The organism is Chryseobacterium aquifrigidense, assembly GCF_006716485.1.
Lineage (GTDB): Bacteria > Bacteroidota > Bacteroidia > Flavobacteriales > Weeksellaceae > Chryseobacterium > Chryseobacterium vietnamense.
In genome coordinates, this window is sequence record NZ_VFPD01000003.1 from 115,343 (window position 1) to 230,685 (window position 115,343).

The window sequence follows — 115,343 nt, forward strand, 5'->3', positions numbered from 1 at the left end:
TATTTCGGAGCTGTTTCCAATGAAAAGTACCATAATCCTGTCAAAAACTTTCAGTCTTATTTTTTAAAATTTGAGAATGGATGCCGTCTTGAAATCATGACCAGTCCGGATATCAAAGAAAGTGAAAACTCTTACGAATTCCAACAGTTTGGAATCATCCACCTTGCATTCACTGCGGGCAGTAAAGAAAAAGTAAACGAGCTGACAGAAACATTAAGAAAAGACGGATACAAAGTTGCCGGAGAACCGCGAATGACAGGAGACGGATATTATGAAAGCGTCATCCTTGATCCGGAAAATAATATCATTGAAATCGTATCATAATAAGTCATTGTGAGGAGCTTTAGTGACGAAGCAATCTTTATAGTAATGAATACGTAATTTCAAACCTTATAGGTTTTTAAAACCTATAAGGTTTAGATTGTAAGATTTATTTTGTTGAAAACCTTTGATTTTCGTGCGCCTTAAAAACGGCATAATGCTGATAACCTTTGCGTCTTTGCATTTTTCAATACTTTAATTCCATATTTAACATGAATCTTCTTCATAAAAATTTTATTCTCAACGAAATAATTTTATTTTTGTTAGATCATGGAAACCAAGTCACCGTTTTTAGACACGATGTTTTTGCTTCGTAAGGAAGAATGTATTACTCTTTTTTCTGGCTTACAGCAAATTTCCCCTCAGGAAGAGGCGGAAGCAGGAGATTATTTTGAAACAGAATTCGAAAAAGAACGACTTGAGTTTTTGTCTGATCAAATTACCTTTAACAAAGAAACTGCAGTTTGGGCAGCCAAAGTGCTCTACCATAGCGCACAGCTTTATCTCATTAGAGAAAATACAGAAAAAAATATTGATCATCTGATTCCCGGATTCAAAGGAATACGGGACATTCCTTCTATCTTATCTGCAGACTTATCACTGAGATTTTTACCACAGGTCATGGTTGCTTTGAATACCGCTGATCCTGAAGATCCACTGATTGCCATGCTGGAGAATATTCTTACGCAGTTTCACTATTCAGGAATAGGGTATGATCTTGATCTGAAGAATGTGAACTGGAAGGAAGAACTGAAAGACAATACATACAGAAAACTCTATCTGGAAAGAATTGTTGAAAAAAAGGATTATAAGCTGGCAGAAATTCCGTTTATCAATAAACTACTAACAGCCGAATTCGGAATGCACAAAGATGCATTCTGGCGAGAACTAAAAACTATAACCGAAGACCATAATGAAAACGTATGAGAAAGTATTTGAATTTTTAACTGACCCTACAAAAGAGACATTCCTGAAATGCCGTGAATTGGTGATCAATAACCCCGAATATGATCCCTATTCGGAAGATATTGAAAAAATACAGGATTTATTGAATGAAGAAAAATTTGAAGAGGTGATACAATATGTCAATGTCAATATTCTGCTGAGTCCCAGAGCACATATCTGTAAATACTTTGCTTATAAAGAACTGGGTGATGAAAAAGGCAGGAGTATTGAAATGACCATTGCACAGCTTATTTTCGAATGCCTTGAAAAAACAGGAGACGGAACCAAAGATTCTCCCTACATTATTACAAGAATTTCCGATGAAAGAGATCTGATCAGGCATCATCTCAATAAACAGGATATTTCACAAAGTTTGGTCAAAGACGAAGATCGAGTCATGGATGTACTCACGCTGGATGACGGAACTCAGTTGTATTTCGATATCAAAGTGCCTTATCAGAGACTCGCTTTCTCATTCAGTAAAAGAAATAAACAGCCGGAAAATAAAGAAGATAAGATCCCGAAAAAAAAGTGGTGGAAATTTTAATTTTTTAAATCAATGAACCAGAATATAAATCAGCTTAATACAGTTCTTAACTACGTAAAAGATACTTTTGTAGGTAAAAATGATGTCGTAGATCTGTTGGGAATATGCCTGTTGGCAAGAGAAAATGCATTTTTATATGGACCTCCGGGTACTGCAAAATCTGCAATTGTCAGAACGCTGGCTAAAACAGTGAAAGACGGAAAAAACTTTGAATATCTGCTTACAAGATTTACAGAACCGAATGAAATTTTCGGACCTTTTGATATCAGGAAACTGAAAGAGGGTGAGCTCCTTACCAATACGGAAGGGATGATGCCTGAAGCCTCTATGGTTTTCCTTGATGAGATCTTTAATGCAAACTCCGCTATTCTGAATTCCCTTCTGATGGCACTTAACGAAAAAATATTTAAAAGAGGAAAAGAAACCAAACACCTTCCTGCGCTGATGTTTGTAGGAGCAAGTAACGTTCTTCCGGAAGATGAAGCACTGAACGCATTATTTGACCGTTTTCTGGTAAGAATTAATGTAGACTATGTTAATCCTGAACTCTTACAACAAGTACTTCTGGCAGGAAGAAAACTGGAAAACGAAGAAGAAACGGAAATTCCGGAAATCCATGCTGACGCAATCAGGCAGCTTCAGAGTCTGTGTAGAACAATAGATCTTAAACCCATTTATGAAGTTTATCTGAATACCATCATGAGCCTCAGAAATACCGGGATTGCTATTTCAGACCGTAGAGCGGTAAAACTTCAGAACCTGATTGCCGCAAGTGCTCTGATCTGCGGAAGAAATGAAGCGGTACTTTCCGATTTATGGGTTTTGAAACATATCTGGGATACCGAAGAACAGATTGAAATTCTGGAAGGGATTATTAACAGGACTATCGAGAAAGATGATCATCCGGATTCCCATCCACAGGCCATGCAAAACAAAACTCCCAATCCTGAAGAAGTCATGAAAGACGTAAAAATTCTTGTGGAAAAATGGAATGGAGGACCATTGAGTTTTGAAGAACAGAATGTGATTAAAGATAAACTGAGATACCTGCAAACCCGTTGCGCCTGGATCAGAAATCAGGAGCAGAAACAGTATATCCAGCAAGAAATTGAAACCTTATGGCAGAAGATCCTTCAAAGCGTTTAAAAGAATTCTGGGCGGAAATTCCCCGTGCTGATGAAGATTTTCTGGGTTCCATCAGAGACTGGAAGAATATTCAGATTGCCGTGGATGATGAAACAATCTGGTTAAAAGATTTTACTGACGAACAGGCGGCAGCCTCAGTAATACAACAATTGCCGGATTTTATTCTATATGAACTTCGTGATGGGCTTTTATTCAGAAAAGAGGCTTTGGTTCCCAGCAAAAAGATGAGAACAGCATTGCTCTGGATTCCTATAGACAAAGCATTGCAGCTTAGTCTTCCGCCTTCGAACCAAAACTATTTCGGGATTCATGAACAGGTTCAGGTACAACTGAAAGAAAGCAATGAAGAACAGCCGGCAATCGCCTTACTCAGTACTATTGCTGATATTAAGGAAACTATTGCCACATTGCCCAAATTTAAACTTGAAAAAATACAATGGACTTTGCTGGGAGACAAAGCATTGTTCCTGGGAGTTCCTCTGCTAAGCTTTCCCGGAAAAGCCTACTGGACTAAAGACAGACATTTACTGCCGGCCGGTCTGGATTTTGAATTTAAAAATGTAAGCACACTGCTGCTGCAGAAATATAATAAAGAACAGGAAGGATGGTTGTTATGGGATGAAAATGGAAACTGTATTTTAATTAAAGATACCGATTTCCGTCCGTTGTCCATAAGCTCATTTCGTCTTACTGAAAAATCAAGAGAATGGAATTAAATACTTATTTCCAGTCCTACGAAAATTATTTTTGGGAATGGAAAACAGATGAAGATGTTCCCGGAGATTCCGGATACAATGAAAACAATCTTCTCTCGGTTCCGGGAGTGGGAGCGATAGCTTACAGGCCTTATGTCATGGAGATTTTGAATTATCTTCAGCCCGTGGGATGGCCTCCGTTCGGCGCATTGCTTATGGTTTTATATGCAATGCAGGATGGCTACACGGATTTTGCCGGTCCCTTAAGACGTACAGCAGAGTTTTATAGCGGAGAAGATTTTGAATTCAGAGCGGAAAAACAAATTGAATTTCTTGAAAAAATAAAAACACTTCCAAAAGTTTATAAACAAAGGCAGAACAGAATTGTACTGCTGCAGACCCTTTTTGAAAACGGGCACAACAGGCTGTCACCAGGGCTTTCCGATGGTTTTTTAAGATCCTATTATAAAAGACCGCATGAAATTGCTTCCAGTGCAGAAAAACATGATGACGGCTCATCAGCTTTAAACAAAGATTTAAGTGCTTTGAACCTGAACGAAAAGTTTCCTACAGTACAGTCCATTATTGATGCCATGAAAGGATTGATTCATGAGCCGGAACTGGATGATGAGGTGGTAGAAGAAGAAACAACTGCAGATTCTGATAAAGATTTTATCAAAGAATTAATTGATGAGCCAAAGACCTTCCAGGTGGGAAGCCTGATCAAAAGAATCTGGAGTGGTCTGAAAATTCCCATGCGCCATCTTTCTCCGGGTGAACAGCCTATCGGAGGAATTTCTGATATGAGCAATAAAGGTGATTTCCATAGGATGCTTCTTTCCGAATTTGCCAATGAAGATGATGTCTTTATGAATCGTGTAGCCAATAATGAGGCACTTTATATTCAAAGAGAAATTCCACCTGAAGAAAATATTTTTGAAAGAATTATCCTGATTGATACTTCCCTTAGAAACTGGGGAACGCCAAAAGTGTTGGCTTATGCCTCTGCAATAGCCGTTATTAAGCACCCAAAAGCCCATTCTGAATGTAAAGTTCTGGCTTTGGGACAGGCTGCTACTCCTATTGCGCTGAACAAAGTGGAAGAAGTGGTGGAAAACCTCAATCAGGTAAGTGCAGTTCTGGAAGTTTCGGAAGCTCTGGAGAAGTTTTTTAACGAACATCATTCAGAAAAAGATGTGGAAGTTTTCTTCATTACCCATCAGGATAATATGGCTGATGAGGAAATTCAGCGGGTTGTACATCAGAATAGAGATCAGCTGAAATTTTTGGTAACAACAGCTTCAGATGGTGAAATCAATTTTTACAAACATCACAAAGGAACAAGAAAGCATATCCAGAAAATAAAACTTCCATTGCAGGAGCTGTGGGCCAATCCGCCACAGCAAAAACAATCCACTCAGAACTTCAACGGAAAGAAAACCGATCTTCCACAAAACTATCCGATTTTATTCCCAACGCCGGTTAATAAGATCGCTAAGTTCTTATATGATGGAGAGTTTTTTATTCTGAGTTCAAAAAAACAATTGCTGAAGACTTATCTTTCCGATAACTATTACGACAGACATTCTTACGATTATTATAAAACCCATCACGGATGTGAAGTGTTATTTGATAAAATTTCCATAAAACCTAGAGGACAGTTTGCCCTCGCAAAAAACAGGCAGCAACACTTTATTCTGTGTCAGTATCAGTCTGATCAGAAATTGATTTCAAAGCTTAATCTTAATACGGGAGAATATTCTGAACAGAATCTTACAGGAATGAATATTCCGGAATATTATCAGCTGACTTATTTCGGACGGACATTTTATATTCATCATCCGGACAGTGTTACCCATTATAAAATCAATATTGACGGGAATATTTCTGTAGAGCCTGTTACCGGAAAAGAGAAAGAATTTGAAAAAAATATTATAAAAGCTGAAGCAGAAGTCGCTAAATTGAAAGGAAGCGGATTGAGGATCATCAATAACTTCAATAAAATAGGAATTAATCAGCACAACAATCTGGTTGTTTCCGGAAATGAATTATACAGTGCCTCCGAAAACACACTTGATTTTTCTAAAAACAAATACGATATCAGAATTTTCGCAGAGCAGAATAAGAATAAATTCACATTCCCCGATGGAAGTGAAATTGTTACCGATTCAAGAGGAATGATAAGCTTCCGAAGCAGTAACAAAAGTATTGAAGAATTCTTTATTCCGTCTACGTTGGGCGGTTTTCTATCGTTAGCTACCTATACGGAATTCGGTGGATCAGAATATTATCTTCCGGAACATGCCCTGTTGAAAGTAAAAACAATGGATGATATGTGTGATAGGTTTTTAAAACCTTTTATAGAACAGATTTTGGATTATGGAGCTTAGAATAAAACCTTTCCCGAAAAATAACTACCCGAAAAAAGGACTTTTGATTAAAGGTCCTTCACCTGTGGTATGGCTTCAGGAGATGGAAATGCTTGGGGTCAATTTACATCAGGTAAAATCCTTTGCTATTCCTGCTGATAGTCCCAATGTACTGTACGGTTGTTTTCTCGTTTTTAATGATCATGCTCCCCATGAAATTGGCAGGAATGCTTATTTTCAAAGTGTAGATGACAGGCTTTTCATTCCCGAAAATACAACCTTTTATCCCAAAATAAATCCTGAAGACTGGGCACAGCTTGATTCCCGGTTTTTGATTATGCATCCCGAATTCGGACTCGTAAAACTCTCAGAAGAAATTGACTGGATTGTATTGATTCAGCAGCCGGGAACAATCACTGACAGCGTCCGAAAACCACTGAATGGAGTTTCAATCCCTCAGAAAATAGAAAGCTATACGGTGGAAATGGATGATGAAAAAGTAATGGAAGCATTACAGCCCAAACAAACCGAAGAAGAATGGATGAATAATCTGCCATTTGACCTTAAAAAAGTATTGGCCGGAAATAAAAAAGAGATAGAGAAATACCTGAAATATATTGAAAAATACCCAGAAAGAGCGATAGAATTAGGCGTTTCCCTGGATGTAATGGGAATTTCCAGAGGAGATGGTTTTGGCAAATTTACATGGCTGGAAGGACTATTCGGTGGTGGTGCAGAAGGTAAAAAGGAGAGCGCAGGAACCAGAAATTTTCGCAGAGTATTTTGGGCGGTCATTATTGCGGCAATCGTTTTAAAGATAGCATTACCTTCAGATAGAAATAGTTCAGAACAGGAAGAAAATACCAATTCATCGGGAACTATTGTAAACAGCACAGTAAAAGAACCTTCTGATATGATAGCTTTCCAGTCCGGGACATCAGAAATTGACCTTAAGATAGATTCAATGTATCATCAGGAAAGAAAAGGGCTGTCCAAAGAACTTATTCATGCCGGAATTATAGAATCCAAAACAAAAGAAGACAAAGAAAATTATAAAAAAGCAGGAGGAAGAGATGTAAGCGAAATAGGAAGAGATATCGAAAAGCTTGTTAATAAAGAAAAACAGAGCAGAGATTCTCTCAAAATCATCTACACAAAGAAAATTACAAAACACCTTGAACAAAAAACTGAAAATCTGAAACGTAAAATTTCAGACTCTTTAAAACAATACACCAAAGGAAAACCAGTGAATGATGATGTTGTAAAATATCTTCTGAAAAAGAAGAAGGCATTGATGGCTGATTCATTAGGAAAACTGTACGGAACATTGGATATTGTAGATCCTTCTTCTGCTGCTATCGATAAATCAAAAGTGAAAGCCGTGGGAAAGGAAGGAAACCCATTAGAGAAAAAAGCCCCGATATCAGATATTATGTATATGGTGATCCTGATGATTGCTGGTGTAGGACTGTACTCATTCCTGTTTAAAAACAAATCTTTAAATCTGGGTGGAGACAATGTACCTGGCTGGGTAAAGTTTGTTTTAATTACCATTCTAGTGGCTATGCTTATGTATTTGTTTTATCCGTTGGTAAGAATGTTTGGATACAACTGGTTTGTATGGGTTATGGTCGTTGGTGTGTTATTACTCCTGTATCGTCTGTTTAGAGAAGATAAAACCATTTTAAACTCCGATGATGATGAATAAACAAAAATTTATAGACAAATTCATGGCGGCATTTGTACTGCTTGCCCTATTTAAGGTTATCGGAATTGTAGCCCAGTTATTCCATGAAAGTTTCTGGAATGTGGTTGGAACATTAGGCGTTTTCTTAATTGTAGCCTTCATCATACTTCTTGTGATTACTTCTTTAAAGGATAAAGAACGGAACAAAAGCAATTCTGCCGGAAGAAAAGGCAGTGGAAGCAGCAGTTTTTATCTGGAAAATTCACTTTTCGACAGAATCCGCAGCAAATATGAAGAGCTGGCCGAAAAATACATTGCGGAAAAAGACTATAAAAAAGCAGCAAGAATCTATATGAATCTTTTGCAGGACAACTACAGAGGCGCAAAGACATTGGAAAATGGAGAACTTTATAACGAAGCAGCAGTAGTATACCTTAAAAAACTGAATAACAAATCCGATGCAGCCGCTTGTTATGAAAAGGCAAAACAGCATAAAAAAGCTATTGATCTTTACAAAGAAATGGAACAGAAAGAAAAAGTAGGAGATCTTTATAAAGAAATCAACGATCTTAGAAATGCCCATTACTATTATCAGATGGTTGCCGATGATTATGTGAAAAACAACCAGATGGTAAAAGCTTCTTTGGTGTACCGGAAAAAGATGGAGAAAACAGAAGAAGCCCAGAAGGTGTTATTGAAAGGATGGGAAGAAGATAAAGATGCTTTCAATTGTTTGAATAACTATTTCGCCAATATCTTTGATGTTAAAAAATTAGAATCTGAAATATTGAATTTATACGAAAAGACTCCAGCCTATAAAAAAATTACTTATCTGGAAGCAATGAAACATGAATTCAAAAAAGATCCGAAATTACATACTACAGTTAGAAATATAGCCTACGAAATTATCGCTGATAAAGTAAGCACACGCTCAGAAATTGTGAATGAACTCAAATTTTTTAACCCTGATGATGCAGTAATTCTCAAAGATATCTCAAGATTCAAAACCGGAAGAAATAAAATGTTTAGAAATTAAAAACTGAAAATAGAATCTCCGCTACATCTAGACAATTGTTTTCCAGATTGTAGGAGTAGTTTAAGACGTCAGAAAATTATAGATTTCCAGTAGGAGATCTGCAATACATTTTCTCAGATTATTCAGATTACGCAGATTTTTTATCATTAAGATCTGCTTGATTTGCAAAATCTGCGAGAGGTAAAAAAATAAAAAAAATCCTTGTGTCTAATCGCAATTTTCTTGAGATCGTTTTCGTGGTTTTGCATATTTGAAACCTTCCCGAAATTGTGAAAATTATAAAATAATATCAAAAAAGATTTATCTTTGCACCAGAAAATTATGACAATACAAAGAGCACATATCAATGCAGAACTATTCGAAAGTCCTTCTAATAAAGGATTATTCGGATATGATGAGGTGATATGGAATGAGGCGAAATGTGCTGACTTTGGAAATTATTTACTATAAACTTGTAAAAAATTAATCAAAATACAACAGAAACGCCTCGGAAAACCGAGGCGTTTTTTGTTTTTTAGGTCAGAAATTATTTAGAATGAAAAAAAATAACCATAAACATGAAAAATTTTTAATAAACAATGAAACTTTAATACGATAAAATAGAGTGATAAGCAACCCAGTGAGAGACAGTCATTTAGGTAATTAAGATATCTGCAAAATATTGCGGACAGAAATTCTCTATGCTGAAAATACAATATAATTATCTGATTATCAGTAATTTAATTTAAAAATTTATTTGCGGATTCCAAAAATTCATATTTACTTTGCAACCGAAAATTGAAAGCAACAGGTTTTCAGGATTCAATTAAAAATAATTTAGAAACAAACAAAAATAAAATGAAACATTTACACAACATATTCAATCAATATTCAAGACTATTCGGACAGGAACCGACAGGTGTTGCGTGTATTCTTGAAAGTGGAATTGTGGATAAAAGGTGCTTATATACGTGGGTCAGCTAATGATCTCTTACGTTAAAATATATGAAGCGCCTCCCGAAAAGAGGCGCTTTTTTTATGGTTTCTTTAGCTTATTTGGTAAAGCGCCGGTCTGTGGAACCGGAGAACAGGGTTCGATCCCCGGAGATACCCAAAGGAGAAAATCTCATGGCTCAATTGGATAGAGCGTCGGTTTACGACACCGAAGGTTGAAGGTTCGAGTCCTTCTGAGATTACAAAGAATGTGAATTTTAAAATTAGCAAGTCAAGCAAATTGATGATTCACAAAACCAAAACAATCTCATAGCTCAAATGGTTAGAGCAGCGGTCTTTTAAACCGGGGGTTGAAAGTTCAAATCTTTCTGGGGTTACAAAAGCGGTTCCGTAGCTCAGCTGGATAGAGCATGGGTTTTCTAAACCCAGGGTCAGAGGTTCGAGTCCTCTCGGAATCACAAAAAGGTTCATGGAAAATTTCCCATCCGGCTGTCTCCCGGAAAAGAAACAGAAGTGAACCCCAAAGCTGGAAAGATAACGGTGGTTGTTTACCCGTCTTGGACGCGGGAGGTCGCAAGTTCGAATCTTGCTTTCCAGACAATTTGTTCCATTAACATAGTGGTAAGTGCATTCGGCTTGCTACTGAACGGGAAAGGGTCAATCCCCTTATGTAATAACAATGATTTCGTAGCTCAAGTGGTTAGAGTGTCGGTCTGATACACCGAAGGTTGAAGGTTCGAGTCCTTCCGGAATTACAATGATTTTGTAGCTCAATGGCAGAGCGCCGGTCTGTTAAACCGGAAGTTGAAAGTTCGAGTCTTTCCGGAATCGCAGGTAACTAATTGTTAATTGTTTCAGGAGAAAAAGTAAAAGTTTGTCGAGAGCAGAAGATCTTTACGCCAAACACGGAAAATACAGACAGGCTTTTCTTCTCTCCGGATTAATTAAAAGTTAAGAATATCATTTATAAATTTTTAGGTAAAATAAAGTTTGTTAAGCGCAGAAGTTCTTATATCAAACAATTTTAGACAGACTTTATTTTTTTTAATCTGATGGTTCGCCGAAGTGGAAGAGTCGGGGCGGTCTGCAAAACCGCTGTGTCAACTGAGTGGGTTTGAATCCCATAGCCATCTCAATGTAAAAACTATAGGAGATATAAGAATCTTTTATCATCTATAGCAAAGAATATCCTTTATTAATAAAAGAAAAAGGCTGTCGAGCGCAGAAGATCTTTAATCAAACATTCAATAAAGACAGACCTTTTCTTTTTAAAAGAAAAAAGTGAGGAATTACTTATTCATTACTAATTGCTCATAAAATCCGGAAGTACGCCGAAGTTGGAGAGTCGGGGCAGACTGTAAATCTGTTGCTTCATTGCTGAGTAGGTTCGAATCCTACTACTTCCACCAACCACTGATAATGTAATGGCAGCATGCAGGAAATGTACTCTTGTTGTTCAGGTTCGATTCCTGGTCAGTGGGTTAACGCTCTATTCGTCTAACGGTGAGGACGCCTGCCTTTCGAGCAGAAAACAAGGGTTCGATTCCCTTATAGAGTACTGGATGTGAATAGCTGGTCAATATTGAATGATATTAATACCATGAAAGTTCAGATTTTTTTTAAAAAAATTGGCCAGTTACCATTCACACAAAAAAATGAAGAAAAGAGAAAAAGGACTGTCAAGAGCAGAAGATCTTTAGTCAATAAAAATAGACAGCCTTTTACTTTTTTTTAACAAAACACATTAGGAATGAGAAAGGTTTGTCAAGCGTAGAAGATCTTTACAAATACTAGCAGGCATAATTTATAAACAGACAGAGCTTTCTCAAACCTGACATTATATGAGTAATAAGCAATGAATAATAAGTAATAATAAAAGAGAAAATATTACTTATTACCAATTAATCATTACTTATAAAAAACCTGCGGGAATGGTGGAATGGCAGACACTCTTGATTTAGGATCAAGCTTTTGGGGGTTCGAATCCCTCTTTCCGTACAAAAAATATAAGTAATAAATAATGAGCAATGGGTAATAATAAAAAGAGAAAATACTACTCATTACCAATTACTTACTCATGAATTACTCTGATAGTGTAATGGCAGCATCTCAGTCTCCAAAACTGATGGTATCGGTTCGAGTCCGGTTCGGAATGCAAAGTATGAAACCAGTAACGGGTTATCATTTATCAATTAACAATAATCATTTATCAATTTAAAATATGTAGAAAAAATGGAAACGCAACAACAAACATGGCAGAATATGAATGGAAAAATTTTCCAACACTCTATCACACAGCTGGTAGAAGAAGCCATCATCCGCGAACAGGCCAACGGACACCGTCTGAAAGTATGTGTGGGATCAGACTCTCATGTATATGGAGATGCCATCAATTATGCTACGGCAGTAGTATTTATTCGTGAGGGAAAAGGAGCGTTTACCTTTATTAGAAAAGAAAGAGAAATACAGAGTATCAGTATCAAGGAGCGAATGCTGAATGAAGTCAACAAATCCGTTGAAATTGCATACGCGATCTGCTCTGTGTTGGATACTTATGGTGTGGAAATGGAGGTACACGCAGACATTAATACCGACCCGGATTTTAAATCCAATGTAGCATTAAAAGATGCCATGGGATATATTCTCGGAATGGGATATGTGTTTAAAGCAAAACCTTTTGCCTTCGCAAGTTCCAACTGTGCTGATATGATGGTGTAAAAAAGCTGGAAGCTTAATAATTATAAAATTAAATCATGGAAAAAACAAAAAGATTACTATTTCTGGATGATATAAGATATCCTGTTGAGGCCTATCATTATACAAAACAGGATATTTTCCTCAGAAACGACTGGCATATCGTTCGGAACTACGAGCAGTTTGTCAACAGGATTTTGGAAAAAGGACTTCCGGAAATGATCTCTTTTGACCATGATCTTGCAGACGAGCACTATTTGAAACAGGATTCTCAGGAATTTGTTGAAAAAACAGGATACGACTGCGCCAAATGGCTGGTAGAATATTGCATGGATAATTATTTGGATCTTCCAAAATTCTATAGTCACTCCATGAATCCGGTAGGAAAGGAAAATATTCTTTCCCTTTTAAAAAACTTTAAAAACTAAAACAAAATGATTTTCAAAACATATAACGCTATAGAAAATGCTTACCAGGCCCGCGTGATCGAACAGATCAGGATGCAGGGTTTTGGGGATGAGGTTTTCATAGTGCAGGAAAAAGTTCACGGAGCTAATTTCTCTTTCTTTACCGACGGAAAGGAAATTAAAATCGCAAAGAGAACTGCTTTCATCGAAAAAGATGAGAAATTTTTCAATGCGCATCATATTTTGGAACACTACAAAGAAAATGTAATAGAAGTGTTTCAAAAAGTGAAAGCCATTTACCCGGATGTAGAAACTGTAGTGATCTACGGTGAATTGTTCGGTGGCGGTTACAAACATAAAGAAGTAGAACCTGTAAAAGATGCTGTGAAGGTACAGAAAGGCATTGAATATGCCCCTCACAACGAATTTTACGCTTTCGATATTAAACTGAATGGGATTACCTATTTGGATACAGAAGTGGTCAATCAGATTTTTGAAGAGACAGGATTTTTCTATGCTAAAATTTTGTTTCAGGGAACCCTGGAAGAAGCTTTGAAATTCCCCAATGTTTTCAATTCACAAATTCCGGCCTGGCTGGGATTACCAGAATTGGAGAACAATATGTGTGAAGGAACCATCGTAAAAACTTTGAAAACCAAATACTTTGGAAACGGAGCCAGAATTATTCTGAAAAATAAGAATGAAAAATGGGTCGAAAAATCCAAAATGGTTAAAAAAGAGGGTAAAACTGTTCATAAACAGGTTCATTTCGGTGAAAAAGCGCAGGAAATCTGGGAAGAAATCCAAAAGTATGCTACAGCCAACAGATTGAATAATGTGGTGAGCAAAATAGGCGAATTCGAACCTAAAATGATAGGTAAGGTGATTGGTCTTTTTTCACAGGATATTTTAGAAGACTTTCAAAAAGACTTCCCGGCAGCTTTTGCCGCGATTGAAAAAGAAGAGCAGAAAAGGATCAACAAAAAGTTGAATTCTTTAGCGATTGATTTTATAAAAGAAGAGTTGATGACTCTTAAAGTATAGTTTCGGTAATTTTTTACCGGAACTTTTTTATGTATAAACTTAACCATCAATATCAGAAGAACGAAAACACTTCATTGTATTAAAGAGAAATAAAACTTATGAAAGTGTGACAATTCCCATCCTTTGGAGGGGTGGCGAAAATTCAAAGAATTTTTGACGGGGTGGTTTAAAAAAGAAAAAACAATTAAAAAAATGAAACCCAATATATTTTTTACAGCAGACCATCATTTTGGTCACGAGAATATTATAAAGTTTTCAGAGAGACCCTTTGAATCACTGGACCACATGAATGAAGAACTTATTAAAAGATGGAATGAAAAGATTGAGCCTGGTGATACAGTCTACCATTTAGGAGACATGAGTTTAGGAAAACCAGACTTTACAAAAGAGATTTTGGATAGATTAAATGGAAATATCCATCTGATTAAAGGCAATCATGAAGGAGCAGCTTTAACGTATCCCAAACGATTTACCTCCATCAGAGATTATCACGAACTGAAAATTGATGAGCCGGACCAAAGCAATGGCAAACAGAAAATTATTCTTTTCCATTACGCCATGCGTACCTGGAATGGCTCACATCGCGGTGTCTGGCAGTTATACGGTCATTCACACGGAACCCTGCCGGATGATGAGATGGCACTCAGTTTTGACGTTGGGGTAGACTGCCACAATTTTTATCCGGTTTCCTACGAGGAAGTCAAAGAAATAATGAAAAGGAAAAAATGGACGCCTCCATTTGCTCCAAGAAACTAACAATTAACAATGAAAGGAAGCTGAAGAGAACTATAAACCTGATAACTTCTAACCTCCAGTTTCTAATTTCAAAAAAATCATGAAGACAACCAATGAGATCATAATCATCGATCTGGAAGCCACATGCTGGGAAAACGACAGAATTCCCGTCGGGCAACAGGTCGATATTATCGAAATAGGGATTTGTAAATTAAACTTAACATCAAAAGCAATTTCCCAAAAACAAAGCATTTATGTAATTCCTGAAAGATCAGAAATCAACAGATTCTGTACAGAACTGACCGGAATTACTCCTCAACTGATAGAAGAAAAAGGAATCTATTTTGAAGAAGCCTGTGAAATGATCAGAGATCAATACAGTTCCGCACCGCTTACATGGGCAGGATATGGAAACTTTGATGGAGAGCAGATTATAGAACAGTGTGACTGGCTCGGGATAACCAATCCTTTTTCAGAAAACTATATGAATGTGATGCATGAATTTAAAAGACATTTTAAATTACACAAACAAATAGGACTTAAAAGAGCCTTGAGTTATCTGAATATGGAATTTGAAGGTACCCATCACAGCGGAGCAGACGATGCTTACAATACAGCCAGAATTTTAAGTAAGATTCTGTAAATAGTAATCAGAATGGAAGACTGAAACTAAAGGCGGGAGGTAATTCACAGACTATGGAAACTTCCCGTATCCGTCTTCTATCCTTTAACAATTAAATTTTAAACAAGTGAAAACAACAGAAAATATATTAATAGTAGACCTTGAAGCAACGTGCTGGGAAAACCGGCCGCCAAGAGGTCAGGAAAGTGAGATCATCGAAATCGGAGTATGCATTATGAATGCAAAAACCGGTAAGATCTCTAAAAATGAAGGGATTTTAATAAAACCCCAACATTCAAAAGTAAGTCCGTTCTGTACGGAATTGACGACCCTTACCCAAAATATGCTGGATCATGAAGGCATTATGCTGGATGACGCTTTTGATATCCTGAGAGCAGAGTATGATTCCGAAGAACTGACATGGGCAAGCTATGGAAATTACGATCTGAATATGCTTCAGAATCAGGCAAGAAGATTCTACACAGATTATCCGATGAGTGATGACCACATCAATGTGAAGACATTATTCGGTGAAATTCACCCTACCATCAGGAAAAGTGTCGGAATGAACAGAGCTTTGGGTGAATTGGGGATGACTTTAGAAGGTACCCACCACAGAGGAGTGGATGATGCCAAAAATATTGCAAAGATTCTGCATTGGTGTCTTCAAAAGTCCTTATAAAATTTTAAAAATTCATATATTTAAATATCTTGATTCTTAATATATGATTGAAAAATATAATGTGCTGGAGCATATCAGAATGCGACCTGCAATGTATATAGGTTTTCTGAACCATTTTGGCTTTAATGAATTAGTAAGCTATTTTATTGAAGATTTCATCAGAGCAGGAATCTATGATATCATTTTCATCCTGAAAAAAGATAATAGACTGATCATGAAATGGACCAGTCCTGAAAAAACGCTTTTTAATACAGAAATCATAAAGAGTATTGATCAATATAAACAAGGAGAGTTTTATTTATCATTGGCAGGTATTATTGCACTGACGGAGTATTCTTCAATTGAGATTAATGGTTTACCTGTATTACAATCAGAAAAAGGAAATTTTGATATTTTGGGCAGCATCAATCATATTAATGAAGAAGAAGCATGCAGTTGGATGATTGATTTCATTCCTGATCAGGATATTTTTAAAGGTTTGATTTTGAGTTACAAGGTTTTGAATGATTTATTCAGAAGATTTTCCTTTTTGAATCCAAATTTGAAAATAAGAAGTATTGATGAATCTGGAGATGAACAACAGATTAATATTTTTCATTATTCAGATGGTTTAGCTGAGATCATAGATTATGAAGTGCAAAAGAGATTGCAGTATGATTTCTGTTTTTTTACATTGAATTTTCAGAAAAAAACAGAATATTCATATTCAGTAGCATTTGCCTTTGTTGATAGCCAGATCTTTAAACCTAAAATCAAGATGTACGCCAATTATAAAGAAACCATTTTGGGAGGATCTTTACTGGATGGAATTATACAGGGATTTAAGATGTTTTTGAAGAAAGAAGCGGCAAAGAGAGATATAAAATTGAATATAAGTTCGTCAAGACTAAAAAAACACCTGTTGCTTTATGGTTCTGTGCAGGGAGATCTTACATTTTTGGGTTCAACAAGATGGAAGCTTGGAACTCCAAAAGTACAGACAGAAATTAAGAAATTTATGTATGAAGAACTGAAACTTTATTTTGCTAACAATGAAGATAAGGCAATTCATATTCTACAAATCGTACAGGATGAATAGTATAAAAAGGCTCCCTTTAATATGGGAGCTTTTTTTGCTATTATAGACAATACTTTCACTGATTGTATCAAATAATTCCTCCGGAATAGAATGTCCCATCCCTTCAATGAGAAGCCATTAGGCATTGGGAATAGAATCCGCAATATCTTTTCCACAATCAGGATGAATGATCAGAGTAGGAACTCTTATTTTCTTTAAGAGTTCAGCATCATACTGGAAAGAGCCTATAGCTAAAGGTTACGGGATGATTTCATTTTGGTTTTGGTCCCTGTATTTATTATTTTAAAAAAAATTAACGTATCCGTAAGGTAAACTGATTTTGCCGTATGGTATGATAATTTCTAAAATTAAGACACCAAATGATGTGTAAATATCATAGTAGACAGCTTTTATCTACTTTTTTATCAATATATCTTTAAACAGGGAATTGTTTTTGTTTAGTTAAATGCTTTAATAGCAATTGTTTTATTAACTTAATATTTGTTAAAAAAATCACTTTTATGGGATAATTTACTGTCTCTCAGTCATTTTTTTTTATTTTAGCTGACAAGAATGAATTTATGCTTATTGATGAGGGTTTTAAGAGAAAATACTTAAACTGTAAAATAAAAGATATGGTTCCTTTTCTTAAAAAACTTATACCAAAAGATAAAAAAGAAGTCGTTGCTCAATAACCTGAAACAAATTTATACATCAAATTAGAAGCACATGAAAGAAAGACTTTATGAGATCCTTAATGAGGAAAAGATACATGAGATTATCCCTTTTTTAAAAGAGCTTAGTAATGAAGAAAGGAAAACACTGGTGCCATCTATAAAGAAAATGGATCGTGAGATCAGTAAAATTGTAATGACTAAAAACTCCTACCATACGGCAGGATCTGTGAATCAGCATTCCATTATAGATATAGCTTCATTTGTCTGCATGGACAAAAAGAATTTTGGTAAAAACTACTGGAGTCTTTTCCGCAATGCAGAACAGACTGATCAGATACTGGAATGGGGATGTCCGGATTGGTTTTCAGACTTTATCAATGAATCGGTTGAAGCTGAATTTACAGCATTTAATTATAAAGATATTTTAGGATGGACAGAGAAAGGATATGTACAGCCCAAACCGGAATTATTGGGACACCATCTCAGTAATTACCCGGCAGATCTTGACGGCCATCCGGAAACCCTTAATACTCATTTTTGGTATTTGTGTGAATATCCTTCCAAATCTTTACCTTTCCGTAAAGAATGGTTCCCTATTGTTCAAAAGCTTATTACGGATAAGAAAATTGAGAGAAAAAGATTTCTGAAAGAGTGCCTGCTGGCTGCCAACAGAAACTTTAATAAAAATGTCACAGGTTGGTTTATGGATGCGTTTACATCATTAAAACCAACGGAAGAAGAATTAGCTGATCTACAGGATGAATTGCTTGCAGGACTTGTTTCTTCACAGTCAAAAGCGGTAAATACAATATTATCACATCTGAAAAAAATTGTGGAAACTTCTGAATTTAAAAATGAAGAATTTTCCCATTACCTTCCGAATCTACTGAGTTCAGAGGTAAAAACAGTAGTGGTTTCCAGTCTGGGACTTACTGAAAAAATATTCCAGAGAAAGAAAATAGATCCGGATATGCTTGGAATGGCTTTAAGTACAGCGTTTGTCAGTAAAGATGATGGTATACAATCAAAAGCAGCGAAGATCATCCTTAAATATATTCCGGCTTCAGAAAATATGATAGTAGCTCTGTCTCATTATTCTGATAATATATTATCCAATGTGCGTCCTCTTTTGGTAAAATATATTGAAGAGAAACAGCCGGAACTGGAGGCGATTGCTTCAGAAAAACTGTTGCTGACTTCCGATAGAAATGCAGTACAGATACTTCAGAATTTTGAAGATCTTATGTTCTATCTGCCTCTGGCAATGGATGATCCATATAGCTATCACTGTGATATTGCTTTGACGGGATTTATCAGGTTTGCCGGAGATGTGGATGAAGATTCTGTAAAACTGATGGAACCCGTGTTTTTGAAAGCCTGTAAAACCATTGCAAAATGGGAAGTTCCTTATCTGAATGTTTTACTATGCAATGCCATTATCAATTATGGGCTGGCTTTAATGGAGAAATATCCGGTTCAGCTGAAGAATCTGGAAAAAATATACCAGAAAACCAAAGAAGAGGAAGCGACAAGAGAGTCTTACTCCAATTATCAGAAAAAATTAGGTCCTATAGAAGATGTTGGAGCAGATTGCCCTGCAAGACAGGCTTTTAAGGATATAGCTATATATGCAGTTGAAAAAATAAAATCCGGGGACAAACTCCCTTTATTGTTTCCTATTACCCATGCACCATGCTGGATTTCTCCTGTAACACTGGTGGAGAGATTGGAGCGCTATCAGGAAAATAATGCAGAACCTCATCATCTGGATATTCAGCTGGCCCTGCAACGTTGTGCTTTGGATGATACTTCAAAAGCTATTGCAGAAGCAGAAAAAAGATTAAAAGGCGAATATAAAGAATTACTGCTTTTCTTCTTTGGAAAAAATGCAAAGCCGGAAGGTAAGTTTATCCATCCTTCATGGTGGATGACAGCTGGAATTACGCGTTCACCTGAAACAGTTTTTGAGGAATTTAAAGATTTCGGATATAATAATATTCCTGCAGAATTCTTTACTGGAGATTACCAATGGAAAACCATTGACAATAAGAAAAATTCATACTATCCGGTAGAATTGAATATTACGATTCCAAAATATCATCTTGAAAAAAGAAAAGAACCTCTGTTCATGGAATATTTTGTTGCAGAGCAGAAAGAGCTTAATGAAATTCCTGCGCTGATGCTTTGTTTCCCCAATACTCCTGCAAATGCACTGGCGAAAGTAATTAAATACTGCCTTTTCTATTCGGGAATTGCTGAAGTGTTTGAAAGAAGTCTTGTATTGAATACTGCGAATACGCTTTATCAGATTAAAAAACCTCTGGATGAAATCGGCTATCTGTTTCTTGGGACTATTTTCCTGGACAGTGATAAGACCATTCGCGGAACAGCTGCCGAAATCTGGCTTGAACATGTTTCTTGCCAGATGATGGATAATGCAAAGCTGGGAAGAGTAATTGGTCTGCACGAAAAACTGGAATGGGCACCGGTGAAAAGATTGACAGATCTTATGCAGCACCACATGCTTAATGTAAGTAAAAATCATAATACAGCTCTTGAGGAATTGATTTTCAATATTTTACTTCAAATGGAAGAACCTGTTACCAACCTGAAAAGAATTCTGGAAATCTACCACGAAGTATTGGCTTTGAACCATTCATTCGTACATCAGGAAGTCGTTGAAAAATTAAATATCTGGAAAGAAAACTCAAGCCTGAAAAAGATATGTAATCTTCTTCTGAAAAAATAGATCATGGGAGATACGCTTATTTACAACTATTCAGGTGTATCCTCTTTAGTTAGGAAAGGTGCACTTGAAGAGTTGTTTCTTGCGAAATACAGTGAGGTACATAAAAATACTGATGCCCCCTGTTTCTTTTGGGGAAATGTAGGACAGCCTTTTATTCTGGCCAGATGTCTGATCACGCTTTCCAATATAGTGAAATCCAGTTTTAATCTATCGCCGTTTCAGATGGTACTTCTTAAAGATCCTATAGTAACAGCAGGAAATGAAAGAGTAAAGTTTGAAGGTTTTTCCCATTGTGCAGGAGTTTACGCAAGAGTAGATGTCCTGCCGGATGGATTGGATGGAGAGTTTCTTGAAAACGGAACGACAAATGTGGATTTCAATCAGCCTATGATAACGGCATTAGGAAGCGTCCGTCCGAATGAAAAAATTATGCTTTCCGTAGGACAAAAAGAAGTAGAGTTATACAAGGAGGAAACCAGGGTAACAGAAAGAAAAGTACCGTTGCCTGCAAAATGGATCAAAGGACTGGGAACTGTTCAGGTGTATTTATCAGAATCGGAAAAGCGTTATACCTTCAATAAAATCCAGACACAGCAGTTGTTTAGAGGAATGCCGAAAGGAGTGGTGAAGTCAGATTATTATTTAATTGTGAGAGGTAATAAACCTATATTTTCTCCCGTGAAATCCGTAGATTCTGTTTGTGTAGGAGGACTTCACAGGCTTCGGCTTTTAGAACCTATTCTTCCTTATATTGATAGCATGCAGGTTTTTCCACATGCAAATATGCAGTCTACCACATGGCAGCTTTATATGGGAAATATTCGTTTCACTTTTTCTTTATCGAGAGAATGCTGGAGAGGCTTTTCAGGAGAAGGGACCCTGTTGGATAACCTGATTTCAGATGTTCCTGATGAATGGGTTGACGCGCTGGATAAATATGCTTATACCAATCAGTCTTTTAACCCTGGCAGACTTGCCCGGGAAGAGAATATCAGTTTGAGCAAAATTGAAAATATAACAGGCAGGCTTGCCGCAATGGGATTACTGGGTTATGATCTTGATGACAGAGAATTTTTCTACCGTAGACTTCCTTTTAAATTAAGTCGTATTATTGGGCTCAATCCCCGCATAAAAAATGCCGAAAAACTGATTGAGGACGGAAAAGTAGAAATCTTAAACAATAATAAAGAAAGAACAGAAGCCAGAGTAAAAGGAACCGATGTGAACCATACGGTAATCATTGAAGAAGAGAAAGAACGCTGTACCTGCGAATGGTTCAGTAAATATCAGGGAGAAAGAGGACCCTGTAAACATGTGCTGGCAGTTAAAAGACTGGTTAATGTTTAAAAATTCTAATACTTACCTTATTATTTTAATGGCAATCGCAGATGCGTAAATTCTGTTTTATCAGGGAAATTATTATCTTATTCTCTTCCGCCTCTGCATTGCCTGTTCAATGTGCTGTTTAATTTTCAGATTGCTTTATCCATTCTTCATAGCTTAATACACCTAATTCGGGCTTACCTTCACCCTCAAGAATAGAAATAAACTCAAGCTGGTTTCCATCAGGATCATTAAAATAAATAGCCAGTGCAGGCATCCATGCAAATACCATAGGCTCTGTACTTCCGTTTTTAAGGAAATTGTAAGCTTTTAAATCCTTTTTTTTAAGAAACTCCACAGAATAATTCAGAATATCTTCCTTACTGCTGGAAAAAGCAAAATGCCTGGTCTGAAGATTTTCCTTCTGCTCCCATAATCCGAGCATAAATTCTTTTCCATCTCCTACCCATAAAAAAGCAATAGGTCTGGTTTCATCCCTGTGAGCCAGTTTCAATCCCAGTACTTCTGTATAAAACTGTATCGCATTTTCAAGATTGCTCACCTGAACATGAGTCTCATATATTCCTTTAATCATAGCTTAATTTTAATAAAAGCAAAGCTAAAAAAGCCTTACCGAAAAACTGACTACAGACGATTTCTTTAATGAAAATGAATGATAGAAGGATTTTATAATGATGAATGATGAATGATGAATGATGAATGATGAATGCCATTGTATCATCACAATATTTGTGCAATTCTTTGAAATCTGCGGATAAACAAATTCTAAAAATTAATACTATTCAATAGAGGTGGGCTTTAGCCCACCTTTCAAATTGCCTCCTTTCATTCGGCTTTAGCCAAAACTTAAAAATCTGTGCAATCCGCAAAATCTACGAGCATTTATGTATATAAACACGTTTCCGAAATAAAAAATAGAAAAAACAAAGAAAAATTTTCTACGCAAAAAGATTGCGCAATACTGTTTTTACTTTGCATCAGAAATCAGAGAGGAAGTATCAATTCTTCTCCATGTTTAACAAAAAAACAGTAACCATGAAATTTAATTTTTTAAAAAAAGAAAATAAAAAAGTAGTACTGAACTACGAAGGTGCAAAAGCATATGCCATGACACCTGCAGAAGAATTGTATAGTGCTGTTGTTACAACAGGGCTGTCAGATGCCAACTATGAAAAAGGAAATGACAGGTTGGAAAGAATCCAGTCTCTGATTAAAAAAAACGATCCTGAGTTTGTGGCAAAGCTGGCGGTATATGCCAGAAAAGATATGTATTTAAGATCCATTCCATTGGTTTTAACAACCGAATTGGCAAAGCAGACTTCAGGTACAGACCTTGTAAGTAAAACAGTAAACGGAATCGTTCAGAGAGCAGATGAAATCACAGAGTTGCTGGCATACTACCAGCTGGCCAATAAGAGAACAGATACCAAGAAACTGAACAAACTGTCCAAACAGATTCAGAAAGGTCTGGTAAAATCATTCAATAAATTTGATGAGTACCAGTTTGCAAAATACAACAGAAAAGCGGAAGTAACGCTGAAAGATGCATTATTCCTGGTTCATCCGAAAGCTAAAGATGAAAATCAGCAGGCCGTTTTCAACAAAATTGCCAACAATACATTGGAAACTCCTTATACATGGGAGGTTGAACTTTCCGTTCTGGGACAGACAAAATTTGCCAATGATGCGGAAAGAAAAATGGCGTTCAAAAACAAATGGGAAGAACTGATCTTCAGTAACAAATTGGGTTATATGGCAACCATGAGAAACCTGAGGAATATCCTGGAAGCGGGCGTATCACCAGATGCAATGAATAAAGTATGCAGATATCTTTCAGATGAAAGGGCCGTATCCGGTTCAAAACAGCTCCCATTCAGATTCCTTGCGGCTTATCGAGAGTTAAAAAATATAGATTCTCCTTATTTGTCATCTGTATTGGAAGCATTGGAAGATGCAGTGGTGGTGAGTGCTAAAAATATCAAAGGCTTTGGTTTTGATACTTCAGTGGTGATCGCTGCCGATGTGTCAGGTTCCATGCAGAAGCCAGTCTCTGGCAAAAGTAAAATTTTGCTGTATGATATCGGTTTGCTGATGTCTATGATCCTTCAGTCACAATGTAAAAATGTGGTGACAGGTATCTTCGGCGACCGTTGGCTAAGAGTTCCTATGCCGAAAAACGGTATCTTAAGAAATGTAGATGCCTTTTACAAGCGTGAAGGTGAAGTAGGATATTCCACCAATGGTTACCTGGTTATCGAGGATCTTATCAAAAGAAACGAGCAGGTAGATAAAGTAATGCTGTTCACCGATACTCAGATGTGGGATAGCACGGGAAAAAGAAACTCCTTTGAAGACGTGTGGAAAAAGTACAAAGCCATCGCGCCTCATGCAAAGCTATATATTTTTGAACTTGCAGGTTATGGTACGCAGCCGCTGGATATCAGGAAGGATGATGTACATCTTATTGCAGGTTGGTCAGACAAAATTTTCGATGTACTGAATGCTTTGGAAGACAAAAAATCTGCAGTGAAAATGATTCAAAAAGTAGTGCTGTAACAGGCACTGCTTTTAAAATATATAAAAAAACAATCAATATATTCAGGAGCTTACTCCCTCTTTCCATTCTAAAAACACTGAATTATAAATATCCATAGAAAATTCCAAATCAATTGGCTGGAATTAAAGAATGACATAGGAAATGGAGGCGTTAAGAAAATAAGCTATACGAACGTCAAGAAAATTCTACTGTTTGAAGCGCGACACAGAAAGTGAAACGAAGAGCTCATATAACATTCGCGCAAGTTTTAGAATTTTTAGAGAGTGTAGGTTATTTTTAGCCGGAGTTTCCAGGTCTTGAACTTTTGGTTCTTTTGCTTCAAGGCAAAACGAACAAATATTTAAATAAAAATCAAACTACGTAAAAAGATTGCGTACCTGTAATATAATTTTGCAATGTTAATAATATCGGTGCCGTTAGAAAGACCTACTTCGATTCCAAAATGAAAGAGTCTTTCACCAGATTGCCCAGGTACCAGACCAATGCCGTTCATAAGAGTTTCATCGTCAACTTTCAATTGAATATCAATTACTCTTATAACTTATTGCTTGGTTTTTTTAATAAAAAACAACTGCGTAAAAAGAATGCGCAGTAACAATATAATTTTGTAAAAAGAAAACTAATAACTATGAATAATTAACATCAAGTGTCGTCTTAGAATCATACTTCGGGATTGAGTAAACATTGGGTCGCAGGTTCGAATCCTGCCTTTTCCCCCGAAAAGGAGAGGTAGCTCAGCAGGTAGAGCAAATGCACGGAAGATTCTAAAAAATATTACCTTGATTGATAAAAGAGTGCCGTAGAAAAGGCCTGCTTCGGTTTAATTTGGTTCGACTCCAGAAGGTCATGGAAATGATCTTGTACAAGTCTTTTCGAATCTTGCCTCTTTTTATTTTTAAACTTTAACAACCATGAATATACCAAGTAATCTGACTGAATTTTTATACTGGGTCAAAGAACGCACAGAAAAACTGTGGTCTGTAGATAATGAAAATTGTCCTAAAGGATTTTACGGCGCCCAATGGCAAGGGCTTTCTGAAGAACAGATTGATCAGGTTGAAAGAAAATATGAGGTGAGCTTTACCTATGAACACAGAGAGTTTCTAAAGATTCTTCATGCTATAGATAAAAAAGAAATTGTTGAATATGAGGATGATGGAGAACTGATTGCAGAAGAATGTACTTTCTTTTATAATTGGTTAGAGAATGAAACAGAAATTATCAGCCAGATAAATTCTTTTTACAAATGGATGTGGGATGATATTATGAGTGTCAATCATGTTTGGTTGAAATCCTGGGGAATAAAACCAAAATCAATCGAAAAAAGGAAAGAAATTTTTGATGAATGGTTTTCAAGGCTTCCGCAATTATTACCTGTCAGGAATTCAGCTTGTGTTGTAGAAAACAACAATTTAAAATGGAATCCTGTAGTAAGCATTAGAGGTTCAGACATTGTCATTCTGGGTTGGGATTTCAGAACTTACTTACTATATGAACTAAGAGACCATCTTGATATTTATACAGATGTATATGATGATGAAGATAAGAGATTTTATCCGGAACTTATTGATGAAGTGCAAAAAATTAATAACGAAAATTTTAAGTATAATGAAACCAAAGACATTCCTTATCTCAAAGAACTGATTCTTTACTGGTCTTCGGGATGGAGAGGCTTTGGGTTAAATTATTATCCGGAAAATGCCAGCGTTCATCCTATTGTCAAAACATATATTGCTGAAGAAGAAAAATAAAAACAAACAAGTGCCGTAGAAAAATGTTACTTCGTTCATCACGACGGGGTCATGGGTTCGAATCCCGTCTCTTCCACAATAAAAAAACACGGTCTATATAGGAAGAGTAGCTCAGCAGGTTAGAGCACGACTGCATTTTTTGTCCGTTGCCTTGTTTTTCAAACATTCAAGAAGCCGGAAGTGGGACGTTGAAAGATCTTTGTATATAATTTTCTATAAAGTCAGAGAGATCATCAGGCTTTAATCCCTTTCTTCTGCCCACTTCCAGCTTCTTTATATTACCATTTTGAAGTGTCGTTAGGAAAAAATTCATCGTAACACAACTATGGGAGGAATAGCGAAGCCGGTCAGTCCGGCAAGGTTATCCGGTTCGACTCCGGCAAACGTTTAGCCCGGTTTTTTCCTTACCATTACCTTTAAAGAAATGCCGGTAGATTACTTACCGGCACTTTTCATTGTATCTTCAAGCTCTTCTTCAAACATTCCTTTCCATTTGGAAAGCGTTGTGCGGCTTATTTTATATTTTCGTGACATATAGCTCGTAGAATGACCATGCTTTTTTTGATACTGAAGCAGTTTGAGCATAGTCTGCCTGTCATAGGTTTTGAGTTTTTGATTTTCTCTGGATTGCTTGAACAGTTTTTCATTGAACTTAAGAACATCTTCGCTCGTATGAAGCTTTTCAAGAAGGTCTTTAACTTTTGGATCTTTAAGCTTTTCAGGATATTCCATCTTCAGCATATCCTGGTAAATTTTTTTGTAATTTGGGCGCATTTTTATCTGTTTATCCGTTTGCATTATTACTCTTCTGAAGCCATCTGTGAAGAGTACTTTTCGGAATAGAATATTCTTTAATAACTTCACTCTGGGTCATTTCACCGGAAAGAATTCTTTTCATAATAAAGTCTTTGATTTCCTGTGTATAAATATTTTTCCTGAAATAGGGCGTTTTTTCGGACTTCTGCTGGTTTTTATTAATGGCGGAGGGAGGAGCATATAAAATCAAATGTGAACTGTAAAGTCTGAAAAAATCGTATTCCAGTAATTTGCTCCATCTTAAAAGAAGATCCGTATCTATTGATCTGCTGTCATACATCATTTCGACAGCTTCTTCATCTTTACTTAAAAATTTACATATCCTCTCTACTGTAATTTCATTTTCATCAACTCTTTCCTTGATAAATTTCCCAATATGGATTTCTTTATATAACATTTTTAATAAATATTGTTCTTTTGTTTAAACTTATATATAAAAAAACGAAAATAGGTGATAAATATTATCTTGCATGGTAGGTGTTAATTCACAGAAATTTGAATTGATGAAAATGAAAATGATGATGTAAGAATATTAAAACAGGTATTATAAGACCATTGATCTTATAAAACGTATTTGTAATTTGCCAAATATCTTAAAAGCAGGTGGGTAGGGATCACCTTAATGTACTTGGAATATATTTCTTTACTTTCAATGGTTTTCTCTTCTTCTCTTTCAAACTTCTTTTCCTGCCATTTGTGTGAAATAATATATAACCTATTAAGGTTTTACGTAATTCTATGAGTTAAGCTGCAGATAGATTGATAAACAGCTTTTTACCCATTGAATTTTTAATTAGTACCAAATAATTGTTTATTCGTTTTCAAATGTAAACAAAAATAAGTAGTAAAAACACTTGAAAATGTAAAAATCATACTTTATAGATTTGTTTTAATTAAAATTAACATATTATAAGAACTGATGTGTGAATTATCTAAAATGACAAACTCGTCCATTAAAAAATCATAAAAAGAAAAAATTGTATACCATCCGGACAGTCCATACCTTTGCAAATCAATGAAAAATATTATAAGCTTATTCGACTTTTCGAAAAAAATCAATTATAAAAATGAACTGCTGGCTGGTTTTACGGTAGCGATGACGATGATTCCTGAATCTCTTTCATTTGCTATCCTGGCTGGTCTGTCTCCCCTTACAGGTCTCTATGCCGCTTTTATGATGGGATTGGTAACCGCTGTTTTGGGAGGACGTCCGGGAATGGTTTCCGGTGGAGCAGGAGCAACGATCGTTGTACTGATTGCTCTGATACAATCTCATGGGATAGAATACCTTTTTGCCACTGTAGCACTTGCCGGAATCCTTCAGATGATGGTAGGTATTTTTAAACTTGGGAAATTTGTGAGACTGATTCCACAACCTGTTATGTACGGATTCCTGAATGGCTTGGCTATTATTATTTTCATGGCGCAGGTTGAGCAGTTTAAAATAACAGACAGTAGTGGTGCAGTACATTGGCTGCAGGGAATGCCTTTATACATCATGGCTGGTTTAACGGTTCTTACAATCGCCATTGTTTATTTTTTTCCGAAAATCACAAAAATTGTTCCTGCTTCTCTGGTAGCTATTATTATTGTCTTTGCAGTTGTTCTCGGATTTAATATTCCGACAAAAACGGTAGCAGATATCGCTCATATCAGTGGAAACCTTCCCAATTTTCATATTCCGAAAATCCCTTTTTCACTGGAAACTTTACAGATTATTTTTCCATATGCCTTAATTATGGCTGGAGTAGGCCTTATTGAATCTCTTCTGACATTATCAATGGTAGATGAAATCACAAATACAAAAGGAAGCGCCAATAAAGAATCCGTAGCTCAGGGATTGGCAAATATTACCAATGGTTTCTTTGGCGGAATGGGCGGATGTGCAATGGTAGCACAGACGTTGGTAAACCTTAACGCAGGTTCCAGGGCAAGGTTATCAGGAATTGTAGCATCCCTGCTTATTTTGATTATCATTCTGGTTGGAGCACCCGTGATAGAAAAAATTCCTATGGCAGCTTTGGTAGGAGTGATGATGATGGTGGCCATCAGTACATTCCAATGGGTATCCATAAGAATTGTGAATAAAATGCCAAAGTCTGATATTTTTGTAGGCGTTACTGTAGCGTTGGTTACTGTGATTTTACACAACCTGGCATTAGCAGTTTTGGTTGGTGTGATCATTTCAGCACTGGTTTTTGCATGGGATAATGCCAAAAGAATCAGAGCGAGAAAACATATGGATGAAAATGGAGTGAAGCACTACGAAATATATGGCCCTCTGTTTTTTGGTTCAGTAACGGCATTTACAGATAAATTCGATCCTATGAATGATCCTGATCAGGTGGTGGTTGATTTTAAAGAAAGCCGCGTTGTAGACATGAGCGCCATAGATGCTCTGGACAAATTATCCAAACGGTATAAGCAATATCATAAAACCTTACATCTGCGTCATCTCAGCGAAGACTGCCTGAAAATACTTAAAAATGCAGAAGCAGTAATTGAAATTAATATTCAGGAAGACCCGACTTATAAAGTGATGCCGGAAAAATAGGTGAGAAGCTAATAAGTAAATTTTGCTTCGCAAGTGAAATGATGAATTTTGTAGAAAAAATTGACAAGCGCAACGGATTGACGATTGACTTTTCACTATAAAAACTCCTCAATAACAACACAAGGACTGTAAGAAAAATCTACAGTCCTTGCTTGTTTAGGTTATTAATGTATTAGCGATAAAATCAGGCACTAAAGCATAGTGTGATAATTTCATACTAATGGAAGCTCTTCCGCTTGTCAGCGTTCTCAGATCAGAAATGTATCCGAAAGTTGAAGCTAACGGAACTTCCGCTGCAAAAATCTTTCTTCCCGATTTTTCATCAATAGAAGTGATGATTCCTCTTCTTCTGTTGATATCTGCGGTGACAGCTCCCGTGTACTCCTCAATACTTTGGATCTCCACCTGCATAACAGGTTCCATCAGTTTAGGATTACATCCTTTTGCCGCCGCTTTGAATCCTTCTCTTGCAGCAATTTCAAAATCAAATGCTGCAGAATCCTGAGCGTGGAAAGAACCGTCCAGAAGGGTGACCTTCATGTTTTCCAGAGGATATCCTTTTAAAGGTCCGTTTTCCATAGCTTCTCTGAATCCTTTTTCAACGGAAGGAATAAATTCAGTCGGAATAACTCCTCCTTTGATCATATTAACAAACTCCAATCCGTGTTCGTGATCATTTCCCGGGCCTATTTCAAAAGTGATATCAGCGAACTGGCCGCTTCCTCCGTTTTGCTTGGAAAGCTTTTCTCTATGGATTTTGGTTTCCGTTAAGATTTCACGATAAGAAACTTTAGGTTTCCCCTGATTGATTTCAATACCATGATTAAGACGGATTTTTTCCAAGGTAACCTCCAAATGAAGTTCTCCCAATCCACTTAATAAAGTCTCTCCGGTTTGCGGATCTCTTTCTACCACCAACGAAGGATCTTCTTCCTGGATTTTAGCCAGCACCAAACCGAAAAATTTCTCATCGCCATTGGTTTGTGGTTCAATAGATACCCTGATCACAGGAATAGGAATGGTAATGGCTTCCAGTAATATCGGCTTTTCTACAGAAGATAAAGAATCTCCGGTTTTGGCATCTTTTATTCCTGTCAAAGCAACAATATCTCCTGCTCTGGCTTCTTCCAGAGATAACGTTTTGTCAGACTGCATTTGTAAAATCCTGGAAATCCTGAAACTTTCGCCCGTTCTTACATTCAATATCGTATCTCCGGATTTAATTGTTCCGGAATATACACGGAGCATAGCCAGTCTGCCCATATGCTTGTCAATCACAACTTTGAAGACAAGACCTGAAAAAGAAACAGTTTCATTCCTTGCCAGAGTTACGGTTTCTTCTGTACGAGGGTCTCTTCCCTGCAGGTCAGCAAGCTGATCAGGTGCCGGAAGATACGTTACAATCGCATCGAGAAGAGGCTGGACTCCCTTATTCTTAAAGGCAGAACCACATAGAACGGGAACAGCAGATCCTGTTCTGCAGACTCTTTGTATAGCTTCTGTAACCATTTCAACAGTGATTGTATGTTCAGTATCCATGAAGATTTCAAAAAACGTTTCATCACATTCTGCAAGAGTTTCTATTAACTTTACTCTGTATTCATTGGCTTCTGTGATAGAAGCAGAAGGAATTTCCTTCTCCAGAATGGTTTCTCCATTTTCATCTGTCCAGTATAACGCTTTCATTTTGACAAGATCAATGACGCCTTCAAAGTGGTTTTCAGCACCCATCGGAATCTGAAGAGCCAGGGGAACTGCATTCAGTTTGGTTTTTATCTCATTGAGAACCGCAAAGAAATCTGCTCCAATTCTGTCCATTTTATTGATGAAACAGATTTTGGAAGTTCCATGTTTTTCAGCCTGAAACCATACATTTTCAGTCTGTGGCTGAACTCCTGAAGAAGCACAGAAAACGGCGACAACGCTGTCCAGAACTCTTAGAGAACGTTCTACTTCCACAGCAAAATCAATGTGCCCTGGAGTGTCAATAATGTTGATATTATAAACATTATCATCCTTTTTCCATTGTGTGGAAACCGCAGCTGATGAAATGGTAATCCCTCTGTTTCTCTCCTGAATATCTTTATCCATGGTGGTATTTCCGTCATCTACATTACCAATTTTATGAATAAGCCCGGTGTAATACAGAAGTCTTTCTGATAACGTTGTTTTTCCTGCATCAACGTGTGCTATGATCCCTATATTTCGTGTGTTGTATTTCATTTTGTTTGATTTAAATTGTTGGTTGTTAGATCTGTATATTGAAAAGATTCTGAAAAAAATGAACACAAAATACACTCCGGTCTCAGAGAGCCGGCAAAACATTTTTTGTATTTTGAATCAAAGGAAAATTTTCAGAGATCTTAACAAATCACAGAAGTTGTTTGAATTGTTGAAGTCTGAAATCAGGGCAGCAAAAAAGACCTATCCGAATAGACAGGTCTTCAATATATTTTTGGGTATAAAAGATCTATAGAACTATTCAGATAAATATTCAGTGCTGCCAAAGAACACAGCTCTGACAGGATTGCTTAACGTTATAATATTTATCATTTTTGTTGACATTGTTGATTTTTAATCGGTTGCGAAATTATAATTTTTTTTTGATTTTCAAAGAATTTTTGAAAATATTTTTTCGTGAACGGATATTAAACACTTTTTAAATCATCTTCTGAGAATCTTTCAAATCCATAGAATTTCATAAAAATATCTTAAAACAGATATCGAACGTAATGCTTTTATGATAAATATTTTATCTTTGGGAAGAATAGTACGGTAAACACTTTTTGATGATTAAAAAATTTTAAATCTTTTTCAAGAAGCTAAATAAAAACTTTTAACTTAAAACCTATTGAAAACAGATATCGACATCCATAACCACTGTCATTTTTCCTTTGACCTGTGGCTCACTTTAATCAAATCTCATCCTGAATTTAAAGCAAAAAGAGTTGAGCTGTTCTCCTCATTTTTTAACGTAGATAAACCGTTAGAGGAAGTTGCGAAAACTGTAAAATATTACGATGATCTTTGCAATACCATTAATGAAGTCACGGGAGGAAATATAGACACTTTTGAAATTTATCTGATGATTCTTGGTTCTCTGGATATAGATGTAAAGCAATTGAACAAGGAAAAACTCAATGAGTTTTACAACAAAAGTGAAGAACTGTTTCTGGAATACAGACCGGTTGTGATTTTTGAGAATATTCATGATTTTTTTGATGATATTAAAAATCAGGGAAAGACCATCAATATTCTGAGCAACACAGGATTTATCAAAGGAACGACCATGAGGAAATTCCTGATCCACGAAAACCTGGATCAGTATATAGATTTCCACATTTATTCTGATGAAATCAACTGTTCCAAACCGAACCCGCTTATTTTTCAGGAAGTGAAGAATAATATCCAAGATCAGGATTTACCTATGCATCAGATCCTGCATATCGGAGATAATCCCGTAGCAGATTATCAGGGAGCAAAAAACTTCGGTTTCAGTGCACACTTACTTAAACACTAAAAATAAACATGAATAAAAGATACAGCTTACACCACATTCATTCAGCAGATGAGTTTACTTTCTCACCCGCAGAATACAGCTATTTCAAATATGGCGATAAGTCGTATGCTGAAAAATTTGCGAGAGAATTATTCGACGGATTTATTTCTGAAAACGAAGTGCTTTTAGATACCGACAAAGAGATTGTAGTACTTCCAAGCCCTTATATGGCGATTCCTACGGCTTCTAATTTCTTATGTTTTTTCTTTAAAAAGCATCTGGATTTTTATTTGTTTCAGAAAGGAAAGAAGTCCAGTATTTTATCTAAGATCAATCGTAATCATACTTACATCACAGATTATGGGAATCTTAATTTCGAAGACCGTAAAAATCTGATCGCGAATGATACTTATTATATCGATAAAGATTTTTTGAGGGGAAAACTTTGTATTTTTATAGACGATATAAAAATCACGGGAAGTCATGAATATACAGTCAACAGAATCCTGGACGAATATAGTGTGGAGGCTGACTTTATGTTCCTGTATTATGCAGAACTAATGAATTTTGAACTTGACCCGAAAATTGAAAACTTTTTCAATTATTATGCAGTGAAAAATGTAAATCATGTTGCAGAAGTGATGAATAAAGAAAGTTTTGAATTCAATACAAGGATTGTAAAATATATTTTAGGACTGGAATCAAGTAATTTTGATTATCTTACGTCTAAAGTAAAAAGAGAACAGATGGATTTGCTTTTGGAGCTCGCCATCAGTAACAATTATCATTTAATAAAAGAATACGAAAATAACATCAATACTTTAACACAAACGGAATTATATTATGGCTATTAACTTACAAAAAGGACAAAGAGAAAACATTAACGCACCTAAATTTACTGTAGGTTTAGGATGGGATATCAATAATACTTCTACAGGAACAGCTTTCGACCTTGATGCTTCTTTATTTTTGCTTGGGGACGACAAAAAATTAGTTTCAGATAATCACTTTATTTTCTATAACAACCTTGAGTCTCCGGATAAATCTGTGATCCATACTGGAGATAACCTTACAGGAGAAGGATTAGGAGATGATGAGCAGATCAAAATTGATCTGACAAAAATTGATGATGCAATCAAAGAAATTACGGTAGTAGTAACGATTCACGAAGCTGATTCAAGAAAACAGAATTTTGGACAGGTAAGAAATTCTTTCATCAGAATTTTCAATACAGATACGAATGAAGAGATCTTAAAATATGAATTAGACGAAGATTTCTCAATCGAAACTGCTGTGGAATTCGGAAGAATCTACAATCGAAACGGAGAATGGAAATTTGAGGCTGTAGGGGCAGGTCAAAGAGACGGCCTTGAGAAATTTGTATCAATTTATCAGAAGTAATCATGGACAATCAGGAAAATCAACCCATAGATCCGCTAGGATCAATAGAACCTCTTAAAACCTTTGAACCTACTCCAATGGTTCCTCCCACTCCGGCTCAGCCTGCACAAAATGCAGCTCCGGCAGTTCTTGTGGACAGAGAAGGAAATGTAAATCTGACACAGCTGCAGTCAGAAGAACGTCAGAAATATGAAGTTCTTGCGAACTCTATTGATGAAGCCAATCCAGGTTCTATCGTGAACTTCGGAGCGGAACTTCAGAAAACATTAACCAATCAGAGTGACAGCTTCTTAGGAAATGTAAGAAGATCAAATTCCGGAGAAGTTGGAGGACTTATCAATGACCTTTTGGTAGAGCTTAATTATGTAGACGTAGAAGAGCTTAACGGAAACAAAGTGAAAAGCTTCCTGAGCAAATTGCCATTCATGAAGAAGGTAATGACTCAGGTAGAGAACTTATTTGCAAAATACGATAAGATCATCAACAATATTGAGCAGATTTCTTATAAAGTAAATGCAGGAATCATTACTTCTACAAAAGATAATGCTGTTCTTCAGACTATTTTTGAGAGCAATGTGAATTCTATCAAGCAGATTGAAGAGCTAGTGATCGCAGGAAATATCAGAATGGAAAGAGCTGCCGTTGAACTTGCTCAAATGGAAGCTGCTCCTCAGAATTTTCAGGATTATCAGATTGCAGATAAAAGAGATTTCATTGCAAGATTAGACCGAAGAATGGCTGATCTTAAAGTGGTGCGTGTAATTATGATGCAATCTCTTCCACAGATCAGGCTGGTACAGAATAACAACGTTTCTATTGCTGAAAAAGCACAGACGATTCTTACCACGACACTTCCTGTATGGAAAAACCAGCTTTCACTAGCTGTAGCAATGTACAGACAGCAGCAGAATATTGAAATCCAGCAGAAAGTTTCTTCCACTACAGAAGAAATCTTAAGAAAGAATGCTGAGCGTCTTGGCCAGAATTCTGTGAATGTTGCCAGAGCGAATGAGCAGACTATTGTATCTGTGGAAACATTAAGAGAAACAACATCCATGCTGATCAATACGTTGAATGAAGTGAAACAAATCCAGAAACAGGGAGCTGATAACAGAAGAAAACTGGATCAGGATCTTCAGACATTGGAGCATGAACTTAAAGCAAATGTCAGAGGTTAATTTATAGGATACCAAGGTGGGGGATGATGCAGCAACCATATTGTCGCAAAGCAAAAGAAGATTAACAAAGCTTAAGCTTCTCGCTAATTTTTTTGAACATATTGACATTATATCTATTTACATCAAAACAGATATTATCCACAATCTGTTCCAGGAAAATACGGCTTTAGATTACAATAAACTGGAACTTTTTCACCTTCAGTATACCGACAGCCTTATAGAACTTCTGACTAAAATTAAAAAGCAGAAGGAAAATGATATGCTGGCGGTCATCAATGAAATTAACATCAACAGTAAATATATTTCAGGTTTTGAGGAAAGACAGGCAGACAACTTTCAGACCGATAGGAAAATGTACAGTGGTGTGTTTTCGCAACATTTGAAAACGTTGTATAAAGATCTTACGGAAGATAGCTTTACAGCCAATTGGGAAAATGTACTGTACTTTCATAAAAAATATGCTCAGGAATTTTACAGGACCAATACAGATGAAACACTATTGAAATCCGATGCTTTTCCTGCCTATCAGTATAAAGAGTATTCTATTGAAAGGAAACTGTTGGGAAGGCTTAATATACAGGGATTTAAAGTCCGTTTTGTGTGTGGTTATCTTATTGGAACCCATGATTATGAACTGTTTAAGATCTTTCAGTCGGATGATTATTTTATTTTCAGTGTAGATGAAAAGAAATTGTATCTTTTTGATAAAGAACTGGATAAGCTGGATATTTCTGAAAATCAGTCTAACCAAAGCTCTATTATTGATCAGCTGAGAAATAAAAATGAGCAGTTGGAACATAGTATGAATGAAAGAAAACGTACGTTGCCGGCAGAAGTGGAAGGCGTTTTGAAAGATTATATTAAAAACCTGGAAAATATGGACATTATGAGCAAAATATTTGACTTCGATGAAGAAACGAATATTCTGCGAGCGATGCTTAACCTGAATCTGAATAATAACTAGAACGAAATTTGAAAGTAAAGAAGAATAACTTTTTTGCAAAAAAATAAATAACAACTAAACATAAAAAGATGGCTATCAACTTACAAAAAGGTCAGAGAATAAACCTTAAAAAAGAAAATGGAGCTGAACTTTCCCAGGCTTGTGTAGGAATCAACTGGGGAGCAATTGAAAAGAAAGGATTTTTTGGAACTAAAAAAGAAGCAGTAGACTTAGACGGAAGCTGTATTTTATATGATTCAAACAAAAACGTTACGGAAGTAATCTACTTTGGAAATCTTAAGTCCAGAAACGGATCTGTCAGACACAGCGGAGATGACCTTACTGGTGACGTAAATGGAGATGACGGATTGGATAATGAAGTAATCACGGTAGATTTCAGCCAATTGGAACCGAATGTAGAGCATGTGGCAATGGTACTGAACAGCTACAGAGGCCAGGATTTCGGAACCATTCCTTTTGCATCTATCCGTATTTATGAAGGATCACCTACCAACGTAAGAGAAGTTTTTGCAAAATATGATATTGCAAATGATGCTTCTTTCAGCGGGCACGTTGCGATGGTAATGGGTGTTTTCTATAAAAGAAACGGAGAATGGAAATTCAACGCAATCGGAGATCCTACAGCAGATAAAAAGCTGGAGCAGACGATCCAGACAGTGCAGATGAATTACTTATAATCAATTGTCAATCAAACGATAAATAAAATAGCAATATTTGTACTCTGTGCATCTATTGCTTTTATCATATAATAACATAACTCAAGTGGAACATCAAAGTATTTTAGAACTGCACCCTGGTCTGGTGTGGGGATTTGCAGTAACAGTCGTTATCATGCTGCTCCTGGACTTAGGGGTATTTAATAAAAAAAGTCACGAAGTATCTTCCAAAGAAGCTACCATCTGGTCTATTGTATGGATCTCGCTCTCTATGGTTTTTTCAGGAGTGGTCTATTGGGTATTTAATACCGACGGAAGTCCTGAAAGCCATGCTTTGGCAGTAGAGAAATTTACACAGTATCAGGCTGCCTATTGGATTGAAAAAGCCTTGTCTGTAGATAATTTATTTGTATTTATCCTGGTTTTCGGGTTCTTTAAAGTTCCGAAATTTCTTCACCATAAGGTTCTTTTCTGGGGAATTATCGGAGCCCTGATCTTCAGAGCGATTTTCATCTTTGCAGGAGTCGGATTAATCAATCTGACGTATCTTCCTGAAATGAATATCTTCGGTGAAGCGGTGAAAATCAACGTTGTCATGACATTATTCGGATTATTCCTTGTGTATGCAGGGATCAAATCATGGGGTGATGGCGATGATGACGATGACGAAGATTACAGTAATACAGCAGGAGCAAGATTGATCAAGAGCTTCTGGAAAGTTTCCGATAACTATGATGGAGATAAATTCTTCACTATCCAGAACGGAATCAAAATGGCAACTCCCCTTTTAGTAGTTGTAGGGGTTATCGAATTTACGGACGTTCTTTTTGCAGTAGATTCCATTCCGGCGATCTTTGCGATTTCAAATGATCCGTTCATCCTTTATACATCAAATATCTTTGCGATTCTAGGATTAAGATCATTATATTTCCTGTTAGCGAACTTTATTCATATGTTCAGCAAACTTCCATACGGATTGGCCATCATTCTATCCTTTATTGGAGTTAAGATGCTTATCGCACCATGGATTCATATTCCGTCTCCGGTTTCATTGGGAATCGTAGGAGGAGTATTGGTGATCTCTGTTCTTTTATCGATCATCTTTCCTGAAAAAGAAGAAGAGAAGAAGGAAGAATTGGATGAAAAATAATTGTATTTAAAATATACTATAAAGCCTCCTGAATTTATTTCTGGAGGTTTTTTATTTGTGTTTTTTGTTGGAAAAACGCCCGGATGATAAGCATTTTGCATATTATTTAAGGCCCAAGAAAATCAAAGGTTTCAGCAATGTTGAATTTTTAAGATGTAAACCTTATAGGTTTCAAAAACCTATAAGGTTTGAGATAAAAGGGAATAAGATTGTCAAAAACTTTACGCAAGGATACTTACTAATTATTTGCATAATTCAGAGACATATTATTAACGATATTAAATTTTATCGCAGATAAAATCCTTGCGCCTTAACACATTATTTTTCATAAAAACTTCGCACCCTTGCGTTTCCAACATTTTACCAAATAATTTTTTAAAAACAAAATAGACAGACTGGTCTGTATATTATTTTTTTTCATACATTTGTTCCAGAAAAGAAAAGCAATATGAAATCTCCAAGAGAAAGAATAGTAGAAATAACCTTCGAATTGTTTGCAAAACAAGGGTACAATTCTACCGGAATCAATCAGATCATTTCCGAGGCAGAAGTAGCCAAAGCAAGCTTTTATCAATATTTTAAATCCAAAGAAGACCTATGTGTAGAATTTCTGAAGGTAAGACATGAATATTGGTTCAGTGAATTCAATAGTTTTCTATCAAAGGAAAAAGACCCGAAATCTAAAACCATCCAGGCTTTCGATTTCCTGATATATATGAATAAAAAAGAAAATTTCCGTGGGTGCAGCTTCCTGAATATTCTTTCGGAAATACCAATGGATAATATTAAAATATTCAGCGTAATTCAGTCTCATAAAGCTGATCTCAGAAACTTTTTTTTAGAATTATTGAATGATGATACTTTTTCCGATCATATCTACATGCTTTTTGAAAGCAGCATCATAGAAAGCCAGCTTTTTAAATCCAATGAACTCATTGAAAAATCAAAAAAAATAGTTACCAATTTAATACAATAAGTTATGGAACAGAAACATCCGCTTCCGCCTTTCACTCTTGAAACGGCACTGGAAAAAATTCAAATGGCAGAAGATGCCTGGAACAGTCAGGATCCTGAAAAGGTTTCCAAAGCATATACCATTGACAGCGAATGGAGAAACAGAGATACATTCGTGAATGGAAGAGAAAATATTGTAGTATTTCTACAGAAAAAGTGGGAAAAAGAGCTTCATTATCACCTTAAAAAAGAATATTGGGCACACACTGACAACCGTATCGCTGTTCGTTTTGAATATGAATATCAGACCCAGGAAGGAAACTGGTTCAGAGCCTACGGAAATGAAAACTGGGAGTTTGATGAAAACGGGCTGATGGCAAAAAGATATGCCAGTATCAATGATATGGCGATCAAAGAGGAAGAACGAAAATTCAGATAAAATAAAATGACTGTTACTACAACAGTCATTTTTGTTTTTTTAAGGTTTATTAAAACTGAAACATCCAGTCAATAAATTATAATTCATAACTCATCATTTATTAACTGTTTTTCCCATGCAGCAGCTTATTAATCTTTCTCCTTGTTTGCATAGATACTTTGTAAGCTTCATCACGCAGTTTCTGTATTTTTCCTACTGGCTGAAAGAATAGCTTACTTTCAAAAGGATTGAATGACAGCAGTTCATTTGTACAATTGCGCTCATCCAGTAAGGAACCTTTATTTATTTTAACCTCACCGATCTTGATATATGGGGAATTTTTCCATTCTACATTCAGCTTATTGATCGGCTGGTCTTTCAGGTCATAACATACCTGTATCAAAACATCTGCAGTAAAGTCGTGTGTCTGCAGATAGTTTTTTAAGGAATCTTTTACCTTCTGTCTTTTTCCAATGTTCTTATCCACAGATTGAGGAGACAGTTTTATTTTGATAATATGATCCCCAAGCCGGTAAGCACCTATAGAATAATAGTCGAAGGAAAGAATAAAATCATTTCTTTTACCAAGAAGTTTGATCATATTACGAACCATATCACCTGTTGCCAGGGAAGGAACTATTTTAATCACCTGAAGCAGCAGTGTAAAAAGGCTGCTCCATTTTTTGATGTAAAATCTGTTGACAGCAGTAAACAGTTTCAAAAAAGTTGAAACAGAATTAATGGGAAACAATGGGAAGTTAACCAGCGGATAATTCGCAAGCAGTGTACCGCTTTCATCCCTGATCTGCACTGCAAAGCCGTAGGCAGGAATATCTTTTTTAGCATTCTTAATCTTCAGCTGAGCATTGGAAAAACGTATAGTCAGGTCAAATTTTTCCTTATCAAAAAAAGGCTGTAGTGATTCCGGAATAACTGGTTCTATCCGGAATGTACCCTTTGCTGCCGCATACGTTTTAGCATGGGCATTCCTGGTAGCATAATTGACATCACTAATGGAAGAGGATTGTTCAACAAAATCTGCTATTGTTTTTTTATTGATTTCCAGAAGCTTTTTTTCCTCTTCATTCAGTTCATCAAACTTCTTATTATATTTTAGTGGATTTGGCATTTAGTTTTTAAAATCCAATTATAACGCCAAGTTTCGAAATCTGTGTTAAATAAGTATTACAATTATTTGAATTTTGTGGAAAACATATTTAAAAATAAGGAAATGTAAGATTATATGGTTGATAAATATTAAAGAATAAACTGTTTAACCTGTTGATTATTAGTGTTTAGATTTTTTTAATAAGAATGATTTAAAAAGCTGTTGTTTGGTACGGGAATGTTTTGGGCTTTTAAACTTCCCTCATCGTGCTTCCACCTTCCAACCCTAAAAAGCCTTATCTTTGTAAAAAATTATAATATGGGAGTAGCAGATATGTTATTTAAACGTAAAAAAGAATTAGCAGAAAAGAACCTGAAAGACGGTAAAGAATATATGGAGGAGTATGGTAAAAGAGAAAGCGTTGTGCAGTTACCAAGCGGCTTGCAATATGAAATTATTACAGAAGGTGATGGTGCAAAACCAGGTCCTAAATCTACTGTAAAATGCCATTATCACGGAACTACTATTTCCGGGAAAGTATTCGACAGCTCTGTAAAAAGAGGTACACCCGCATCTTTTCCTTTAAACAGAGTTATTTCAGGATGGACTGAAGCTCTTCAGTTAATGCCGGTCGGAAGCAAATGGAGACTGATTATTCCTCCGCACTTAGCCTATGGAGATCAGGAAATCAGCAAAGAAATAGGGCCAAACAGTACCCTTGTTTTCGAAGTTGAATTGTTGGATATTAAATAATCCTACTTAAAAATAAATTAAAATTTACCTGATTTCAGGTAAATTTTTTTATTTGTGCTATATTCGTATTGATAATTGTAAAGTTGAAGAAGAAGATGAACCGGCTACAATTCATCAATCCTGCACAAAAAATGACTGAATGAAAAAACTTTTTTACCTTTTGATTGTTTTCGGGCTTCTTACTTCCTGTGTTTCCAGAAAGAATCAGGCTATTCAGCAGAATATTCTCACGCTGAAAGACAGCTATTGTAAGGCTCCGTTCAAATATAACTACAGCAATAAACTTCCATCCTATAATTCTGATTCGATCTTAACTGCCAATAAAGACCTAAAAGAGGTATTTTCTGACCAGAGCATTCTCATCTTAAATGCACTGGATAATTTAGATGAAGTTCATGAGATTATTGATCTCAAAAAAGACTCATCCCTGGCCTCACAGGTTAAAGTTTTACAGTTAAAAACAAAAATAAACAGCAAAATAACAATTGCTCTTACAGAGTTAGATGCGGTGGCTGCAGAGTTTGACTGTGAAGGAGAAAGAGTAGCCCAGATTGGAAATTATGTGGATAACTTAAATTCTTCAAGAAATAATAAACTTATTTTATATTCCATCATTGCAGGAGCAGCAGCTTCAATAGCAGGAGGAATTGTGCACGATCAGGGCTGGAGTAATGCCATCGATATTAGTGGAGGGGTTCTGGGAGCAGGTTTTGGTTTGGCAACCCTTAACCCGAAAGGAAAGAAAGTGGAGTTTATCCACCAAAGAAATCTTTTGAGAGATATCTGGCGAGAAAAGCTGGAGTCACCCAATTTTCCACCTTTTATCTGGTATATGTACACAGAGAAAAAGTTTTCCAACAGAGAAGAACATTCCATTATCGGAAATATGAAATCCCGATGGCTGCATTATCAGTTTGACGATAGTAAAGAAGCGGCAGATAAGTCGGTGATTTTCAGTGATGGTGGCCTTTATAGGGCAGATGATCTTCATAACCGGGCAGCCATGCTGAATCAGATGCAGTCCGCAACCCGTACCATTAATCAGAACATCAATTATCTGTTGCTGGATCTGGACAAATTAATACTTTAAGAAAAATTTAACTGTAATAAATCTTGTTACATTTAGAAAAAGTGTATCTTTGCCCTGTAATTACAATGAACAATACAAGATTTGCTACGGCAGTACATATTATGACATTATTGGCAAAAAGTCCTCAGGAGTGGCTTACTTCTGACTGGATGGCCGGTAGTATCAATGTGAATCCGGTGATTATCCGAAAGGAAATCAGCGTATTGAGAGAAGCAGGTCTGATTATCAGCAGACAGGGAAAAGAAGGAGGAAGTCAGCTTGCAAAAAATGCTGAAATGATCACTATTTCTGAGATCTATAAAGCAGTAAAAAATACAGAAGTATTAGGCAAAAAAAATCAGAATCCCAATCCGGCATGCAGTGTTGGAAAAGAGATCAACAATCATTTAAATACATTATTTGAAGAAACAGACCAATTGGTTGTAAACTTTTTAGGAGACAAGTCATTACAAAAATTCACAGACCAGTTCGAATAAAATTTTTTAATCTTAAATGTAACAAAATTTATTACAATTTAATTAAATAAAACATTATGAAAAAAGTAGCAGTAATCGGTGCAACAGGATTTGTAGGAGCACACGTAGTATCAGAATTAGCAGACAGAGGATATGCAGTGGAAGCATTGGTAAGAGATGCATCAAAAGTAAAAACACAGCAAAATGTAACCGCCAAAAGTGTTGATGTAAACAATGTAGATGAATTAGCTGAAGCATTGAAAGGGAGTGATGCTGTAATCAGTACATTCAACGCAGGATGGACGAATCCTAATCTTTACAACGATTTTTTAAACGGTTCTGAAAATATTGAAAAAGCTGTAGAACAGTCAGGTGTAAAAAGACTGATTGTAGTAGGTGGAGCAGGAAGTCTTTACACACCGGATAACGTACAGATCGTAGATACTCCTGATTTCCCGGAAGCTTACAAGCCGGGTGCAACAGCAGCAAGAGATTATTTAAACAAGATCAAAGAAAACAATACACTGGATTGGACATTCTTCAGCCCTGCTATCGAAATGAACCAGGCGAACGTAGGAGAAAGAACAGGAAAATACAGAACATCATTAGAAACTCCGGTATTTGATGAAAACGGAAGAAGCCGTCTTTCTGTAGAAGATGTAGCTGTTGCTTTGGTAGATGAATTGGAGCAGAATAACCACATCCGTGAACGTTTCACCGCAGCTTACTAATCGATAAAAGAACAGAAATGATACAAAAAAAATTATGGTCGTTATTAGCACTGTTGGGATTCATCAGCATATTTGCAGGAAATCTAAAAGTGAAAGTTTATAATCCGGGAACCAAAGCTATATTTCCTATCACTTCTACCATTATTTATGGAGATAAAGATGCCATACTTGTGGATGCACAGTTTCAGAAGCAATATGCAGAACAGCTGGTAAGAGAAATAAAAGCAACAGGAAAAAACCTGAAAACGGTTTTCATTTCTCACAGTGATCCTGATTTTTACTTTGGACTGGATGTGATTAAAAAAGCATTTCCGGATGCAAAGATTATTTCAACAGCACAGACCGCTTATCTGATATCAGCATCAAAAGATGATAAAATGGGAGTGTGGAAACCACAGTTGAAGGCAGATGCTCCATCGGAAATTATAATTCCTGAAGCAGTTACTTCAATTCCTGATCTTGAAGGAAACAAAATTGAAATTATTCAAAACCTGGAAGATCCGGCACACAGTTTTCTTTGGATTCCTTCCATCAAAACCATTGCAGGCGGGATTTCAGTTTCTGTTGGCTCACATCTCTGGATGGCAGATACGCAGAATATAAAAGCAATTGATCAATGGATAGGGCAGATTGATGCTATGAAGGCTCTGAAGCCTGAAAAGGTTATTCCTTCTCATTTTGCAGAATTGTCCACATCACCACAATCACTTGATTTTGTGAAAAGCTATCTGGAAAACTATAAACAGGCAGTTACTGAAAACAAAACTTCATCTGCTATTGTAGATTTCATGGTTAAAAAATATCCTGATCTACCAGGAAAAGGCGAACTGGAAATGGGAGTAAAGGTTTATCTTAAAGAAATGGACTGGGATCTGAAATCTCCTTATCCGGCAATAGGCCGTAAAGTGGAAGTGGATTTTGGAACTATAAAATTCCTTCTTGATTTTAAAGATAATAAAACAATGACGTTTACAGGAACCGCAGGAAGTTCAAAAAACAGTACAGACACCGTAGAATATACGGCTGTAGAAGTGGCGAAAAATGTTTTTATGGTTTACTGGCATGAGCCTCATCTTGGTTTCAATGTAACCCATATTCAGGATTATAATAAAAATATCATCTACTCAAATATTGCAGGTCCGGACGGTACATTTACCCACCCGAAAGGAACGCTTAAAATTTTAAAATAAAAAAACAGCTGCATTGGCAGCTGTTTTTTTTGTATCATAGTAGTTAACAATAAAATATCACCAGAGCTCATCAAATCAGCTTGCTGATTCCAACTTTGCCTCCCTAGAATCAAAAGAAAGCAAATTAAAAACTTGGCGTTAAAATAATATCTCGCAGATTTTTCATATGCTGCAGATCTATGATCATGAGAATTATATTCGTGATATTCGTGAAACTATTCGTGTTCTTCGTGTTTAAAAAAGGCCTTTAAATGAATACTCTATTTTTTAAAACCAAAAAACTGCCTCTCATGAGACAGTTTTCTTTTTATAGATTCATAAACAATTTCGGGTTAATCGGAGTATTGTTTTTGTGGACTTCATAATGAAGATGAGGTCCGGTAGAACGCCCGGAATTTCCGGATTTTGCAATGACCTGACCTACTTTTACTTTATCATTTACTTTTGCAACAAGCTGAGATAAATGTCCATATAAAGTAGCCAGCCCGTTTCCATGCGAAACAATTACACAGTTTCCATAGCCTCCTTTTTGTCCGGAAAAAATGATTGTCCCTGCAGCAGCAGCTCTTACATCGGAACCATAGGCAACCGCAATGTCCAGCCCTTTATGAAACTGCATTTGGTCAGCCTCAGCAGGTGGATTGTTTTTTTCCGCAACAGCAGTTTTGGCTGTAGTAGTTCCGGCAACAGTTTTAGTGGCAGAAGGAGTTGGGGCAGAAGCCACAGGAGTTGCTTTTGGAGTAACCATCACTTTTACTTCTCTTTTATTTCCATAGCTGTCTGTAAGTTCTATAATTTTCTCTACAGGTTCGGCTTTTACTTCAGGTTTTGCAGCTGCAGCTACCGTTGGTTTTGCCTCTGTTGCCGCACTTGATCTTACCGAAGCAAAAACAGTTTTGAATGGAATAGGATTTTTTCTTATCCCGAAATTAGATGAAATATATCCGTCAGTAGGCATTCCTAATGGTACCTGCATCAGTTTTTTCTGAAGATCCATCAGATATTGGCTATATCGGTTAGCCTGTTTGGAAAGATAAATAGAATTTGAAATACTGTCCTGGCTGAGCATCATGAGCTTTTCATTAGTGATGTCTTTGGACTTCAGGAAGGAGTTGAGTTGAGCAACAGTCTGATCTACAAGAGTAAGATCAGTTTTCATTTTTAAATAATCTACACTGTCTTTTTCAGTGTTTATTTTTACAAGGTTCACTTCGTAAGTTTTGTCATCTCTTTCAGAAAAGAGCTTCGCAATGAAGACACCTTGTGCAAAAACTACTAGTAAAAGTCCTCCCAGGAGAATGTTTACGTTCTTCTTGCTGTTTAGAAATTTTTTCATATTTCTTCTCTTAGTAAATTTAAAACGGTTTTGAAGCTGCAAATTTAAATAAAAATAAGTTTTGTGAGTTATTTTTATTTAAAATTCAGTTTTTTCTGTATTTAACGGTTAATTAGTTATTTAATTGTGTTGAAGTGTTAATTTTTTCAGAAAATGGCTTTTATCATAGTTTCAAAGCCCGCGATACGTCTTTGTTTTAATATCTTTGCAGTTCACATTCCAATTATGGCTAAAAAGAAAATTATTTCAGAATCTTCGAATCCAAAAAAGAATAAAAAGGATATTTCTGTAGGAGTTGTAGGAAGCGGAAGTTTTGCAACCGCTATTGTAAAAATGCTTGTTGAAAACTGCAAAATAGTACACTGGTGCGTAAGAAGTGAATTTGTAAAAGGAGCCATTGAACTTCGTGGACATAACCCTACTTATCTTACCGCTGCACATTTTAATCTGAAAAGTTTAAAACTGACAACAGATATTAACGAGCTGGTTGCTGCCTGTGATGTTATTGTTCTGGCAACACCGTCTATCTACCTGTCTGATACGTTGGATAAGATGACATGTGATTATTCGGATAAGATCTTTATTTCTGCAATTAAAGGGATTATTCCTAAAGTAAATGACGTAGTAGCGCATTATCTGCGTGATGAATTTAAAATCGGTTTCAGAAACCAGGCTGTTATTGCAGGGCCTTGTCATGCTGAAGAGGTGGCTATGGAAAGACTTTCTTATCTTACAATTGCTACAGTAGAAGATGAAACTGCTGAAAAGCTTGAAGGAATCTTCAGTTCAGACTTTATCAAAGTTCATACAAGCAAAGATATTTTAGGAAATGAATACAGTGCTATTCTTAAAAATATTTTTGCAATCGGAGCGGGAATTGCAAGCGGATTAGGCTATGGAGATAACTTTACAGCAGTCTTTGTTTCCAATGCGATCCGTGAAATGGAAACCTTCCTGGAAGCAATTTACGAAGCACCAAGAGATGTAAACGAAAGCGCCTATCTGGGAGACCTTCTAGTAACAGCATATTCGCTTTTCTCAAGAAACAGAAACCTTGGAAACCTGATCGGAAAAGGATATACGGTAAAATCTGCCATTCAGTCTATGAATATGGTGGCAGAAGGATATTATGCTGCAGATTCCATTTATAAAACAGCGAAACAAAAAAATCTTAAACTCCCGATTATTGATACAGTATATGCCATTTTGTATGAAGGTAAAAATGCTGAAAAACAGTTTAAAAAACTGACCGCAAAATTGAATTAAAAAAACAGGACTTGGGAAAGTCCTGCTAAACATAAATAATGAAACTTAAGCACAGAAAGTGCTTAAGTTTTTTTATAGGCTCATCTTAGTAATGACAAGTGATAATGATGATCTGACATTAAGATTGCTGGCAGTAAAGCCATTTCCTGTATCAAATTCAAATTTCTGACGGATCGTTGTTGGGGCAGCCAGTGTTAAAAAATAACTTCCCTGGTAGAATGTAAAAGAACTTGACAGCTGGCACATTCTGTTGGTTTCCGTAATGGTTGCACTCGTAGCAGAATTAATCAGATAAGAACGGGTACAGGTAAAATTTTGAGAAAGATACTGGGTGTTAGCCGTTCCGTTGTTATTATTTGCATTGCTGGAATCCACAGAATATCTTACAATATAAGTTCCGGCAGGCAGTGTAATAGTGGAATTATCTGTACCCAGTGATGCCCCTGCAATTTTATTGGAAGTTACTGCAAAGTTTCCTAATGTATTATTTGTGCTTCCGGTAGGAATAAGGACTCCCGGACTGATAAGCAGAGACATTATCTGAGGTTCTGAACCGGAAACTATAATACGCTGCCATTGATTTCTTACCCAAACATAATATCCTTTCGGATATGTTGAGGCTCCTCCGTTATTGTAGATCATAAGCCCGTCTGTGGGATTCGCAACAGGCGTTGAAGTACTGTTCAGAACAAGCAGATCATATTGCGGAAAAAGCACTCCTTTATTGGATGAGTTAATGTCCAGAACACTGCTCGCATTGGGCGAGTTTGTATTAATACCAACTTGTGCATTTAAAAAAATGCTTAACAGTATCATACAGATTATGTAAATAGATGTTTTCATTGTGCAATTGATTATTGATTAAGCGCTGATCTTTGAATATCAACTTTAGCGTTCGTGATGATGATTTCTCCGTTATTAGGAGCTGTTCCCCCGGATCCGTTCTGATAAGTTCCTCCTGCATCATGAGCAATGGCAGGAACTAAAAGAATAGGTGCTGCTGAAGTAGTCACAAAAGAGAAACTCATATTCAGCGTATGGGTCTTATTACCGGCAATTGATTGTGCGTTAATACTTATTGTTTTACCATATTGATTTCCGCTGGACGGATCAATGAGCTTTACAAGATACTGATGGAGATGAACAGAAGTTCCTCCGATCCCTGCTGTAGTGCTTTCAAGAGCTGTTCTGATGTTCAGGCATACATTCACCAGATAACCGCTGTTTCCGGGAAGTGTGATAATTCCCGTGGAAGTATTGTATAATGCTCCGATATCATTGGATACAACAGTAAAGGCAGCATCATTAAAATTTTTGTATGTACCGTTGGCGAGACCTCCAAGTATCGCATAATCAGAGGAGCGTTGAAGCATCATATAACTTACCAGGTTATACGTATCAGACAACTGAGTCCATCTGTTATTTTTCCAGATATAAAGACCGGGACTGATGGAGTTTCCTTTATTGTACACCACCAGTCCTTCTGCCGGATTATTTACCGGAGAGCTATTACTCAATACATCTACAATATCCACTCTTGGAAGAAGTACTCCTTTATTGGTAATCTGTGAAACATCCAGAACAGCTGAGCTGTTGACTGAAGTTTTCCCAATAGCAACCTGTGCATATATGGTCTGGGCTATAATCAATAATAGCAGGATATAACTTTTTTTCATATGTTGATTGTTTTTTTATAACTGAGATATTTTAATATAAGAACCGGTAGGAATTACATTCACAAGATCGTAGAATGTACTGTTTTGCATTCTTCCCAGACTCAACCGTAATGCGCCAATAATATTGGCATTGGCATTTGCAGGTACTGTATAGTAGAAAGACCAGGTCGCGAGGTGATTGGTACTTACTTTTGAAACAATAGGAACCTCTTTTCTGCTGACGCCTCCTCCGGTAAAGGTGTTGGATGAATTATTATAGGTGTCGCTGTAGAAATCTATAAAATATCCCATCAGATAATAAGTACTCCCTGTGAGTGGAGCAGTACCGTTCACTCCGGCTGGATTTTCCTGGGGGGAATTTAAATTCAGATTCACTTCCACCAGATAGCTTCCCTGTGGAAGAATAAGGGAATATCCTCCTAAAGTGCTGGGGAGAACTTTAAATCCGCTGATGTTTGATACCCCTGAAACCGCAGGATTATTTACCATAAGCTGAGTGCTGGCACCCGCTATCGCATTGTCAAGAGCAGATAGCGATCCGGTAAAATCGAGATAGGCAACTTTAGGAGTGTTTTGTGCATCAATTGTGCTTTGCCATGAATTGGTTGTACTGTTAAAAAAATGAAGAGCTCTGTTGTTACCATTTGTTCCTCCGTTGAAACCAATAAGTCCATTGGCGGGAGAGGTAACAGGGCTCGTTGTACTGGTAAGGCTGGCAATATTCAGGTTGGGAAATAATACTCCTTTATTACCTCCGGAAACGGTTACCGTAGGAGCTGTCGTATAGCCGCTACCTCCGTTGTTAATCGTTATCCCTGTAAGCTGACCATTGGAAATTACTGCTGTAGCACGCGCTTTTGAACCTCCGTTAACGACAGATCCTCCTCCATAAAAATTAATTGTTGGTGTGGAAGTATAACCACTACCTCCGTTGCTGATGGTAACCCCGGTAACAGCTCCTCCCGAAATGGCGGCAGTAGCTGTGGCAGGTGTTCCACTGAAGTTCTCAATGTGCAGAATTGCACTGGGGTCCGGTGTGGACGTGTTGATTCCTACACTTCCGCTTTGGGCAAATGCCACTGTCGCGAATAGTGTACTCACGAAATTAATAATTTTCATCTGTAGTATGTTTATGAAATAATTTTAATTAAATACTTGTGGAATAGGTATTAAATCAATTGAAAGGTACATAAAAAAAACAGTTATTCAATGTGGTATGCATAGAATTAAATCTATAAAATTGTATATTTATCAATAAAAAGTGATATTTTATATTGTAAGTGTAATTGTTTATCACTTATTGTTGATAAAGTGTAATGGCATAAATACTTATGGTTGCTGTATTTAATCCGATGAACTTAAGTAAACTTAAATTTTTATAAAATTTTGCCCTTGTCAATTAATTAATTAGTTACCATTCAGTGAATTAAAAAAATAAAAAATTAACATTTTTATAAACAACTGTTTTACATTATCAATCATTTCAATGGTGTTCTATTGAAATTTTCCATGGTTTTTTGTTGTGTACTCAATAAGTGTTTTGAACGAAAAAATAACGTGTTAAAATCGTTCCGGTTTTTAAAACTTTTCACGAAATTTGAAGTAAAATTTTAAAATTATGTCACAATCGCTTACAAGCAGAACACCGAAACCTAAATACGACGTTGTACTGATAGGCGGCGGAATCATGAGCGCCACTTTAGCAACGCTGCTTCATGAATTTGATCCAAATCTTGAAATCGCTATCTTCGAAAGACTCGGAAGATTTGCCAAAGAAAGTACAGCTGCATGGAATAATGCCGGAACAGGACATTCCGCTTTTTGTGAGCTAAATTATACCCCTGAAAAACCAGACGGATCTGTTGATATTACCAAAGCTGAAAGTATTGCAGAACAGTTTGAAATTTCAAAACAATTCTGGTCTTATCTGATTACCAAAGGATATATTCATGAACCCAAAGAATTTATCAATTCCTGTGCACATATGAGCCTGGTATTTGGAGAAAAAGATGCTGAATATCTTAGAAAACGTCATGATAAAATGGCAGAATCTGTCCTTTTTTCAGGAATGGAATTTTCTACAGATCACGAGAAACTGAAAGAATGGATTCCTCTGGTGATGAGCAAAAGAAATCAATCTGAAGTAATGGCTGCAACAAAGATGGATATGGGAACAGATGTGAACTTCGGAACCCTGACAAGAAAAATGGGAAGACACCTTCTGGAAGATTCCAATGTTGAGGTTTTCTTATACCATGAAGTGAAAGATATCAGCCCGAGAGAAAACGGTACATGGGAAATGAAAGTGAAAGACAGAATTCACAGTCATAAACAGGAAGTGGTGGCAGATTTTGTATTTATCGGTGCAGGAGGATATGCGCTTCCTTTACTGGATAGTTCAGATATTAAAGAAAGTGAAGGATATGGTGGTTTCCCGGTCTCTGGCCAGTGGCTGGTAAGTCACAATCAGGAGCTGGTAGAAAAGCACCATGCTAAAGTATACACGCAGGCTACGGTAGATGCCCCGCCAATGTCTGTTCCGCATCTGGATCTTAGAATCATTGATGGGAAGAAAGCACTTCTTTTCGGACCTTTTGCAGGATTTTCAACTAAATTCCTGAGAGAGGGAAGCTATCTTGACCTTCCTGAAAGCGTAAATACCAAAAATTTAAAATCACTTTTCGGAGCATGGTGGCATAATATTCCACTAACAAAATATCTGATCCAGCAGGTTGCCATGACTAAGTCGCAGAGAATGCAGCATTTGAGAGAATTTATCAAGGATGCTAAAGAAGAAGACTGGGAATTGAAAGTAGCCGGACAGAGAGTTCAGATTATCAAAAAAGATGAAAAAGAAGGGGGTAAGCTGGAATTCGGAACTGAGGTGGTAGTGAACAAGAGCGGAACAATTGCTTCTCTATTGGGAGCTTCACCGGGTGCCTCCACTGCAGTTTATGCCATGCTGAATGTGCTGGAAAAATGTTTCCCGGAAAAACTACATGGAGAATGGAAAGGAAAGTTACTTGAAATGATCCCTTCTTACGGACAAAAACTGGCCGAAAACCCAGAACTGACCCATGAAGTAAGAAATTACACCAAAGAAAAACTAGAATTAGAATATTAACATCAATAATGAACAATGAGTAATAGCCTTTATTACTCATTGCTCATTCCTCATTATTTATAAAAAGGTGGAAGAAGTAATTGTAAAACCAGTCATTGCAAAGGAAATCCTGGAATCTCTTCAGGCAAAAACAGAAGAGGAGAGGCAGGTTATTGTACATTGCTGTTTTCCCGCATCACCGTTTCTGGGAAACCTGATCAGGATCTGGCATTCAACCTATCTTTTTGACAACCAGTCTGAGCATAGAAGCAAAATGATTCATGCGGAAAATATTTCAATTTCACCATACTGGACACCGGTTCCCTTTATGAAAGACTTTTGGTTTACCCTGATCTTTTCCGGGCTTCCGAAAGATTGTAAAAGTTTTGATCTGAAAGAAGTAATTCCTGAGGAAGGAGGCTTTTTTGTAGAATCAATCAAGAGAAATTCTTCCGACGTGTACCGCGTGAAAATATCAGAATCTTATTAATATGAAAGTAAGGGAAGAAAAGCTGAAACAGATTATTCACTGGGCTGAAAACAATCCTGATATTCGTGCTGTTCTTCTTACCAGCTCATTGGTAAATCCTTATGCACCCGTAGATGATTTTAGTGATCTTGATGTAGAACTTGTTTTTGATAACAGATTATTCTATGAATCAGAAAATGAATGGATCAGACTCTTTGGTGAGCCTATTTCCATGATTGAAGAAGATGAGAGTGTTTTTGACGGAAAACATGCCATGAAAATGGTTTTGTATAAAGACCATGTGAAGGTTGACTTTAAGCTGTATCAGGTAACGGAATTTATTGAAGAAATTAAAGAAGAAAACCTTCCTGAAGACTGGGATGTAGGATACCAGGTTTTAATAGATAAAGATAATTTGACTGAAAAGCTGAAAGAACCAACGTATCAGTCAGTCATGATTCAGAAACCATCTGAAAAGGAATTTAAGCAGCTGATGAATGACTTCTGGTGGGATACAACCTATGTTGCAAAATGCCTCAAGCGCGGAGATATTTTTTATGCCAAATTTATGTCTGAAAATATTCTTCGTACAGATTATCTCGTTCCTTTGATTGAATGGTATATTGCCGGAAATCATAACTGGAATACGATCACAACCAATAAACACGGAAGACTTTTCAAAAAATACCTGTCCGCTGATTTGTGGAGCAAGGTGGAAAAAACTTTCTCCGGAAGCGATATTGAAGAAAACTGGAAAGCTTTATTGGAATGTGCCGACCTGGTACATGAACTGGGGACTTCATTGGCAGAAAAACTTCATTTTATCTATCCTGCAAAACTGGAAAAAGATATCAGGAACTATCTTGAGGAAGTGAAGGCAATGCCTTAATTTCAGGCAAACTCATTCTTTCTGATAAGATTTTCTATACAGTATTCTGCAATGGCTGTAATGGTAATAAAGGGATTAACACCAATGGTTCCCGGAATTAACGAGCCATCCAAAACATACAGGTTCTCGTGATCTTTCAGCTTTCCATATTCGTTGGTAGCTTCATTAAGGACACATCCACCAAGCGGATGATAACAGATATCTGCTCCAAAACCATTGTCGAAAAGAAGATGGCTTCTGGTACCCCCATTAGCTTTATTCATTTTCCGGATAAAATATTGGGCATTTTCTCTCATTTTGAGAGTATTACTTTCATTCCAGTTTAATGTCAGAGATTGGCTGGTTTTATTGTAAAAAACATCTCCTTTTTTATCAACCCTGTTAATCAGCAGATACAAAGCAGTAGCAACATCCATTCCCATTGGAAGAGGAGCAATTTCTGTGAAAAACGGATGTTCAGGATTATCCCAGTTATCAATTCCTCCTACCGGAATAGTGGATTGCTTAGCTCCGGTACCGCCGGACAAAGGCTTAACCCAGTTTCTCCCAGTCATAAAATTTCCGTTATTTCCCCAGTTTTTGCCAATCTTTTCATGGATAGGAAACCCGTTTTCTGCATTGGATTGTAACAGCAGCTGTAAAGTGCCCATTGTTCCTGCAGAAAGAATAAGTTTTTTGCAGGTGAAAACTTTGTCCGCAATCAGAGCTCCCGAAGTATCGGTCTGCTGCACATTTAATGTATAACTTTTGTCATCATTCAGTTGAATGGTCTGAACACGGTGAAGATCAAGAATTTCCAGATTTCCGGTTTCCATTGCTTTTCTGAGATAGGTTTTATCTAAACTGTTTTTCCCATGATTATTTCCATAAATCACTTCAGTATTGAGCGCAGAACGGGGAACTTCATTCCGGAATTCTTTTTCCATGTATTTAAAATCATACACATTCGGAACCCGGATGGTTTTAAACCCGGCTTTATGAGCTTCTTCTTCACCTACCCGCGTAAATTTATAATAAGGACAGTCTTTCAGAAACTGTTCATTAATCACGTTTACTTTAAGCTCTTCCCGAACCAGAGGAAAGTAATGGCTATAAAATTTTTCAGCATCAAGATCAGGGAAAACCTCTTTGAAATAGCTCTCCTTAGGAGTAACAGCCATTCCGCCATTCACCAGAGAACCTCCGCCTACCCCTCGTCCTACCCAGATTTTAATATGATCAAAATCCAGACGGTCCAGTGTTCCGGTAAAAGGAGTCAGAGAAAAAATATTCATAAAAGGAGCAATGCTTTTGGTTTTCAGCCATGCAGAACTTTTACCGGGCTTCAGCAGATTGGAAAACGGAATTCCTGCTTTTTCCCAGTTAAGACCCATCTCCAGCAGTACCACTTTTTTTCCGGCTTCACAAAGGCGGAGGGCAGATACCGCACCTCCATATCCACTGCCAATAATAACAATCGGAACATCACGATAGTCCTTTATCTTATTGTTTCTTCTTTCCGCAGCATGAAATAACTCAGATTGAAGAAAGTAAAATCCTGATATTGCCAAAACACCGGTCTTAATGAAGCTTTTTCTGTCCATGAGCTTTGTTTTTCAAAAAGTATGCTAGATATGCAGGTGCTTATTTTATTTATTACAGATTATATTTTTTTATTACAATTTTAACTTTTATTGTTTCGGAAATTCATAGTTTTACTTATAATTTTAAATTCATGAAAAAATATATAATACTCTTTCTGCTTCTTCCACTATGGTTTTTTTCTCAGAAAAAGATGTCAAAGGAAGAGAAAGAGGTCCAGAAATTTCAGAAAGAACTGAATGCGGAATATCTTAATCCAAAAGAGACTCCGTTAAGAGGTGATAATTTAAAAAATTTTAAGGGGCATCCTTTCTTTCCTTTTAATGCTAAGTACAGGATTACGGCAGAATTTGTTAAGTCGAAGGATACGCAGCCTTTTGAACTTCCCACATCTTCAGGCAAAACAAAAATGTATCAGGAATATGGAAAAGCAACCTTTACATTGGATGGAAAACCTTATACTGTAACGTTATATCAGAGTCTGGATTTAATTAAACAGGAAAAATACAAAAACTATCTTTTCCTTCCGTTCCGTGATGCCACCAATGAAAAAGAAACCTATGGAGGAGGAAAATACATGGATCTTACCATCCCGAAAGGAAATACCATTGTGCTTGATTTCAATCAATCCTATCATCCTTTCTGTGCTTACAACGCTTATGATTACAATTGCCCTATTGTTCCGGAGGAAAATAAACTTCCCGTGGAAATCCGTGCAGGAGTAATGTATGAAGATATCTACCATCACTGATACTTATGATACATTTAGCATTCTTTAAACCAGAAGATCGTTCCGGAGTCAGCTATGCTTTGGATGAAAATCAGATGAGATTTACAGCGACTGCTCAGCAGGCTTTACAAAGTATCAGTGAACGGGATGATAACGATGCATTTCCCGTAACTATATTTTACAACGATCAGCCTGCTGGTTTTTTTGTACTTGATTTTGGGAAAGATAAACTCGAACTTACAGATAATGAAAACTCAGTTTTATTACGTTCTTTATCTGTGAATCCGCAAATGCAGGGCAAAGGAATTGGAAAAGCTGCAATGCTGGAAGTGGGAGATTTTGTCAGAAACCACTTCAATAGCTGTGATGAAATTGTCCTCGCTGTAAACCAGAAAAATGACTCTGCTTACCATATTTACCTTCAGGCAGGATACATTTACGATGGTAAAACGAGGATCGGAAGAAGCGGCCCTCAATACCTGATGCACAAAAAACTTTAATAAAATTTTAAAATCATAATTTTTTATCTGCTGGAATCTTTCCATAACTTTGAGTAACATCAAATTACAAAACATGGAAATATCACTTCAGAATCAGGTGGCTATAGTCACAGGAGCTTCCAGTGGAATCGGTTCGGGAATTGCGAAATCATTGGCTGCAGCTGGAGCAACAGTCATCGTCAACCATTCTTCAGAAAGATCTACGGAAGAAGCTAAAGCTGTATTAAAAGAAATAACGGATGCCGGAGGTAAGGGAATGACCTATCAATGTGATGTTTCCAAAGAAGATCAGGTAGTCAGGATGTTTCAGGATGTCATTGCTGAATATCAGACTGTAGATATTCTGATCAATAATGCAGGCATTCAAAAGGATGCAAAATTCACTGAAATGACATTGGATCAATGGAATGCTGTCATCGGAGTCAACCTGACGGGACAATTTCTATGCGCCAGAGAAGCTATTAAAGAATTTCTGAGAAGAGGAATAGACCCTTCAAGGTCCGCAGCATGTGGAAAAATCATTCATATCAGTTCGGTACACGAAATTATTCCGTGGGCGGGACATGCGAATTATGCTTCCAGTAAAGGGGCCATCAGAATGCTGATGCAAACCCTTGCTCAGGAATATGGGGCCAACAAGATCCGTGTCAATTCCATTTGTCCGGGGGCTATTCAAACCCCTATTAATAAGAATGCGTGGGATACTCCGGAAGCCCTTAATTCTCTTCTGAACCTTATTCCTTATAACAGAATCGGACAACCGCAGGATATCGGAAACCTAGCCGCGTTCCTTGCCAGTGACCTTGCAGATTATATCACCGGAACCAGCATCTTTGTGGATGGTGGAATGACTACGTTTGAGAGTTTTTCTACCGGAGGGTAGAGAAATTCGAAGTTCAACGTTTAATGTTCAAGGTTTAATGTTCAAAATTTAGTTTAAAGTTTTGAGGTTGTTCTCAGAGATTGAAACGAAATTAAATATTGCTCATTACTCATTACTCATAATTATCGCTTATGTCAGAACAGCAGAGAATTTCAGATATTTCATGGAAAAAATGGGGTCCCTATGTCAGTAACCGTGAGTGGGGGCTTGTTCGTGAAGATTACAGTGAAAACGGAGATGCCTGGAATTATACCAGTCATGATACCGCAGAAGCCAAAACATACCGTTGGGGTGAAGAAGGAATATGTGGAATCTGTGATGATCTCCAGAAGCTTGTATTTTCTGTAGGGTTCTGGAATAAGAAAGATAAAATGGTCAAAGAAAGATTCTTTGGGCTCACCAATGGACAGGGAAATCATGGTGAAGATGTGAAAGAATATTTTTACTATCTGGATTCCACACCTACCCATTCTTACATGAAGATGTTGTATAAATATCCTCAAAATGCTTTTCCTTATGAACAGCTTGTTAAAATAAATGCGGAAAGGGGAAAGGAGGAAGCTGAATATGAGTTGATAGATACAGGTATTTTTGATCACAATGAATACTTTGACATCTTTATTGAATATGCGAAAGAAAGTCAGCATGATATTCTTGTAAGACTAACAATAGTCAATAAATCTGAAAACGAAGCGTCTCTTGTCATTCTTCCGACTGTTTGGTTCAGGAATACCTGGAATTGGGGGTATGATGATTATAAACCGCAATTATCTGCGGAAGATGCAGATCATATTAAAGTCGGTCATCAGGATATTGAGATTAAAAATGTCTATGCAAAGCAATCTTTGAAGACATTATTTTGTAATAATGAGACCAATAATGGAAGGCTTTATCAATCTTCCAATGAGTCAAAATACAGTAAAGACGGGATCAATAATTTTGTGATGACTGGAAATTCCCAGTCTGTGAATCCACAAAATGCAGGTACGAAAGCTTCTTTTTTTATTGATGAGGATTTTAAAGCAGGGGAATCAAAAATATTTGAATTCAGACTTTCAGATAAAGATATAAGAGAACCTTTTAAAGATTTCGAAATTCTTTTTGAACAAAGACAGAAAGAGGCAGATGAGTTTTATGCAGAAATTCAGAAGGGAATTTCTTTGGAAGATGAAAGACTGGTTCAAAGACAGGCTTTTGCCGGAATGCTTTGGAATAAAATGTTTTACCATTACAATGTAGAAAAATGGCTGAAAGGTGATCCTTCCGGAATGCCGCCGCCAAAGTCCCGGGAAACAATAAGAAACTACGACTGGAAGCATCTGAATAATGAGCATATCATTTCAATGCCTGATAAATGGGAATATCCATGGTATGCAACATGGGATCTGGCATTTCATACCATTAGTTTCTCCCTGATAGATCCGGATTTTGCAAAACACCAGTTAAAGCTTTTCCTCTTTGAATGGTATATGCATCCCAACGGACAGTTGCCTGCCTACGAATGGAACCTGAGTGATGTAAATCCACCTGTACATGCCTGGGCGGTTTTCAGGGTATTTAAAATTGATGAATATTTAAAAGATAAACCAGACCTGGAATTTCTGGAAAGTGCTTTCCAGAAACTATTGATGAATTTTACCTGGTGGGTTAATAAAAAAGATCTTAATGGTAACAATATCTTTGAAGGCGGATTCCTGGGGCTTGATAATATTGGTGTGTTTGACCGGAATTCTGTTTTGCCCAACGGAGAACAGTTGGAGCAGTCTGATGGAACAAGCTGGATGGCCATGTTTGCTCTGAATATGATGAGAATTGCCCTGGAACTGGCTCTATACAATAAAGTGTATGAAGAAATGGCAATGAAGTTCTTTGAACATTTCCTGTCGATTGCCCATTCACTGGATAATATGGGTGATGAGAAATTCAGTCTTTGGGATGAGCAGGATGAATTTTTCTATGATGCCATTACCTCCAGTGACGGAACTCATATGTATCTGAAGCTAAGGACGATTGTTGGTTTAATTCCAATGTTTGCCGTTGAGGTTATCGATGATGAAATGATTGAAAACCTTCCTGATTTCAAGAAAAGAATGAAATGGGTACTGGATAATAAACCTGAACTGGCTTCTCTGGTTTCAAGATGGGAAGTGAAAGGACAGGATTCCAAACACCTTTTATCTTTGCTTCGGGGACATCGTTTGAAAAGACTGTTAAACCGGATGTTGAATCCTGAGGAATTTCTCAGTGATTACGGAGTAAGAGCTTTATCCAAAGAATATGAAAGCAATCCTTACACTTTAACGTTGAATGATACGAATTACAGCGTAAAATATACACCTGCCGAAAGTGATAGCGGCCTTTTCGGAGGAAACAGCAACTGGCGCGGTCCCGTGTGGTTTCCTATTAACTTCCTTATTATTGACAGTCTTCAGCGTTTTTTCTTCTATTATAGCCCGGATTTTTTAGTGGAATATCCTACGGGAAGTGGTAATTATTCAAACCTTGATCAGATTGCAGATGCCTTAAACAAGAGACTTGCGAAGATATTTTTAAAAGATGAAAACGGAAAACGACCGGTTCATGGGCAGTATGAAAGATTTCAGACCGATCCGGATTTTAAAGATTATATCCTGTTCTATGAGTATTTTCACGGAGACAACGGCCGTGGAGTAGGAGCTTCTCATCAGACCGGCTGGACGGGACTTATTGCTAAGATTCTTCAGCCAAGATTTTCCAAAAAAGAAATGGCAGAGTCCGAAACTGAAATGCCGGAGAACGTTGGAAAAAACAATAAGGAAACGAAAAAGTAATCTGCTTTTATTCAAATATCTGCTGAATAATTTCCAGTGAAGCCGGAGTTTTGAAGTCTGTAATATGATAATGATAGTACACTAAAAGACTATCAAGAAAATCTTTTCTTAAGGAAGAATGGATTTTTGTGGCATAAAAGTTTTCTGCACAAAGAGCTTCTTTCCACAGCATAGAAATTTCTTCATTGAAAAGCTGATGACTTATTCCAGGAGAAAAAGTTCCTGTTTCCGGATCTAAAAATCTGCCTTCACTCAGCAATGGAGCAACACCCTGAATTTTTAAAAAAGCCAGCAAAAACAGAAGATGTGCCTGATAGTTTCTATTGGTCAGCTCGCTGATGAGATGATCAATACCGGAATAGATCGGAATATTTTTGTTCTCATGCTTAAGAATATGGCTCAGAAAATCTGAAATAAAGAAAATGACGGTATTAACCTTTATATCTGTATAAATGTCATTGTTTTTAACCAGTTCAAATTTTGAAACAGACGGAATACCGTTACCCCGCGGTGGATTTACAGAAAAATTGAGCTGGCTCAGTGGCTGAAGCAAGGCTTTCTTTTTATTCTTTTTGGAATAAATTCCCTTCAGAAAATAGCTCTGGAAACCCTCTTCTTCCGTAAAACAATGCAATACAGCATCATTTTCTCCATATTTGATAAATGAAAGTAAAAAACCGTTTTGTGAATTCATTAATTAACTACTCCTATTTTGGCGGTAGCTTTATCAGATCCGTCTTCATTGGTCATCAGAACGAAATAAATCCCTGAGGCTACTCTTGTTCCTTTCTGATTATTCAGATCCCATTCATAATAACCTCCTCGTGCTACAGCTGAGTGAACTACGTTTCCTGCAGCATCTACAATTCTTATATTGGTTTTTTCTGCAAGACCTTTAATGGTTACTTTTCCTTTGAAATTGGAATAAACAACAGGATTAGGATATACTACAACATCACCGAAATTGGATGTTACATCGGCAACATCGCCCTGATAGGTTACAATACCATTATAGGTTACAAAATATACTTTACCTGTTTTCTTATCAATCTTGATATCAGTAACACTGTTCGTAGGAAGAGGTGAATTTTCCTTTGTAAAATGTTTTATGGTTCTCTGACCGTCTGAAGACAGGTAGTAAACACCACCACCGTCAACAGAAACCCACTTATAGTCACCTGCATCTACTGCAATCTGAAGAATTGCTGATTCTCTGAAGAGCTCCTCACCCAAACCATTCTGCTCTATAACTATAGGTTCAACTTTAGGCTGAGCGCTTTTTATTTCTGATGCCGCATTAGGCATAACTCTTAAACCTCCATCTGTACCAATCCATGCATCACCAGCCTTATCAAATGCTACAGATAAAATTCCTCCTGAACTGTTAAATCCATTAGATGTTCCCAGGATATAATCCGAATCATCGGAAAGATTGAGAGCATTTTTATAATCATACACCCAGAAGTTATTGGATCTCGGTAGCGGAGTCCACAACATATTTTCATAGAAAACCGGTTTTTGTATACCATCACTGGCCAGAACTATTTTCTTGATAACAAAATCATCCGCTGCTTTATCGTAGATTCCTATAGAAGGATTCCCATCATTAAAACCAAAAGATACAAAAAGATTACTCTGGGAGTCTGTAGCAAAACCTACAGGGCGTCTGTAATAAGGCTGTGCCCCAAGATTATAATACTTTACCAGTTCAAAATCTTTGCTGGTAGCATTGTACTTCATTTTGTAAACCCCATTATCGAACATCGTATAATTGGTAAAAAATACTTCATTATTATTAGAAGGACTTAATGTGGCATCTAGTACATTGATAGACTGTGGGTTATTAACAAAATATGAAGGATAAACCCATTCTGTACCGGTGAAATAATAAAATCCCGGTTTTTTAGGATTAATAGATGGTTCGTTATAGTTATTTGCTCTTGCTCCGGTAGAAACCAGGAGTTGATTATTATCAAAAAGATTGATATTATACGCAAAATTAAAGTAAGGACCGGAAGGTTTAAAAGTATTGTTACCTTCATCCTTAATTCCTGATAACACCGTTCCTCCTAAAATTTTTCCGCCAGCTGTTAATGCTGTATTGCATTCTTCGCCAAGGCTTACCGCATTTTGTGAAACTCCATTGGTTCCATATGTATATACTCTGTTATCGGTAACGGTAATACTATTGGAAGTAATCACCACATCCCTGATTTTTTCAAAGGTAGTAGGAAGTTGTATTGGGGTACCATTATTATAAATATACGCTGCTGTAGCCGTTGAATATACCAGTTCTGATTCTGAATCTATATGTTTGAAAACTCCGGGAGCTTCCGTTGTCCAGGTAGAATATACCGGAAATGTAGTATTCATTTGATGGCTTTTCAATCCTGTATCTGTTACAGAATATACTTTATTCCCGAATATCGTGGCTTCATTACTCGCCTGATAAACACCACCAGAAAGGAAAAATGCAGAATCACCAAATTCTTTATTCTGGAGGTTGAATATGGAAACTCCGTACCCAACAGAAATGACAGCCTGATTTCCGGTTATGGAAATATGGTTGATTTTTTTGTCCCCATTATAACCTGTAGCAATGGGAATATCAACAATATATTTGATCTCCTGCGGCGTAATAACATCCATAGATCCGTTTTCATAACCAATAAGCCCTGTTTTCGTCTGCGGATTATAATCGAAAGCGGTAATTCCGATGTTGTGAAGACCATTGGCTTTGGATAACTTCGTAATTTCTCCTGTTGATATTGTATAATAGAATATTCCGTTTTGAGTGGCTGCAATGATTTTTCCGTTGTCTTCTTTCATGGCTAAGACATTATTGTAGGAAAACAGATCTGCCCACTTTTTGGATGAAATAACTTGTGCTTTTGTCAGCTGCAGGGAAGCTAAAATACCAAGAGAAATTATAGAGAGTTTTTTCATATTATGCGGTTATGCTGCTATCTATTACCTGATTGTTCCAGGAAATATGCTGTACGTTTTTGTTTGTATCAAAATAAAAATCTATTCTACCTAAAAGAAGACCTGCCCATCCCACCTGGTTAACAAGTACATTTTTGCCCTGTCTGTTGGTGAAGGTCTGCGGTTCCGGTAAGAATGTATGAGTATGGCCTCCTAAGATAATATCAATATTTTCTGTATTGGCCGCTAAAATTTTATCACTTATTTTATTAGGTTCGTCTCTGTAATCGTAGCCGATGTGAGAAAGACAAATCACAAGATCACATTTCTGATCTTTCTTCAGGAAATTTGAATAATGCTGCGCTACATCCACCGGGTTGGAGTAAATGGTTTCTCCATACTGTTTTTTGCCTACAAGACCATCAAGCTGGATTCCCACTCCGAAAATTCCTACTTTGATGCCATTCTTATTGAAGATCTGGTAGGGAGAAGTTTTCCCGTCAAGAACTGTGTTTTTAAAGTCATAATTGGAACAGATAAAAGGAAACTTCGCATTAGGAAGCACTTTTAAAAATCCATCAAGTCCATTGTCGAAATCATGATTTCCCATGGTAGAGGCATCATATTTCATCATAGACATTAATTTGAACTCCAGTTCTCCTCCGAAGAAATTAAAATATGGTGTTCCCTGAAAAATATCTCCGGAATCAAGAAGAAGAACATTACTTTCCTGGCTTCTGATCTGCTGAATTAAGCTTGCCCTTCTTGCAAAACCTCCCTGGTTAGGATTTTTTGTATAGCTCGCATCAAAAGGTTCTATTCTGCTATGTTGATCGTTGGTATGAAGAATAGTCAGTTTATTTGCAGATTTTAAATTAAGAATTTTTAATTCTTCCGCCATCATCATATTGGGAGCTAAAGCCATTGCTAAAGATCCTCCGCCTATTGCTTTTAAAAAACTTTTTCTATCCATTATTTCTTCCCGATAAAATTTAAACGAACATCCGAATTCACTACCACTTCAGGTGACTTTTTAAAATAATCGATAAATAAATCTCTCATTTTAATCCCTGTAGCAATGGATTCTCCTTTAGCAAAGAATTTCATATTGTCTCCTCCCAGTGCAAGATAGTCTGAAGTAGCAATATAATAATCTTTGGCAGGGTCTACTGTGCTGCCGTTGATTAAGGATTTGGTTACCTGTCCGTTTTTTGTTTCAATGTATAAATGAGAAACGGGATTGTTGACCTGCGTTTTTGCATAATACTCAAAAAGCCCCTGTAAATCTGCTCCTTTCATTTTCACAATCACTACTTCATTTTCGAAAGGCATTACTTCAAATACATTTTTAAGTAAAATATCTCCTTTTCCGATAGTGGTTCGGATTCCTCCGATATTGATCAGTGCAGCGTCTACGTTTTGCTTAAGATGAGTTTTGATCCATTCATTACCTCCTTCAAACGTATAGTCAGCTAAAAGATTACCCAGATTGCTGTTATCGCCCTGTTTTGTAAGATCCACATTGGTATGCGAGATCTTCTGGTTCATTTCTTTATCCAGTTTCTGCTTATAAGGTTCGATAAATTTTACAAACTCCTCATCATTCTTTAGCTCATTATTAATAGAAATATTTTTCTGGGTCTTTACATTCACAAGCTGCGGCGCAGAAGCCGTTTTGCATGCAGTAAGCGACATCAGAGCAATTCCTAGTAACAAGAATTTATTTTTCATAATCTCTTTTAGTATATGCAAATATAACTATATGTATAATAAAACATTATTATTTATTACAAATTCTTACTGTAAATTATTAAATTTGACAAAAATAATTCTAACAGATGAGCATTTTAAAAGGAGTAGGTGTTGCATTGGTAACGCCCTTTAATGAAGATTTATCCGTTGACTTCGACAGTTTAACAAAACTGGTGGAGTACAATATCGAAAACGGAACCAATTATTTAGTTGTATTGGGAACAACGGCAGAAGCCGCAACGCTTTCTGCAGAGGAGAAGAAACAGGTAATTGAGCATATCATTAAGGTGAATAATAAACGTCTTCCTCTAGTGTTGGGAATTGGCGGTAACGATACTCTTGACGTCAAGAAACAGATTGAAGAAGCAGATCTTTCTGCATTTGAAGCCGTACTTTCAGTATCTCCATATTATAATAAACCGAACCAGGAAGGTCTTTATCAACATTATAAAGCTTTAGCTTCCACAGGAAAAAATATTATTATTTATAATGTTCCGTCAAGAACGGGGCAAAATGTAGAAGCTGATACTACGCTTCGACTTGCAAAGGAATTTCCTAACTTATTCCTGATTAAGGAGGCTTCTCCTAACATTCTTCAGTATTTTGATATTCTGAGAAAGAAGCCGGAAGGATTTTCTTTAGTTTCCGGTGATGATGAATATACATTACCTGTAACATTAGCCGGTGGAGATGGAGTAATTTCCGTAATCGGGCAGGCTTATCCTAAAGAATTTTCAACAATGGTACAGCTGGCTTTTGAGGGTAAAGTGAAGGAAGCTTATGAAATTCACAACAAACTGGTAGATATTACCCGTTTGATTTTTGCTGAAGGTAATCCTTGTGGTATTAAAGTGATACTGACAGAAAAGGGAATCATCAAAAATTATCTGAGACTTCCTCTGGTAAAAGCTTCTGAAGGTCTTCACGCAAAAATTAAAGCTGAAATGGCTAAGATTTAATAATGAACCGACAAAATGAATTTTAATAATGTTAAAACTCATGAGTCATCATTGAACAATATAAAGGGTGAAAAGCTTAGGCTTTTCACTTTTTTTAATCATATAATATAACCAATCATGAAATTACAACAGGCAACAGCAGCTGATATCCCTTTGATTCAGGATCTTGCAAGACGATCATGGGAAAATGCCTATGCAGACATTCTTTCGAAAGAACAAATGGAATTTATGCTCTCGGAAATGTATTCTGAAACAGAAATTTTGCATCATTTTCAAAATCCGTATTATCATTATTATCTTATTCAGGATGAAAATAATGAAAGCTATGAAGGCTTTATCGGTTATGAGCATAATTATGAAGAAAAAACAACAAAGCTGCACAGGATTTATCTGATTCCGGAAAGCAAAGGAAAAGGATTTGGGAAGGGAGCACTTCAGTTCCTGAATGAGCAGGTTTCTGAAAACAAAAACAATAGAATTATCCTGAATGTCAATAAGTACAATTCTGCCAGAAAATTCTATGAATCCCAGGGATATAAAGTTTATGATGAAGGTGTTTTTGATATTGGAAACGGTTTTGTAATGGATGATTATCTCATGGAATTTCTAATTCACTCATAAATGACTTAAAATTTTGTAACTTTATCCTGTAATTCTATAACAAGTGATTTCTTTTTTTGATCCATCTTTGCTTCAGAACCAAATCACTTATACAATACATTCATATGCTTGGTTTTGAGCTGAAAAGCTTTTTATCAGTATATTTTTTTCATCCTTAGTGTTTAAATTCCTGTATTCTAAAATACAGGAGTTTTTTCGTATATATAGCAAAATGTTAAAAATATACATCTATTTCACATTTACTTGAAATAAATTATTATATTTACTAAATAATATTGGCTTATATATACTAGGATGAAAATGTATGTTAAATTTGATTTCAATGCCCTTTGTAAAAAGGTATTGGACGAGAAACTTAAAGAACACGGGCTGAAGTACAGGTTACTGAACTTTGGTGAAGTGGAATTCTATGAGCCCCTTACACAAGAACAGCACAATCTTTTTAAGAAAAATCTTGAAGATTATGGTATTGAGATCATAGAAAGTCAAAAAAGTGCGCTGGTACAGAAAATAAAAGATGCTATTGTAGAGCTTGTCTTTTCTGATGAAATTATACCGGTAAAAGCATCCATCTATATTTCTGAGAAGCTGAATCACAGCTATGGATATCTTTCCAATCTTTTTTCAGAAGTTGCCTATACCTCTATTGAGAATTTTATTATTCTGCAAAAGATTGAACATGCAAAGGCTTTGATCATAAGAAACAAACAAAGTCTTACGGAAATTGCCCATAAGCTGAACTATTCCAGTGTAGCGCATTTAAGTACTCAGTTCAAAAATACAACAGGAATCACTCCATCCCAGTTTCAAAAAATTATTAGCAAACGAAGAAGAGTACAAAGCACGGTAATAAACCATAAAATGCAGTATGAATAAAGAATTTCTGAACGTAATTGTAGCAGACAACGATGAAAACACCTTGATTTTTTTTAAAAATATTTTGAAAGAGCTGAAAATTTCTATAAAAGTTCAATGTTTCAGCAATGGAAGTAACCTGATGGAATACCTGAATAATGACGATGCAGTAATTCCGGAAATTGTTTTTATCAATTACCTGATTCCTGGAAAAGAAAGCATGGAATGCCTGGAAGATATCAGTTCGAATTCAAAATTCAACAATATGGTAACGGCTATTTTTTCAGACCCGATTCCGGAAAGTGAAATAGAAGATATTTTTGTAAAAGGAGCCCATATTTTTATGAAAAAACCAGAGTGTTTTGAGAAGCTTAAAAAAGTACTCACGGAAGTTATTACCATCAATTGGCAGTATCATACCTCAGGATTGAATAAAGATAATTTTATCTTGAAAGTGTGATGAATAAAGGAATTGTTAATTTAATATTAATAATTTTTAAATCATATTTATAGCATACTATTCACAAATAAGTGAAAATTTTATAACTAATAATTAAAATAATATAAAAGGCATCTGAATTAATATTCTGACATTTGTAAAAGTAAACTGAGACACAAATTTCATTATATAGTAGAAGATACAGATGAATGAGAAGTAATTGTTTCTAAAGAACAAAATTATATAAATCACGATGTTAGTTAAACAAAATGAATTATACTAATTTTCCAATTTTAAAGCACAGAAGATCTTTAAACAAAACGGTACAATCATGAAAACTCAATAAGTAGTTGGAGATATTTTTATTCGTTTCATTCCCTCATCTCCATCGAAAGCACAGTTAGTTTTTATAATAAGCAAGTTGGAAAAAATAATTCATTTTGTTTTTTATAATTTATTTTAATAGTTATGGTTTTAGCTCATTATTATATTGTTATATAAATATTTTCACACCACATCACAAAATATTAAGCCTGAACTATTAAAATAAATTTTTTTTGGACACACCAAAAGTAATTTCTTCTAAATAACAGTTTTATAAGGGGGCCGCAGGAAGTTTTTTTCTGCGGTTTTTTTTATGATATTTTACTCCACTTATTTTTTCCTTTGTAGTATCTGATATAATAGTTTTTGATGATCAGATTGTCAGTCCTTGAAAGCATAGGATCTGCTTCAAGTATTCTTTCTACCGTATTTTTTGTTGTTTTGATGATCGCCGAGTCATTAATAAGATCCAGTCTTTTAAAATCTACCACACCACTTTGCTGAGTACCCAAAATATCTCCGGGTCCGCGAAGCTGCATATCTACCTCAGAAATTTTAAACCCATCATTAGTTTCAGTCATTGTTTTAATACGTGTTCTGCTTTCTTTGGATAATTTATCGGAAGTCATCAGGATACAGTAACTCTGTTCAGCACCTCTTCCCACACGCCCTCTGAGCTGGTGAAGCTGTGATAACCCAAACCTTTCTGAGCTTTCAATCACCATTACCGAAGCATTCGGAACGTTTACTCCCACTTCAATGACTGTTGTTGCAACCATTATTTCAGCTTTTCCTGAAGCAAAATAAGCCATAGCGGCATCTTTTTCATCCGGTTTCATTTTCCCGTGAAGCATAGTGACGTTGTATTCCGAGAAATAATCCATGACATGCTCCAAGCCTTCCATCAGGTTTTTATAATCCAGGGTTTCCGATTCTTCAATCAGAGGATATACGAAATAAACCTGTCTGCCTTTTTTAATTTCATCTTTACAGAAATTATACACATACGATCTGTCTTTTTCCCGGCGATGAGCTGTAATAATAGGCTTTCTCCCCACTGGCATCTCATCAATCACAGAAACATCGAGATCAGAATAAAAACTCATAGCCAGAGTTCTTGGAATAGGGGTGGCGGTCATCACCAGAATATGAGGCGGAATCCTATTTTTAGCCCAAAGTTTAGCCCTTTGAGCAACTCCGAATCTATGCTGCTCATCAATGATGGCCAATCCCAGGTTTTTAAATTTAACCTTGTCTTCCAAAACGGCATGAGTTCCTACCAAAATAGAAAGTGAGCCATTTTCCAGTTCTTCATGGATAATTCTTCTTTCTGCTGCCTTGGTAGAACCTGTGAGAAGGCGGATATTGATTCCTGTTTTTTCCAATAGCTCTTTGATACCATTGTAATGCTGTTGAGCAAGAATTTCCGTGGGAGCCATCAGACAGCTCTGAAAACCGTTATCCATTGCGATAAGCATCGTAAGAAGGGCAACCATCGTTTTTCCTGATCCTACGTCCCCTTGCAAAAGCCTGTTCATCTGAACCGGTCTTTTCATATCCACTCTTATTTCCTTCAAGACCCTTTTCTGTGCATTGGTAAGCTCAAAAGGAAGATGGTTTTCATAAAAATCATTAAAATGATCTCCAATAATCGGGAAAGGATTACCATGAGACTGTGTTTTATGATGAAGTTTCTTTAAGCCATATCCTAACTGAAAGAAAAATGATTCCTCAAATTTTAATCTGTAATCCGCTTTATCAAAATGTTCCTGATCCTTTGGAAAGTGGACATTCAGAAAAGCGTGCTGTCTGGACATGAACTTGAATGTTTTCATCAGATATTCCGGAAAGTTTTCCTCAATAAGATTCGGGATCTCTTTGCAGATATTTCTTAAAGCATTCTGGAAGAATCTTTGATTTAATCCTCTCTTGGTTAGTTTTTCAGAACTCGGATAAATGGGTTTAAGCCGAGTGTCTCCTTCTTTTTTTTCTTCCGCTTCAATTTCAGGATGCGGCATAGAAAACTGACGGTTGAAAACATTGATCTTCCCAAAAATATAAACTTCCTTGTTGATCGGAAGCTGTTCTTTCAACCATTTGGAATATTGAAACCACACAAGATCCATACTGCCTGTCTCATCATTGAACTTTGCAGATAATCTTTTGGTTTTACCAGTCTGAATTTCCTGTACCTGAGTAATTCTTCCCCTCAACTGAATTTCCTGGCTGGTTTCTTCTTTGAGTTGAGAAACAGTATAGATTTTACTTTTGTCCAGATAACGGATAGGGTAGAAATTCAACATATCTTCTACAGTAGATAAGCCCAACACACTTTTGATGAGTTTAGCTCTTTCCGGGCCTATTCCTTTTACATATTCTATGGAGGTTTCGAGATTCATTTTCAGGTTGCAGGATACTAATTTTTTGAATTTTTTGATCCTTATTTCGGATAATAGAAATAAAGGTTCGAATTTCGGTAAAATAAAAAAGACTTCCAAAAAATTGGAAGCCTCTATAGTGAATTTTTAGAACTGAAACAGAAAATGCGGTTTCAAAGTTCTGAATTAATCTTTAATTTTAGATTTGAATTTCTTCTGGTAATCCTCCCATTGTTCCCTGGTCTTAATCTTTTTAAACAAATCTTTTGAGATCAGTTCCAGATAAGGTTCCAGTTCTTTGGCAGACAGTTCCCCCTGAAGTATGGTGATGGGATCTCCATGCTCATCCAGAAATACGGTGCTTGGAACTGCTCCTACATTCATATACTGGGTAAACTCATGAAGAGAATTTTTTCCTTTTTTATGTTCAGTATTGGGATTGGAAAATGTTCTTCCGAAAATTTCAATACTCTTTTTTTCTTCTGCATTAAATTTTACAGGATAATAATTCTCATTTAAAATCTGAGCAATTACAGGATGACCATACGTTTTTTTATCCATGATTTTACATGGGCCACACCAGTCTGCATAGAAATCAATTAATATTTTTTTTGGACTTTCCTTTTGAGCTTTTAAAGCTTCCTCAATCGTCATCCACTTTACCTGTGCAAAACTGAAATTTAATAAAAGTAAGAGAACTATGCTTAAAATTTTCTTCATATTGTGATATTTACGTAAAAATAAGCATAATTACTTATTTTTTATTTTACATCCTGCATTAATTTTTTCACGTACGGAGATATCAAAATTAATACCACTCCGGCAATTACCGCATATAATCCTAATTGTTTATATCCATCAGTATAAGTGATCAATTCATCATAGTTGGTAGAACCTTCTTTGGCTGTGGCAAGACTTGCCCCGATAATCCCAGCAACATACTGTCCATAAGCAGAAGCAAGGAACCACATTCCCATCATCATTCCCTGAAGATTCTTTGTAGAAAGCTTGGTCATGATGGATAATCCGATAGGTGACAGGCATAATTCTCCAAGTGTAATGATAAGAAGTGCCAGTGTGAAGAAGTTCAGTGAAGTGATTCCCTGAAGATCTGCAAACAGGCGGGTGGCGAACAAAACATAATATCCTAATCCTAAGAAAATGAATCCTAATCCGAATTTAATGATCGTGTTGGGCTCGATTTTTCTTTTGTTCAGCCATATCCAAAGAAGTCCAATCAATGGAGCAAGGAAAATAATGAAGAAAGCTCCTCCTGAGTTATTCACTCCATTTGGGTCTAATCCAAGAAGATCTTTGTTAAGGTTCTTAGCCGCAAAAATGCTTAAAGAGCCTCCACTTTGTTCATAAATTCCCCAGAAGATGATTGAAAATATAATGAAAACCAAAGCGGCCCAAAGTTTTTTACGCTCAGAAGCTGTTACTTTAGACATTTCATAGAATAAATAGATCAAAGTTAAGGGCCCGATGGTCCACATGAAATAATCTGTATATTCTGTTTTCGCTACCATGGTCATAATGATAGGTACAAAAACCAACGACAAAACGTATACTCCATATTCTTTCCATTTTGGAATTGGAGCTGTTTTTTCTTCTGCTAAAGGGTGTCCCGGTTGCAGACCGATAGTGCCTAATGTTCTTTGTGTAAATACAAAATTGATCAAACTTACGACCATTACTATTGCAGCAAGACCAAAAGCAATATGCCATCTCATTTCTTCTGCAATAATATTGCTTAGGAATTCTCCTTTACCAATTGCAATACATAGGTAACCACCCAGCAAAGCTCCGAGGTTAATTCCTGCGTAGAAAAGTGAAAATCCTGCATCTGCCCTTGAATCATTAGGTTTATAAAGCTGTCCTACCATAGATGAAATATTAGGTTTGAAGAAACCTGTCCCTACTACGGTGAATGCTATTCCTAAGAAAAAGAATTTGTGGGGATCGGTAGCAAGAATTAAACTTCCTACGATCATCAGAAGTCCGCCCCAGAACAGGGATTTTCGGAATCCTAAAATTTTATCGGCAAAAAGACCTCCTACAAAAGTAAAGGCATATACGAAGGCCTGGGTAGCACCATATTGAAGGTTGGCTTCTTTTTCATGGAAGTTAAGCTGTGAGATCATAAAGAAAACCAGCATTCCACGCATTCCGTAGAAACAGAAACGTTCCCACATTTCAGAGAAAAACAGGCTCCAGATTTGTCTGGGATACTTTCCTTTGAAATTTTGTATTTCATCTAAAGTTAAGCTCATAGTGATATATGATTAAGTTCTAATTAAGGGTTTTTATTGTCCTGATCCAGTTCAAAACGGATTCTGTCCTGGTCAATAATTTGTTTTAATTCTTCTTCTTTTGGGAGGTACAGCAGGTATTTGCTGGCAAATAAATTGTTTTTATCATTCAAAATGGAATATTTTACAATGGTCTCATCCTTTTCTGAGCATAATAAAATTCCGATGGTTGGGTTATCTCCTTCTCCGCGTTTCAGATCATCATACATTCTTACATACATATCAATCTGTCCGATATCCTGATGAGAAAGTTCTCCGGTTTTTAGATCAATGATGACAAAACACTTCAAAATGTAATTATAGAAAACAAGATCAATGTAGAAGTCCGATGTATCCGTAGAAATATGTTGTTGTCTGGCTACGAAGGCAAAACCTTTCCCGAATTCCAGTAAAAATTTTTGAATATGATCAATAATGGCTGTTTCAATTTCTTTTTCAGAGAATTGTTCATCAGCTTTTAAGCCAAGAAATTCAAAAATATAGGGATCTTTTAAAACACTGTGAATACTTTCCGGAGAAGATTTTTTATGCTCTAAAACTCTTTCGTAAGCAAGCGAATTGATTTGTCTTTTGAGATCTCTTACATTCCAGTTATTTTGTATGGACTCATTCAGATAATAAAACCTCTTGTCTTTATTATCCTGACTTGAGAGCAGTCTGTAATGAGACCAGCTCAATTGTTGAGACAATGTGTCAACAATTGGAAATGCGGTGTAAAACTTCCGCATATTAGACAAGTTCGTATAATCAAATCCCTTCCCAAATTCTAAGGTAAGCTTCTGAGAAAGCTTTTTCAGTGTATATTTTCCATATTCTGCACGTTCTTTTCCTTTTTGTTCGTCTTCAACAATTAATTTTCCAATCTGCCAGTAGGTAAGCAGTAGTGTAGAATTCGCGATCCGAAAAACTTTTTCGCGCGACTGTCTAATGATTTCCTGTACGGATTGGAATAAAGAATCTTCGGAAATTTCCATCATACGAAAATAAAAAAAACCTCTGACTTGGCAGAGGTTTTATTCTATTTTATTGATACAATTAGTTTACACCATGCATCATTTTCTTTAAGATAGGTGAAATTAAACCTAGGATGACAGAAGCAATACCACAAAGTACTACGAATACCATAAAGAATTCAAATAAGTTATGGATCTCGAATCCTACAAAAGTAGGGTTGTGTAGTGGTAACTGAGCTTTATCAAAAGCAGCTACCTGATCTGCTGTTAAGGTTACTTTTTTATCTAATACATCCTGAAGATTAACTCCCATTTCTTCGGCTTTTTTGAATTTATCACCCGTTGCAGGGATAAGAGCTCCTAATGAACCTGCCAATGCATAACCGGCAGCGTTAGAAATGAAAAATACACCATATAATAATGAAGCAAATCTTTTTGGAGCCAGTTTACCTACCAGTGATAAACCAATTGGAGAAAGACAAAGCTCACCACAAGTCTGGATGAAATATAATAACATTAACCATTTGATGGCTAATAAACCTGAACTTCCTAAATCTTTTACATTGTGTGCAATGATGAAATATGAAAGAGCGATTAATGCCAATCCCATTGCTTGTTTGAACGGAGATACCGGCTCTTTTCCTTTAGCTCTTAACTTGTCCCAGCATAAACTGAAAGGAACCGCTAAAAGAACAACGAAAATACCATTAAAGATCTGAACCATTGAAGGAGGCATATTCCATCCGAAAATGTTTCTGTCTGTCTGGTTATCTGCGATAAATGTTAATGAAGATCCAGCCTGCTCAAATGCTGCCCAGAAGAAAATAATAAAGAATGATACAATATAGATTACCCAGATTCTCTGTCTTTCTACCTTATTTTCAGCAGAAGACATAATCAGGAAAGCAAGAGCTATACCAGCTGAATAGATGAAAGGATAAATAATTCCTTTGATCAGCTGCCCCATTTCTACAGAGTTGAATCCAAATTCACCTACAAGAAGATATCTGAAAAGGAAGAACAGAACAACAAATATTCCTCCGGTAATTCCTAAAGCCTGACCAGAGAATTTAGCAGTCTGCGTTTCTCCTTCTTCGAAGTCGGCACTTGTATTATTTTTAGGTAACCCTCCGATAGGTCTTCCTTCAGGAGTTACTACATATTTGTTCTTAAGGATAAAGAAGGTTACCGTTCCGATTACCATTGCAATAGAAGCTGCTAAGAATCCCCATTTGAAAGCGAAGATATCTCTTACTCCAGTTGCAGCATCTTTTACGTCTCCTACGTATGGACAGATAAACTGACCTAAAAATGCCCCAATGTTGATCCCCATATAGAAAATGGTAAAAGCAGAATCCAGTTTAGATTTTTCCTGCTTTGGATAAAGGCTTCCTACCATTGAGGAAATATTCGGTTTGAAGAATCCATTACCGAAAATGATAACGAATAACGCCAGCCACATGATAAGTTTAGCACTTCCGATATCTGCTGAGAAAGTAGAGGCACTGATGAATAATAAGAACTGGCCAATAGCCATTAATGATCCACCAATGATGATCGCATATCTGTTTCCGATATATTTATCAGCAATAAATCCTCCCAAAAGAGGGGTTAAATAACATAAAGCTAGAAATCCACCATAGATGATTGCTGCATCAGCTTCTTTTATTAATAAGGAATTTACCATGAAGAGCGTCAATAAAGCTCTCATTCCATAAAAGTTGAAACGCTCCCACATTTCTGTTCCGAACAGAACCCATAATCCTTTAGGATGCCTGGAATTCTTATTCTCTACAAATTCATCCGGTTTCGGACTCAATGCTTCAATATTATCCATTTCTATTGTTAATTTTTGTTAAGACTGACAAATATAGTTTATTTTGGGTTTTTGGCAAGGTTTTAATTTTATTTTTAAATAAAAAAGCTGCGGGACTAGTCCGCAGCTTAGTTATCTTTATAATATTGAGCATTTTAATGCCCTTTTTCTGTCATAATTTTATTCAGTCTTTTTAACATAGAAAGACCTAAAAGTGTAGCAAATATTAACAAAGCGAAGTTAACAAGGAAATAATTCGTTTTGTTTTCGTAGCTGTACCACGTACTGGCAAGAATTCCTGAAAGCTTATTTCCAACAGAGTTAGCCAGGAAAAATCCTCCCATCATCAATGCTGTAATTCTTGCAGGAGAAAGTTTTGATACAAAAGAAAGTCCCATTGGAGATAAACATAATTCCCCGATGGTAATCACCCCGTAGCTGGCAACCAGCCATAGAGGAGAAACTTTTACAGATCCGTTATCTCCAGCCATCACAGCTAAAACCATTACAAGACAGGAAAGTCCGGATATGAATAGCCCTAAAACAATCTTGGTAGGCGTTAAAGGTTCTTTTCCTTTTCTTCTCAATAATGCCCAGAATCCTACAATAACAGGCGTCAGAGCAATAACCCAGAACGGATTGATAGATTGGAATAATTCTGTATTGTACAAGAATACTTTATTTTCCGGGTTTTTCTCAAGAACAGCACGCTGTTCAGGGGATATATTTTTAAAGTAAACATCTTTTCCCATTTCCTTTTTAGTCTCTCCATTATCATCTTTTTGAGAACGGAACTGATTGTCATACACTGGAGTTTCTTTATTTTCATAGCTTTTTCCCTCCACCATATAAATTCCTTCCAATGGCTTTTCAAGAGAAGCAGGAACACTTCTGTCCGTATAATAATTGGCCCATCTTGTCAATGCTGTACCGTTTTGCTTGAAAACAGCCCAGAAAAACATACTGATAAGGAATACAGAAAGTAATGCCCCGATAGATGCTTTTTCATCAGGTTTAGCTTTAAAGTAAAGAGATGCATAGAAATAAATAACAGGTATACATGCAAAAATAAAGGCATCCGTACTGTCACTTCCGAAAATATTACCGGGAATAAACCAACCGATGGCTCCGGCAACAATAGCAGGAACAAATACTTTGATCAGAATTTCTGAAAGTTTGGTATCTCCTTCCTGTACTGGTTTCATCTGTGCAGCGTGGATATAATGCTTTCTTCCTATGGTAAAAATAACCATCCCGATCAACATTCCTACACCCGCCGTGATGAAAGCTTCACCCCAACCGAATTTATTACGCATGAAAGCCGCAATAATGTTGCAGATAAATGCTCCGATATTAATTCCCATATAGAAAATATTATATCCTGAATCTTTATTCGCTTTATAAGGCTCTTCAGAATAGAGGTTTCCCAGGAGTGTCGAAATAGTAGGCTTAAAGAAACCATTTCCAATGATAATTAATGCCAGAGAAGCATAAAACAAAGGCAAATCTTTAAAAACTCCCATTCCTATATATCCTGCAGCCATTAAAAAACCTCCAAGATAAATAGATTTAATATACCCTAAAACCCTGTCAGCCAGGAATCCTCCAATGAATGGAGTCAGATAAGTTAAGGCAATATAAGTTCCGAAAATGTCATCAGCAGTTTTATCCGGAAGTCCAAGTCCGCCTTTCATACCCGTAGGCTCAATAACATATAGAACAAAGATTCCAAGAATCAGGTAATACCCGAAACGCTCCCACATTTCTGTAAAAAAGAGATAGGGCAGCCCTTTAGGATGTTTAGTCTTCATATAATCAATTTTCAAATTTCCCAAAAATAGCTTTTTAATTTTAATTGATAAAATAAATAATACTTAGCCAAATGATTAATGAAATAAATATAAAATTTTAAGTATAAAGAGTGATTTAAGTTGCTGAAATTAATTTGTACAGATTATATACATGTTGTAACTGCTTGTTGTACAATGGATATACAAGTTTATTTTGCTTTTATCTAATATTTGTTTTCTAGTTTCGAGATGTCAATAATGACATATAATTAAAAAACATTTATTATGAAAAAGATCAATTTAAAAAAGATGAAAGGAAGTTTATCCAGAAATCAGTTGAAAACTATTAAAGGAGGATTGATGGCGGATGATCCTGAGACAGAGGGAGGATGTGGGTGTACGAATGCAGCTTGTGCCAATACCCATAATGGGAATGGTGATTCTTATTGCAATGGTACTTTTTGTTGTGGGTAATCAGTGTAAGTTTTTTAAAATGGCAACAGGAAACTGTTGCTATTTTTTTTAATGCAAAAAGATATATTACTATGACACGCAAAAGTTATACTGCTGTTATCAATTATCTGGATGATAATAAAATACGTATTGATAAGGATGAGTTTGAGCTTCAATTGGAAGGACATCCCGATTTTCCAAGCCTTCTGGCATTTTCTGATGCTTTACACTTTTTCAATATTGAAAATTACAGTTACAGAATTGATAATGATGAAAAAGACATTTTACCTGAAGATTTCCTGGCTTTAGTAAAAGGAGAGCTGGCAGTTGTGAATAATACAGGTGATACAATAACAGTCAATGGTTCTTACACAGAAGATTTTTTTTCAGAATGGGAAAATATAATACTTATTGTAGAAAAATCTGAAGATCAAACTTATACAAAATCAAAACTTGATTATGCATACCTTAATTGGGGAATTGTAGCGCTGCTATTTCTGTTTCTGTTTCTTTTCGGATATGATGATTCTAATCTGGTTTTGAAACTGATCTTTGCGGCTACTGGTCTTATCGGATTCATCTTTGCCCGTGAAGCCTACAAAAAAACTCATGGCAAAGGAACATTCATACCGGTTGGCGTATGTAAAAGTAATTATTTGAATACGGACTGCGACCTGGTTTTTAATTCGAAAAAATGGAAGATTTTTAACAAAATAGATTTGTCTGAGATTTCACTGCTGTTTTTTACCAGCCAGATCGTGTGTTTTATTTTATTTGGTCTGATAAAAAATCTTGAACTCTTTTTCGGGATCTATCAATATGGATTATTTGGTTTCATACCCATTGCTTTCTTGTCATTATTCTATCAGATATTTATTGTTAAAAAGTATTGTCCTGTCTGTATGGTAATCATAGCATCCGTATGTATTCAACTGGTAGCTGCTAATCTTATTTCCTTTACCAGTAAAGGACTTGACATAAGTGCTGTTCTGTTTCTCATTGGAAGTTTAGGCTCGCTCATCGTTTTGATGAATTTCAGGATAAAAAATCAAAATGCACAGAAAGATGAAAATACGCTTAAAAGAAATTTGAAATTCAGGAGAAACTATCAGTTTTTCAAAAATAATTTGTCTTTGCAGAAAAGGTTTACGAATAAAGATTTTTCGAGCGCTTTTGTGTTTGGAAATGAAAAAGCAGATCAAACTTTAACCTTTATTACCAATCCTTTTTGTAAACATTGCAAAGAATTTTATCCTGTTTTTCTAAAGCTGGTAAAAAAGTATTCTGATGAGCTGAGAATCAATATTTTCTTTGATATAGATCTTAGCAGGGATGATCTGGATAATAGAACGGTTCATGTAAATCTTACCAATATCTATATCAATAGCGAAAATAAAATAGAATTTCTGGAAGCATTGAGCGGCTGGTATGACGTTCAGGGATATAGTGAAGACAAAAGTGGCTGGTATCAAAAGTATTCCAAATATTTTGGAAGTTCAGAGAATGCACTTGCCCTATTAAAAGGACACGAAAAATGGGTAAGCAGCAATGGGGTGCATTTTACACCCAATATCTTTATCAATGACACAGAATATCCGGTACAGTATGAGAGAGCAGATCTGGAGTTCTTTATCCCGGAATTATTATCTGAAAATTAAATTATTATGAAAAGCTTATTATTTATATTGCTGGGAACATGTATGATGTTTGCTCAGAACAACAGGTTCATCTATGAGGTGAAATACAAGAAAGATTCAGCCTCCAAAGATATTACCAGAGAAAATTATTATCTGGATATCACAAAAGATGATATTGCTTATTATAACAGACTGAATTATATTAGTGATTCATTATTTACTGCTACCGGGCAATATGCATTTAAAGGCAACAGGCTGACTTCATTTCTCATCAAAAATAACAATAGCAATACCTATCAGAACTATGAATACATCGGGGATGTGAATTTTTATAAAATGTCTGAGGAACCAAGGCAACAGTGGACTATTACAGACAGCATAAAAATATCTGATCACCTTTCGCTTCAAAAAGGGACCACCAAATTTGGAGGAAGAAACTGGATCGCATGGTTTACTAAAGATATTCCAATGCCCTACGGACCTTATAAGTTTAACGGATTACCGGGATTGATTATGGAATTGTATGATACAAAAAAGAATTATTATTTTAATGTGATTAAGAGTGAAAAGATTGCGGATGATTATAAGCGAAATTCATTAAATGCCTCTATATCCAGAGCAATTCCCGTTACTCAGAAAGATTTAAATAAACTAAGGTTGGACCTCTATTCCAATCCCTTTAAATATGTCCTGAATGGAAATCTGACTATGCGCGAAGGGCAGAAATTGTTGTTGGAGGATGGAACAGTCTTGTCTAAAGAACAGCTGAAGCCAGCAGAAGACAACGAAAGGAAAAAACTACAAGCTTTTAATAATCCTATAGAACTGGATAAAGCGGTAAAATATCCTTAAGAGGTACATCAATAAAAAATCCTTTCAGAATTTCTGAAAGGATTTTTTATGAGATATATATTTGATATTATAGATTATTCAGGATGAAATCCGTCATTTTCTGATACAACTGAGGTCTTGTCTGTCCACCATAGATTCCGTGGTTTTTGTCAGGATAAGCCATAAAATCAAACTGTTTTTTGTTTTGAATCAAAGCTTCAGAGAATTCCATAGAGTTCTGGAAGTGAACGTTATCATCCGCCGTTCCGTGGATTAATAAGAATTTTCCTTTTAATAGATTCGCATATTCAGTTGGTGAATTTTTATCGTATCCATCAGGGTTTTCCTGAGGTGTTCTCATAAATCTTTCCGTATATACAGAATCATAATATCTCCAGTTGGTTACCGGTGCTACAGCAATTCCTACTTTGAAAACATCTGCACCTTTCGTCATGGCTAAACTGGTCATATAACCACCGAAGCTCCATCCGAACATTCCGATTCTGCTTTTGTCAATATAAGATTGGTTTCCAAACCACTTCGCTGCAGTGATCTGATCTTCGATCTCATATTTTCCTAAATTCATATAGGTTACTTTCTTATATTTTGCTCCTTTATAACCTGTTCCACGTCCGTCCACACAAGCAACAATATATCCTTTTTGTACCAGGTGATTAAACCACATGGCATTTCCGTTATCCCATGAGTTGGCAACCTGCTGAGACCCCGGCCCGGAATATTGGAACATAAATAAAGGATATTTCTTATTCGGATCAAAGTTTTTAGGCTTCATGATCCAGGCATTCATCTGATCGCCTACTGCATTGGGAATTGTAATGAATTCTTTTTCAACAAAATTATCAGTCTTTAATTTCTGTAACTGATCGTTATTGTTTTGAAGTTCTTTTACTGCTTTTCCATTCCCGTCTTTTAAAACATATGTATAAGGTTTTGCTGCTGTAGAAGATGTTTCAATGAAATAATTATAGTTTTTGCTGAAATTGGCAGAGTTGTTTCCTTCTGCATTGGAGATCAGCTGAGTTTTTCCGTTGTCAATATTGACTTTGGAAATCACTTTATTGATGCTTCCTTTTTCAGTAGTCTGAACGTAGATTTCTTTAGATTTTGGATTAAACCCATAATAATCCGTTACCTCCCAGTTTCCTTTTGTGATCTGCTTTTTAAGCTTACCATCTTTGTCATACCAATACAGGTGACGGTTTCCATCTCTTTCAGAGGCCCAAAGGAACGAATCATCTTCAAGGAATTCAAGAGTAGGGCTGTCTGTATCTACCCATTTATCATCTGTTTCTGTAAATAATTTCTGAACGGCTCCTGTTTTGGTATTTACTTTTAAAATATCATAAGCGTTCTGAATCCTCTCAGAAGTAATTAAAACAATTTCGTCCGGTTTTGCAGTCTGGAATACATTCGGGATGTAATAGTTTTTAAAAGAACCCAGGTTCAGCTGCATTGTCTTCCCGTTATCAAGACGGTACAGCTGTGCTGAAACTACAGAATTCTTCTCACCTGCCTTTGGATATTTATAACGCATTTCTGTAGGATAAAGCGTTTTTCCATAAATGGGAATATAGATTTCCGGAACCTGGCTTTCATCAGACTTCACAAATACAATGGCATCAGAATTTTTTGTCCATTCATATTGTCTTGCGTGCCCGAATTCTTCTTCATATACCCAGTCTGCCAAACCATTCAGGATTGAATTCTTTTTACCATCCGTAGTAATCTGAGTGATTTTTCCTGAGCTGAGATCCTGATAAAAAAGATTATTGTCTGAAATAAAAGCCACTTTTGTAGCATCTGGTGAAAATGTAGGCTCCTGAACCGGTTTCCCTTCATTCAGGCTTATTACTTTCCCGGATTTTAAATCTTTTACATCAAATTTTCCCAGAAAAGAATGCCTGTAAATAGGCTGGCTTCCTACCTGTAAAAGGATTTTAGATTCATCATCAGAAAAAATATAACTTTCAAACTTTCCATCTACAAGATTTCCTTCTTTCTGTGAAGTTTTGTAAGAATATTTTGCAATTCCTGAGGGTTCAATAACAAGATAGTTCTCTCCGTTTTTCATGGAAGAGATTCCTGCAATCCCTTTTCCACGGTAATATCCTGAATATATTTTATCTAAAGTAATTTCCTGTGCCGTTACATTTTGAAATACCACAGCTACAGTAAGAGTTAATAGGAGTTTTTTCATTTTCAATTTTAATGATTTCAAATTTAATAATTCTTACTTACATAACCATATAAAATAAAAAATCAGGACCTGATGTCCTGATTCTTTATTTTGATTAAGCTTCGTGCATAGTTCCCGGATTTTCTGTTTCCGGAGGGTAATATCCTTCCGGGGCGCAGAATGGATAGGTAGCAGTGCAGGGAGAGTCGAATCCTCCTCCAATCCACCAGGTTCTGATTTGACAGGTGACTTCGTCAACACATCTTCTCATTCCGGGTAAAACACCTCCGTGTATTTCTTTTAATTGAAATCTTGACATTTTTTTTAGATTTTTCATGGTAAAAATTTTTTTTAGTTTTCAACACTAAAGTAATAAAAAATAAGTAATGAATTTTGGCGAAAAAAAACAATTTGGCAAAAAAATTGAATATATAATAACAGTAAATCAAATCAAGTAATAATTATGGAAACGAATGCATACAACCAGAAACTCAACCGTTATGTATTAAACGACCAGATTGTTTATACAGGTTTTTCCAGTTTTAATGATGCGGAAGAATGTGCTCATAAAAAAGGAGGGACATTGGTGGAAGTGGTGTTTAGAGACGGAAATGATAATCCCGAAATTACTAATGAGGCGGGGTTGATAGAGAAAAAAATTCATTACTATGTGTATGCAGGCGATGAGTACAAATTTATCCATTCCTCAGATCCGGGATTCAGGAAATATGCAGATGAGCTGCAGAAAATAAAAGCCAAACTGCAGCAATCTCCACCGGATGAAAGATATTTAGCCAATTTTGAAATTGAAAATGCGGAAGACCCGATTATTGTAATTAAAAATGATCATTTTGAATCGGTGACATCGAGAGAGCGTTCAAAATATTTGAAACATGCCTGTGTCTATGAACTAGGGGTATCCCTGCCAAAATCTTAAAAAATCAATCATGAGCAAAACAAAATATTCAGAAAAAGCTCAGGACAAAGTAGGAAAAGTAATGCACGAATTCAAGGAAGGGAAATTGAAATCTTCTTCCGGAAAGAAAGTGACAAGCAGAAAACAGGCCGTAGCTATCGGTATTTCTGAAGCGCGGGAAAAAGGTATGAAAGTACCAGTGAAAAAGAAAAATAAGTAATTCATAATATCCGGAAAGATCAACTTTCCGGATATTTTTTATCTCATATTCTGTATTTCATAAAAAAGTGAGATGAAAGTAGTACATGGAAAATTAACTGATCTGTTTTTCTAAACTGTAATTTTTTTTATGTCTTGATCTTGTTGTTATTTATAAAATGCTGTAAATATGTGTTTTGTATTATTGATGTATGTATGCTGTAGTTAACTTTGCAAGAGTTTGCACTTTTTTGTTGCAAATTCGCATCACATCCATAACTCATTATCTTATTTCAATACAAACACAAATGATGAAAAAGAATTCTTAATGTTTTGTGGATGTTTAAAGTTTTCTTCTCCAATGTTAATCAATAAAAACAGCCTTGGAAATTTGCTCTTCTACCACAACATAGATTACGTTTTTGCAAGGTTGATTATTTAAAACTAATTGATATGTCCGGAATTTCAACCTTCAAATCAAAATCAATATCTATTCTTCTGTTGTTGATTTTACCATTTACTATCATTACAGGACAATCGCAAAAAAGATCCAAACCCAATGTAATCTTTATTGTAGTTGATGATCTGAGACCGGAACTGGGAGTTTACGGTAATTCAACCATTAAAACACCCAATATAGATAAGCTGGCAGGAAGAGGTACAACTTTTACCAGTGCATATTGCCAGGTGGCTGTTTGTGCTCCTTCCAGAGCAAGTGCATTAACAGGCTTGCGGCCGGATTCTACCAAAGTGTGGGTATTGGGAGAAGAGTTTCGTAAAATACATCCTGATGTGGTCACAATTCCCCAGCAATTTGAAAAATTTAATTATCATACGGTATCCATCGGAAAGATTTTTCATAACCACATGCCTGATTCTATCTCTTTTCGTGAGCCGGACCTCCGTCCTGATGGCTATGCCCTTAAAAATATGGTAGACAGAGATCCCGAATCTTTTTATTTCAGTGGAGAACTTAAAACTGAGCTTGCTGCCAAAAGATTGGAAAGATTAGCTAAAGATCCTAAAAGATATGGTAACGGCTGGGCATATGGACGTTCTGTAGAAGTGGCCAACTGCCCTGATGATTCGCTTTATGACGGAGCTCAGACATCACTTGCCATTCAGACGATCAACCGTGTTAAAAATAAAAAGAAACCGTTCTTTCTGGCATTGGGGTATTTCAGACCGCATTTACCCTTTGTAGCTCCTAAAAAGTACTGGGATCTTTATGATCCTATGGAAATACCCATGGCGGATAACAATTTTATCCCTTTCAATGCACCGAGCATGGCAATGTATAATCAAAGAGAGATGACCGCCTGTTACGATCTGGAATACGTAAAGCATCCTGCCTATTTCAGAATGCCTGAAAAGGAAGCCAGAATGCTCAAACATGGGTATTATGCTTCTGTAAGTTATGTGGATGCCTGTATCGGGCGACTCGTAGATGAGCTTGAAAAACAGAAGTTATTAGATAATACCATTATTGTGTTATGGGGAGACCATGGCTGGAAATTAGGTGAGCATAATGCATGGGGTAAACAGACTAATTACTTAAATGATACCCGTGTACCACTTATTGTTTATGCACCTGGGATGAAAAATCCAGGAAGTAAAAGCAACGAACTGGTAGAGATGGTGGATCTTTATCCTACCCTCTGTGATCTTGCAGGAATAGAAACGCCCTCTTATCTGCAAGGGGTAAGCTTTAAAAAGCTTTTGAATGAAAATAGTGTGGAATGGAAAGGGGCTGTATTCAGCCAGTTCTTACGTCCAGCCGGAGAAGGAATAGATCTTAATAAAAAAAGCTATATGGGATATTCAATGGTGACCAAAAGTTATCATCTGATAGAGTGGTACTATTGGGATAAAGTAACCCAAAAACCGGGAGAACTTGTGGCACGTGAACTTTATAATCTTACCTCAGATCCGAAGGAGAATTTCAATATTGCAATGTATCCGGAAAATAAAGACATCCTTGAAAAGCTGTCCGAACAACGTAAAAAAGGATGGAAAGAGGTTAAAAATAAGTTAGTCACAGCTCAATCTACTCAATAAAAAGAAACTTATATTTCATGAAGAATTTCAATTTTTTAAAAATACTATTCATTGTATCAATTTGTAATTGTATAGCGGTAAGGGGCGGAAATTTCCATACGGCTAATCCTAAACCTAAAAAAAGTATAAAATCCAATATAAAGCAAGCAAGACCTAATATCTTATTTATTCCTATTGATGATTTAAGACCTGAAATGGGCTCTTACGGGAATACTGTTATAAAAACGCCTAATATGGACAAACTTGCCGCAAGAGGAGTTGTTTTTAAAAGGGCATATTGTCAGCAGGCAGTATGTAATCCTTCCAGAGCAAGCCTACTAACAGGTCTGAGACCTGATTCTGTGCGTGTATGGGATCTTCAGACAGATTTCAGGAAAAATCTGCCGGATGTAATCACTCTTCCGCAGGTATTCAAGAATAACGGTTATTATACGGTGGGGATCGGGAAAACCTTTCATAACACTTTACCTGATGATAAATCCTGGAATGAAGAGCTTCATGTAAACGGATATCCTTTTGATCCGGATGCGGTGTATCAACTGGAGAAAAACAGGATGATTCAGAAAGAAAAGGAGCTCGCCCTTAAGAAAATGGGAAAAGCCAAGCCGGATACTTATGGATTTATCTATACAAAGGCCAATTCTGTAGAAATGGCAGATGTTGATGATGACGCTTATTATGATGGTGCGCAAACAACTATGGCCATTCAAAAGCTGAAAGAATTAAAAGGAAAAGATAAACCTTTCTTTTTTTCGGTAGGATATTACCGTCCACATTTACCATTTAATGGTCCCAAAAAATACTGGGATTTGTATAACAGAAACGATATACCACTTGCAAAAAATCAATTCATGCCCGAAAATGCTCCGGAATTTGCCGTACATGGGGATAGTGAACTGAGAGGTTATACAGATAGATCAGACCTGCCTTTACCATCGGAAAAACCTTATGATGTGGAAAAGCAAAGGGAACTTCTCCATGCGTATTATGCATCTGTTTCTTATACAGACGCTCAGATAGGCAGGCTGTTAAAAGCACTGGATGAATTAGGACTTAGTGAAAATACCATTATTGTATTGTGGGGAGACCATGGTTGGAAACTCGGAGAGCATAACAGCTGGTGTAAACAGAGTAATTATGAGATCGATACCAGAGTGCCGCTTATTATCAGTGGGGCAGGAGTAAAAGCAAAAGGAAAATCAAGCAATGCTCTTACAGAGTTTGTTGATATTTACCCTACTTTATGTGATATGAGCGGAATAAAAACTCCGGATTATCTTCAGGGAACCAGTATGAAACCTCTGCTTGCGGATCCCGGACATAAATGGAAGACAGCAGCCTACAGCCAGTTTTTATTGGGAAGATATGGAGTAAAAGCCAAAGGAGTGCAAAATGTAGAAAGAATGGGATATGCGATCCGTACCGACCGTTACCGATATGTAGAATGGTTCGAATGGAATAAAGAAACTGAAAAGCCTGGCGACTATCTGGCCAGAGAACTCTATGATCATCAAAATGATCCTGATGAAAATATAAATATTGCTGAAGAAGTTTCTTCTAAAAAATTAGTCAATCAACTTTCACTGCAGTTGAAAAAAGGATGGAGATACAGTAAACCGAGATCATAAAAACTGTAAATATTCAGACAGAGATGATGCTTTCCGTTATAAAAAAAATGATCATTTATACAGGTATATTAAGTTTTGTGTGTTCCTGTAATAAAGATAAAACCTTAAAGCCCGAGGAAAATAAACCCGGGCACACCTGTATGAATGTACCAAAACGATTGGGTACAACGGATTCTTCTCATATCAGTTTTAGCGGAACTGCTTCTCTGGAGGGAATGGTGCTTATACCGGGCGGAGAATTTGACATGGGTGGTGATAACAGTCAGGCTGATCCGGATGAATATCCTAAACACAGAGTAAAAGTTTCTCCGTTTTATATGGATATAACAGAAGTGACAAATGCACAGTTCCGTAAATTTGTAGATGCTACAGGGTATATCACAACGGCAGAACGTAAACCCGATTGGGAAGAATTAAAGAAAAACCTGCCTGAGGGTACTCCGAAACCTCCGGATAGCTTATTGGTAGCTGCTTCATTAGTGTTTAAACCCACAAGTAAACCTGTCAATCTGAATGATTTCAGTCAATGGTGGAAATGGGTAAAAGGAGCTGACTGGAAGCATCCGCAAGGACCGGCTAGCAATATTGAAGGTAAAGATAATTATCCTGTAGTGCAGATAAGCTGGGATGATGTGCAGGCATATTGTAAATGGTCCGGTAAACGCTTACCCACAGAAGCAGAATGGGAATTTGCAGCACGGGGCGGATTAAAAAATAATATTTATCCATGGGGAAATGAACCCATCAATGCAGGAGTTCCTAAAGCGAACAGCTGGGAGGGAAAGTTTCCTTACCTTAATGAAAAGAAAGACGGCTATATTACCATTGCCCCTGTACAATCATTTAAAGCCAACGGATATGGCCTGTATGATATGGCGGGAAATGTGTGGGAATGGTGCAGCGATTTATATAATTACGATTACTATAAAAAGCTGGAAGGCAGACTGGCTCTAAATCCTCAGGGTGCCGACAGGTCTTATGACCCTCAGGAACCGTATAGTGTAAAACGCAGCCTGCGTGGAGGAAGCTTTTTATGCAATGATAGCTATTGCAGTGGATACAGGGTAGCCAGACGCATGAAAAGCAGCCCTGATACAAGTCTTGAAAACACCGGATTCAGGTGTGTTCAGGATTTTGCTCATTAATTCTATTGCTGATTATAGAGAATTCTGTAATATTCATCCGCCATTCTGTCACTGTTGAAATGATCTTTCACATCATTCATTGCATTATGCTGAATTTTTCTCCATTGGTCAGGACGGTCGTAATAGGTGGGAAGAATTTCGTTTTCCAGGATTTCATACAATGTATTTAAATCATAATTGTCCTGTTCATAAATGCTCATATTCTGATAATCAGCTTTAGGGACAACGAAGGAGTTTTCACCATGCTTGGCAAATTCCGGAATCCAGCCGTCATCTGTGGATAAATTCACAGAACCGTTCATAGCAGCCGTCATACCGGAAGTTCCGGAAGCTTCCCTTGGAACTCTCGGATTATTAAGCCAGACATCAGAACCCTGTTTTAAAGACTTGCTTAAAGAAAGTTCATAGCCTGTAAGAACTGCAATATTTTTATGATTTTTACTTTCTTCCACCAGGGTATTGAACGTAGATATTGCAGAGTAGTCCATTGGGTAAGGCTTCCCTGCCCAGATGATCTGTACTGGATATTTTGGATGATTCAGAAGTCTGTAGAATCTTTCCTTGTCGTGCAAAAGAAGTTCTGCTCTCTTATAGCCTGCAAATCTTCTTGCCCAGACAATAGTAAATACATTAGGGTTAAATAAATTTCCTGTTTGATCAGCAACAATACTGAACAGTTTTTTCTTTAAATACTTTTTTCGGAAATCAAAAACAGTGGCATCATTTTCATCCTTTGCATTGTATAAAGGTTTATCAGACCAATATTTAAATTCCTGAGCATTGGTAATAGAAGTGATTTCACAGATTCCCGGATATTTATTCCACATGGCTCTGGAAACTACACCATGAAGCTGGGAAACTCCATTGGCTATCCTAGCCATTCTTAACGCACAGAGGGAGTGATTGAAACGGTCATCATCAGATCCCTCAATTTTTTTCACTTCTTCCATGCTGTATCCGGAAAAATAAGACATGTCATAACATAATCTGAAACTATGCTTTTCATTACCTGCCTCCTCAGGAGTATGGGTGGTAAAAACCAGTTTTTCTTTAACTTTATTAAGATCGCCGTTATATTTTTTCAGAAGATAAAAGGCTGCCGGAAGTCCATGGGCTTCATTAAGATGGTAAACCTCTCTTTCAATATTCATTTCATCCAGTAACTTGGCTCCGCCTTTTCCCAATAATATATATTGGGCAAGTTTTGTAGATTCATTGGCATCATACAATTTGTGGCAGATGGTTTTAGAAACATGATCATTTTCAGGAACATCTGTAGAAAGGAAAAACATGGGTGCCGTATTGAAAATTTCAGGATCAAGGTACCATACTTTTACCCAAACCGGAGCACTATGGATTTCGATTTGAAACTTTATTCCCGTGTCTTCAAGAAAACTGTACATTTTTCTCGTCCAAACAGGTTGTAAAGTCTGATCGTGATTTCTCGCCTGGTCATAATAACCAAATTTCCACAGGATACCGATTCCAATAAGATCCTGCTTAAGGTTATAAGCACTTCTCATATGAGATCCTGCCAGAAAGCCAAGTCCTCCCGAATATATTTTCAGTACCTGCTCAAGAGCAAATTCCATTGAAAAATAAACAGTCTTTTTTGAATATTGGGGATTGATAGTGTAGGGTATTCTGAAATTCCTGAAATCCATAAATGTGGGTTTGTGTTTAAAAAGACAAAGGTATTAATTATGAAAATAAACTTTACATTAATTAATCGATAAATTAATTAAAAACTAAGTATCGAATTGTTTTTTTACTTATCTTTAAGAGTGTAAATTTTTGATTATCAAAAACTTTTAATGATGAAAGCCAATGGCTGCATGTGTTCTTTAATTAAATAAAAAAATCACACATGAAAAAGACGTTTTCTGAAGAAGATCTGATAAAGAATCTTAGCTTATACTACCTTAATCGGCATTTGAAAAAAAAGCCAATGGAAAAGTATCACCGTACCATAGATGAATCTCCGCTGCATGACCGTGAAAAGTACAGAAAGAAATCCGAGATTCTTCTTCTCAACTCATTTATGCATCATTTCCCCGAAGTTAAATTTGAAGACCTTACCTGCGAGAGCCCAGACTTTATCGCCAAACTCAACGACAAAAAAATTGGAATAGAACTGACCGAAGTAATCAATCATCTGGAAATGAAAAAAGTAGAAAGTACTTTGAATAAAATGTTCCGTCAGGCAGAAATATTATTAGAACAGGAAGACACTACGAAATATCGTGGTGTTTATTTTTTAGAATTCCATCCTGAAACAAAATTTGATAACCTGGAAGTGCAGCAGGAAAATATCATCAGTATTTATAAGAGCATTAAAAAAAATAAACCTGTAGGCTGTGTAAAAAGTCTGAGGAAATCTTTTCACCGCAGAAATGTTTTTATCACCCATGAGTACAGTATGAATCTGTTTGATGAATTGTGCTCCGATAAAATTCTGGAACTCATTGAAAAGAAGAACGAAAAATTCCCTTATTACGACACCTCCGTAGATGAATGCTGGCTGGTGATTGTTTCCGATATGAATTCTATTGCTTCAAGATATACTTTCATTCAGGATAAAGAACATCTGAAAGAAGTAAAAAGCCCCTTCCATAAAATATTTCACCTGGAAAATCTCTGTGGAAATATTACAAGTATAAAATAAAGCTAATGTCCTGTTATTTTTGGCTATTTTGTTCTTTAATCTGAGATAAGATGAATAATTTTAAAGCAATTGATGTTTTAATTTGTAATAGTTTAAAATTATTTAGATTTTATTGTTTTTAATTAAAATTGGGTTATATTTGATGGGTGTTGATTATCAATACAATGTGTAACTGATATAACCATAAAAACATTAAATCTATGAGAAAACTTTTACTTTTTATACTTCTATGTCTATCTCATACTTTCTATGCTCAGGCTGATTGTGCTACTGCACTCTCCGTCTGCGGAAATTCAAATATCACGTATAGCCCTACCGGATATGGTAATATAAAGGAATTGGTCAACTCAGGAAGTTGTATAGACTTTACCGGCGAGCACAACTCAATCTGGTATAAAATTACAATCGCTACAGGAGGTACCCTTACCTTTGACCTTGTACCCAATAATCCGGATGCAGATTACGACTGGGCAATTTTTGGTCCGAATGTAACCTGTGGAAGTTTGGGGTCCCCGATACGTTGTAATGCAGCAACCGTTATCGGACCCGGGCCGGCTACAGGATTGAATATGACAAGCACAATTTTAAGCGCTGCGGGAGGTTCCCTGACTCCTTATTGTAAATATCTTGATGTTTTACCGGGACAAACTTATTATTTGTTTATCGACAATTGGGTAAGCAGTACCAGTTCTACAACGGCTCCGTTTTCTTTAACGTGGGGAGGAACTGCAACACTCGCTTCACCATTTACAGATCCGGCTATTCAGACCCAGCCATTTAATCCTCCCGGAATTCCGGCTGCCAATCCTGCTGATCCAAGAGAAGTGGTCATCTGTTCTGCAACAACTTTATTCGATTTTTCTACATTATCCTCAGGAATTCTCAATGGAAATCAAAATTTCGGTGTAAGCTATCACCTGAGTCAGAATGATGCTTTAACAGGCAATAACCCTATCACTGCTCCAATTACTGTAAATACAACAACTGTCTATTATTACAGTATCAATTATACCGATCCGGCCAATGCGTCTAATCCGCTTAATAAATGTAAACAGGTCGGAATATTTAAATTTAAAGATGGCTCTATTACAGCAAAAAATGCAACATTGACCCAATGTAACAATAATAATGCTGGGACAGCTTTGTTTGACTTAACCACAGCGGATGTTATTGGAAACCCAAATGTTACTAAGAAATATTATCCTACAATGGCAGATCTCAATGCTGGAACCAATGAGATAACCAACCCAATGGCATATGTGTCTGCAGAAGGAATAATCTATGTAAAGGTAATCTCAGAGTTTGGCTGTACTGCAGTGGCACAGATTACTTTGAAATTTTATCCGGTTGTGGTTGTGAATGAAACAACCCTGAGATCATGCTTCATCGAGGCCAGCCCATCTACAGCTTCTTTCAATCTTATCAATGCTTCGGTAACCGGACAAACCAATCCAACCAAAAAATATTATCCTTCATTAACAGATGCTGTTAACCAGACCAATGAAATTCTGAATGCCAATAATTACATTGCACCTAATGGATTTGTGTACATAAGAGTTTCTAATTCCCAGGGATGCTATAATGTGGCTAAGGTTACTCTAGTGGTTATTCCACCTGTCTATTCTGATAAACTTAAAGATGTGACTATTTGTGCGGAAGACCAAACCACTCTGGATGCAGGTCCCGGATTTAAAAGCTACGAGTGGAGTACAGGAGCTACTTCACAGACAATTAAAGCAGGAATAGGAGTGTATTGGGTAAAACTTAAAACAGGAGAATGTGTTACCACACAAACGGTAAAAGTACTCCCTTCCGAACAGCCTGTTGTTTCCGGTATTGATATTTCGAACAATACAATCACAGTATCTGTATTAGGGGGAACTCCAGCTTATAGATATTCAATAGATAATATCATCTGGCAGGATTCCAATGTTTTCAATAACCTTTCAAGAGGAGATCATAAAGTATATGTAAAAGATGCTTATGATTGCGATCCGATAGAAATAGGAATCGTTGTCCCTAATTTGATTAACGTGATAACTCCTAATGCAGATGGAATAAATGATGTGATTGATTATTCAGCCCTGGCAAACAAACAAAACCTGGTCATGAATGTTTTTGATCGTTATGGAAATAAAATCTTCCAGGCAGACAGATCAAATGGCTATAAATGGGATGGTACTCACGGTGGAAGAAGAGTGCCTACAGGAACATACTGGTATTCTATCACATGGAATGAAAATGATAAAAAAAATACTGCAGTTAAATTCACAGGTTGGGTATTGGTGAAAAACAGAGAATAATAAATAAAACAGATAGAAAAAACCACTTCAATTGAAGTGGTTTTTATTTTTAAAAGTTTTTAAATTAGATATCAAAATAGAAAAAATGAAAGACCTGTTTGTAAAACGTTTTGAATACTATAAATCTCTTGGTGATAAAACCTTTGAACAGTTAACAGATGAGCAGATGTTCTGGCAGTATAATGAAGAAAGTAATTCTATTGCTATCATTGTGAAGCATCTTGCGGGAAACATGCTTTCAAGATGGACCAATTTCCTGACAGAAGACGGAGAGAAATCCTGGCGTAACCGCGATGGAGAATTTGTCAATACATTTACAACAAAAGAAGAGATTGTTGAATATTGGGAAAAAGGTTGGGCTTGCTTTTTTGATGCCCTTGAAAAGATAAATGATGATAATATGTATTCAACAACTTATATCAGAGGGGAAGCTCACCCTGTTATTGATGCAGTCCTTCGTCAGTTGGCTCATTATCCTTACCATATCGGACAAATTATTTATATCGCCAAAATGATAAAAAATGAAGGATGGAGTACACTTTCAATTGCCAGAAACCGATCTCAACAGTTTAATACAGAAATGAAAACCAAATTTTCAAGTCAGGATCCGGATCCTAATTCATCACCCGTTTGTTTTCAAAACAGCCCCGAAGTAAGGGATGAATATAAACAATAGATTGAATCAATCTTGGATTCTTATTAAAATTACTATCTTTGCACCCATAAAATTCAGGAGTAACAAATGTCTACTTTTCATAGAACTGCCGCGTTTCATACACTTGGCTGCAAATTAAACTTTGCAGAAACATCTACTATTGCCCGTCAATTAACAGATGCAGGTTATGATAAGGTAAGTTTTGATGAAAAAGCAAACGTATATGTGATCAATACATGTTCGGTGACAGAAAATGCTGACCGTGAATGTAAACTTCACGTGAAAAGAGCAATGAAAGCCAATCCGGAAGGACTGGTCGTTATTGTGGGATGCTATGCACAGCTGAAACCTGAAGAAATTTCACAGATTGAAGGAGTGGACCTGGTTTTAGGAGCAAAAGAAAAATTCAATATTCTGAGCTACCTGGATGATTTGGAGAAATCCGAGAGTGAAGGCGTAGTGCATTCATGTGAAATTGAAGAAACCGATTTCTTTATCGGAAGTTATTCTATTGGGGACAGAACCAGAGCTTTCCTGAAAGTACAGGATGGCTGTGATTATAAATGTACCTACTGTACCATTCCATTAGCAAGAGGAATTTCACGTTCTGATACCATCGAAAATGTTCTTAGAAATGCCACGGAGATTGCTGCGAAAGACATTAAAGAAATTGTTCTTACAGGTGTAAATATCGGGGATTATGGTAAAGGAGAATTTGGAAATAAAAGACACGAGCATACATTCCTTGATCTTATTTCAGAACTGGATAAAGTAGAAGGAATAGAAAGGATTCGTATCTCTTCTATTGAACCCAATCTTTTGAAAGATGAAAGTATTGAACTGGTTTCTAAAAGCAAAAGCTTTGTTCCGCATTTTCATATTCCGTTACAATCCGGAAGCGATGATCTCTTGAAAAAGATGAAACGTCGTTACCTGACTAAGCTTTACAATGACAGAGTGAACAAGATCCGCGAGGTTATGCCTCATGCGGCTATCGGTGTTGATGTTATTGTAGGATTCCCGGGAGAAACAGAAGAAATATTTATGGAAACTTATAATTTCCTTAATGAGCTTCCTATCACTTACCTTCACGTATTTACTTATTCTGAAAGAGAAAATACAGAAGCAGCAGCGATGGATGGAGTAGTTCCTGTTGCGGAAAGAAAAAAACGTAATAAAATGTTGAGAATTCTTTCTGAAAAGAAGAAAATGGCATTTTATCAGACACAACTTGGAAAAACGCTTCCTGTTCTTTGGGAGCACGAAAATAAAGACGGAAAAATGTTTGGCTTCACAGAAAACTATGTGAGAGTCCAGAAAGACTTTGATCCTGCATCCGTAAATCAAATCGAATTTCTAAATTTAGAAAAAATCCTGTCAGATGGCACAGTTTCTGTGCAATCTTCTTACCAAAATTTTTTAGCAAAAGCATAGGCTCTTTGCAAAAATTCTACTAAATTTATTTTTAAACTTTAAATACTACATTCATGAGAGATAAGTTTTTATCTTGGGGAATTGTATTAGTAGTTGCTACATGGATTATAGCAATACTGATCAGAGCGCATTATTGGATACCCACGCTGTTATCCGCAATTTATGCATTGGGTGTTTACAATGCTTACCAATCGAAACATGCTATTTTGAGGAACTTTCCTGTATTGGGATACTTCAGGTATTTTTTCGAGAGTATTTCACCCGAAATGCAGCAATATTTTATTGAAAGGGAAACAGATGGCAAACCATTTCCAAGAAACCAGCGTTCTGCAGTATACAGACGTGCAAAAAATTTAAGTGATACAGTAGCTTTTGGTACACAGCTGGAAGTAAATCACAGAAAATATGAAGGGATTAAGCATTCTATTTATGCAAAATCGCCATCAGAAGAACTTCCGAGAGTATGGGTAGGAGGAGAGCAATGTACACAGCCTTACCATGCTTCCTTATTCAATATCTCAGCGATGAGCTTCGGAGCATTGAGTGACAGAGCACAGATCTCACTGAACAGAGGAGCCAAAAAAGGAAACTTCTATCATAATACAGGCGAGGGAGGAATTTCACCTTATCACATGGAAGGAGGAGATTTATGCTGGCAGATCGGGACAGGATATTTCGGATGCCGTGACGCTGAAGGAAAATTCAATCCTGAATTATTTACAAAATATTCCACCCTTCCTAATGTGAAAATGGTTGAGATCAAATTATCACAGGGAGCAAAGCCAGGACACGGAGGAGTTCTTCCGGGAGTGAAGAATACACCGGAAATTGCAGCAATTCGTCACGTAACACCTGGAATGACTGTTATTTCACCACCCTCACACAGTGCTTTTTCTGATGCTGCCGGATTGTTGAGGTTTGTACAGCAATTGAGAGACCTTTCCGGAGGGAAACCAGTCGGTTTTAAACTGTGTATCGGTGATACCAAAGAATTTGAAGATATCTGTGTACAGATGAATGTTTTGAAAATCTATCCTGATTTTATCACTATAGACGGAGCTGAAGGGGGAACAGGAGCTGCACCACCAGAATTTTCTGATGGAGTGGGGATGCCATTGGAGCCTGCTTTGATATTTGTGAACAGAACACTTAATAACTATAATCTGAGAAGTAAATTAAGAGTGATTGCCAGTGGTAAAGTTCTTACCAGTCTTGATATTCTGAGAGCAGTCGCAATGGGTGCAGATATGTGTAACAATGCCAGAGGATTTATGTTCTCTTTAGGATGTATCCAGGCGTTGAGATGTAACTCAAACAACTGCCCTACGGGAGTGGCAACTCAGGATAAAATGCTTATTAAAGGACTTGATGTGACAGATAAAGCAGAAAGAGTATATCACTTCCACAAAAATACACTCCATACCTGTAATGAATTAATTGCTGCTGCAGGAAGAAGCTCTTATGAAGAAGTAGATGCCACCATGTTTATGAGAGGAGATGAATTTGATCACCTTGCAGACCTTTATTTCCCTGATATCTTAGGAAATGTAAAACAGAAAGCAAGACCGTAATTACATTTTACATCATAAAAAAACACCGTTTGAATAACGGTGTTTTTTATATAATTATTTTTTATTTTATTGCTGTTGTTCCTGTGTTTGTTTGTCATCACTTGGTCTGTCCTCTCTTCCATAAATCTGAAAGTTGAACACAAAAGATTTATTTCTGTAAGAAGTATTTAGATACGGATAATGAGGATTTCTTGCAAAAGCAGCTCTGGAAGGAACGATGATTACTCCCTGTAAGTTATAGGGTGATTCACCGGTAAGATTATCAAATGCTTTGAACTTCTGTAAAGCTTCTCTAAATCCTGGAATTTGATAATATTTTGCTTTTTTTGCAGCATCAGGGGTCGTAACAGCATTCAATATCGATCTCTTTACATAGTAATACATTGGGTCAATAACAGGAACACCCGTTCCGTCAATGGTATTTAAAAAGGCAGCTTTTGCTTGAAATGTAGTGCTTCCATCAGAATTAACGGCCAGATACGAGTATCCTCTTCCCATAATTTTGATAATATCATCCTCCTTAATGGTTTGATTAGCTGTAGGATTAACAGGCTGAGCACCGCTTCTCATAATATAGATTGTTCCTGAAGGAAGAGTTACGGGCGACAGTTCAGATAATTTCTTTTCATTATCATCTGACGTGTCTGTAGAGCTGAAAGCTTTTATATTACCCTGCGCATCGAGATAATTCTCATCCATGAATTTCTTAATTGCCTGATCATCATAGGTGTTTTGCGTAGCAATATCTTCCGGTTCTACATAGGGTGATGTGTCATCATCTTTCTTACAAGCAGTAAAACACAAAGATCCTGCAAGGATATATAAAAATATTTTTTTCATTTCAAAAAACTTTAATTACTTTACAAATAATATAACGGCAAAAGTATAAAAAATTATGAGAATAGATAAATTTTTATGGAGCATTCGTTTTTATAAGACGAGAAGTATTGCAGCAGAGGAGATTAAAAAGAATAGAGTTTCTATAGGAACGTCTGCCGTAAAGTCATCTAAAGAGGTAAAAGAAGGAGATACTATTAAAATCCGTAAGAATCAAATTGATTATAAAATAAAGGTAATTCAGATTCCTAAAAGCAGAATTGGAGCCAAGCTGGTACCTCTTCATATCCAGGATGTGACAGATAAGGAGCAGTACGAACTGTTGAAACTCCGTAAAATGTCACAGGACTATTACAGAAATAAGGGAGAGGGTAGACCTACCAAAAAAGACAGAAGAGAGATGGACGACTACGTAGGAAACGATATCGATTCTGATTTTACAGACTGGGACGATTTCTTTGGAGAGACAGGCAATGAAACTGATGATGAAGATTAATAGTAAAATAAAAAAGCTCTAGAGATAGAGCTTTTCTATTATTTCGTTCACAATGTCTTCCGGTTCTCGGGAATCTGTCCCTACAGTGAATTGTGCTTTGCTGTAAAACTGATTCCTTTCAAATAAATGCTTGGCAATGAATTCCGGCAGGTCTTCATCAGATATATTGGCAATCAAAGGTCTTTTTTCCTTCTGTTTTGAAAGTCTTTCAACCAGTGTTCCTACTCCTGTTCTTAAAAAAACACTCTTGGAATTGTGATTGATGATTTCCATGTTATTATAATATACAGGAGTTCCTCCGCCAAGACTTAAAACCACATTTTCTTCAGAAGCCAATATCTCTTCAAGCGCCTCTCTTTCCAGCTTTCTAAAGTAAATCTCTCCCTTTTTTTCAAAAATTTCAGGAATGGTTAATTTATTTCTTCTGGAAATCTCTTTATCGAGATCAATTAATTTAAAATCTATTTTTTCGCTTAATATTTTGGAAATGTGAGATTTGCCACTTCCCATGTATCCGATCAATGAAATTACCATGAATTTTTTTTAAACAAATTTGCGAAAAAGTTTTGAGATAAAGAAAAAAGTCATATCTTTGCACCACTTAAAACAAGGGACATTACTTAAATGAAAACTTGTTACACAAGTGGCCGACTCGGTAGCTCAGCTGGTAGAGCAATACACTTTTAATGTATGGGTCCTGGGTTCGAATCCCAGCCGGGTCACTAGCAATAATAATTACTTAGTTTGTAATTTTATTGCCTGCGTGGTGAAATTGGTAGACACGCCATCTTGAGGGGGTGGTTTCCTAAGGATGTGCTGGTTCGAGTCCAGTCGCAGGCACTGCAAAGAAATTTTATAATTAATATTGAAATTTATTTCATTTTAATTGTGGCCGACTCGGTAGCTCAGCTGGTAGAGCAATACACTTTTAATGTATGGGTCCTGGGTTCGAATCCCAGCCGGGTCACAAGTTTACTGAAAAGTAAATTTTTTTCATATTAATATTTTGTGATTTGGTGTTTCAAAGGCTTCCTTCAGGAGGCCTTTGATTTTTGTATAAACTCAGCCTACTCCAATCTTTTGTTGATAGATTCAAGAAAAATCCCCAACTGAATCAGCCGGGGATAGTATATTGTAATGGATAAAGATTAATCCAGATGCATATTGTCAATTAATCTCACTCCATCTACTACAACTACAATGAAAGCTCTGAAATTTCTGTCTTTATAGAAAAAGTCAGTTTCCTGTAATGTGTTTTCATCAGCAATCAGAAAATATTCAAGCTTCATGCCTTGCTGATCATCAAAAATATCAGCTACTCTTTCCTTAATTTCCGGAATACTCACAGTCCTGAACCAGTCGTTTACTTTTTTTAAAGTCTCATAAATTACTTTAGAAGCTTCTTTTCGGTCTTCATGAAGTCTTTGGTTTCTTGAGCTTAATGCGAGTCCGTTTTCTGCTCTGTAAATAGGAACTCCGGTTATTTTAACGGGAAGATGCTTTTTCTCCACCATTTTTTTAATAATAGCAAGCTGCTGAAAATCTTTTTCACCAAAATAAGCATTATCAGGCTGTACCTGTCTGAAAAGCTCTTCTACAACAGTTCCTACCCCATTGAAATGCCCCGGTCTTGATTTGCCTTCCATCTCATTTTCCAATCCGTCATAGTCATATGATTGGCTTTCTGCTTTTTCAGGGTAAATATCAGCTACTTCCGGGATGTAAACAGCATCTACAAGACCTGAATTCTGAAGAATAAGAATATCCCTGTTGATATCTCTTGGATATTTTTCAAGATCTTCAGGATTGTTGAACTGGGTTGGATTTACAAAAATTGATGAAATGACAAGGTCATTTTCTTTTCTTGCCTCTTCATACAGAGAAAGATGGCCATTGTGCAGGGCACCCATAGTAGGGGCAAAGCCAATTCTTTTTCCCATTTCTTTCTGTCTTTCAATGAAATCCTGAAGGACTTTTCTGTTTTTTAGAACTTCCATAGTTTATTTTAATACTATTTCAAAAATACTAAAAATATCGCATAATAATATGTACTTTTAATAATTTGAAAAAGGGAATTTTCGTAAAAAAATGTTAATTAAAATAATGTTGGATGTTTTTTTGTAATTTTGCACATTAAAGCATTTTTACAAAAATTAGATAGAAAGTTTATGCCGAATCAAAAAATACTGTACATTACTACAGAGATGTATCCATATCAGGAAGATACAAATATGGCTGCAGTGGTAAACAAAATGGCACTTAAGATGCACCAAGAAGGCAATGATGTAAGAGTTTTTATGCCAAGATTTGGACAAATAAGTGAGAGAAAATTCCAGCTTCATGAAGTAATCCGTCTTTCAGGGATGAATATTATTATCAATGACCTGGACCAGCCTCTAATCATTAAAGTAGCGTCTCTTCCGGGGGAAAGACTTCAGGTTTACTTTATTGACAATGAAGAATACTTCAAAAGAAAACAATATTATTTCGATGATGAAGGAAACCCTTTCGAAGACAATGACGAAAGAGCTATTTTCTTTGCCAGAGGAGTTATTGAAACCATTAAGAAACTAAACTGGGTGCCGGATGTTATCCATTTGAATGGATGGATGTCTTCTTTTGTTCCAATTTATCTTAAAACTTACTACGAATCAGATACTTATTTCAAGGACGCAAAAATTGTACTTTCTCTTTACAATGAGAAAGATGCTGACCTGGACAAAAAGATCGATGAAAAGCTGCAGTTTGATAATATTTCAGGGTTAAAAGCGTTAGATAACCCAACTATTAAAAGTTTTGTTATCGAAAGTATGAACTACGTAGATGCCGTTGTAAAAGGTGACGAGTTTCTGGATGAAGACCTGGATAAGGCTTTCAACGAAACAGCAACCCAGAAATCGGAGTATCTGGACGTAGATTCTATAAATCAACTTTATTAAAAACACATTTTTAATGACTCATAATCTTAAAAAGACCTTCGCCATGCTTTTATTGGCGATTTTTGGAAGTGCATTGCTTTATAACTGTGAACCGGATCCGGATTCTCTTGGTGAGCAGCTGTTTAATGGTGATGCAGCACAAGGCAATGAAATTGCATATCCTGTTATAGCATACAATTATGACAATAATGATTCCATCAGAAGTGATGCTTCAAGATTGATCAGTGGGCTGAGCGAATCAGGCGTTACCACAAATGTTGCTGTTCTTGGAGCCTTTACTGAATCCCAGTTTGGAATGCAGAGAGCATCTTATGTTACCCAGCTGAGAATGCCAACAGATAATTTCGACTTCAATGGCGCGAATCCAAAAGTAGATTCCGTAGTCCTTGTAGTAAGACCACCTGCAAATACAGCTTCAAATACATATTTCTTTGAAAGCAGCGATTCATTAAGAACAAATACATACACGAAAACTGATTTCCCGGTAGACGGAGTAGCTACAGAAGTTTCCATTGAGAAGAAAACATATCCTGTTCGTAAATACGGTAAAATAGGAGGTGCTTCAAAATCAATGAAAATCAATGTGCATGAAGTGACTACGTTCCTGGATGCAAATAATGATGCCCTAAAACGTTCCAATGCATCAATAAGTACTGGTGAACTATTAGGTTCAGGAGTATTTGATGGTAACGTGAGTTCTTTATCTATTACAAAAAAATCTGACAATTCAATTGTATTTTCAGGAAACTTAGGATTCAGAATGAAATTGAGTAACACAGATTTCTTCCAGACTCATATTCTTGATAAAAAAGGAAAACCTGAACTTCAGGATGCTGCTAACTTTATCAGATATTTTAAAGGAATAAAAATTTCTGTAGACGAAACAGACAGATATCTGTATCAGTTTTCTCCTAATGACCTGCAGGTTATCATGTACTATAAATATGATAAAACTGATAATGGAACTACCACAAGACCGCAGGCAACACTTAATTTTAATTTAGGAAGTGCCAATGCACATATCGGATTGGTTGAATATAACAGATTAGGAACACCTGTTAAAGATGCATTATCAGAAAGTAATCCTAACGAAGGTGATGCAAAACTTTTTGTTCAGGGAATGGGAGGTCCTTCTGTAGTGGTAAAAATTCAGGATGAGACTATCGCAAAACTTAAGGATATCTATACCAAAGATAAGGCGGGCATTGTAAGTGCTAAGATCAGAGTATATCTGGATCCTTCAACCTGGAAAAATACTGGCTCTACTGAAGATCGTAAGTTTACACTATTAAACAATACATTAAATGCCGGTAAAATTGATTACTCAAAATTAGCTTTCACTTCAGATCTGACAAACGGACTTGGATTGTACTATTTTAGTGAGAAACCTGAGCCAGGTTATTATGATTTTGTAGTCACAAAAACAATCAAGGATATTGTTGAAGGAAAAACAGAAACAGTTGGAGATGCTACACAGCCGATTGTTAATAAGCCATTAATAATCAGTGCGGGAGCATTTGCAGCAAGTACTACAGGAACCCTTTTAGGTGTTCGTAATACGACAAGAGCATTTGATATGAACAGAATTATTCTGATAGGAACTGATAAAACGAATACCAACCCTAAGAGAATCCAGCTAATGGTGACTTATGGTACGAAAAAATAGAACACAATAAACAAACAACACTAGACAAAATAAAATATGTGCGGAATAGTAGGATATACAGGTTTTCAAGACGCTTATGAAATTGTAATTAATGGTCTTAGAAGATTGGAATATAGAGGGTATGACAGTGCCGGAATTGTTTTAGAAGGACCAGGTAACAAACTGGAAGTAGAAAAAACAAAAGGTAAAGTGGAGGATTTGGTGAATATTTCAAAAGAACTAAAAGGAAAGGCTAAAATTGGAATGGGACACACCCGTTGGGCTACCCACGGAGTTCCAAGTGACAGAAATTCCCACCCGCACTTGTCAAACAACGGAAAAATTGCAATTGTACATAATGGTATTATTGAAAATTATGATACCATTAAAACAATGCTTACTGAAAAAGGGTTTACTTTCAAATCTGAAACAGATACGGAAGTACTGGTAAACCTTATCCAGTATTTTATGGATCTTAATCCGGATATCGACTTCCCAACTGCAGTGAGATATGCTTTGAATGAAGTATATGGAGCATATGCAATTACTGCGCTTCATGAAGATTATCCTGGAGTATTGGTGGTAGGTAGATTAGGATCTCCTTTAGCAATCGGAATCGGTGATAAAGAATACTTTATTGCTTCTGATGCTTCTCCTTTCGTAGAATTTACAAAAGAAGCTATTTATCTTGAAGAAGGACATATGGCAACGATCTCTCTGGAAAATGGAGTAGATATCAGAACCATCAGTGAAAACTCTAAAATTGAGCCGGAAATTCAAGAGCTTAAATTAAGCCTTGAACAAATTGAGAAAGGTGGATACGAACACTTCATGCTTAAAGAGATCTTTGAACAGCCTAAATCTGTACACGATACAATGCGAGGTAGACTTCTTGTAGATGAAGGAGTAATTAAAATGGCTGGAATCTGGGATCATGTTGAAAGATTTAAAAATGCCAACAGAATTATCATCATTGCTTGTGGTACTTCTTGGCATGCAGGTCTTATCGGAGAATATCTGATCGAAGAATACGCAAGAATTCCTGTTGAAGTAGAATACGCATCAGAGTTCAGATACAGAAACCCGATCATTACAGATAAAGATGTGGTGATTGCCATTTCTCAGTCCGGAGAAACAGCAGATACGATGGCTGCTTTAAAATTAGCAAAAGAAAAAGGTGCATTTATATATGGTATTTGTAATGTTGTAGATTCTTCCATTGCAAGAATTACAGATGCTGGTTCATATACCCATGCCGGTCCTGAAATCGGGGTGGCTTCTACCAAAGCATTTACGGCGCAGCTTACCATTCTTACTTTAATTGCATTTAAATTAGGAAAACACAATGGAAACTTAGGAAACGCTGAATTTATGAGCTTAATTGCTGAGCTTGATGCTATTCCTAAGAAAATTGAAGAAGTGTTGAATACTACCCATGAGCTTACGCAGAATATTGCAAAAGATTTTGTGAAAGCTACCAATTTCCTTTATTTAGGAAGAGGATACAACTATCCTGCAGCCTTAGAAGGAGCATTAAAATTAAAAGAAATTTCTTACATCCATGCAGAAGGATACCCGGCTGCAGAAATGAAGCACGGTCCCATTGCCCTGATCGATGAAAACATGCCAATTGTAATTATAGCACCTAGAAAAGGGCACTATGATAAAATTGTAAGTAACGTTCAGGAAATTAAAGCGAGAAAAGGAAAAATTATCGCTGTAGTTAATAAAGGAGACCGTCAGGTGAGCGAAATGGCAGATTATGTTATCGAAATCCCTGAAACTTCAGAATGTTTCTCTCCAATCGTTGCTTCCGTACCTCTGCAACTGCTTGCTTATTATATTGCAGTATATAGAGGAGCCAACGTAGATCAACCGAGAAACCTTGCAAAATCTGTTACCGTGGAATAAAAAGTTGTTGTAAATAAAATAAATTTAGATTTCTTCCGTTATTTCAAAAAAAATCTTAAAAGTTTCTTAAAAAAATTATATATTTACGGCTTAATTATAAAAATTAACATGAAAAGGATATTTCTTTTATTATTGTCTGCGTCGGTAGCATCGGTATCTTGTTCAGGTGGTGGCAGCTCTTCTGTAGGGAAGCCAGGAACAAAAGGAGAATTGATACCAAGAGAAAAAACTAAATCATTTGTTGCGGAAAGACCATACGGAATGGTTGCAATTCCTGCAGGTTCATTTGTTGCTGGTTTAGCAGACCAGGATCCAACAAATACTCCTGAAAAAGCAGCATTGAAGACTGTTACTGTTTCTTCTTTCTTCATGGATGAAGCAGAAACTACCAACTCAGAGTACAGAGTATTTATCAATTATGTAAGAGACTCTATCGCGAGAACTTTACTTGCTGAAGCTGCCGGAGAAGGTGGTGATGAAGGCGGACGTAAAGGGGCCAGCATAGGGGATTATGCATACCTTGCTAAAAAAGAAGAAAATTTAACACCTTATCAAGAATATATGGAAGGCCAGGGTGGCCGGGAAGACGGAAGCTATGATGCCAGCAAAAGATTAGATTGGAAAATTCCTTTACACTGGAGCACATCAAAATATCCGGATGTAGAATACGCAGAAGTTCTAGAATCTCTGTATCTGCCTTCTTCTTCAAGAATTGGAAACGAAAGAATTTTAGATGTAAGCAAGCTGAAATATACTTACCGTTGGGGAGATATGGACGCTGCAGTTGCAGATAACGAAAGAGGAGCTAATTACCTGAAAAGCGAAAGTATCGCGATCTATCCTGATACTACAGTTTGGGTAAAAGATTTCCACTTTGCTTACAATGAGCCATTGTTTGAACAGTATTTCTGGCACAAGGCTTATAAAGACTATCCTGTTGTTGGGGTTACCTGGGATCAGGCAAGGGCTTATTGTAACTTCAGATCTAAATTGAAAACAGATTACAACGAAAGCTTAAAAAGAAAAAAACAAAGACCATTAGAGTTCCGTCTTCCAACTGAAACTGAATGGGAATATGCTGCAAGAGGAGGTATGCAAAATGCTACTTACCCTTGGGGTGGTCCATATTTAATGGATGACAGAGGTTGCTATCTGGCTAACTTTAAGCCGAAGAGAGGTAACTACATGGAAGATGAGAAAAAAGGTACTTATACATATACAGCTCCAGTTAAGAAATTTAAGAAAAATGGGTTTGGGTTATTTGATATGGCTGGAAACGTTTCTGAATGGACACTATCTTCATTTAACAATTCTTCTTCAGGATTCTCTTCTACATTAAATCCTTCTACTAAAGATAAGATGGATACGAAGAAATCTGTAAGAGGTGGATCATGGAAAGATATAGGATATGCACTTATGACAGGTGCTAGAGATTGGGAAAGAAAAGATTCCGCAAGAAGCTATATTGGATTCAGAACTGTACAGGACATCCCTGAAGCCGCTGTTAAACCAAGAAGAGTTAACAGAAATTAATCAGACAATTTTTCAATAACAATTTTATTTAACATTAAAAAAACTAACTCAATATGTTTAAGACTAAAGATGCTTGGATGAATTTCTTTTATTCATTCGGTGCTGCAATTGTAATTCTTGGAGCTTGGCTTAAAATTACTCACATTACCTTGGGACCAATTAACGGGAATATTGCTCTTACTGTGGGGCTTATTACTGAGGCAATTATCTTTATCATTTTTGCATTTGACCCTCCAAAATCAGAAGAGTCTTATGCTTGGGAAAATGTTTATCCTGAGTTATTAGATAAGCATGCAAACCCAAATCCTTTACACTCTAATGTTTCTTCTAGAAATAATAACGCTGCAGCTCAATTTGCTGAATTAGAAAACTCTCTTTCTAACAAATTGGATAAAATGCTTGAAGATGCTAGATTAGATGTTCAATTATTTGAAAGATTAAGAACAGGAATTGATAAATTCTCAAACTCTGTTGATCAAATCAATCAAACTGTTGACGTATCTGCTTCTACTCATAAATATAACGATCAATTAAATAAAGCAGCTCAGCATATGGAAAGCATGAATGCTCTTTATGCAATGCAACTTGAAAGCGGTAAGAGACAATCTGAATTTGCTAACAAGTACGTTGCTGATATGCAGAAATCTGCAGAGCAATCTGAAAAATTCAACCAAGAGCTACAAGGTTTAACATCTAATCTTAATAACTTAAATAGAGTTTATGGTGGTATGCTAACTGCTATGAAGTCTTAATTCCTAACCATTTCTAAATTTAACTACTTAATCAAAAAACAAAGAAAAGAGAATGGCACAAGGAAAACAGACCCCTCGTCAGAAGATGATCAACCTGATGTATTTGGTGTTCATCGCGATGATGGCCCTAAATATTGATGCAGAAATCATCAGATCATACTATGACTCTACCAGAGCATTGAATGAAACCAGAACTTTAACAGAAAAAAAGAACGAGAAGATCTTTGAAAGAACGTTGGAAGCTAAGGCTCAGCAAGTTCCGGATACTTATGCACAGCCTTGGTCTCAGTACAAAGTATTGAAAACCAAAATTGATGCATTGGTAAAATCTGCTCAGGATATTAAAGATTTGTTGAAGAAACAATCTGAGTTTCACGACAAAGATCCTAAAACAGGAAAAGATATTGACGTAAGTGAAAACTTTGCTGCATTGAACAACAACGAAGCCACTACTGAATATTTCTTCAAAGAAGGAGATGAAAATACTCCATCTAAGAATGCATTAGACCTGAAAGCTAAAATTGATGACGTAAGAAACTACATCAATGCTACTTTCGGAAGCAATGCTCAGTTACAGGATTTAGTGGCAAGAGCTAACAAGTCTCTTATCGCGGAGTATCCTAAAGGAACATCTCCAAATGAAAAGACTTGGTTCCAGAATAAATTTTATCATCAGCCGCTAATTGCTGCAATATCTAACTTGGAGATTATCCAAAATGATGCCAGAAACGTTCAGTCTGATGCATTGGCATTATTACTTCAGGAAAAAGTGGATGCGAGTATTAAATTCTCAAGCTACGAGCCTATCGTTTCAGGTCCGGTGGATATCCAGGCAGGAAAACAGGCTGAAGTAAAAGTAATGCTAGGTACTTATTCTAACAGTAATAAGATCAGCATTTCTGGAGTAAGTAAAGTAGAAAACGGTAAAGGTTCTATCGCAATTTCAGGTTCTGGAATTGGTGAACATAAATTGGGAGGTACTATTACATTAACGGATGCTTCAGGTAAGCCGCAAAGCTTCCCTTGGACACATACTTATAATGTAATTGCAGGACCAAGAGAAGTAAAACTTGAAAAAGGATTATTACTTTCTGCAGACAAAATGAATGTAATGTATAGAGGACTTGAGAACCCTGTTTCAGGATCAATCTTAGGAGCTGACAATTCTAAACTTTCATTATCTGCTCCGGGTGCATCTGTAAGAAGTACAGGCCCAGGAAAATGGATTGTAAAACCAACTACAGGTACTACTGTTAAGTTAACATTGTCAGGAACAGATCCTTACGGAAAATCAGTATCTCAGGTGTTTGAATACAGAATTAAAAATGTACCACCACCACAAGGTCAGATTAGAGGACAAAGTATTGTGTCTATGCCGGCAACTTCTATTCCTAACCAATCTGTTCAGGCAGCAATCCCTGACTTTGACTTCCCTGTGTCATTTACTGTAACTCAGTTTATGGTAAGAGTACCAGGTAGAGCAGCGCTATTAGTTCATGGAAATTCATTAGATGATGCTGCTGGATTAGTGAAGAATCTTAGATCTGGAGATGTAGTTTCTATCTTTGATATTAAAGTTACTGCTCAAGGTTTAGATGGACAGGTTATTAAAAACATTACTCCTATAATCATTAACATTCCATAGGACTAAAATTGTAATTTATTATGAAAAAATATATTAGCACCCTTTTAGTATTAGTTTCGGGATTTGCTTTTTCCCAGACTATTCTGAATGCATCCTCTCCGGAAGAGTTCAGACAGATGAGAGCAGAAAACAAACAAAAAGTTGGTGATACTATTGTAGATAAAACAGTAAAGCCTCTTGAGTATGGTTTCGTAGAAGACAAAGATATCCTTAAAAGTATGTTTGTATGGGAGATCATTGATATGAATGATAAGATCAACCAGCCATTCTACTATGATAATCCGGATGGCCTTCTTTCTTCTCCTACAAGATCTCTATACCAATTATTGTTGGATGCAGCTTTAAGTGGAAAAATTGAGCAGGTATATGATGATGAAAACTTCACTGTAAAACTTTCTCCTGAAGGAATTCAGAAAAGATTGGAAAAAGTGATCATCAATGATGCTGCTATTGATATCTTAAACTCTGGAAGACAACTTACAGAAGCAGAAAAAAAGCAATATACTGACGTATTTAAGACAACTACTGATAAAGTAAAAGTTCTTAAAATCATGGGTATGTGGTTTATTGATAAGAGAGACGGGCAAATGAAATACAGACCTCTTGGTATTGCTGCTATGGGACCGGATCCTGCAGTACAGGGAGTTATCGGGCCAGATGGTAAGCCTATTGCAAGTAACGATGAGTTAATTGATCTGTTCTGGATCTATTATCCAAGTGCTCGTGATGTTTTGGCGAATAATTTTGTTTTCAACAGAAAAAATTCGTCTGCTGACTTATCTTTCGATGATGTTATCAATGCAAGAAGATTCTCTTCTATCATTTATAAGTCTTCAGCTGGTTTAGGAGATGGTACTATTAAAGATTATATTCCTAAAAATGCCGATGAACAACTGGAAGAAAGTGATAGAATCAAAGGACAGATTCTTGATATGGAAAATGATATGTGGAATTACTAGATTTCACTTGATATTTATAGAAAACCTGAGTATTTTTACTCAGGTTTTTTTATTATGAGAAATGTAGATTATATTATTGTAGGAGATGGATATGCCGGGCTTTTCTTAGCTCATCAGCTAATTAAAAACAACAAGTCTTTTGTGATCTTTACAGAAGGACGAAGAAGTGCTTCCCAGGTTTCAGCAGGAATTATCAATCCCGTTGTGCTAAAAAAGTTTACCACATTCTGGAAAGCACAGGAACAAATAGATTTTCTCAAAGAAAGTCTAAAGGAAATAGAATCATATACCGGAGAAAATTATCTGATCAATGCTCCCATCCACAGAATTTTTCATGATGAGAATGAACAGAATTTATGGTTGAAAAAATCAGAAAATGAAGAATTATCACATTTTCTTGATCAAAATTTTGATCGTTTAAATATAGTAAAAAACGATTTTCTTACCGGAAAGGTCAATCAATCAGCAAGACTTAATGTTAATGGATTTTTCGGTGGTCTATTCAATTATTTTGAAAAAAAAGATCATCTGGTACAAGAAAAATTCGATTATTCAAAATTGAACCCATCTGAATCCATCTATAAGAATTATACTTTCAAGAATATTATATTTTGTGAAGGAATGGGAGTGAAGGAGAATCCTTACTTTTCAGAGATTACAGTAACCCCGAATAAAGGTCACCATATAAAAGTGAAACTGTCACAACCTCTTCCGGAAAATATAACCATTAAAAAGAAACATTTTTTATTCCCAACCGGTAACGGGCTGTATTTTTATGGAGGAACTTATGACAGGGAGCAGCTTCACCATCACATTGATGAGTCTGCAGTTGCACAACTTGTGAAGGGACTTTCAGAATTTTATCCTTATGATTTTGAAGTAGAAGAAGTACATTTCGGATTCCGCCCGACTGTAAAAGACAGAAGACCTATCATAGGAAGGCACGAAACATTCAGCAATCTTTATGTCTTTAATGGACTTGGAGCCCGTGGTATTCTTAATGGATGCTATTTTTCGAGAGATTTATTCCGTTTTATGGAGGAAGATATCCCACTGCACGAAGAAGTTTCATGGAAGAGATTTCAATAGTGTATCTTAGTGCAGATAATAAAAGGTGAAAATTTATGAATGAAAATATATTAGGTATAGTGGCCGGAGTTCTTACTTCCGTTTCAATGATCCCACAACTTATAAAGGTAATCAGAGAAAAGAATGTAGAAGATATTTCTTTACTCATGCTGCTGGTCCTGATTTCAGGACTTTCTTTATGGGTATGGTACGGCTTTGCCAAAGACGAACTACCTATCATTGTATCCAATGCATTTGCAGTTCTGGTGAATATCAGCCTTTTGATCTGTTATATCATGTATAATAAGAAAAAATAGAATTGCCAAATAAAAATACGCTTCATCATGATGAAGCGTATTTTATTTTATTTAAGTGAAATATTAAGCGAGATCCTATTATTGAAGTACAAATTTAGCTAAAGGAGCCATTCTTGCCTTGTTTAAAGTCAGTGTATTTCCGTTTACAGAGTAATTATCTGCTGCAAGGATTGCTTTGGTAAATTGATTTTCAATATCAAGATCCTCACAAGCCATCATGGTAGACATTCCCTGATTGAATTTAATTCTCATTATTTCAGGTTTGATCTCAAATGTTCCTCCTAAACCATTACATCCTGCATGTCCCTGATATCTCATTCCATCCATTTCAAGCTTGAAATAAGGATTGTTTTTAGGGTTTTTCAATTCAATCGGCTTCCCGTTAAGCTCAGTAAGCTTCCACGTTTTTCCTGTAATATCAGTAGTTGCTTTTTGAGCATTTTGTGTTTTACAAGAAACCACTAAAAATGCTGCGATAACAAGTGCCGAAAAATAATAATATAAACTTCTCATAATGTTTATTTTTTTAATGTGAATTGCTAATCCCTATGCTAATACGATGCCATTTTTGCAGGACCAGACTCTTTTTTTGCCTGTTTAAGATGGAAAAGGACCATATCAACATTCTTTTTCAGAAAAGTGATATTGCCTTTAATATCAGAGTATTGATATTCTTCATTGGAGGCTGTATAGTCAGGTAAAGCATCACTTTTTTTAAGGTCAAAAGTTTTGCCGTTTAAATGTATTGTTGCTGTATTTTTGGTGTTGTTGATAGTCACTTCTATTTTTTCTCCATAGCTGTCAACATACACATTTTTTGAAATGTCATCTGTATTTTCTGGAGCAACAGCAGTAATTGTTTCAGCTTCTTTTCCGGGATGTTTACACGCTGTCAGGGAAATAATGGTCAATCCGAAAAGGACTGGTAATAATAATTTTTTCATAGTGATAAGTGATTTTAAAGTGTTTCATGAATTATGCTGTTAATGCTATATAAATTTACAAATATTTTTAATAAATATGTGTTAATTTTTCATAAACTAACAGAAAATTAAAGTTTTAGGTTATTTAACTCACTGTTTTTTGAAGCAATATTCACGAAACGGAATGTAATAATTATTGTGGAAGATTAAGGATAACAGTTGTTAATTCAGGGTTTTTAACGAACTTGCTTTCAGTAGTATAAAGTTGTTTTTTTTCATTTTTCATTTGTTGTGTTAATTTTCGGCAAAAATAATTCAAAAAAAAGAGAGTAACAATAAGTAAATGTTAATAATTATAATTTATGATAAAGTTTAGGTTGGAATAGAAAAATTTTCAAAACAGACAATCAGGCCGTTTAAAATGTTCAAAAACGAAACAGCTTTAAAATTAAAATTTCCTTAAATCAACAAATGTGGCTTACTTTTTGAAATTTGAAACATGCACAGATGAGATGTCAGAATTGCTCAGAATACGCTTGAATAAAAGAAATATTTAATATTTATCACATTTTTGGATTCAGGTATTTTAAAGAAGAGTTAAATTTTGTTAATCCATGATGATAATATCATAATCTGGGTGTACATTTGCAACTTCAAAATGAGAAACTTTATAGTATACTTTTTAACCGGTCTTTTTCTGCTCTTTGTAGTAGAAAGCAGACTTGATGTTAAAACGCTCCGAAACGACTATAACGGTCATGTTTCTCATCATATGCCCAAAAGAGCCAACCGACTGAATCAGACTTTTGAAAAACTTTCCGTTCAGCAGATGGCCGATAGTGTAGACAATTCCACTTTAGAACTTACCGAAAATGATTTCCAGCTGTCTGATGTATGGCAGGCTATTGTTGTTATTGCCGGAGTTTTCAGTCTGGTCTATATTTTTGGATTAAAAAGCTATAAACGGTCAAAACCGGATATTCATGGCTTTGTTCTTGGTTTAGCCACCAAAAGATTTATTCTTATCCGTTCCATTAGAATTTAAAAATTCTCCGTTCTATTTATTTTCTGCCTGATTCCGGGTGGAAAGCACTTGCGTTGTGTATGCCGGTAATCATCACATCGTACCCCTTTTATTACCGTTTTTTATTTCTATCAAAACATTAACGATTTATATAAACTCTAGAATTATGATAAAAAGAGTTGCTTCGGGAATTGCGCTGAGTGCCCTTCTGTTGGCGGTTGGCTGCAATAAGAAAAAAGAAGAAAAAGAAGAAGTTACCGTCTATCCGGTGACGTCCCCTGTGGTAATGGATACCGTAATCAACAAAGAATATGTTGCTCAGATCCAATCTGTAAAAAACATTGAAGTGAGAGCTCAGGAAAAAGGCTTTCTGGAAAAAATCTTTGTAGATGAAGGACAATATGTACAGGCCGGACAAACATTGTTCCGAATAATGCCTAAATTGTACCAGGCAGAATTATTAAAAGCAAAAGCTGAAGTAGAACAGGCTTCTATTGAGCTGAAAAACGCCAGTACACTGGCAGGAAACAACATCGTTTCTAAAAATGAAAGAGCAATGGCAAAAGCCAAACTGGATGCTGCCAATGCAGAAATGAAACTGGCTCAGATCCACCTTTCTTTTACTGATATCAAAGCACCGTTTTCAGGGATTATTAACAGAATTCCACTGAAATTGGGAAGCCTTGTAGATGAAGGTGATCTGTTGACTTCGTTATCAGACAATACCAGTATCTACACCTATTTCAATGTTTCTGAACCTGAATATTTGAGCTATCAGACTCACGCTGCAGACAGAGGAAGTAACCAGGTTTCTCTGATTACAGCAAACGGAGAAATGTATACCCAAAAAGGAGAAATTCAGACCATTGAAGGAGAATTTGATAATGAAACTGGAAATATTGCTTTCCGTGCGAAATTCCCTAATCCTGACAAGCTTCTGAGAAACGGAGAAACCGGAAAAGTGCAGATGTCAATGCCGGTTCATAATGCATTGATCATTCCACAGAAAGCAACCTATGAGATTCAGGATCAGAAATATGTATTTGTCATTGATAAAAACGGAGTGGCAAAATCCAGAAATATCAAAGTAGCCTATGAACTTCAGGACTTGTATGTGGTAGGATCAGGAATTTCAAAAGGAGATCAGATTCTTCTGGAAGGCGTGCAGAAAGTAAAGGATGATCAAAAAGTGAAAACAAAATTCCAGGATCCTAAGAAAGTTCTTCAATCATTGAAATTAAAAGCAGAGTAGTGGTCTCTAAAATGAAGCAGTATGTTTAAGAAATTCATTCGCAGACCAGTTCTGTCTATAGTAATCTCATTGATTATTGTATTTATGGGAATATTGTCATTGGTGAAACTTCCGGTGACCCAGTTTCCATCCATTTCTCCGCCTAAAGTAAATATCACCGCGGAATATCCCGGAGCCAACAACGAACTGTTGATTAAATCCGTAGTCATCCCCTTGGAAAGAGGATTAAATGGAGTTCCCGGTATGAAATATATGACCTCAGATGCCGGAAATGACGGGGAAGCGTCCATTCAGATTGTATTTGATCTGGGGACAGACCCCAACGTAGCTGCAGTAAACGTGCAGAACCGTGTATCTTCAGTGGTCAATAAACTTCCGCCTTTGGTAGTGCGTGAAGGGGTAAAGATCACCCGTGAAGAACCCAACATGTTGATGTATATTAACCTGTACAGTGATGATCCTAAAGCCGACCAGAAATTCCTTTTCAACTATGCAGATATCAACGTAATGTCTGAATTGAGAAGGGTAAGCGGTGTAGGTTTTGCCGATATCCTGGGAACCCGTGAATATGCCATGCGTATCTGGCTTAAACCGGACAGGTTAACAGCATATAACATCTCAGCGGATGAAGTAATGGAATCTCTGAACGAGCAAAGTTTGGAAGCTTCTCCCGGGAAAACAGGGGAGAGTTCAGGAAAGCGCTCTCAGTCTTTCGAGTATGTATTAAAATATCCCGGTCGTTTCAATAATGAAAAAGATTACGGAAACATTATTTTAAAAGCAAAACCGAATGGAGAGTCTGTAAGGTTGAAAGATGTTGCCGATATAGAGTTTGGAAGTTCCATGTATGATATTTATTCCACATTGAACGGAAAACCTTCAGCAGCGATCACGGTAAAACAATCCTATGGATCCAATGCAAGTGACGTTATCAAAAATGTGAAAGCATTGATGAAGGATCTTGAAAAAAATAACTTCCCGAAAGGAATGCATTATGATATCAGCTATGACGTATCAAGATTCCTGGATGCATCCATGGAAAAAGTAATCCATACTTTATTTGAAGCCT

102 protein-coding genes and 15 tRNA genes (2 of these 117 running past the window's edge) are annotated in these 115,343 nt (G+C 36.4%); 89 read left to right on the top strand and 28 right to left on the bottom strand.

The genetic code is table 11. The features are described from left to right. From FB551_RS19140 to FB551_RS19275, 31 genes are all read left to right on the top strand, one after another. A protein-coding gene (locus FB551_RS19140; protein ID WP_142018587.1) for a VOC family protein crosses the window boundary here: on the top strand, window positions 1-324 show its 3' portion. It extends 66 nt beyond the left edge of the window; the window shows 324 of its 390 coding nt (coding positions 67-390); its start codon lies beyond the left edge, outside the window; its stop codon occupies window positions 322-324. Between the two features lie 267 nt (window positions 325-591). Then, window positions 592-1,248 (top strand): hypothetical protein, encoded by a 657-nt coding sequence (locus FB551_RS19145; RefSeq protein ID WP_167497899.1) that lies wholly within the window; start codon window positions 592-594, stop codon window positions 1,246-1,248. Next, window positions 1,235-1,813, top strand: coding sequence for a DUF4919 domain-containing protein (locus FB551_RS19150; RefSeq protein WP_047428328.1), 579 nt, complete (start codon window positions 1,235-1,237; stop codon window positions 1,811-1,813). Before FB551_RS19145 ends, FB551_RS19150 begins: the two co-directional genes overlap by 14 nt. A gap of 12 nt (window positions 1,814-1,825) precedes the next feature. Continuing rightward, a complete protein-coding gene (locus tag FB551_RS19155; RefSeq protein ID WP_142018588.1) occupies window positions 1,826-2,959 on the top strand; it encodes an AAA family ATPase in 1,134 nt (377 codons plus the stop codon). Continuing rightward, window positions 2,932-3,675 (top strand): hypothetical protein, encoded by a 744-nt coding sequence (locus FB551_RS19160; RefSeq protein WP_142018589.1) that lies wholly within the window; start codon window positions 2,932-2,934, stop codon window positions 3,673-3,675. The genes FB551_RS19155 and FB551_RS19160 overlap by 28 nt, the downstream gene beginning before the upstream one ends. Further along, window positions 3,666-6,044, top strand: a complete 2,379-nt coding sequence (locus FB551_RS19165; protein ID WP_142018590.1) for a hypothetical protein — start codon at window positions 3,666-3,668, stop codon at window positions 6,042-6,044. Before FB551_RS19160 ends, FB551_RS19165 begins: the two co-directional genes overlap by 10 nt. Next, complete coding sequence (locus FB551_RS19170) at window positions 6,034-7,731, top strand: APC family permease (protein WP_142018591.1); 1,698 nt, start codon at window positions 6,034-6,036, stop codon at window positions 7,729-7,731. Before FB551_RS19165 ends, FB551_RS19170 begins: the two co-directional genes overlap by 11 nt. After that, a complete protein-coding gene (locus FB551_RS19175) occupies window positions 7,724-8,746 on the top strand; it encodes a soluble NSF attachment family protein (RefSeq protein ID WP_142018592.1) in 1,023 nt (340 codons plus the stop codon). The genes FB551_RS19170 and FB551_RS19175 overlap by 8 nt, the downstream gene beginning before the upstream one ends. Window positions 8,747-9,067: 321 nt before the next feature. After that, window positions 9,068-9,196 (top strand): hypothetical protein, encoded by a 129-nt coding sequence (locus FB551_RS19180; RefSeq protein ID WP_047428305.1) that lies wholly within the window; start codon window positions 9,068-9,070, stop codon window positions 9,194-9,196. A gap of 387 nt (window positions 9,197-9,583) precedes the next feature. After that, the gene (locus FB551_RS23605; protein ID WP_262711519.1) at window positions 9,584-9,709 is read left to right on the top strand and encodes a hypothetical protein; all 126 of its coding nucleotides are present in this window, start codon (window positions 9,584-9,586) and stop codon (window positions 9,707-9,709) included. Between the two features lie 62 nt (window positions 9,710-9,771). Next, window positions 9,772-9,839, top strand: a tRNA-His gene (locus tag FB551_RS19185). 8 nt (window positions 9,840-9,847) lie between these two features. Further along, window positions 9,848-9,921: transfer RNA gene (locus tag FB551_RS19190), tRNA-Arg, on the top strand. Window positions 9,922-9,982: 61 nt separating this feature from the next. After that, a tRNA-Lys gene (locus FB551_RS19195) sits at window positions 9,983-10,056 on the top strand. 7 nt (window positions 10,057-10,063) lie between these two features. Next, window positions 10,064-10,137 (top strand) — tRNA-Arg (locus tag FB551_RS19200). A gap of 68 nt (window positions 10,138-10,205) precedes the next feature. Next, window positions 10,206-10,277, top strand: a tRNA-Pro gene (locus FB551_RS23390). Between the two features lie 83 nt (window positions 10,278-10,360). Beyond that, a tRNA-Ile gene (locus FB551_RS19205) sits at window positions 10,361-10,434 on the top strand. A gap of 4 nt (window positions 10,435-10,438) precedes the next feature. Continuing rightward, window positions 10,439-10,510, top strand: a tRNA-Asn gene (locus tag FB551_RS19210). Between the two features lie 220 nt (window positions 10,511-10,730). Next, window positions 10,731-10,812: transfer RNA gene (locus FB551_RS23395), tRNA-Cys, on the top strand. A 189-nt stretch (window positions 10,813-11,001) separates the two neighbouring features. Continuing rightward, window positions 11,002-11,088: transfer RNA gene (locus FB551_RS19215), tRNA-Tyr, on the top strand. 77 nt (window positions 11,089-11,165) lie between these two features. Beyond that, window positions 11,166-11,237: transfer RNA gene (locus FB551_RS19220), tRNA-Glu, on the top strand. A gap of 367 nt (window positions 11,238-11,604) precedes the next feature. Then, a tRNA-Leu gene (locus FB551_RS19225) sits at window positions 11,605-11,677 on the top strand. An 86-nt stretch (window positions 11,678-11,763) separates the two neighbouring features. Then, window positions 11,764-11,834 (top strand) — tRNA-Trp (locus tag FB551_RS19230). Between the two features lie 77 nt (window positions 11,835-11,911). Then, window positions 11,912-12,397, top strand: a complete 486-nt coding sequence (locus FB551_RS19235) for a ribonuclease H-like YkuK family protein (RefSeq protein ID WP_047428299.1) — start codon at window positions 11,912-11,914, stop codon at window positions 12,395-12,397. Between the two features lie 35 nt (window positions 12,398-12,432). Beyond that, window positions 12,433-12,801: a cyclic-phosphate processing receiver domain-containing protein gene (locus FB551_RS19240; RefSeq protein ID WP_142018593.1), complete on the top strand. Its 369-nt coding sequence runs from the start codon at window positions 12,433-12,435 to the stop codon at window positions 12,799-12,801. 6 nt (window positions 12,802-12,807) lie between these two features. Then, window positions 12,808-13,824 (top strand): RNA ligase, Rnl2 family, encoded by a 1,017-nt coding sequence (locus FB551_RS19245; protein ID WP_142018594.1) that lies wholly within the window; start codon window positions 12,808-12,810, stop codon window positions 13,822-13,824. 192 nt (window positions 13,825-14,016) lie between these two features. Continuing rightward, window positions 14,017-14,580, top strand: a complete 564-nt coding sequence (locus FB551_RS19250; RefSeq protein ID WP_047428648.1) for a metallophosphoesterase family protein — start codon at window positions 14,017-14,019, stop codon at window positions 14,578-14,580. A gap of 79 nt (window positions 14,581-14,659) precedes the next feature. After that, window positions 14,660-15,202 carry a 3'-5' exonuclease gene (locus FB551_RS19255; protein WP_142018595.1) on the top strand — a complete coding sequence of 181 codons (543 nt, stop codon included), beginning with the start codon at window positions 14,660-14,662 and terminating at the stop codon, window positions 15,200-15,202. A 106-nt stretch (window positions 15,203-15,308) separates the two neighbouring features. Continuing rightward, on the top strand, window positions 15,309-15,863 hold the full coding sequence (locus FB551_RS19260; protein ID WP_142018596.1) for a 3'-5' exonuclease: 555 nt from the start codon (window positions 15,309-15,311) through the stop codon (window positions 15,861-15,863). Window positions 15,864-15,906: 43 nt separating this feature from the next. Further along, window positions 15,907-16,941: a DNA topoisomerase subunit B gene (locus FB551_RS19265; protein WP_142018597.1), complete on the top strand. Its 1,035-nt coding sequence runs from the start codon at window positions 15,907-15,909 to the stop codon at window positions 16,939-16,941. A 708-nt stretch (window positions 16,942-17,649) separates the two neighbouring features. Next, complete coding sequence (locus FB551_RS19270) at window positions 17,650-20,346, top strand: DUF6493 family protein (protein ID WP_142018598.1); 2,697 nt, start codon at window positions 17,650-17,652, stop codon at window positions 20,344-20,346. A 3-nt stretch (window positions 20,347-20,349) separates the two neighbouring features. After that, the gene (locus FB551_RS19275) at window positions 20,350-21,693 is read left to right on the top strand and encodes an SWIM zinc finger family protein (protein WP_142018599.1); all 1,344 of its coding nucleotides are present in this window, start codon (window positions 20,350-20,352) and stop codon (window positions 21,691-21,693) included. Between the two features lie 118 nt (window positions 21,694-21,811). On the opposite strand, the gene FB551_RS19280 is transcribed toward FB551_RS19275, so the two are convergent. Further along, a complete protein-coding gene (locus tag FB551_RS19280; protein ID WP_142018600.1) occupies window positions 21,812-22,264 on the bottom strand; it encodes a VOC family protein in 453 nt (150 codons plus the stop codon). A 461-nt stretch (window positions 22,265-22,725) separates the two neighbouring features. Between FB551_RS19280 and FB551_RS19285 the strand changes: the two genes are divergently transcribed. Then, window positions 22,726-24,246, top strand: coding sequence for a TROVE domain-containing protein (locus FB551_RS19285; RefSeq protein WP_142018601.1), 1,521 nt, complete (start codon window positions 22,726-22,728; stop codon window positions 24,244-24,246). Window positions 24,247-25,158: 912 nt separating this feature from the next. Beyond that, entirely contained in the window at window positions 25,159-25,998 is an 840-nt protein-coding gene (locus FB551_RS19290; RefSeq protein WP_142018602.1) for a hypothetical protein, read from the top strand. Between the two features lie 435 nt (window positions 25,999-26,433). Here the strand turns inward: FB551_RS19290 and FB551_RS19295 are convergent, their stop codons facing one another. Both FB551_RS19295 and FB551_RS19300 read right to left on the bottom strand, forming a co-directional pair. Beyond that, on the bottom strand, window positions 26,434-26,739 hold the full coding sequence (locus FB551_RS19295) for a helix-turn-helix domain-containing protein (protein ID WP_226798738.1): 306 nt from the start codon (window positions 26,737-26,739) through the stop codon (window positions 26,434-26,436). Between the two features lie 43 nt (window positions 26,740-26,782). Beyond that, window positions 26,783-27,211, bottom strand: coding sequence for a helix-turn-helix domain-containing protein (locus FB551_RS19300; RefSeq protein WP_047428275.1), 429 nt, complete (start codon window positions 27,209-27,211; stop codon window positions 26,783-26,785). A gap of 618 nt (window positions 27,212-27,829) precedes the next feature. Here FB551_RS19300 and FB551_RS19305 point away from each other — a divergent pair. Then, window positions 27,830-29,368 carry a SulP family inorganic anion transporter gene (locus tag FB551_RS19305; protein ID WP_142018603.1) on the top strand — a complete coding sequence of 513 codons (1,539 nt, stop codon included), beginning with the start codon at window positions 27,830-27,832 and terminating at the stop codon, window positions 29,366-29,368. Between the two features lie 156 nt (window positions 29,369-29,524). On the opposite strand, the gene fusA is transcribed toward FB551_RS19305, so the two are convergent. Further along, on the bottom strand, window positions 29,525-31,591 hold the full coding sequence (gene fusA / locus FB551_RS19310; protein ID WP_142018604.1) for an elongation factor G: 2,067 nt from the start codon (window positions 31,589-31,591) through the stop codon (window positions 29,525-29,527). Between the two features lie 628 nt (window positions 31,592-32,219). Here fusA and FB551_RS19315 point away from each other — a divergent pair. The 9 genes from FB551_RS19315 to FB551_RS19355 all read left to right on the top strand — a co-directional run bounded on the left by FB551_RS19315 (window position 32,220) and on the right by FB551_RS19355 (window position 39,609). Continuing rightward, window positions 32,220-32,888: an HAD family hydrolase gene (locus FB551_RS19315; protein WP_142018605.1), complete on the top strand. Its 669-nt coding sequence runs from the start codon at window positions 32,220-32,222 to the stop codon at window positions 32,886-32,888. An 8-nt stretch (window positions 32,889-32,896) separates the two neighbouring features. After that, window positions 32,897-33,721 carry a phosphoribosyltransferase family protein gene (locus tag FB551_RS19320; RefSeq protein ID WP_142018606.1) on the top strand — a complete coding sequence of 275 codons (825 nt, stop codon included), beginning with the start codon at window positions 32,897-32,899 and terminating at the stop codon, window positions 33,719-33,721. Continuing rightward, on the top strand, window positions 33,711-34,268 hold the full coding sequence (locus FB551_RS19325) for a TerD family protein (protein WP_142018607.1): 558 nt from the start codon (window positions 33,711-33,713) through the stop codon (window positions 34,266-34,268). The genes FB551_RS19320 and FB551_RS19325 overlap by 11 nt, the downstream gene beginning before the upstream one ends. A 2-nt stretch (window positions 34,269-34,270) precedes the next feature. Beyond that, the gene (locus tag FB551_RS19330) at window positions 34,271-35,446 is read left to right on the top strand and encodes a toxic anion resistance protein (RefSeq protein ID WP_185150226.1); all 1,176 of its coding nucleotides are present in this window, start codon (window positions 34,271-34,273) and stop codon (window positions 35,444-35,446) included. 16 nt (window positions 35,447-35,462) lie between these two features. After that, window positions 35,463-36,410, top strand: a complete 948-nt coding sequence (locus FB551_RS19335; protein WP_142018608.1) for a hypothetical protein — start codon at window positions 35,463-35,465, stop codon at window positions 36,408-36,410. Between the two features lie 68 nt (window positions 36,411-36,478). Next, window positions 36,479-37,087: a TerD family protein gene (locus FB551_RS19340; protein WP_047428248.1), complete on the top strand. Its 609-nt coding sequence runs from the start codon at window positions 36,479-36,481 to the stop codon at window positions 37,085-37,087. A gap of 85 nt (window positions 37,088-37,172) precedes the next feature. Next, the gene (locus FB551_RS19345; RefSeq protein ID WP_047428632.1) at window positions 37,173-38,216 is read left to right on the top strand and encodes a TerC/Alx family metal homeostasis membrane protein; all 1,044 of its coding nucleotides are present in this window, start codon (window positions 37,173-37,175) and stop codon (window positions 38,214-38,216) included. Between the two features lie 448 nt (window positions 38,217-38,664). Further along, on the top strand, window positions 38,665-39,192 hold the full coding sequence (locus tag FB551_RS19350; protein WP_142018609.1) for a TetR/AcrR family transcriptional regulator: 528 nt from the start codon (window positions 38,665-38,667) through the stop codon (window positions 39,190-39,192). Window positions 39,193-39,195: 3 nt separating this feature from the next. Then, window positions 39,196-39,609, top strand: coding sequence for a nuclear transport factor 2 family protein (locus FB551_RS19355; RefSeq protein ID WP_047428244.1), 414 nt, complete (start codon window positions 39,196-39,198; stop codon window positions 39,607-39,609). A 100-nt stretch (window positions 39,610-39,709) separates the two neighbouring features. Here FB551_RS19355 and FB551_RS19360 read toward each other — a convergent pair whose 3' ends face one another. Further along, window positions 39,710-40,717, bottom strand: coding sequence for a catalase family protein (locus FB551_RS19360; RefSeq protein WP_142018610.1), 1,008 nt, complete (start codon window positions 40,715-40,717; stop codon window positions 39,710-39,712). Between the two features lie 297 nt (window positions 40,718-41,014). Between FB551_RS19360 and FB551_RS19365 the strand changes: the two genes are divergently transcribed. The 5 genes from FB551_RS19365 to FB551_RS19385 all read left to right on the top strand — a co-directional run bounded on the left by FB551_RS19365 (window position 41,015) and on the right by FB551_RS19385 (window position 44,915). Further along, complete coding sequence (locus tag FB551_RS19365; protein ID WP_051934256.1) at window positions 41,015-41,449, top strand: FKBP-type peptidyl-prolyl cis-trans isomerase; 435 nt, start codon at window positions 41,015-41,017, stop codon at window positions 41,447-41,449. A 139-nt stretch (window positions 41,450-41,588) separates the two neighbouring features. Then, window positions 41,589-42,539, top strand: coding sequence for a hypothetical protein (locus tag FB551_RS19370; protein ID WP_142018611.1), 951 nt, complete (start codon window positions 41,589-41,591; stop codon window positions 42,537-42,539). A 23-nt stretch (window positions 42,540-42,562) separates the two neighbouring features. Further along, complete coding sequence (locus FB551_RS19375) at window positions 42,563-43,015, top strand: Rrf2 family transcriptional regulator (protein WP_226798739.1); 453 nt, start codon at window positions 42,563-42,565, stop codon at window positions 43,013-43,015. Between the two features lie 56 nt (window positions 43,016-43,071). Further along, a complete protein-coding gene (locus tag FB551_RS19380) occupies window positions 43,072-43,725 on the top strand; it encodes an NAD(P)-dependent oxidoreductase (RefSeq protein WP_142018612.1) in 654 nt (217 codons plus the stop codon). A 17-nt stretch (window positions 43,726-43,742) separates the two neighbouring features. Continuing rightward, on the top strand, window positions 43,743-44,915 hold the full coding sequence (locus FB551_RS19385; protein WP_142018613.1) for an MBL fold metallo-hydrolase: 1,173 nt from the start codon (window positions 43,743-43,745) through the stop codon (window positions 44,913-44,915). A 307-nt stretch (window positions 44,916-45,222) separates the two neighbouring features. Here the strand turns inward: FB551_RS19385 and FB551_RS19390 are convergent, their stop codons facing one another. Continuing rightward, entirely contained in the window at window positions 45,223-46,251 is a 1,029-nt protein-coding gene (locus tag FB551_RS19390) for a M23 family metallopeptidase (RefSeq protein ID WP_142018614.1), read from the bottom strand. A gap of 225 nt (window positions 46,252-46,476) precedes the next feature. Between FB551_RS19390 and FB551_RS19395 the strand changes: the two genes are divergently transcribed. Further along, window positions 46,477-47,517, top strand: coding sequence for an NAD(P)H-dependent glycerol-3-phosphate dehydrogenase (locus FB551_RS19395; protein ID WP_052186838.1), 1,041 nt, complete (start codon window positions 46,477-46,479; stop codon window positions 47,515-47,517). Window positions 47,518-47,589: 72 nt separating this feature from the next. Here the strand turns inward: FB551_RS19395 and FB551_RS19400 are convergent, their stop codons facing one another. The 3 genes from FB551_RS19400 to FB551_RS19410 are packed head-to-tail and all read right to left on the bottom strand — an operon-like array spanning window position 47,590 to window position 50,312. Next, a complete protein-coding gene (locus FB551_RS19400; RefSeq protein WP_142018615.1) occupies window positions 47,590-48,333 on the bottom strand; it encodes a hypothetical protein in 744 nt (247 codons plus the stop codon). Between the two features lie 38 nt (window positions 48,334-48,371). Further along, on the bottom strand, window positions 48,372-49,193 hold the full coding sequence (locus tag FB551_RS19405) for a hypothetical protein (RefSeq protein ID WP_142018616.1): 822 nt from the start codon (window positions 49,191-49,193) through the stop codon (window positions 48,372-48,374). 15 nt (window positions 49,194-49,208) lie between these two features. Further along, a complete protein-coding gene (locus tag FB551_RS19410; protein WP_142018617.1) occupies window positions 49,209-50,312 on the bottom strand; it encodes a hypothetical protein in 1,104 nt (367 codons plus the stop codon). Window positions 50,313-50,811: 499 nt separating this feature from the next. Between FB551_RS19410 and mqo the strand changes: the two genes are divergently transcribed. The 3 genes from mqo (at window position 50,812) to FB551_RS19425 (ending at window position 53,654) form a co-directional block, all read left to right on the top strand. Next, a complete protein-coding gene (mqo, locus tag FB551_RS19415; protein WP_047428214.1) occupies window positions 50,812-52,317 on the top strand; it encodes a malate dehydrogenase (quinone) in 1,506 nt (501 codons plus the stop codon). Window positions 52,318-52,384: 67 nt separating this feature from the next. Then, a complete protein-coding gene (locus tag FB551_RS19420) occupies window positions 52,385-52,786 on the top strand; it encodes a hypothetical protein (protein ID WP_034693615.1) in 402 nt (133 codons plus the stop codon). Between the two features lies 1 nt (window position 52,787). Beyond that, entirely contained in the window at window positions 52,788-53,654 is an 867-nt protein-coding gene (locus FB551_RS19425) for an AadS family aminoglycoside 6-adenylyltransferase (RefSeq protein WP_142018618.1), read from the top strand. A gap of 2 nt (window positions 53,655-53,656) precedes the next feature. Here FB551_RS19425 and FB551_RS19430 read toward each other — a convergent pair whose 3' ends face one another. After that, entirely contained in the window at window positions 53,657-55,237 is a 1,581-nt protein-coding gene (locus FB551_RS19430; protein WP_142018619.1) for a GMC family oxidoreductase N-terminal domain-containing protein, read from the bottom strand. A 131-nt stretch (window positions 55,238-55,368) separates the two neighbouring features. Between FB551_RS19430 and FB551_RS19435 the strand changes: the two genes are divergently transcribed. The 4 genes from FB551_RS19435 (at window position 55,369) to FB551_RS19450 (ending at window position 60,158) form a co-directional block, all read left to right on the top strand. Continuing rightward, window positions 55,369-55,986 carry a DUF1684 domain-containing protein gene (locus FB551_RS19435; RefSeq protein ID WP_142018620.1) on the top strand — a complete coding sequence of 206 codons (618 nt, stop codon included), beginning with the start codon at window positions 55,369-55,371 and terminating at the stop codon, window positions 55,984-55,986. A gap of 5 nt (window positions 55,987-55,991) precedes the next feature. After that, window positions 55,992-56,465, top strand: coding sequence for a GNAT family N-acetyltransferase (locus tag FB551_RS19440; protein WP_142018621.1), 474 nt, complete (start codon window positions 55,992-55,994; stop codon window positions 56,463-56,465). A gap of 73 nt (window positions 56,466-56,538) precedes the next feature. Continuing rightward, window positions 56,539-57,348 (top strand): glucose 1-dehydrogenase, encoded by an 810-nt coding sequence (locus FB551_RS19445; RefSeq protein ID WP_047428206.1) that lies wholly within the window; start codon window positions 56,539-56,541, stop codon window positions 57,346-57,348. 131 nt (window positions 57,349-57,479) lie between these two features. Further along, a complete protein-coding gene (locus FB551_RS19450; protein WP_142018622.1) occupies window positions 57,480-60,158 on the top strand; it encodes an MGH1-like glycoside hydrolase domain-containing protein in 2,679 nt (892 codons plus the stop codon). Window positions 60,159-60,165: 7 nt separating this feature from the next. Here FB551_RS19450 and recO read toward each other — a convergent pair whose 3' ends face one another. The 4 genes from recO to FB551_RS19470 are packed head-to-tail and all read right to left on the bottom strand — an operon-like array spanning window position 60,166 to window position 64,814. Continuing rightward, the gene (gene recO, locus FB551_RS19455; protein ID WP_142018623.1) at window positions 60,166-60,852 is read right to left on the bottom strand and encodes a DNA repair protein RecO; all 687 of its coding nucleotides are present in this window, start codon (window positions 60,850-60,852) and stop codon (window positions 60,166-60,168) included. Then, window positions 60,852-63,104 (bottom strand): type IX secretion system anionic LPS delivery protein PorZ, encoded by a 2,253-nt coding sequence (porZ, locus tag FB551_RS19460; protein ID WP_142018624.1) that lies wholly within the window; start codon window positions 63,102-63,104, stop codon window positions 60,852-60,854. Before porZ ends, recO begins: the two co-directional genes overlap by 1 nt. Before the next feature lies 1 nt (window position 63,105). After that, window positions 63,106-64,056, bottom strand: a complete 951-nt coding sequence (locus FB551_RS19465) for a bifunctional metallophosphatase/5'-nucleotidase (protein WP_142018625.1) — start codon at window positions 64,054-64,056, stop codon at window positions 63,106-63,108. Continuing rightward, complete coding sequence (locus tag FB551_RS19470) at window positions 64,056-64,814, bottom strand: 5'-nucleotidase C-terminal domain-containing protein (RefSeq protein WP_047428192.1); 759 nt, start codon at window positions 64,812-64,814, stop codon at window positions 64,056-64,058. Before FB551_RS19470 ends, FB551_RS19465 begins: the two co-directional genes overlap by 1 nt. A gap of 107 nt (window positions 64,815-64,921) precedes the next feature. Between FB551_RS19470 and dapA the strand changes: the two genes are divergently transcribed. The 4 genes from dapA (at window position 64,922) to FB551_RS19490 (ending at window position 67,730) form a co-directional block, all read left to right on the top strand. Then, the gene (dapA, locus tag FB551_RS19475; protein ID WP_079240539.1) at window positions 64,922-65,794 is read left to right on the top strand and encodes a 4-hydroxy-tetrahydrodipicolinate synthase; all 873 of its coding nucleotides are present in this window, start codon (window positions 64,922-64,924) and stop codon (window positions 65,792-65,794) included. A 117-nt stretch (window positions 65,795-65,911) separates the two neighbouring features. After that, window positions 65,912-66,415: a GNAT family N-acetyltransferase gene (locus FB551_RS19480; protein ID WP_142018626.1), complete on the top strand. Its 504-nt coding sequence runs from the start codon at window positions 65,912-65,914 to the stop codon at window positions 66,413-66,415. 294 nt (window positions 66,416-66,709) lie between these two features. Further along, window positions 66,710-67,291, top strand: coding sequence for a helix-turn-helix domain-containing protein (locus FB551_RS19485; protein WP_047428182.1), 582 nt, complete (start codon window positions 66,710-66,712; stop codon window positions 67,289-67,291). Next, complete coding sequence (locus FB551_RS19490) at window positions 67,284-67,730, top strand: response regulator (protein WP_142018627.1); 447 nt, start codon at window positions 67,284-67,286, stop codon at window positions 67,728-67,730. Before FB551_RS19485 ends, FB551_RS19490 begins: the two co-directional genes overlap by 8 nt. Before the next feature lie 614 nt (window positions 67,731-68,344). Here FB551_RS19490 and recG read toward each other — a convergent pair. The 6 genes from recG to FB551_RS19520 form a co-directional block, all read right to left on the bottom strand. Continuing rightward, entirely contained in the window at window positions 68,345-70,432 is a 2,088-nt protein-coding gene (gene recG, locus FB551_RS19495; protein ID WP_047428175.1) for an ATP-dependent DNA helicase RecG, read from the bottom strand. A 165-nt stretch (window positions 70,433-70,597) separates the two neighbouring features. Continuing rightward, the gene (locus FB551_RS19500) at window positions 70,598-71,131 is read right to left on the bottom strand and encodes a thioredoxin family protein (protein WP_047428172.1); all 534 of its coding nucleotides are present in this window, start codon (window positions 71,129-71,131) and stop codon (window positions 70,598-70,600) included. 41 nt (window positions 71,132-71,172) lie between these two features. Continuing rightward, on the bottom strand, window positions 71,173-72,684 hold the full coding sequence (locus tag FB551_RS19505; RefSeq protein ID WP_047428169.1) for a peptide MFS transporter: 1,512 nt from the start codon (window positions 72,682-72,684) through the stop codon (window positions 71,173-71,175). A gap of 23 nt (window positions 72,685-72,707) precedes the next feature. After that, window positions 72,708-73,697 carry a PDDEXK nuclease domain-containing protein gene (locus FB551_RS19510; RefSeq protein ID WP_317129682.1) on the bottom strand — a complete coding sequence of 330 codons (990 nt, stop codon included), beginning with the start codon at window positions 73,695-73,697 and terminating at the stop codon, window positions 72,708-72,710. Between the two features lie 61 nt (window positions 73,698-73,758). Continuing rightward, window positions 73,759-75,513: a peptide MFS transporter gene (locus FB551_RS19515; RefSeq protein ID WP_047428164.1), complete on the bottom strand. Its 1,755-nt coding sequence runs from the start codon at window positions 75,511-75,513 to the stop codon at window positions 73,759-73,761. 134 nt (window positions 75,514-75,647) lie between these two features. Next, window positions 75,648-77,303, bottom strand: coding sequence for a peptide MFS transporter (locus FB551_RS19520; RefSeq protein WP_047428161.1), 1,656 nt, complete (start codon window positions 77,301-77,303; stop codon window positions 75,648-75,650). A 264-nt stretch (window positions 77,304-77,567) separates the two neighbouring features. On the opposite strand from FB551_RS19520, the gene FB551_RS19525 reads away from it, so the two are divergent. The 3 genes from FB551_RS19525 (at window position 77,568) to FB551_RS19535 (ending at window position 80,224) form a co-directional block, all read left to right on the top strand. Further along, window positions 77,568-77,756: a hypothetical protein gene (locus FB551_RS19525; RefSeq protein ID WP_047428150.1), complete on the top strand. Its 189-nt coding sequence runs from the start codon at window positions 77,568-77,570 to the stop codon at window positions 77,754-77,756. 71 nt (window positions 77,757-77,827) lie between these two features. Next, complete coding sequence (locus tag FB551_RS19530) at window positions 77,828-79,393, top strand: vitamin K epoxide reductase family protein (protein WP_142018628.1); 1,566 nt, start codon at window positions 77,828-77,830, stop codon at window positions 79,391-79,393. 6 nt (window positions 79,394-79,399) lie between these two features. Next, window positions 79,400-80,224 (top strand): GLPGLI family protein, encoded by an 825-nt coding sequence (locus FB551_RS19535; protein WP_142018629.1) that lies wholly within the window; start codon window positions 79,400-79,402, stop codon window positions 80,222-80,224. A 67-nt stretch (window positions 80,225-80,291) separates the two neighbouring features. On the opposite strand, the gene FB551_RS19540 is transcribed toward FB551_RS19535, so the two are convergent. Both FB551_RS19540 and FB551_RS19545 read right to left on the bottom strand, forming a co-directional pair. Continuing rightward, the gene (locus tag FB551_RS19540) at window positions 80,292-82,421 is read right to left on the bottom strand and encodes a S9 family peptidase (protein ID WP_142018630.1); all 2,130 of its coding nucleotides are present in this window, start codon (window positions 82,419-82,421) and stop codon (window positions 80,292-80,294) included. Between the two features lie 94 nt (window positions 82,422-82,515). After that, the gene (locus FB551_RS19545; RefSeq protein ID WP_047428137.1) at window positions 82,516-82,737 is read right to left on the bottom strand and encodes a bacteriocin-like protein; all 222 of its coding nucleotides are present in this window, start codon (window positions 82,735-82,737) and stop codon (window positions 82,516-82,518) included. A gap of 126 nt (window positions 82,738-82,863) precedes the next feature. Here FB551_RS19545 and FB551_RS19550 point away from each other — a divergent pair, with 126 nt between their 5' ends. From FB551_RS19550 to FB551_RS19570, 5 genes are all read left to right on the top strand, one after another. Further along, window positions 82,864-83,337 (top strand): hypothetical protein, encoded by a 474-nt coding sequence (locus FB551_RS19550; RefSeq protein WP_047428135.1) that lies wholly within the window; start codon window positions 82,864-82,866, stop codon window positions 83,335-83,337. Window positions 83,338-83,347: 10 nt separating this feature from the next. Continuing rightward, entirely contained in the window at window positions 83,348-83,536 is a 189-nt protein-coding gene (locus tag FB551_RS19555) for a DUF6496 domain-containing protein (protein ID WP_047428132.1), read from the top strand. 431 nt (window positions 83,537-83,967) lie between these two features. Beyond that, on the top strand, window positions 83,968-85,572 hold the full coding sequence (locus FB551_RS19560; RefSeq protein ID WP_142018631.1) for a sulfatase: 1,605 nt from the start codon (window positions 83,968-83,970) through the stop codon (window positions 85,570-85,572). Window positions 85,573-85,589: 17 nt separating this feature from the next. After that, a complete protein-coding gene (locus tag FB551_RS19565; RefSeq protein WP_142018632.1) occupies window positions 85,590-87,200 on the top strand; it encodes a sulfatase in 1,611 nt (536 codons plus the stop codon). 140 nt (window positions 87,201-87,340) lie between these two features. Next, window positions 87,341-88,345 (top strand): formylglycine-generating enzyme family protein, encoded by a 1,005-nt coding sequence (locus FB551_RS19570; RefSeq protein ID WP_226798740.1) that lies wholly within the window; start codon window positions 87,341-87,343, stop codon window positions 88,343-88,345. A 2-nt stretch (window positions 88,346-88,347) separates the two neighbouring features. On the opposite strand, the gene glgP is transcribed toward FB551_RS19570, so the two are convergent. After that, window positions 88,348-90,009 (bottom strand): alpha-glucan family phosphorylase, encoded by a 1,662-nt coding sequence (gene glgP, locus FB551_RS19575; protein ID WP_047428124.1) that lies wholly within the window; start codon window positions 90,007-90,009, stop codon window positions 88,348-88,350. A 203-nt stretch (window positions 90,010-90,212) separates the two neighbouring features. On the opposite strand from glgP, the gene FB551_RS19580 reads away from it, so the two are divergent. The 5 genes from FB551_RS19580 to FB551_RS19600 all read left to right on the top strand — a co-directional run bounded on the left by FB551_RS19580 (window position 90,213) and on the right by FB551_RS19600 (window position 96,973). Next, entirely contained in the window at window positions 90,213-91,010 is a 798-nt protein-coding gene (locus tag FB551_RS19580) for a hypothetical protein (protein ID WP_142018633.1), read from the top strand. 200 nt (window positions 91,011-91,210) lie between these two features. Then, the gene (locus tag FB551_RS19585; RefSeq protein WP_142018634.1) at window positions 91,211-93,313 is read left to right on the top strand and encodes a T9SS type B sorting domain-containing protein; all 2,103 of its coding nucleotides are present in this window, start codon (window positions 91,211-91,213) and stop codon (window positions 93,311-93,313) included. An 85-nt stretch (window positions 93,314-93,398) separates the two neighbouring features. After that, window positions 93,399-93,989: a DUF1572 family protein gene (locus tag FB551_RS19590; protein WP_047428116.1), complete on the top strand. Its 591-nt coding sequence runs from the start codon at window positions 93,399-93,401 to the stop codon at window positions 93,987-93,989. Window positions 93,990-94,055: 66 nt separating this feature from the next. Next, the gene (gene mtaB / locus FB551_RS19595; RefSeq protein ID WP_047428113.1) at window positions 94,056-95,402 is read left to right on the top strand and encodes a tRNA (N(6)-L-threonylcarbamoyladenosine(37)-C(2))-methylthiotransferase MtaB; all 1,347 of its coding nucleotides are present in this window, start codon (window positions 94,056-94,058) and stop codon (window positions 95,400-95,402) included. A 53-nt stretch (window positions 95,403-95,455) separates the two neighbouring features. Beyond that, complete coding sequence (locus FB551_RS19600) at window positions 95,456-96,973, top strand: FMN-binding glutamate synthase family protein (RefSeq protein ID WP_047428110.1); 1,518 nt, start codon at window positions 95,456-95,458, stop codon at window positions 96,971-96,973. A 66-nt stretch (window positions 96,974-97,039) separates the two neighbouring features. Here FB551_RS19600 and FB551_RS19605 read toward each other — a convergent pair whose 3' ends face one another. Further along, on the bottom strand, window positions 97,040-97,813 hold the full coding sequence (locus FB551_RS19605; protein ID WP_142018635.1) for a hypothetical protein: 774 nt from the start codon (window positions 97,811-97,813) through the stop codon (window positions 97,040-97,042). 55 nt (window positions 97,814-97,868) lie between these two features. Here FB551_RS19605 and FB551_RS19610 point away from each other — a divergent pair, with 55 nt between their 5' ends. After that, on the top strand, window positions 97,869-98,306 hold the full coding sequence (locus FB551_RS19610; RefSeq protein WP_047428105.1) for an RNA-binding S4 domain-containing protein: 438 nt from the start codon (window positions 97,869-97,871) through the stop codon (window positions 98,304-98,306). 18 nt (window positions 98,307-98,324) lie between these two features. Here FB551_RS19610 and FB551_RS19615 read toward each other — a convergent pair whose 3' ends face one another. Further along, on the bottom strand, window positions 98,325-98,840 hold the full coding sequence (locus FB551_RS19615; RefSeq protein ID WP_047428102.1) for a shikimate kinase: 516 nt from the start codon (window positions 98,838-98,840) through the stop codon (window positions 98,325-98,327). A 115-nt stretch (window positions 98,841-98,955) separates the two neighbouring features. Here FB551_RS19615 and FB551_RS19620 point away from each other — a divergent pair. From FB551_RS19620 to FB551_RS19630, 3 genes are all read left to right on the top strand, one after another. Beyond that, a tRNA-Lys gene (locus FB551_RS19620) sits at window positions 98,956-99,028 on the top strand. A gap of 35 nt (window positions 99,029-99,063) precedes the next feature. Continuing rightward, window positions 99,064-99,146, top strand: a tRNA-Leu gene (locus tag FB551_RS19625). Between the two features lie 54 nt (window positions 99,147-99,200). Beyond that, a tRNA-Lys gene (locus FB551_RS19630) sits at window positions 99,201-99,273 on the top strand. Window positions 99,274-99,454: 181 nt separating this feature from the next. Here the strand turns inward: FB551_RS19630 and panC are convergent. Continuing rightward, window positions 99,455-100,303 (bottom strand): pantoate--beta-alanine ligase, encoded by an 849-nt coding sequence (panC, locus tag FB551_RS19635; RefSeq protein WP_047428100.1) that lies wholly within the window; start codon window positions 100,301-100,303, stop codon window positions 99,455-99,457. 171 nt (window positions 100,304-100,474) lie between these two features. Here panC and FB551_RS19640 point away from each other — a divergent pair, with 171 nt between their 5' ends. The 9 genes from FB551_RS19640 to FB551_RS19680 all read left to right on the top strand — a co-directional run bounded on the left by FB551_RS19640 (window position 100,475) and on the right by FB551_RS19680 (window position 111,075). Further along, on the top strand, window positions 100,475-101,245 hold the full coding sequence (locus tag FB551_RS19640) for a glycogen/starch synthase (protein ID WP_034693703.1): 771 nt from the start codon (window positions 100,475-100,477) through the stop codon (window positions 101,243-101,245). A 13-nt stretch (window positions 101,246-101,258) separates the two neighbouring features. Then, window positions 101,259-102,911 carry a DUF4270 family protein gene (locus FB551_RS19645; protein ID WP_082001912.1) on the top strand — a complete coding sequence of 551 codons (1,653 nt, stop codon included), beginning with the start codon at window positions 101,259-101,261 and terminating at the stop codon, window positions 102,909-102,911. 36 nt (window positions 102,912-102,947) lie between these two features. Beyond that, window positions 102,948-104,801, top strand: coding sequence for a glutamine--fructose-6-phosphate transaminase (isomerizing) (gene glmS / locus FB551_RS19650; protein WP_047428095.1), 1,854 nt, complete (start codon window positions 102,948-102,950; stop codon window positions 104,799-104,801). Window positions 104,802-104,909: 108 nt separating this feature from the next. Further along, on the top strand, window positions 104,910-106,334 hold the full coding sequence (porK, locus tag FB551_RS19655; RefSeq protein WP_047428088.1) for a T9SS ring complex lipoprotein PorK/GldK: 1,425 nt from the start codon (window positions 104,910-104,912) through the stop codon (window positions 106,332-106,334). Between the two features lie 53 nt (window positions 106,335-106,387). Beyond that, on the top strand, window positions 106,388-107,086 hold the full coding sequence (gene porL / locus FB551_RS19660; protein ID WP_047428085.1) for a type IX secretion system motor protein PorL/GldL: 699 nt from the start codon (window positions 106,388-106,390) through the stop codon (window positions 107,084-107,086). A 52-nt stretch (window positions 107,087-107,138) separates the two neighbouring features. Then, window positions 107,139-108,731: a type IX secretion system motor protein PorM/GldM gene (porM, locus tag FB551_RS19665; protein WP_047428082.1), complete on the top strand. Its 1,593-nt coding sequence runs from the start codon at window positions 107,139-107,141 to the stop codon at window positions 108,729-108,731. Window positions 108,732-108,751: 20 nt separating this feature from the next. Continuing rightward, window positions 108,752-109,690 (top strand): type IX secretion system ring subunit PorN/GldN, encoded by a 939-nt coding sequence (porN, locus tag FB551_RS19670; protein WP_047428079.1) that lies wholly within the window; start codon window positions 108,752-108,754, stop codon window positions 109,688-109,690. Between the two features lie 54 nt (window positions 109,691-109,744). Then, window positions 109,745-110,779 carry an NAD(P)/FAD-dependent oxidoreductase gene (locus tag FB551_RS19675; protein ID WP_142018636.1) on the top strand — a complete coding sequence of 345 codons (1,035 nt, stop codon included), beginning with the start codon at window positions 109,745-109,747 and terminating at the stop codon, window positions 110,777-110,779. A gap of 35 nt (window positions 110,780-110,814) precedes the next feature. Further along, the gene (locus tag FB551_RS19680) at window positions 110,815-111,075 is read left to right on the top strand and encodes a SemiSWEET transporter (RefSeq protein ID WP_047428073.1); all 261 of its coding nucleotides are present in this window, start codon (window positions 110,815-110,817) and stop codon (window positions 111,073-111,075) included. 78 nt (window positions 111,076-111,153) lie between these two features. On the opposite strand, the gene FB551_RS19685 is transcribed toward FB551_RS19680, so the two are convergent. Next, window positions 111,154-111,588, bottom strand: coding sequence for an META domain-containing protein (locus FB551_RS19685; protein WP_142018637.1), 435 nt, complete (start codon window positions 111,586-111,588; stop codon window positions 111,154-111,156). A 38-nt stretch (window positions 111,589-111,626) separates the two neighbouring features. Beyond that, the gene (locus FB551_RS19690) at window positions 111,627-112,019 is read right to left on the bottom strand and encodes a multicopper oxidase domain-containing protein (RefSeq protein ID WP_047428067.1); all 393 of its coding nucleotides are present in this window, start codon (window positions 112,017-112,019) and stop codon (window positions 111,627-111,629) included. A gap of 637 nt (window positions 112,020-112,656) precedes the next feature. Between FB551_RS19690 and FB551_RS19695 the strand changes: the two genes are divergently transcribed. The 3 genes from FB551_RS19695 to FB551_RS19705 form a co-directional block, all read left to right on the top strand. Continuing rightward, on the top strand, window positions 112,657-113,043 hold the full coding sequence (locus FB551_RS19695) for a hypothetical protein (RefSeq protein ID WP_047428064.1): 387 nt from the start codon (window positions 112,657-112,659) through the stop codon (window positions 113,041-113,043). A gap of 148 nt (window positions 113,044-113,191) precedes the next feature. Further along, a complete protein-coding gene (locus FB551_RS19700) occupies window positions 113,192-114,274 on the top strand; it encodes an efflux RND transporter periplasmic adaptor subunit (protein ID WP_047428612.1) in 1,083 nt (360 codons plus the stop codon). Window positions 114,275-114,295: 21 nt separating this feature from the next. Further along, window positions 114,296-115,343, top strand: partial view of an efflux RND transporter permease subunit gene (locus FB551_RS19705; RefSeq protein WP_142018638.1) — the start only. It continues 2,144 nt past the right edge of the window; 1,048 of the gene's 3,192 nt are visible here — the first part of the coding sequence; the start codon lies at window positions 114,296-114,298; its stop codon lies off the right edge, out of view.

What these genes read in the sequence shown, in the direction of transcription:
- FB551_RS19145 (WP_167497899.1), top strand. Translation starts at nt 592, where the DNA reads ATGGAAACCAAGTCACCGTTTTTAGACACGATGTTTTTGCTTCGTAAG.
- FB551_RS19150 (WP_047428328.1), top strand. Translation starts at nt 1,235, where the DNA reads ATGAAAACGTATGAGAAAGTATTTGAATTTTTAACTGACCCTACAAAA.
- FB551_RS19155 (WP_142018588.1), top strand. Translation starts at nt 1,826, where the DNA reads ATGAACCAGAATATAAATCAGCTTAATACAGTTCTTAACTACGTAAAA.
- FB551_RS19160 (WP_142018589.1), top strand. Translation starts at nt 2,932, where the DNA reads ATGGCAGAAGATCCTTCAAAGCGTTTAAAAGAATTCTGGGCGGAAATT.
- FB551_RS19165 (WP_142018590.1), top strand. Translation starts at nt 3,666, where the DNA reads ATGGAATTAAATACTTATTTCCAGTCCTACGAAAATTATTTTTGGGAA.
- FB551_RS19170 (WP_142018591.1), top strand. Translation starts at nt 6,034, where the DNA reads ATGGAGCTTAGAATAAAACCTTTCCCGAAAAATAACTACCCGAAAAAA.
- FB551_RS19175 (WP_142018592.1), top strand. Translation starts at nt 7,724, where the DNA reads ATGAATAAACAAAAATTTATAGACAAATTCATGGCGGCATTTGTACTG.
- FB551_RS19180 (WP_047428305.1), top strand. Translation starts at nt 9,068, where the DNA reads ATGACAATACAAAGAGCACATATCAATGCAGAACTATTCGAAAGTCCT.
- FB551_RS23605 (WP_262711519.1), top strand. Translation starts at nt 9,584, where the DNA reads ATGAAACATTTACACAACATATTCAATCAATATTCAAGACTATTCGGA.
- FB551_RS19235 (WP_047428299.1), top strand. Translation starts at nt 11,912, where the DNA reads ATGGAAACGCAACAACAAACATGGCAGAATATGAATGGAAAAATTTTC.
- FB551_RS19240 (WP_142018593.1), top strand. Translation starts at nt 12,433, where the DNA reads ATGGAAAAAACAAAAAGATTACTATTTCTGGATGATATAAGATATCCT.
- FB551_RS19245 (WP_142018594.1), top strand. Translation starts at nt 12,808, where the DNA reads ATGATTTTCAAAACATATAACGCTATAGAAAATGCTTACCAGGCCCGC.
- FB551_RS19250 (WP_047428648.1), top strand. Translation starts at nt 14,017, where the DNA reads ATGAAACCCAATATATTTTTTACAGCAGACCATCATTTTGGTCACGAG.
- FB551_RS19255 (WP_142018595.1), top strand. Translation starts at nt 14,660, where the DNA reads ATGAAGACAACCAATGAGATCATAATCATCGATCTGGAAGCCACATGC.
- FB551_RS19265 (WP_142018597.1), top strand. Translation starts at nt 15,907, where the DNA reads ATGATTGAAAAATATAATGTGCTGGAGCATATCAGAATGCGACCTGCA.
- FB551_RS19270 (WP_142018598.1), top strand. Translation starts at nt 17,650, where the DNA reads ATGAAAGAAAGACTTTATGAGATCCTTAATGAGGAAAAGATACATGAG.
- FB551_RS19275 (WP_142018599.1), top strand. Translation starts at nt 20,350, where the DNA reads ATGGGAGATACGCTTATTTACAACTATTCAGGTGTATCCTCTTTAGTT.
- FB551_RS19280 (WP_142018600.1), bottom strand. Translation starts at nt 22,264, where the DNA reads ATGATTAAAGGAATATATGAGACTCATGTTCAGGTGAGCAATCTTGAA.
- FB551_RS19285 (WP_142018601.1), top strand. Translation starts at nt 22,726, where the DNA reads ATGAAATTTAATTTTTTAAAAAAAGAAAATAAAAAAGTAGTACTGAAC.
- FB551_RS19290 (WP_142018602.1), top strand. Translation starts at nt 25,159, where the DNA reads ATGAATATACCAAGTAATCTGACTGAATTTTTATACTGGGTCAAAGAA.
- FB551_RS19295 (WP_226798738.1), bottom strand. Translation starts at nt 26,739, where the DNA reads ATGCTGAAGATGGAATATCCTGAAAAGCTTAAAGATCCAAAAGTTAAA.
- FB551_RS19300 (WP_047428275.1), bottom strand. Translation starts at nt 27,211, where the DNA reads ATGTTATATAAAGAAATCCATATTGGGAAATTTATCAAGGAAAGAGTT.
- FB551_RS19305 (WP_142018603.1), top strand. Translation starts at nt 27,830, where the DNA reads ATGAAAAATATTATAAGCTTATTCGACTTTTCGAAAAAAATCAATTAT.
- fusA (WP_142018604.1), bottom strand. Translation starts at nt 31,591, where the DNA reads ATGAAATACAACACACGAAATATAGGGATCATAGCACACGTTGATGCA.
- FB551_RS19320 (WP_142018606.1), top strand. Translation starts at nt 32,897, where the DNA reads ATGAATAAAAGATACAGCTTACACCACATTCATTCAGCAGATGAGTTT.
- FB551_RS19325 (WP_142018607.1), top strand. Translation starts at nt 33,711, where the DNA reads ATGGCTATTAACTTACAAAAAGGACAAAGAGAAAACATTAACGCACCT.
- FB551_RS19330 (WP_185150226.1), top strand. Translation starts at nt 34,271, where the DNA reads ATGGACAATCAGGAAAATCAACCCATAGATCCGCTAGGATCAATAGAA.
- FB551_RS19340 (WP_047428248.1), top strand. Translation starts at nt 36,479, where the DNA reads ATGGCTATCAACTTACAAAAAGGTCAGAGAATAAACCTTAAAAAAGAA.
- FB551_RS19350 (WP_142018609.1), top strand. Translation starts at nt 38,665, where the DNA reads ATGAAATCTCCAAGAGAAAGAATAGTAGAAATAACCTTCGAATTGTTT.
- FB551_RS19355 (WP_047428244.1), top strand. Translation starts at nt 39,196, where the DNA reads ATGGAACAGAAACATCCGCTTCCGCCTTTCACTCTTGAAACGGCACTG.
- FB551_RS19360 (WP_142018610.1), bottom strand. Translation starts at nt 40,717, where the DNA reads ATGCCAAATCCACTAAAATATAATAAGAAGTTTGATGAACTGAATGAA.
- FB551_RS19365 (WP_051934256.1), top strand. Translation starts at nt 41,015, where the DNA reads ATGGGAGTAGCAGATATGTTATTTAAACGTAAAAAAGAATTAGCAGAA.
- FB551_RS19370 (WP_142018611.1), top strand. Translation starts at nt 41,589, where the DNA reads ATGAAAAAACTTTTTTACCTTTTGATTGTTTTCGGGCTTCTTACTTCC.
- FB551_RS19380 (WP_142018612.1), top strand. Translation starts at nt 43,072, where the DNA reads ATGAAAAAAGTAGCAGTAATCGGTGCAACAGGATTTGTAGGAGCACAC.
- FB551_RS19385 (WP_142018613.1), top strand. Translation starts at nt 43,743, where the DNA reads ATGATACAAAAAAAATTATGGTCGTTATTAGCACTGTTGGGATTCATC.
- FB551_RS19390 (WP_142018614.1), bottom strand. Translation starts at nt 46,251, where the DNA reads ATGAAAAAATTTCTAAACAGCAAGAAGAACGTAAACATTCTCCTGGGA.
- FB551_RS19395 (WP_052186838.1), top strand. Translation starts at nt 46,477, where the DNA reads ATGGCTAAAAAGAAAATTATTTCAGAATCTTCGAATCCAAAAAAGAAT.
- FB551_RS19400 (WP_142018615.1), bottom strand. Translation starts at nt 48,333, where the DNA reads ATGATACTGTTAAGCATTTTTTTAAATGCACAAGTTGGTATTAATACA.
- FB551_RS19405 (WP_142018616.1), bottom strand. Translation starts at nt 49,193, where the DNA reads ATGAAAAAAAGTTATATCCTGCTATTATTGATTATAGCCCAGACCATA.
- FB551_RS19410 (WP_142018617.1), bottom strand. Translation starts at nt 50,312, where the DNA reads ATGAAAATTATTAATTTCGTGAGTACACTATTCGCGACAGTGGCATTT.
- mqo (WP_047428214.1), top strand. Translation starts at nt 50,812, where the DNA reads ATGTCACAATCGCTTACAAGCAGAACACCGAAACCTAAATACGACGTT.
- FB551_RS19425 (WP_142018618.1), top strand. Translation starts at nt 52,788, where the DNA reads ATGAAAGTAAGGGAAGAAAAGCTGAAACAGATTATTCACTGGGCTGAA.
- FB551_RS19430 (WP_142018619.1), bottom strand. Translation starts at nt 55,237, where the DNA reads ATGGACAGAAAAAGCTTCATTAAGACCGGTGTTTTGGCAATATCAGGA.
- FB551_RS19435 (WP_142018620.1), top strand. Translation starts at nt 55,369, where the DNA reads ATGAAAAAATATATAATACTCTTTCTGCTTCTTCCACTATGGTTTTTT.
- FB551_RS19440 (WP_142018621.1), top strand. Translation starts at nt 55,992, where the DNA reads ATGATACATTTAGCATTCTTTAAACCAGAAGATCGTTCCGGAGTCAGC.
- FB551_RS19445 (WP_047428206.1), top strand. Translation starts at nt 56,539, where the DNA reads ATGGAAATATCACTTCAGAATCAGGTGGCTATAGTCACAGGAGCTTCC.
- FB551_RS19450 (WP_142018622.1), top strand. Translation starts at nt 57,480, where the DNA reads ATGTCAGAACAGCAGAGAATTTCAGATATTTCATGGAAAAAATGGGGT.
- recO (WP_142018623.1), bottom strand. Translation starts at nt 60,852, where the DNA reads ATGAATTCACAAAACGGTTTTTTACTTTCATTTATCAAATATGGAGAA.
- porZ (WP_142018624.1), bottom strand. Translation starts at nt 63,104, where the DNA reads ATGAAAAAACTCTCTATAATTTCTCTTGGTATTTTAGCTTCCCTGCAG.
- FB551_RS19465 (WP_142018625.1), bottom strand. Translation starts at nt 64,056, where the DNA reads ATGGATAGAAAAAGTTTTTTAAAAGCAATAGGCGGAGGATCTTTAGCA.
- FB551_RS19470 (WP_047428192.1), bottom strand. Translation starts at nt 64,814, where the DNA reads ATGAAAAATAAATTCTTGTTACTAGGAATTGCTCTGATGTCGCTTACT.
- dapA (WP_079240539.1), top strand. Translation starts at nt 64,922, where the DNA reads ATGAGCATTTTAAAAGGAGTAGGTGTTGCATTGGTAACGCCCTTTAAT.
- FB551_RS19480 (WP_142018626.1), top strand. Translation starts at nt 65,912, where the DNA reads ATGAAATTACAACAGGCAACAGCAGCTGATATCCCTTTGATTCAGGAT.
- FB551_RS19485 (WP_047428182.1), top strand. Translation starts at nt 66,710, where the DNA reads ATGAAAATGTATGTTAAATTTGATTTCAATGCCCTTTGTAAAAAGGTA.
- FB551_RS19490 (WP_142018627.1), top strand. Translation starts at nt 67,284, where the DNA reads ATGAATAAAGAATTTCTGAACGTAATTGTAGCAGACAACGATGAAAAC.
- recG (WP_047428175.1), bottom strand. Translation starts at nt 70,432, where the DNA reads ATGAATCTCGAAACCTCCATAGAATATGTAAAAGGAATAGGCCCGGAA.
- FB551_RS19500 (WP_047428172.1), bottom strand. Translation starts at nt 71,131, where the DNA reads ATGAAGAAAATTTTAAGCATAGTTCTCTTACTTTTATTAAATTTCAGT.
- FB551_RS19505 (WP_047428169.1), bottom strand. Translation starts at nt 72,684, where the DNA reads ATGAGCTTAACTTTAGATGAAATACAAAATTTCAAAGGAAAGTATCCC.
- FB551_RS19510 (WP_317129682.1), bottom strand. Translation starts at nt 73,697, where the DNA reads ATGGAAATTTCCGAAGATTCTTTATTCCAATCCGTACAGGAAATCATT.
- FB551_RS19515 (WP_047428164.1), bottom strand. Translation starts at nt 75,513, where the DNA reads ATGGATAATATTGAAGCATTGAGTCCGAAACCGGATGAATTTGTAGAG.
- FB551_RS19520 (WP_047428161.1), bottom strand. Translation starts at nt 77,303, where the DNA reads ATGAAGACTAAACATCCTAAAGGGCTGCCCTATCTCTTTTTTACAGAA.
- FB551_RS19525 (WP_047428150.1), top strand. Translation starts at nt 77,568, where the DNA reads ATGAAAAAGATCAATTTAAAAAAGATGAAAGGAAGTTTATCCAGAAAT.
- FB551_RS19530 (WP_142018628.1), top strand. Translation starts at nt 77,828, where the DNA reads ATGACACGCAAAAGTTATACTGCTGTTATCAATTATCTGGATGATAAT.
- FB551_RS19535 (WP_142018629.1), top strand. Translation starts at nt 79,400, where the DNA reads ATGAAAAGCTTATTATTTATATTGCTGGGAACATGTATGATGTTTGCT.
- FB551_RS19540 (WP_142018630.1), bottom strand. Translation starts at nt 82,421, where the DNA reads ATGAAAAAACTCCTATTAACTCTTACTGTAGCTGTGGTATTTCAAAAT.
- FB551_RS19545 (WP_047428137.1), bottom strand. Translation starts at nt 82,737, where the DNA reads ATGAAAAATCTAAAAAAAATGTCAAGATTTCAATTAAAAGAAATACAC.
- FB551_RS19550 (WP_047428135.1), top strand. Translation starts at nt 82,864, where the DNA reads ATGGAAACGAATGCATACAACCAGAAACTCAACCGTTATGTATTAAAC.
- FB551_RS19555 (WP_047428132.1), top strand. Translation starts at nt 83,348, where the DNA reads ATGAGCAAAACAAAATATTCAGAAAAAGCTCAGGACAAAGTAGGAAAA.
- FB551_RS19560 (WP_142018631.1), top strand. Translation starts at nt 83,968, where the DNA reads ATGTCCGGAATTTCAACCTTCAAATCAAAATCAATATCTATTCTTCTG.
- FB551_RS19565 (WP_142018632.1), top strand. Translation starts at nt 85,590, where the DNA reads ATGAAGAATTTCAATTTTTTAAAAATACTATTCATTGTATCAATTTGT.
- FB551_RS19570 (WP_226798740.1), top strand. Translation starts at nt 87,341, where the DNA reads ATGAATGTACCAAAACGATTGGGTACAACGGATTCTTCTCATATCAGT.
- glgP (WP_047428124.1), bottom strand. Translation starts at nt 90,009, where the DNA reads ATGGATTTCAGGAATTTCAGAATACCCTACACTATCAATCCCCAATAT.
- FB551_RS19580 (WP_142018633.1), top strand. Translation starts at nt 90,213, where the DNA reads ATGAAAAAGACGTTTTCTGAAGAAGATCTGATAAAGAATCTTAGCTTA.
- FB551_RS19585 (WP_142018634.1), top strand. Translation starts at nt 91,211, where the DNA reads ATGAGAAAACTTTTACTTTTTATACTTCTATGTCTATCTCATACTTTC.
- FB551_RS19590 (WP_047428116.1), top strand. Translation starts at nt 93,399, where the DNA reads ATGAAAGACCTGTTTGTAAAACGTTTTGAATACTATAAATCTCTTGGT.
- mtaB (WP_047428113.1), top strand. Translation starts at nt 94,056, where the DNA reads ATGTCTACTTTTCATAGAACTGCCGCGTTTCATACACTTGGCTGCAAA.
- FB551_RS19600 (WP_047428110.1), top strand. Translation starts at nt 95,456, where the DNA reads ATGAGAGATAAGTTTTTATCTTGGGGAATTGTATTAGTAGTTGCTACA.
- FB551_RS19605 (WP_142018635.1), bottom strand. Translation starts at nt 97,813, where the DNA reads ATGAAAAAAATATTTTTATATATCCTTGCAGGATCTTTGTGTTTTACT.
- FB551_RS19610 (WP_047428105.1), top strand. Translation starts at nt 97,869, where the DNA reads ATGAGAATAGATAAATTTTTATGGAGCATTCGTTTTTATAAGACGAGA.
- FB551_RS19615 (WP_047428102.1), bottom strand. Translation starts at nt 98,840, where the DNA reads ATGGTAATTTCATTGATCGGATACATGGGAAGTGGCAAATCTCACATT.
- panC (WP_047428100.1), bottom strand. Translation starts at nt 100,303, where the DNA reads ATGGAAGTTCTAAAAAACAGAAAAGTCCTTCAGGATTTCATTGAAAGA.
- FB551_RS19640 (WP_034693703.1), top strand. Translation starts at nt 100,475, where the DNA reads ATGCCGAATCAAAAAATACTGTACATTACTACAGAGATGTATCCATAT.
- FB551_RS19645 (WP_082001912.1), top strand. Translation starts at nt 101,259, where the DNA reads ATGACTCATAATCTTAAAAAGACCTTCGCCATGCTTTTATTGGCGATT.
- glmS (WP_047428095.1), top strand. Translation starts at nt 102,948, where the DNA reads ATGTGCGGAATAGTAGGATATACAGGTTTTCAAGACGCTTATGAAATT.
- porK (WP_047428088.1), top strand. Translation starts at nt 104,910, where the DNA reads ATGAAAAGGATATTTCTTTTATTATTGTCTGCGTCGGTAGCATCGGTA.
- porL (WP_047428085.1), top strand. Translation starts at nt 106,388, where the DNA reads ATGTTTAAGACTAAAGATGCTTGGATGAATTTCTTTTATTCATTCGGT.
- porM (WP_047428082.1), top strand. Translation starts at nt 107,139, where the DNA reads ATGGCACAAGGAAAACAGACCCCTCGTCAGAAGATGATCAACCTGATG.
- porN (WP_047428079.1), top strand. Translation starts at nt 108,752, where the DNA reads ATGAAAAAATATATTAGCACCCTTTTAGTATTAGTTTCGGGATTTGCT.
- FB551_RS19675 (WP_142018636.1), top strand. Translation starts at nt 109,745, where the DNA reads ATGAGAAATGTAGATTATATTATTGTAGGAGATGGATATGCCGGGCTT.
- FB551_RS19680 (WP_047428073.1), top strand. Translation starts at nt 110,815, where the DNA reads ATGAATGAAAATATATTAGGTATAGTGGCCGGAGTTCTTACTTCCGTT.
- FB551_RS19685 (WP_142018637.1), bottom strand. Translation starts at nt 111,588, where the DNA reads ATGAGAAGTTTATATTATTATTTTTCGGCACTTGTTATCGCAGCATTT.
- FB551_RS19690 (WP_047428067.1), bottom strand. Translation starts at nt 112,019, where the DNA reads ATGAAAAAATTATTATTACCAGTCCTTTTCGGATTGACCATTATTTCC.
- FB551_RS19695 (WP_047428064.1), top strand. Translation starts at nt 112,657, where the DNA reads ATGAGAAACTTTATAGTATACTTTTTAACCGGTCTTTTTCTGCTCTTT.